110 protein-coding genes, 1 tRNA gene, 1 pseudogene and 1 riboswitch (2 of these 113 running past the window's edge) are annotated in these 112075 nt (G+C 63.9%); of the genes and pseudogenes, 39 read left to right on the plus strand and 73 right to left on the minus strand.

What is annotated here, in order from left to right:
* The 18 genes from BSG08_RS06275 to BSG08_RS06360 form a co-directional block, all read right to left on the minus strand.
* On the minus strand, positions 1-329 hold the 5' end (the start) of the coding sequence (locus tag BSG08_RS06275) for an acyl-CoA synthetase (protein WP_175544716.1). Its footprint begins 1348 nt before the window's first position; only the first 329 of its 1677 coding nucleotides appear in the window; its start codon is at positions 327-329; its stop codon lies off the left edge, out of view.
* Positions 330-334: 5 nt separating this feature from the next.
* Complete coding sequence (locus tag BSG08_RS06280) at positions 335-1135, minus strand: enoyl-CoA hydratase (protein WP_093033765.1); 801 nt, start codon at positions 1133-1135, stop codon at positions 335-337.
* 22 nt (positions 1136-1157) lie between these two features.
* Positions 1158-1610, minus strand: coding sequence for an OsmC family protein (locus BSG08_RS06285; protein WP_093033768.1), 453 nt, complete (start codon positions 1608-1610; stop codon positions 1158-1160).
* A gap of 41 nt (positions 1611-1651) precedes the next feature.
* Positions 1652-2794, minus strand: a complete 1143-nt coding sequence (locus tag BSG08_RS06290) for a glycine cleavage T C-terminal barrel domain-containing protein (RefSeq protein ID WP_093033771.1) — start codon at positions 2792-2794, stop codon at positions 1652-1654.
* A gap of 163 nt (positions 2795-2957) precedes the next feature.
* Entirely contained in the window at positions 2958-3452 is a 495-nt protein-coding gene (locus BSG08_RS06295; RefSeq protein ID WP_093033774.1) for an Lrp/AsnC family transcriptional regulator, read from the minus strand.
* Between the two features lie 438 nt (positions 3453-3890).
* Complete coding sequence (locus tag BSG08_RS06300) at positions 3891-4943, minus strand: TonB family protein (protein WP_093033777.1); 1053 nt, start codon at positions 4941-4943, stop codon at positions 3891-3893.
* A complete protein-coding gene (locus BSG08_RS06305) occupies positions 4940-5326 on the minus strand; it encodes an ExbD/TolR family protein (RefSeq protein ID WP_093033781.1) in 387 nt (128 codons plus the stop codon). Before BSG08_RS06305 ends, BSG08_RS06300 begins: the two co-directional genes overlap by 4 nt.
* Positions 5323-5706, minus strand: a complete 384-nt coding sequence (locus tag BSG08_RS06310; RefSeq protein WP_093033785.1) for an ExbD/TolR family protein — start codon at positions 5704-5706, stop codon at positions 5323-5325. Before BSG08_RS06310 ends, BSG08_RS06305 begins: the two co-directional genes overlap by 4 nt.
* Entirely contained in the window at positions 5699-6379 is a 681-nt protein-coding gene (locus BSG08_RS06315) for a MotA/TolQ/ExbB proton channel family protein (RefSeq protein ID WP_425439263.1), read from the minus strand. The genes BSG08_RS06310 and BSG08_RS06315 overlap by 8 nt, the downstream gene beginning before the upstream one ends.
* Positions 6376-6834, minus strand: a complete 459-nt coding sequence (locus BSG08_RS06320) for a hypothetical protein (protein ID WP_093033788.1) — start codon at positions 6832-6834, stop codon at positions 6376-6378. The genes BSG08_RS06315 and BSG08_RS06320 overlap by 4 nt, the downstream gene beginning before the upstream one ends.
* 159 nt (positions 6835-6993) lie before the next feature.
* On the minus strand, positions 6994-8970 hold the full coding sequence (gene fhuB / locus BSG08_RS06325) for a Fe(3+)-hydroxamate ABC transporter permease FhuB (RefSeq protein WP_093033791.1): 1977 nt from the start codon (positions 8968-8970) through the stop codon (positions 6994-6996).
* Entirely contained in the window at positions 8967-9860 is an 894-nt protein-coding gene (locus tag BSG08_RS06330; protein ID WP_175544709.1) for an ABC transporter substrate-binding protein, read from the minus strand. Before BSG08_RS06330 ends, fhuB begins: the two co-directional genes overlap by 4 nt.
* Positions 9857-10741 carry an iron-siderophore ABC transporter substrate-binding protein gene (locus BSG08_RS06335; RefSeq protein ID WP_175544710.1) on the minus strand — a complete coding sequence of 295 codons (885 nt, stop codon included), beginning with the start codon at positions 10739-10741 and terminating at the stop codon, positions 9857-9859. The genes BSG08_RS06330 and BSG08_RS06335 overlap by 4 nt, the downstream gene beginning before the upstream one ends.
* A 13-nt stretch (positions 10742-10754) precedes the next feature.
* Entirely contained in the window at positions 10755-11519 is a 765-nt protein-coding gene (locus BSG08_RS06340) for an ABC transporter ATP-binding protein (RefSeq protein ID WP_093033800.1), read from the minus strand.
* Positions 11506-12147 carry a (2Fe-2S)-binding protein gene (locus tag BSG08_RS06345; RefSeq protein ID WP_139274541.1) on the minus strand — a complete coding sequence of 214 codons (642 nt, stop codon included), beginning with the start codon at positions 12145-12147 and terminating at the stop codon, positions 11506-11508. The genes BSG08_RS06340 and BSG08_RS06345 overlap by 14 nt, the downstream gene beginning before the upstream one ends.
* A gap of 109 nt (positions 12148-12256) precedes the next feature.
* Entirely contained in the window at positions 12257-14323 is a 2067-nt protein-coding gene (locus BSG08_RS06350; protein WP_093033806.1) for a TonB-dependent receptor, read from the minus strand.
* Between the two features lie 707 nt (positions 14324-15030).
* Positions 15031-15105, minus strand: a tRNA-Val gene (locus BSG08_RS06355).
* Positions 15106-15124: 19 nt separating this feature from the next.
* Positions 15125-15553 carry an HU family DNA-binding protein gene (locus BSG08_RS06360; protein ID WP_245770611.1) on the minus strand — a complete coding sequence of 143 codons (429 nt, stop codon included), beginning with the start codon at positions 15551-15553 and terminating at the stop codon, positions 15125-15127.
* Positions 15554-15680: 127 nt separating this feature from the next.
* On the opposite strand from BSG08_RS06360, the gene BSG08_RS06365 reads away from it, so the two are divergent.
* A complete protein-coding gene (locus BSG08_RS06365; RefSeq protein WP_093033812.1) occupies positions 15681-15884 on the plus strand; it encodes a hypothetical protein in 204 nt (67 codons plus the stop codon).
* Positions 15885-15953: 69 nt separating this feature from the next.
* On the opposite strand, the gene lon is transcribed toward BSG08_RS06365, so the two are convergent.
* Positions 15954-18365 carry an endopeptidase La gene (gene lon, locus BSG08_RS06370; RefSeq protein ID WP_093033815.1) on the minus strand — a complete coding sequence of 804 codons (2412 nt, stop codon included), beginning with the start codon at positions 18363-18365 and terminating at the stop codon, positions 15954-15956.
* Positions 18366-18487: 122 nt separating this feature from the next.
* Between lon and BSG08_RS19440 the strand changes: the two genes are divergently transcribed.
* Both BSG08_RS19440 and BSG08_RS06375 read left to right on the plus strand, forming a co-directional pair.
* Positions 18488-18643 (plus strand): hypothetical protein, encoded by a 156-nt coding sequence (locus BSG08_RS19440; RefSeq protein WP_175544711.1) that lies wholly within the window; start codon positions 18488-18490, stop codon positions 18641-18643.
* A 35-nt stretch (positions 18644-18678) separates the two neighbouring features.
* Complete coding sequence (locus BSG08_RS06375) at positions 18679-19839, plus strand: sugar-transfer associated ATP-grasp domain-containing protein (RefSeq protein WP_093033819.1); 1161 nt, start codon at positions 18679-18681, stop codon at positions 19837-19839.
* A gap of 81 nt (positions 19840-19920) precedes the next feature.
* On the opposite strand, the gene tgt is transcribed toward BSG08_RS06375, so the two are convergent.
* The gene (tgt, locus tag BSG08_RS06380; RefSeq protein ID WP_425439264.1) at positions 19921-21060 is read right to left on the minus strand and encodes a tRNA guanosine(34) transglycosylase Tgt; all 1140 of its coding nucleotides are present in this window, start codon (positions 21058-21060) and stop codon (positions 19921-19923) included.
* An 85-nt stretch (positions 21061-21145) separates the two neighbouring features.
* Here tgt and BSG08_RS06385 point away from each other — a divergent pair, with 85 nt between their 5' ends.
* The 6 genes from BSG08_RS06385 (at position 21146) to tpiA (ending at position 25516) form a co-directional block, all read left to right on the plus strand.
* A complete protein-coding gene (locus tag BSG08_RS06385) occupies positions 21146-22036 on the plus strand; it encodes an SPFH domain-containing protein (protein ID WP_093033827.1) in 891 nt (296 codons plus the stop codon).
* Positions 22036-22311 (plus strand): hypothetical protein, encoded by a 276-nt coding sequence (locus tag BSG08_RS06390; RefSeq protein WP_093033831.1) that lies wholly within the window; start codon positions 22036-22038, stop codon positions 22309-22311. The genes BSG08_RS06385 and BSG08_RS06390 overlap by 1 nt, the downstream gene beginning before the upstream one ends.
* A gap of 92 nt (positions 22312-22403) precedes the next feature.
* Complete coding sequence (rimK, locus tag BSG08_RS06395) at positions 22404-23819, plus strand: 30S ribosomal protein S6--L-glutamate ligase (protein ID WP_093033835.1); 1416 nt, start codon at positions 22404-22406, stop codon at positions 23817-23819.
* A gap of 127 nt (positions 23820-23946) precedes the next feature.
* On the plus strand, positions 23947-24306 hold the full coding sequence (locus BSG08_RS06400; protein WP_425439265.1) for an SUF system Fe-S cluster assembly protein: 360 nt from the start codon (positions 23947-23949) through the stop codon (positions 24304-24306).
* 29 nt (positions 24307-24335) lie between these two features.
* Positions 24336-24686 carry a HesB/IscA family protein gene (locus BSG08_RS06405; protein WP_093033842.1) on the plus strand — a complete coding sequence of 117 codons (351 nt, stop codon included), beginning with the start codon at positions 24336-24338 and terminating at the stop codon, positions 24684-24686.
* A gap of 53 nt (positions 24687-24739) precedes the next feature.
* Positions 24740-25516 (plus strand): triose-phosphate isomerase, encoded by a 777-nt coding sequence (gene tpiA, locus BSG08_RS06410; RefSeq protein ID WP_093033845.1) that lies wholly within the window; start codon positions 24740-24742, stop codon positions 25514-25516.
* Here tpiA and BSG08_RS06415 read toward each other — a convergent pair.
* Complete coding sequence (locus BSG08_RS06415) at positions 25488-25949, minus strand: Lrp/AsnC family transcriptional regulator (protein WP_093033848.1); 462 nt, start codon at positions 25947-25949, stop codon at positions 25488-25490. The two genes, tpiA and BSG08_RS06415, sit on opposite strands and share 29 nt — an antisense overlap.
* A 173-nt stretch (positions 25950-26122) precedes the next feature.
* Between BSG08_RS06415 and cobA the strand changes: the two are divergent.
* The 6 genes and pseudogenes from cobA to BSG08_RS06445 all read left to right on the plus strand — a co-directional run.
* Positions 26123-26875, plus strand: a pseudogene (gene cobA / locus BSG08_RS06420) (uroporphyrinogen-III C-methyltransferase); the annotation flags it as partial.
* A gap of 1 nt (position 26876) precedes the next feature.
* The gene (locus BSG08_RS06425; RefSeq protein WP_093033855.1) at positions 26877-27188 is read left to right on the plus strand and encodes a DUF2849 domain-containing protein; all 312 of its coding nucleotides are present in this window, start codon (positions 26877-26879) and stop codon (positions 27186-27188) included.
* 36 nt (positions 27189-27224) lie between these two features.
* Positions 27225-28895, plus strand: a complete 1671-nt coding sequence (locus tag BSG08_RS06430) for a nitrite/sulfite reductase (protein WP_093033856.1) — start codon at positions 27225-27227, stop codon at positions 28893-28895.
* The gene (locus BSG08_RS06435; RefSeq protein WP_093033859.1) at positions 28882-29616 is read left to right on the plus strand and encodes a phosphoadenylyl-sulfate reductase; all 735 of its coding nucleotides are present in this window, start codon (positions 28882-28884) and stop codon (positions 29614-29616) included. Before BSG08_RS06430 ends, BSG08_RS06435 begins: the two co-directional genes overlap by 14 nt.
* Positions 29613-30020, plus strand: coding sequence for a DUF934 domain-containing protein (locus BSG08_RS06440; protein WP_093033862.1), 408 nt, complete (start codon positions 29613-29615; stop codon positions 30018-30020). The genes BSG08_RS06435 and BSG08_RS06440 overlap by 4 nt, the downstream gene beginning before the upstream one ends.
* A gap of 71 nt (positions 30021-30091) precedes the next feature.
* Positions 30092-30943: a ferredoxin--NADP reductase gene (locus BSG08_RS06445; RefSeq protein ID WP_093033865.1), complete on the plus strand. Its 852-nt coding sequence runs from the start codon at positions 30092-30094 to the stop codon at positions 30941-30943.
* A 102-nt stretch (positions 30944-31045) separates the two neighbouring features.
* On the opposite strand, the gene BSG08_RS06450 is transcribed toward BSG08_RS06445, so the two are convergent.
* Positions 31046-31645, minus strand: coding sequence for a hypothetical protein (locus BSG08_RS06450; protein ID WP_093034288.1), 600 nt, complete (start codon positions 31643-31645; stop codon positions 31046-31048).
* Positions 31646-31949: 304 nt separating this feature from the next.
* On the opposite strand from BSG08_RS06450, the gene infC reads away from it, so the two are divergent.
* The 4 genes from infC to BSG08_RS06470 all read left to right on the plus strand — a co-directional run bounded on the left by infC (position 31950) and on the right by BSG08_RS06470 (position 34080).
* Positions 31950-32408 (plus strand): translation initiation factor IF-3, encoded by a 459-nt coding sequence (infC, locus tag BSG08_RS06455; protein WP_245770618.1) that lies wholly within the window; start codon positions 31950-31952, stop codon positions 32406-32408.
* Positions 32409-32527: 119 nt separating this feature from the next.
* A complete protein-coding gene (locus BSG08_RS06460) occupies positions 32528-32830 on the plus strand; it encodes a DUF4177 domain-containing protein (protein ID WP_342742592.1) in 303 nt (100 codons plus the stop codon).
* A gap of 170 nt (positions 32831-33000) precedes the next feature.
* Positions 33001-33624 (plus strand): J domain-containing protein, encoded by a 624-nt coding sequence (locus BSG08_RS06465; protein ID WP_093033871.1) that lies wholly within the window; start codon positions 33001-33003, stop codon positions 33622-33624.
* A gap of 138 nt (positions 33625-33762) precedes the next feature.
* Positions 33763-34080, plus strand: a complete 318-nt coding sequence (locus BSG08_RS06470) for an excinuclease ABC subunit A (RefSeq protein WP_175544712.1) — start codon at positions 33763-33765, stop codon at positions 34078-34080.
* Positions 34081-34104: 24 nt separating this feature from the next.
* Here the strand turns inward: BSG08_RS06470 and uvrA are convergent, their stop codons facing one another.
* From uvrA to BSG08_RS06505, 7 genes are all read right to left on the minus strand, one after another.
* Positions 34105-36966 carry an excinuclease ABC subunit UvrA gene (gene uvrA / locus BSG08_RS06475; RefSeq protein ID WP_093033874.1) on the minus strand — a complete coding sequence of 954 codons (2862 nt, stop codon included), beginning with the start codon at positions 36964-36966 and terminating at the stop codon, positions 34105-34107.
* 96 nt (positions 36967-37062) lie between these two features.
* Positions 37063-37620 carry a class I SAM-dependent methyltransferase gene (locus BSG08_RS06480; RefSeq protein WP_245770612.1) on the minus strand — a complete coding sequence of 186 codons (558 nt, stop codon included), beginning with the start codon at positions 37618-37620 and terminating at the stop codon, positions 37063-37065.
* Positions 37621-37763: 143 nt separating this feature from the next.
* A complete protein-coding gene (lpdA, locus tag BSG08_RS06485; RefSeq protein ID WP_093033878.1) occupies positions 37764-39158 on the minus strand; it encodes a dihydrolipoyl dehydrogenase in 1395 nt (464 codons plus the stop codon).
* Positions 39159-39292: 134 nt separating this feature from the next.
* Complete coding sequence (locus BSG08_RS06490) at positions 39293-39871, minus strand: DUF924 family protein (RefSeq protein WP_093033881.1); 579 nt, start codon at positions 39869-39871, stop codon at positions 39293-39295.
* Positions 39872-39974: 103 nt separating this feature from the next.
* Positions 39975-41228: an MFS transporter gene (locus BSG08_RS06495; RefSeq protein WP_093033884.1), complete on the minus strand. Its 1254-nt coding sequence runs from the start codon at positions 41226-41228 to the stop codon at positions 39975-39977.
* A gap of 68 nt (positions 41229-41296) precedes the next feature.
* A complete protein-coding gene (gene queA, locus BSG08_RS06500; RefSeq protein ID WP_093033887.1) occupies positions 41297-42385 on the minus strand; it encodes a tRNA preQ1(34) S-adenosylmethionine ribosyltransferase-isomerase QueA in 1089 nt (362 codons plus the stop codon).
* Positions 42386-42393: 8 nt separating this feature from the next.
* Complete coding sequence (locus BSG08_RS06505; protein WP_093033890.1) at positions 42394-45798, minus strand: AsmA-like C-terminal region-containing protein; 3405 nt, start codon at positions 45796-45798, stop codon at positions 42394-42396.
* Between the two features lie 105 nt (positions 45799-45903).
* Here BSG08_RS06505 and BSG08_RS06510 point away from each other — a divergent pair, with 105 nt between their 5' ends.
* The 4 genes from BSG08_RS06510 (at position 45904) to BSG08_RS06525 (ending at position 49200) form a co-directional block, all read left to right on the plus strand.
* Positions 45904-46365: a peroxiredoxin gene (locus BSG08_RS06510; protein ID WP_093033893.1), complete on the plus strand. Its 462-nt coding sequence runs from the start codon at positions 45904-45906 to the stop codon at positions 46363-46365.
* Between the two features lie 20 nt (positions 46366-46385).
* On the plus strand, positions 46386-47186 hold the full coding sequence (locus BSG08_RS06515) for a ferritin-like domain-containing protein (RefSeq protein ID WP_093034297.1): 801 nt from the start codon (positions 46386-46388) through the stop codon (positions 47184-47186).
* A gap of 177 nt (positions 47187-47363) precedes the next feature.
* Positions 47364-48680, plus strand: a complete 1317-nt coding sequence (locus BSG08_RS06520; protein WP_175544713.1) for a M23 family metallopeptidase — start codon at positions 47364-47366, stop codon at positions 48678-48680.
* Positions 48670-49200 carry a bactofilin family protein gene (locus BSG08_RS06525; RefSeq protein WP_093033896.1) on the plus strand — a complete coding sequence of 177 codons (531 nt, stop codon included), beginning with the start codon at positions 48670-48672 and terminating at the stop codon, positions 49198-49200. The genes BSG08_RS06520 and BSG08_RS06525 overlap by 11 nt, the downstream gene beginning before the upstream one ends.
* A 65-nt stretch (positions 49201-49265) precedes the next feature.
* Here BSG08_RS06525 and BSG08_RS06530 read toward each other — a convergent pair whose 3' ends face one another.
* Positions 49266-49847, minus strand: coding sequence for a TetR/AcrR family transcriptional regulator (locus BSG08_RS06530; RefSeq protein WP_093033899.1), 582 nt, complete (start codon positions 49845-49847; stop codon positions 49266-49268).
* Between the two features lie 113 nt (positions 49848-49960).
* On the opposite strand from BSG08_RS06530, the gene BSG08_RS06535 reads away from it, so the two are divergent.
* Positions 49961-50338 carry a DsrE family protein gene (locus BSG08_RS06535; protein ID WP_093033902.1) on the plus strand — a complete coding sequence of 126 codons (378 nt, stop codon included), beginning with the start codon at positions 49961-49963 and terminating at the stop codon, positions 50336-50338.
* 64 nt (positions 50339-50402) lie between these two features.
* The gene (locus tag BSG08_RS06540; protein ID WP_093033905.1) at positions 50403-51317 is read left to right on the plus strand and encodes a pyridoxamine 5'-phosphate oxidase family protein; all 915 of its coding nucleotides are present in this window, start codon (positions 50403-50405) and stop codon (positions 51315-51317) included.
* Between the two features lie 27 nt (positions 51318-51344).
* Here the strand turns inward: BSG08_RS06540 and BSG08_RS06545 are convergent, their stop codons facing one another.
* The 5 genes from BSG08_RS06545 to BSG08_RS06565 all read right to left on the minus strand — a co-directional run bounded on the left by BSG08_RS06545 (position 51345) and on the right by BSG08_RS06565 (position 57571).
* Positions 51345-52073, minus strand: coding sequence for a hypothetical protein (locus BSG08_RS06545; protein ID WP_093033908.1), 729 nt, complete (start codon positions 52071-52073; stop codon positions 51345-51347).
* Complete coding sequence (locus tag BSG08_RS06550) at positions 52070-53530, minus strand: metal-dependent hydrolase family protein (protein WP_093033911.1); 1461 nt, start codon at positions 53528-53530, stop codon at positions 52070-52072. Before BSG08_RS06550 ends, BSG08_RS06545 begins: the two co-directional genes overlap by 4 nt.
* A 130-nt stretch (positions 53531-53660) precedes the next feature.
* Entirely contained in the window at positions 53661-54245 is a 585-nt protein-coding gene (locus BSG08_RS06555) for an HNH endonuclease (RefSeq protein WP_093033914.1), read from the minus strand.
* Positions 54246-54417: 172 nt separating this feature from the next.
* The gene (locus BSG08_RS06560) at positions 54418-56238 is read right to left on the minus strand and encodes an ABCB family ABC transporter ATP-binding protein/permease (RefSeq protein WP_093033918.1); all 1821 of its coding nucleotides are present in this window, start codon (positions 56236-56238) and stop codon (positions 54418-54420) included.
* A 64-nt stretch (positions 56239-56302) separates the two neighbouring features.
* The gene (locus BSG08_RS06565; RefSeq protein ID WP_093033921.1) at positions 56303-57571 is read right to left on the minus strand and encodes a LysM peptidoglycan-binding domain-containing protein; all 1269 of its coding nucleotides are present in this window, start codon (positions 57569-57571) and stop codon (positions 56303-56305) included.
* A 103-nt stretch (positions 57572-57674) separates the two neighbouring features.
* On the opposite strand from BSG08_RS06565, the gene BSG08_RS06570 reads away from it, so the two are divergent.
* Complete coding sequence (locus BSG08_RS06570) at positions 57675-58226, plus strand: LOG family protein (protein ID WP_093033924.1); 552 nt, start codon at positions 57675-57677, stop codon at positions 58224-58226.
* Here the strand turns inward: BSG08_RS06570 and rarD are convergent.
* The 6 genes from rarD to BSG08_RS06600 form a co-directional block, all read right to left on the minus strand.
* Positions 58187-59083 carry an EamA family transporter RarD gene (gene rarD / locus BSG08_RS06575; RefSeq protein ID WP_093033927.1) on the minus strand — a complete coding sequence of 299 codons (897 nt, stop codon included), beginning with the start codon at positions 59081-59083 and terminating at the stop codon, positions 58187-58189. The two genes, BSG08_RS06570 and rarD, sit on opposite strands and share 40 nt — an antisense overlap.
* A gap of 94 nt (positions 59084-59177) precedes the next feature.
* Positions 59178-59777: a superoxide dismutase gene (locus BSG08_RS06580; protein ID WP_093033930.1), complete on the minus strand. Its 600-nt coding sequence runs from the start codon at positions 59775-59777 to the stop codon at positions 59178-59180.
* A 107-nt stretch (positions 59778-59884) separates the two neighbouring features.
* Positions 59885-60454, minus strand: coding sequence for a sarcosine oxidase subunit gamma (locus tag BSG08_RS06585; RefSeq protein ID WP_093033933.1), 570 nt, complete (start codon positions 60452-60454; stop codon positions 59885-59887).
* Complete coding sequence (locus tag BSG08_RS06590) at positions 60447-63458, minus strand: sarcosine oxidase subunit alpha family protein (RefSeq protein ID WP_093033936.1); 3012 nt, start codon at positions 63456-63458, stop codon at positions 60447-60449. The genes BSG08_RS06585 and BSG08_RS06590 overlap by 8 nt, the downstream gene beginning before the upstream one ends.
* A gap of 62 nt (positions 63459-63520) precedes the next feature.
* Positions 63521-63850, minus strand: a complete 330-nt coding sequence (locus tag BSG08_RS06595) for a sarcosine oxidase subunit delta (RefSeq protein WP_093033939.1) — start codon at positions 63848-63850, stop codon at positions 63521-63523.
* 13 nt (positions 63851-63863) lie between these two features.
* Positions 63864-65108 carry a sarcosine oxidase subunit beta family protein gene (locus tag BSG08_RS06600; protein ID WP_093033942.1) on the minus strand — a complete coding sequence of 415 codons (1245 nt, stop codon included), beginning with the start codon at positions 65106-65108 and terminating at the stop codon, positions 63864-63866.
* 212 nt (positions 65109-65320) lie between these two features.
* On the opposite strand from BSG08_RS06600, the gene ccmI reads away from it, so the two are divergent.
* Genes ccmI through BSG08_RS06615 form a run of 3 tightly spaced genes read left to right on the plus strand, consistent with a single transcriptional unit; the run spans position 65321 to position 67258 of the window.
* The gene (gene ccmI, locus BSG08_RS06605; protein ID WP_093033945.1) at positions 65321-66553 is read left to right on the plus strand and encodes a c-type cytochrome biogenesis protein CcmI; all 1233 of its coding nucleotides are present in this window, start codon (positions 65321-65323) and stop codon (positions 66551-66553) included.
* Positions 66550-67032 carry a Holliday junction resolvase RuvX gene (gene ruvX, locus BSG08_RS06610; protein WP_093033947.1) on the plus strand — a complete coding sequence of 161 codons (483 nt, stop codon included), beginning with the start codon at positions 66550-66552 and terminating at the stop codon, positions 67030-67032. The genes ccmI and ruvX overlap by 4 nt, the downstream gene beginning before the upstream one ends.
* Positions 67022-67258 (plus strand): DUF1289 domain-containing protein, encoded by a 237-nt coding sequence (locus BSG08_RS06615; RefSeq protein ID WP_093033950.1) that lies wholly within the window; start codon positions 67022-67024, stop codon positions 67256-67258. The genes ruvX and BSG08_RS06615 overlap by 11 nt, the downstream gene beginning before the upstream one ends.
* A 144-nt stretch (positions 67259-67402) precedes the next feature.
* On the opposite strand, the gene BSG08_RS06620 is transcribed toward BSG08_RS06615, so the two are convergent.
* Positions 67403-68143, minus strand: coding sequence for a YebC/PmpR family DNA-binding transcriptional regulator (locus BSG08_RS06620; protein WP_093033952.1), 741 nt, complete (start codon positions 68141-68143; stop codon positions 67403-67405).
* A gap of 154 nt (positions 68144-68297) precedes the next feature.
* On the opposite strand from BSG08_RS06620, the gene BSG08_RS06625 reads away from it, so the two are divergent.
* Entirely contained in the window at positions 68298-70070 is a 1773-nt protein-coding gene (locus BSG08_RS06625; protein WP_093033955.1) for an SLC13 family permease, read from the plus strand.
* A 10-nt stretch (positions 70071-70080) separates the two neighbouring features.
* Here BSG08_RS06625 and BSG08_RS06630 read toward each other — a convergent pair whose 3' ends face one another.
* The 5 genes from BSG08_RS06630 to mgtE all read right to left on the minus strand — a co-directional run bounded on the left by BSG08_RS06630 (position 70081) and on the right by mgtE (position 75238).
* Positions 70081-71859, minus strand: a complete 1779-nt coding sequence (locus tag BSG08_RS06630; protein WP_093034302.1) for an SLC13 family permease — start codon at positions 71857-71859, stop codon at positions 70081-70083.
* Between the two features lie 79 nt (positions 71860-71938).
* On the minus strand, positions 71939-72751 hold the full coding sequence (locus BSG08_RS06635; RefSeq protein ID WP_093033958.1) for a TIGR00282 family metallophosphoesterase: 813 nt from the start codon (positions 72749-72751) through the stop codon (positions 71939-71941).
* A 75-nt stretch (positions 72752-72826) separates the two neighbouring features.
* Positions 72827-73297 (minus strand): OsmC family protein, encoded by a 471-nt coding sequence (locus BSG08_RS06640; RefSeq protein WP_093033960.1) that lies wholly within the window; start codon positions 73295-73297, stop codon positions 72827-72829.
* Positions 73284-73850, minus strand: coding sequence for a 5-formyltetrahydrofolate cyclo-ligase (locus tag BSG08_RS06645; RefSeq protein ID WP_093033963.1), 567 nt, complete (start codon positions 73848-73850; stop codon positions 73284-73286). Before BSG08_RS06645 ends, BSG08_RS06640 begins: the two co-directional genes overlap by 14 nt.
* Complete coding sequence (gene mgtE, locus BSG08_RS06650; protein WP_093033966.1) at positions 73847-75238, minus strand: magnesium transporter; 1392 nt, start codon at positions 75236-75238, stop codon at positions 73847-73849. Before mgtE ends, BSG08_RS06645 begins: the two co-directional genes overlap by 4 nt.
* Positions 75239-75374: 136 nt before the next feature.
* Here mgtE and guaD point away from each other — a divergent pair, with 136 nt between their 5' ends.
* Complete coding sequence (gene guaD, locus BSG08_RS06655) at positions 75375-76682, plus strand: guanine deaminase (protein WP_093034305.1); 1308 nt, start codon at positions 75375-75377, stop codon at positions 76680-76682.
* 104 nt (positions 76683-76786) lie between these two features.
* Here guaD and BSG08_RS06660 read toward each other — a convergent pair whose 3' ends face one another.
* From BSG08_RS06660 to BSG08_RS06670, 3 genes are all read right to left on the minus strand, one after another.
* Positions 76787-78124 carry an 8-oxoguanine deaminase gene (locus tag BSG08_RS06660; RefSeq protein ID WP_093033968.1) on the minus strand — a complete coding sequence of 446 codons (1338 nt, stop codon included), beginning with the start codon at positions 78122-78124 and terminating at the stop codon, positions 76787-76789.
* Positions 78125-78236: 112 nt separating this feature from the next.
* A complete protein-coding gene (locus BSG08_RS06665) occupies positions 78237-79028 on the minus strand; it encodes an inositol monophosphatase family protein (RefSeq protein WP_093033971.1) in 792 nt (263 codons plus the stop codon).
* Positions 79029-79083: 55 nt separating this feature from the next.
* Positions 79084-79458, minus strand: a complete 375-nt coding sequence (locus tag BSG08_RS06670) for a helix-turn-helix domain-containing protein (protein WP_093033974.1) — start codon at positions 79456-79458, stop codon at positions 79084-79086.
* A gap of 301 nt (positions 79459-79759) precedes the next feature.
* On the opposite strand from BSG08_RS06670, the gene BSG08_RS06675 reads away from it, so the two are divergent.
* Positions 79760-80722, plus strand: coding sequence for an NADPH:quinone oxidoreductase family protein (locus BSG08_RS06675; protein ID WP_093033977.1), 963 nt, complete (start codon positions 79760-79762; stop codon positions 80720-80722).
* Here BSG08_RS06675 and BSG08_RS06680 read toward each other — a convergent pair.
* On the minus strand, positions 80709-81584 hold the full coding sequence (locus BSG08_RS06680; RefSeq protein WP_093033981.1) for a LysR family transcriptional regulator: 876 nt from the start codon (positions 81582-81584) through the stop codon (positions 80709-80711). The genes BSG08_RS06675 and BSG08_RS06680 overlap by 14 nt on opposite strands.
* A gap of 124 nt (positions 81585-81708) precedes the next feature.
* Between BSG08_RS06680 and BSG08_RS06685 the strand changes: the two genes are divergently transcribed.
* Complete coding sequence (locus BSG08_RS06685) at positions 81709-81918, plus strand: DUF1127 domain-containing protein (RefSeq protein ID WP_093034306.1); 210 nt, start codon at positions 81709-81711, stop codon at positions 81916-81918.
* Between the two features lie 135 nt (positions 81919-82053).
* Positions 82054-82833, plus strand: a complete 780-nt coding sequence (locus BSG08_RS06690) for a Bax inhibitor-1/YccA family protein (protein ID WP_093033984.1) — start codon at positions 82054-82056, stop codon at positions 82831-82833.
* Positions 82834-82968: 135 nt separating this feature from the next.
* Here the strand turns inward: BSG08_RS06690 and rpmG are convergent, their stop codons facing one another.
* The 7 genes from rpmG to BSG08_RS06725 all read right to left on the minus strand — a co-directional run bounded on the left by rpmG (position 82969) and on the right by BSG08_RS06725 (position 90931).
* The gene (gene rpmG / locus BSG08_RS06695; protein ID WP_037309480.1) at positions 82969-83136 is read right to left on the minus strand and encodes a 50S ribosomal protein L33; all 168 of its coding nucleotides are present in this window, start codon (positions 83134-83136) and stop codon (positions 82969-82971) included.
* Positions 83137-83262: 126 nt separating this feature from the next.
* Positions 83263-83886: a cell wall hydrolase gene (locus tag BSG08_RS06700; protein ID WP_093033987.1), complete on the minus strand. Its 624-nt coding sequence runs from the start codon at positions 83884-83886 to the stop codon at positions 83263-83265.
* Positions 83887-84050: 164 nt separating this feature from the next.
* Entirely contained in the window at positions 84051-86594 is a 2544-nt protein-coding gene (locus BSG08_RS06705) for a putative PEP-binding protein (RefSeq protein WP_093033991.1), read from the minus strand.
* 201 nt (positions 86595-86795) lie between these two features.
* A complete protein-coding gene (gene glyS / locus BSG08_RS06710) occupies positions 86796-89072 on the minus strand; it encodes a glycine--tRNA ligase subunit beta (protein WP_093033994.1) in 2277 nt (758 codons plus the stop codon).
* A gap of 3 nt (positions 89073-89075) precedes the next feature.
* On the minus strand, positions 89076-89600 hold the full coding sequence (locus BSG08_RS06715; RefSeq protein ID WP_093033996.1) for a DUF6446 family protein: 525 nt from the start codon (positions 89598-89600) through the stop codon (positions 89076-89078).
* The gene (locus tag BSG08_RS06720) at positions 89600-90529 is read right to left on the minus strand and encodes a glycine--tRNA ligase subunit alpha (protein WP_093033999.1); all 930 of its coding nucleotides are present in this window, start codon (positions 90527-90529) and stop codon (positions 89600-89602) included. The genes BSG08_RS06715 and BSG08_RS06720 overlap by 1 nt, the downstream gene beginning before the upstream one ends.
* A 60-nt stretch (positions 90530-90589) precedes the next feature.
* Positions 90590-90931, minus strand: a complete 342-nt coding sequence (locus BSG08_RS06725; RefSeq protein WP_093034002.1) for a hypothetical protein — start codon at positions 90929-90931, stop codon at positions 90590-90592.
* A gap of 431 nt (positions 90932-91362) precedes the next feature.
* Between BSG08_RS06725 and BSG08_RS06730 the strand changes: the two genes are divergently transcribed.
* On the plus strand, positions 91363-93096 hold the full coding sequence (locus tag BSG08_RS06730; protein WP_093034005.1) for a serine protease: 1734 nt from the start codon (positions 91363-91365) through the stop codon (positions 93094-93096).
* Between the two features lie 32 nt (positions 93097-93128).
* On the opposite strand, the gene BSG08_RS06735 is transcribed toward BSG08_RS06730, so the two are convergent.
* The 7 genes from BSG08_RS06735 to metZ all read right to left on the minus strand — a co-directional run bounded on the left by BSG08_RS06735 (position 93129) and on the right by metZ (position 100189).
* The gene (locus tag BSG08_RS06735; protein WP_093034008.1) at positions 93129-94733 is read right to left on the minus strand and encodes a 5-guanidino-2-oxopentanoate decarboxylase; all 1605 of its coding nucleotides are present in this window, start codon (positions 94731-94733) and stop codon (positions 93129-93131) included.
* Positions 94734-94759: 26 nt separating this feature from the next.
* Positions 94760-96208, minus strand: coding sequence for a TrkH family potassium uptake protein (locus BSG08_RS06740; RefSeq protein WP_093034011.1), 1449 nt, complete (start codon positions 96206-96208; stop codon positions 94760-94762).
* A gap of 65 nt (positions 96209-96273) precedes the next feature.
* The gene (locus tag BSG08_RS06745; RefSeq protein ID WP_093034014.1) at positions 96274-96501 is read right to left on the minus strand and encodes a hypothetical protein; all 228 of its coding nucleotides are present in this window, start codon (positions 96499-96501) and stop codon (positions 96274-96276) included.
* Between the two features lie 188 nt (positions 96502-96689).
* Positions 96690-96911: a hypothetical protein gene (locus BSG08_RS06750; RefSeq protein ID WP_093034017.1), complete on the minus strand. Its 222-nt coding sequence runs from the start codon at positions 96909-96911 to the stop codon at positions 96690-96692.
* A gap of 128 nt (positions 96912-97039) precedes the next feature.
* Positions 97040-97591 carry a hypothetical protein gene (locus BSG08_RS06755; protein ID WP_093034020.1) on the minus strand — a complete coding sequence of 184 codons (552 nt, stop codon included), beginning with the start codon at positions 97589-97591 and terminating at the stop codon, positions 97040-97042.
* A 180-nt stretch (positions 97592-97771) separates the two neighbouring features.
* Complete coding sequence (gene folE2, locus BSG08_RS06760) at positions 97772-98872, minus strand: GTP cyclohydrolase FolE2 (RefSeq protein ID WP_093034023.1); 1101 nt, start codon at positions 98870-98872, stop codon at positions 97772-97774.
* A 132-nt stretch (positions 98873-99004) separates the two neighbouring features.
* Positions 99005-100189 carry an O-succinylhomoserine sulfhydrylase gene (metZ, locus tag BSG08_RS06765; protein ID WP_093034026.1) on the minus strand — a complete coding sequence of 395 codons (1185 nt, stop codon included), beginning with the start codon at positions 100187-100189 and terminating at the stop codon, positions 99005-99007.
* A gap of 57 nt (positions 100190-100246) precedes the next feature.
* Positions 100247-100324: riboswitch (SAM riboswitch) on the minus strand.
* A 113-nt stretch (positions 100325-100437) separates the two neighbouring features.
* Here metZ and BSG08_RS06770 point away from each other — a divergent pair.
* Together BSG08_RS06770 and BSG08_RS06775 are read left to right on the plus strand one after the other, a co-directional pair.
* Positions 100438-101379 (plus strand): alpha/beta hydrolase family protein, encoded by a 942-nt coding sequence (locus BSG08_RS06770; RefSeq protein ID WP_093034029.1) that lies wholly within the window; start codon positions 100438-100440, stop codon positions 101377-101379.
* Between the two features lie 32 nt (positions 101380-101411).
* On the plus strand, positions 101412-102089 hold the full coding sequence (locus tag BSG08_RS06775) for a glutathione S-transferase N-terminal domain-containing protein (protein ID WP_093034032.1): 678 nt from the start codon (positions 101412-101414) through the stop codon (positions 102087-102089).
* A 24-nt stretch (positions 102090-102113) separates the two neighbouring features.
* Here BSG08_RS06775 and BSG08_RS06780 read toward each other — a convergent pair whose 3' ends face one another.
* The 5 genes from BSG08_RS06780 to BSG08_RS06800 all read right to left on the minus strand — a co-directional run bounded on the left by BSG08_RS06780 (position 102114) and on the right by BSG08_RS06800 (position 107553).
* Positions 102114-102737, minus strand: coding sequence for a hypothetical protein (locus tag BSG08_RS06780; RefSeq protein WP_093034035.1), 624 nt, complete (start codon positions 102735-102737; stop codon positions 102114-102116).
* A 91-nt stretch (positions 102738-102828) separates the two neighbouring features.
* Positions 102829-103443, minus strand: a complete 615-nt coding sequence (locus BSG08_RS06785; protein WP_093034038.1) for an inner membrane-spanning protein YciB — start codon at positions 103441-103443, stop codon at positions 102829-102831.
* 43 nt (positions 103444-103486) lie between these two features.
* On the minus strand, positions 103487-104389 hold the full coding sequence (locus tag BSG08_RS06790) for an EamA family transporter (RefSeq protein WP_093034309.1): 903 nt from the start codon (positions 104387-104389) through the stop codon (positions 103487-103489).
* Positions 104390-104501: 112 nt separating this feature from the next.
* Positions 104502-105800 (minus strand): signal recognition particle-docking protein FtsY, encoded by a 1299-nt coding sequence (gene ftsY, locus BSG08_RS06795; protein ID WP_093034039.1) that lies wholly within the window; start codon positions 105798-105800, stop codon positions 104502-104504.
* Between the two features lie 67 nt (positions 105801-105867).
* The gene (locus BSG08_RS06800) at positions 105868-107553 is read right to left on the minus strand and encodes an NAD(P)H-dependent oxidoreductase subunit E (RefSeq protein WP_093034042.1); all 1686 of its coding nucleotides are present in this window, start codon (positions 107551-107553) and stop codon (positions 105868-105870) included.
* A 208-nt stretch (positions 107554-107761) separates the two neighbouring features.
* Between BSG08_RS06800 and BSG08_RS06805 the strand changes: the two genes are divergently transcribed.
* Positions 107762-108154 (plus strand): hypothetical protein, encoded by a 393-nt coding sequence (locus tag BSG08_RS06805; RefSeq protein WP_093034045.1) that lies wholly within the window; start codon positions 107762-107764, stop codon positions 108152-108154.
* Positions 108155-108256: 102 nt separating this feature from the next.
* On the opposite strand, the gene xseA is transcribed toward BSG08_RS06805, so the two are convergent.
* Positions 108257-109765 (minus strand): exodeoxyribonuclease VII large subunit, encoded by a 1509-nt coding sequence (xseA, locus tag BSG08_RS06810; protein WP_093034048.1) that lies wholly within the window; start codon positions 109763-109765, stop codon positions 108257-108259.
* A 74-nt stretch (positions 109766-109839) separates the two neighbouring features.
* Between xseA and purD the strand changes: the two genes are divergently transcribed.
* Complete coding sequence (gene purD / locus BSG08_RS06815) at positions 109840-111102, plus strand: phosphoribosylamine--glycine ligase (protein WP_093034051.1); 1263 nt, start codon at positions 109840-109842, stop codon at positions 111100-111102.
* A gap of 64 nt (positions 111103-111166) precedes the next feature.
* Here purD and BSG08_RS06820 read toward each other — a convergent pair whose 3' ends face one another.
* Both BSG08_RS06820 and BSG08_RS06825 read right to left on the minus strand, forming a co-directional pair.
* Positions 111167-111490, minus strand: a complete 324-nt coding sequence (locus BSG08_RS06820) for a 2Fe-2S iron-sulfur cluster-binding protein (RefSeq protein ID WP_093034054.1) — start codon at positions 111488-111490, stop codon at positions 111167-111169.
* Between the two features lie 137 nt (positions 111491-111627).
* Positions 111628-112075, minus strand: the final stretch of a protein-coding gene (locus tag BSG08_RS06825) for an Mrp/NBP35 family ATP-binding protein (protein WP_093034057.1). 608 nt of this gene lie beyond the right edge of the window; 448 of the gene's 1056 nt are visible here — the last part of the coding sequence; its start codon lies off the right edge, out of view — the gene reads right to left on this strand; the stop codon is at positions 111628-111630.

Consider the following 112075-nt stretch of genomic DNA (forward strand, 5'->3'; position numbering starts at 1 on the left):
GCGATGATCCGGGCATCTAGCCGCGTGTTGATCGAATGCAGGACACCGCCACACATCGGCACGCCGTAATGACATTCCAGCATCGCGGGGGTATTGGCCAACAGCACCGAAACGGTATCGCCGCGCCCGATGCCACGTCGCACGAGCGCCGATGCCAGCTGCCGGGACCGACCATGGAACTGTGCATAGCTGCGCCGCAGCGGCCCGTGAATGATCGCCGTGTGATCGGGAAAGACGCTGGCGGCGCGGTCCAGAAAGCTGAGCGGGGTGAGCGGCTGGAAGTTCGCGGGATTCCGGTCAAGGCCGATGTCATAAGGATTGTCCACGATCCGCCTCACCGATCCTGCCAGGCGGGCGCGCGTTTTTCGATGAAAGCTCCGATACCTTCCTCGGCATCGCGGGCGAGCATGTTCTCGACCATCACCTTCGAGGCGTAATCATAGGCCTCAGCCAGCGGCATCTCGCGCTGTGCATAGTAGGCGCGTTTCCCAGTCGCAAGCGTCATGCTGGATTTCGACGCAATCTTGCGGGCCATCTCCATCGTGGCCTCCCGCAGGTCGCCCTCGGCGACGGCGCGGTTGACCAGCCCGATCTCGGCAGCACGGGCAGCCGATGTCATGTCACCGGTCAACAGCATCTCCATCGCGTGCTTGTCCGGGATATTTCGGGACAGCGCCACCATCGGCGTAGAGCAGAACAGCCCGATATGCACGCCCGGCGTGCTGAATTTTGCAGTGTCTGCCGCGATGGCCAGATCGCAGCTTGCCACCAACTGACAACCCGCCGCGGTGGCGATGCCCGTGACTTCGGCGATGACCGGCTTGGGGCAGGTCACGATCGCCTGCATGACGCCCGAACACCGTGCCATGATCTGTGCGAAATAGGCGCGGCCACCATCCGGGGCCGCACGCCCGACAGTCATTTCCTTCAGGTCATGTCCGGCGCAAAAAACCGAGCCGTTTGCGGCCAGAACGATCACGCGCACCGCCGGGTCTCTGCCCGCCTCGTCCAAGGCGGCACCCAGCGCGGCCAGCATCGCCTCTGACAGCGCATTGCGGCGCGGCGCGTCATTCAGGGTCAGGCGCAGAATGCCGTCTTCCCCCGACGCACGCAGCAGAATATCTCGGTCTCGCACGGCTTTGTTCCTTCCCGAAAGTTCAGAGAATGTTGATTTCCACGCTCTCGGCGAGCGTGTTGGCGATGAAGCAGTAGCGATGCGCGCGGTGCTGCATCTCGGCAAGCGCCTTGGCGTCGATGGCAAAGCCGGTGTCGAACCGCACCACCGGGTGCAGGTCGATCCGCGCCACCGACATCTGTCCCCGCGCGTTCTTGCCAAGATGGGCGACCGCGTAGTCGTGATAGCTCGCCACTGGCCAACCGGCCTTGGCCGAAAGCGCGAGAAACGTCATCATGTGGCAACTCGACAGCGCCGAGGCGAGCGCCTGTTCGGGGTTGGTGTGGTCCGGATCACCGCCCCAATCTGGGGCGGCGTCCACCGGCACCTCGTGAGAGGTGTTGTTGTATTGCACCGTATGTGCGTTGGAATATTGACCGCTCTGCAAGGCAGACTCGGCGCGCTGCCAATGCAGCTCGATGGCAAGGTCGGACATGGTGTGGCCTGTAATTCTGTGATGGGTCCGGGAAACGCATGTCACGCGACGGCGAGGCTTTTTCTGGGGTCATAGAAAGGCCGTTCCACCACCGTTGCCGTGCGCCCGCCGGATTGGGTCACTACCTCCAACTCGGTATCTGGTCCCGCACAGTCCACCGAAACCATGGCCAGCGCTATGTTCTGCCGCAGGCGCGGCGAGTAGATCGCAGAGGTGACTCTGCCCACGCAGGCCCCGTTGTGGTTGATGGTCCAGAAGGTGGTGTTCGGCCCGGCAAGCGGCGCACCGCCGATTTGCAGACCGACCTGCTTGCGTGTGATCCCGTTAGCGCGGATGCGTTGCAGGGCGAACTTGCCAATGAACTCTGCCTCCATGTCCAGATTGACCAGCCGGTCCAGGCCCAGTTCATAGGGGTTGGTGCTGATATCCGCGTCCGCGTGGTAGGACAGCATCCCACCCTCGATCCGGCGAATGGTCGAGGTGTGCCCAGGCTTGAGCCCCATCGGTACGCCGGTGGCCATGATCCTCTCCCACAGCGCATCGCCGCGCGAACCGTCCCGCAGATATAGCTCGTAGCCCAGTTCACTCGACCAGCCGGTGCGCGAGACGATCAGCGGAATTCCGTCGAGTTCCGCCTCGCGCAGCCAGTAATAGCGCAGATCCATGATGCCGTCGCCAAAGAGTGCGCGCATGATCTCGCCCGATTTCGGCCCCTGCAACTGCAGCGGTGACACGTCCGGTTCGCGGATCGTGACATCGAAACCGGAATGCACCGCCACACCCTGCGCCCAGAGCAGGATGTCGCTATCCGCGAGCGACAGCCAGAAATGGTTTTCCCCCAGCCGCAGCAGAATCGGATCGTTGAGGATACCGCCCTCGGCATTGGTGATCAGGACGTATTTGCACTGTCCCACGGCCATGGTCGACAGATCGCGCGGCGTCAGCATCTGGGTAAAGCGCGCGGCATCCGGTCCGGTGATCTCGACCTGCCGTTCCACGCCCACGTCACACAGGATCGCGTCGTTAACGAGGTTCCAGAAATTCTGTTCCGGATCGCCAAAGTCGCGCGGGATATACATATGATTGTAAACCGAAAACCCCTTCGCCCCCCAACGCGCGGTGGCGTCGAAATAGGGAGATTTGCGGATCTGAGTCCCAAAGCCGAAATCATCTAGCTGCGTCATGTCGTTCACCCTTGTTCAGCACCTGCCGGAGCGGCCGTGGTCCATTTGAATACTTGGGCGAACCTAACGAGTCGCGTTCCTGCATGTGTCCTGAAAACCGGCCTCCAACGAGCCTGCCCGGACCATTTTCGAGCCACGCAAAAGACCAACTGGTCGCACGTCCCTAACGGGCGGCCCGGCTCGCCAGCTTGCCGAGATTCGGCGACCCCGCCTTCACCTGCCGGGTCACGATATAGGTGATATATCTGTCGATGCTGAGATCGGCCGAAAGCAGGTCATCCATCAGCCCCTGAAACTGCGCGAGGCTGGGTACGAACACGCTCATCACGTAATCCATCCCGCCGCCCGTCGCGATGCAGTGCGTGATCTCCTCGATTTTGCGGATATGGCTCTCGAATCGCTCGAAATCCGCTCTGCGATGGTGCCTGAGCGAAACGGTCACGATCACCTGCGTGACATCCGCGACCCGGTCGAGCGCGATGTCCGCATGATAGCCCCGAATGAAACCCGCCGCACGCAGCCGGTTCAGGCGGGCCCAGCAAGGCGTTGGCGACAGATTCACCATTTCAGCAAGCTTGGTCTTGCTCAGTTGGCCATGTTTCTGCACCGCACTCAGAATGCGGATATCCGCCGCGTCCAGTCCATGTTTTTCGTTCATCCGGAACTCTCTTGAGCGATACATCAAGTTGGGCCAGCCCGGCGCCAGAGGCGCGATCAAACCCGATCTTGCCAACCTTGCCGCGCTGAGACGTGTCTGGCTCGATCTTTTACGACCACTTGCAGGACGGCAGCGCCGAGGGCCTATTCTGTTCATCGCCCGGCGGCCCTTGCAAATGAGAAAATTCAGATCCGGTGGTATTTTATCAAGTCCGCGCTCACGCACACGCCAATGTCGCGCAGAATACCGGTTCCGGGATGGATCTCAGACCACCCGCTCAGAACCGCCAGCAGGACCTCCTCATTCGGTGGATCGGCTCATGAGGGCGCGCTGTCGAGGTCACTGCCCATCTCCGCGATGGTGACGAGGTCGAAATCGACACGGAATGCGATCGCATGGCGGATCTCCAGACGGACACATACATGGCACGAATCATCGCTACCGCCCCTCGATCCTGACCGAAAAGCTGCGCTGTGCGCCGCGCGGCGGGTCGGGGAAGGGAGCGGCACGCTGCACCACGGTCAGCGCGGCGTTGTCGAGCCGGCTGGAACCGGAAGAGCGCGCGAGCCCGACAGAGGCCAGACGCCCGCCATCGGCGATGGTGAACTGCACCAGCGCCGCGCCACGGGTCTCAGCGCGGGGGCGGGGCACGCGGGCGAGATGACGCATCACCTGGCCGGGATAATTGCTGACGGCCGCGTTGCCCTGCTCGGTGCTCCGGTTCCGGGTATCGTGGCCCGCGCGGGTGGCGGTGGCAGTCTCGCGACCGGCAATGCTGCCGCGCGAGGCATCGCGAGTGGCATTGTTGCCGGACGAGCCCCGCACTTCTGTTTTCCTTTCAGGTTCAGTGGCTTGACGCGCGGGTTCGGCCTTTTCTATCTCGCGCGGACGCGGTTGGGGCCGACGCGAGACCTGCAACCCCTCCCCCGTCTCCGGTGCAGCCTCGATCACCTCTTTTGGGGTCGCTTCGGCGACCTGCCCGCCGGCGCGTGTCGGTGTCATGGCAGGGGCCGGGCGCATGGCGTCCACGGGTGCGTCGGCGTTGGCCGGTGGCGCGGTCGGCATCGCCGGTGCCAACTCGGTCCTGCGCACAGACAGAACCGGCTCGCTGGCTTCGACCACCGCTGCTGACGCGCGCTCATCCGGTGGCGTGATCCCTGCGACCGCCTCCGGTTTTGCCGTCTCGGCCATTTCCCGGGGCCCGGTCGCCGCGATCGTTCCGGCAGTATCCGGGCGCAAAGCCTCTCCTGGCTCGGTGGGTCTGAGCACCTCCTCAGTTCTCGGGTTCGGCGTGACCGTGCTGTTCGAGACGGGCTGCGCCGCCCCCGCCACCATATCCGCGAAACTGCTGCCCAGCATGACCTCGACGGTCCCTGCCCCGCTCTCGATCTCGATCGCGCTGCGAGGTTCGGACAGCCATAGCCCCCCGCCGTGTATCGCCAGGGCCGCTCCAGCGCACAGCCATAGAACAAGACGCGATGTGCGGATCATTGCAGCCCTCGTTCGGTGACTATCACCACGCGCCCGGCTCCGGCTCGGCGCAGCTCTTCTCCCAGTCGGACAAGGTCCTGCGCGAACAAGTCGGCGTCGGGCACGATGCGAACGATCTCGCGCGCATTGTCGGGTAGCCTCACGATATAGGCATCGGCATCGGGCAGCGCCGCGCCACGATAGGTGAGCCGACCGTCGGCATGGACGACCAGCGCATCGGGCGGCGCGCGCCCATCGAGATCGGCAGTGCGCACCAGTCGCAGATCGCCGTCGAGCGGCGGGGCCAGCGTCGCGGCGGCCATGAAGAAGATCAGCATCAGGAAGACGATATTGATCAGCGCAATCGTGGGCTCGCGGCGAAATCGGGGGGCGATGCGTCTCATGACGGCACAAGCACCTGCACGGAAAGTTCCTGCACGCGACGCAGCACCAGCAGAAGATCGGTCAACCGCTGCGCCGTGACATCCGCGCCCATGCTCACGAGCACGCGCGCCTTCCCACCCTCGATCAGCGGAGCGAGCGTCTCGGGCAAGGTCTTCAGCGTCACCTCGCGCGCGTTCACCCTCAAGCCATCGGCGCGCAGTTGCACGAAAACGGGCAGCACCTCGGCGCCGCCAACCGGCCCTGCCCCGGCAGTAGCCAGGTCCACCTCGGAGAATTGCGAGAACGTGGAGGACAGCATGAAGAAGAGAAGCAACAGAAAGATCACGTCGATGAGCGAGGTGAGAGACAGTTTGCGCCGCTTGAAGGGAGCGCTACGCACTCTGGGGCACCGCCCGGCCCTGTGACGCACTGGCCTGCGTCGCGCGGTTGTCGGGGCGCAGCACCACGCTGAGCGCGTGATCGGCCAGCGCGCGCTCCTCGGCCATGCGTGATTCAAACCATGATAGCACCACAGAGGCGGGCATCGCCACGGCTAGCCCGGCTGCGGTGGTCAGGAGCGCCACCCAGATGCCGCCCGCCAGCAACGACGGATCAACCTGTGAGCCCGCCGATTGCAGCGCCTGAAACGCCTCGATCATGCCAAGAACGGTGCCAAACAGACCCAGCAGCGGAGCCACCTGCGCCACCGTGTCGAGAAAACGAAAACCGCGTTCGAGCCGGGAAAACCGCGCTTCGGCCTCGGCCTCGATCCGCCGTGTGGTGGCGGTATCGCGGGCGTCCTGTGTCTCGAAGGCGCGGGCGATCACCGGTGCCAGATAGCTGCGCGAGGTGTCCAGAGTGCGGCGCGCGGCATGTGTCTCGCCCCGGTCCCATTCGCTGACGGCAGCGCGCAGGGCCAGATGCCGACCCACGCCAGAGGCACGGAACTGCCAGCATTTGTAGAACACGACCGCCAGCGCTGCCACCGAGATGAGCGCGATGATGGCGATCACCGGCCCGCCCATCTCGATCAGCCCGCGAAGACGCTCGATCATGGCGCTGAGTCCGGTCATCCCGTCACCTCGATATCCGTGTCGGTCGAGAGGCGCAGCCCCTCAAGGCAGGCGTCGGGCGACAGATCCGCACCCTCGCAGGTGCCGATGCCGTTGACCAGAACCTCGCCAATCCCCGCGCAGGACTGACCGGAGAGGTCGAATTGCCGCACGCGCGGACGCCCCTCGGGCAGGGTGCCGAAATCGAAGAGCGTCATCGTGGCGACACGCCCCTCGGCATCGAAAAGCACCGCCTCGGCAACCAGTTTCTCAATCGCAGCCCCCAGATCGTTGCGAATGACGAAGGTCAGCCGACAGCCCCCCGTCTCGGTCGCGGTCACCGTGTTGAGCGCGAGGCCGAGTTGCGGCGATCCGGCGGTATCGGTCTCTTGCGCCAAAACTGGCATCGCAAGGGCGAGGGTCGCGCCCGATAGGACACCCGCAAGGCGGGAAATGACGCGGCGCGGCGCGGTCATGGCATGCTCCTTTCATCCCCGGGTCCGGAGAAACAAGAACCGCATGGCTGGCGCATGGCTGGCACGGTCTGTGGGATTTGCGCGACGGCGGGGTCGCGTATCATTGACCCCTTACCGTTTCACGAGCAAAAGAGTCAAGTATCGCCGCTGCATGTCGGCTCACAACAGCTTGCGACGCATCAGGAGATACATGAAATAGCCGCCGCCCAGAACCGAGGCCACAGAGCCTGCTGGCAGTTGCATCGGAAAGAGCGCCATGCGCCCCAGCCAGTCCGAACCGACCATCAGTATCGCCCCTATGCCGCCCGCCACCAGCGCCTGCGCCGCCACCCGGCGCCCGCCCAGCATGACGGCAGCATGTGGCGCCAAAAGTCCCACGAAAGCCACCGGCCCCAGCCAGGCCGTGACCAGCGCCGCGAGCGCTGCCGCCAACGTCAGACAGAGGGGTCGCGCCAGCCGCAGAGACAGGCCCCGCGCCAGCGCCGTGTCATCACCCGCCGACAACAATGTCAGCCAATGCCGCAGCAGGAGCACCAGCCCGAGGCCCATCAGTGCGGCAAGGGCGAGTTGACACGCCTCCCGCGCCGTAACCCGGTAGGTGGAGCCGCCAAGCCAGCCGATGATCGCATAACTGTCCTCGCTGCCTGCCGCGAGCGCGACCTTGACGAACGCATCGAGCAAGGCAGCGAGCGCGATGCCGGCAAGCGCCAGCACGGTCGGCGCGTGACCGTGCCGCCGCCCAAGCCATAAGAGCAGGCCAAGCACCAGAAGACTGCCGAGGATGGCCGTGCCCGCCCCCGCTTCGTGGATCGAACCGCCACCGAGGATCGCCGTGCCGACAAGCGCGAAAGTCGCCCCCGCCGTCATCCCCATAATGTCGGGGCTGGCCAGCGGGTTGCGGATCAACCGTTGCAGGATGACGCCCGAAAGCGCCATCGCGAGTCCCGCAGCAGCCGCACCCAGCACGCGAGGCCAGCGCAACTCCAGCGTGAGCATCGTGGGCCATGCCGCTTGCCAGCCTGCCTCGTCGCGCCCTACCGTGAGTGCCGCAAGAGTCATGGCCACTGCTGCCACTGCCAAACCCAACCAGACGACGAAAGCAACACGCGAAGGTCCGGGTGGCAATCGGTAGATCGCCTGATCCCCCGCCCCCAGCCTGCGCCGCATGAGCCAGATGAGCGCCGGTGCGCCGACGAGTGCCGTCATCGCACCGCTCGGCACCAGATCGCGTGTCACCTGATTGGCCAGTACCGCCAGAAGATCGGTCGCCAAAAGCAGCCCCGCACCCAGCCCCATGCTCATCAGTAGCTCCGCCCGCGGTCGCCGCGCACCCGCGAAGCGGGCGAGATTGGGCGCGACAAGTCCGATGAAGCCGATGAGTCCCACCGCCGCCACCGCAAGCGCCGTCAGGCCAAGCGCCAGCCCGGCGGTAACTGCGAGGAAAGGGGCGAGCGGCAGGCCGCGCGCCTCGGCCCCCTCCGCCCCGGTGCGCAGGAGTGTCAGACCGCGCCCGAGCAGGAAGGATGCCACGAGCAAGGGCAACAGACGGGGCGTGAGCCATGTCACCTTGTCCCAGCCCGACTGCCCCAGATCGCCCGCTCCCCATACGAAGAGATGCCCGAAATAGGGGCTTTGCAACAGCACGATCGTGGCGGCAATGGCCCCGAACAGAAGGTTGACCGCCATACCCGCCAGCACCGCGCTGAGCCCGATCAGCCCGCGCAGGCCAGAGATTGCCACAACGAGACTGTACGCCAGTGATGCGCCTGCGAACGCCACCCATTCTGCTCGATCCGTTGCAAGCGTGGGCAGGAGCAGCGTGGCGATCACCAGCGCCAGCCAAGCGCCCGACGCCGCGCCGAGCGTCAGCGGGGCGGCAAGCGGGTTCTGGGTCAGTTGCTGAAATAGACTGCCCGCAAGCCCGAGCGCCGCGCCGCACAAGAGCGCCATGGCGAGGCGCGGCAGGACGGCATGTGTGAATTGCACATCGGCGAAGGCGCCGGGCTCGGCCCCGAGGACGAGTGCCACCATGCGCGACACCTCCAGATCAGTGCCCGCCGCCAGATGCGCCACTGCCACGGCAAGAAAGACCGCACCGATCATCGTGGCGCGCGGGGCGATGCGCCTGTCCGTCATGGCGCAAGCGAGATCAGCGCCGCACTGATCGCGCGCGCGTGACGGCCAAGCGTCAGAATGCCGCCATAACTCCAGAGCGGCGGCATCTCGGCAAAGCGGTCTTGGGCCACGGCAGGAAGAAATCGCCAGACCGGGCTATCGAAGACTTCCGCGCCAGGGCCATGCGGCCGGATCGCGAGCAACGCGCCGTCCGTGACCTCGGCCAGGGTATCGAGTGGGCGCTGCGCAACACCCCAGCGACTCGGAGGTTGCGGCAAGGCATTCTCAAGTCCCAGACGCTCCAGTGCCGCTACGGCAAAGGAATTCTCGCCGTAGACCCAGATCGTCGCCGCGTCATTGAGCCGGATGATCGCCACCTGCCGAAAGCGCCGGTGCCGCAGGTCATCCGCCAGATGCTCGATCTCGCGGGCCATTGCGTCGAGTCGGGCCAGAGCCAGCGCTTCTCGATCGAAAAGCCGGGCCAGCATCAGGTAGATGCGCTGCGCCGCCGCGATATTGTCATGGCTGGCGTCGAAGGTGTCGAAAACCAGCACCGGCGCGATGCGTTCAAGCCGAGCCACATCCGCCGGGGCCACATCCGAGACCAGGATCACATCCGGGCCGAGCGCCGCCAGACGTTCCAGATCGGGAGCACCGCGCCGACCGATATCGATGACCTCGGGCGGGATCGCGGGCTCTGCCACCCAATCGCGATAAAGTGCGATTTCCGGCATCGCCACAGGTACGACATCCAGATCGAGCACCTGCTGCGCGAGCGCCCAGTCGAGCACCGCGATGCGCTCGGGCGAACTGTCAAAACGCTGCGCGCCCCGGCGATCCTCGACCGTGAGCGCCCCGGCATGGACCAGACCGCCCCAGAACAGGAAGACCAAAACGATGATATGCCTCATCGCGCCGCCTCCGGATCGAGCGAGACCAGCGCCTCGGCAAAGGCATCCGCCAGATAACCCAAGGAAAAGACGCCGCCAAAGGTCCAGACCGGCCGGACCTCGGCATAACGGCCACCGCGCACGAAGGGCATGAACTGCCACATCTGCGTGGCGTAGAGTGCGTCTTTCTCCGGGAACGGCTCGATTTGCAGCACGATGGCCTCGTCGAAAAGAGCCAACTCCTCGACCCGCTTCTGCACGAAGCCCCATTCGGTCGGCCTGCCCGGTGCCGCGTGTTGCAGGCCCATCCCCTCGAGCGCAGCCAGCGCCATGGAATTTGCACCATGCAGGCGCAGGCTCTCGGATGTCAGAAGCCGGATCGGCAGAATCGGCGGCACCGCGCCGCCGAAATGATCCCACACTCGTGCACCCGCCGCCGCGATCCGGGCGTCGAGCGTGGCAAGCCGCTCCTTGGCCAGCGTCTCGCGGCCCATCAGGTGCGCGAGGTCGAGATAGGCCGTGCGACTGGCGGCGGCATTGTCCTGCGCGGTGTCGAACCCTTGTATCACCCACACCGGCGCGATCCGTTCCAGCACCGGCACAAGGTCGGCCTGTTGATCGGAGGCGAGGATCAGGTCGGGGGCGAGATCTGCCAGCCGCTCGATGTTCGGCTCTTGACGCAGACCCAGATCGGTGACGCCCTCGGGCAGCGCAGGCTGACGCACCCATTTGCGGTAGCCTGCCATATCCGCCACGCCCACGGGGGCTATATCAAGCTCCAGCACCAGTTCCGCGAGCGCCCAGCTCAGCACCGCGATGCGGTCGGGCGGTACATCTTGCGCGCGCACGACATTTGCAGACAGCGTGATCAGAATCAGAAGACTGGCAAGCCAGTGTTGCATGGTCAGTATCCTTTCACGCCACGGCGGCCTGCGGGTGGCCATCGGGATGGGGCAGTATCGTCATTTCGATCCCGTAGAGGCTGCGCAGCACCTCGGGATCCAGGAAGGCCCGCGGCGGGCCGTCAAAGGTCACATGCCCCTGCTTCAACGCGACAATCCGGTCGGCGTAACGTGCTGCGAGGTTTACATCGTGGAGGATGACCACAACCCGCCGCTTTGCCACGCGGCTGAGCCGGTGCAGGAGCGCCATCACCTCATAGGCATGGGCGAGGTCAAGCGCGGCAGTCGGCTCATCCAGGAGCAGCGCTGGAGCCTCCTGCGCCAGAAGCATCGCGATCCAGGCGCGCTGCCGTTCGCCACCCGAGGCCGTATCAACGAGGTGATCGGCCAGCGCCTCACAGCCCGTGTCAAGCATCGCCTGCGCGATCACCGCGTGATCCCTCGCCCCCATGCGACCAAGCGCCCCGCGCCAGGCGAACCGGCCCAACCCCACCAGATCGCGCATGTTCAGTCCCGCCACCGGCGGCAGACGCTGCGGCAGAAACGACACGCGGCGCGCAAGGTCCCTTTGCCGGTATCCGTCGAGCGCCCGACCCTCCAGCGCGATCCGTCCCGCATCGGGACGGATCTGACGAGCGAGCAGCGCCATCAGCGTGGACTTGCCCGAACCATTGTGTCCCAGCACAGCCGTCACCCCCTCTGTCCCGAGTGACAGCCGGCCGACATGCAGAATCTCGCGCCCGTCGCGCGTGACGCTCAGATCGTCAAGCTCGAACATGGGCCTGCCACTCCTTCTGGCTGAGGGCAATCCGGCTTGCGCGCGCACGCCTCGGGCAGGTCGCGCATAGAAAATCCGGCGAGGCGCGGTATTCGAGGCAGCACGACCGCCGACAGAGCCACAGCCCCTCGGCACCGCTTTCGAGGGGCATCGGTTCAAGCGCGCTCAACCCCTCAAGATCAAGCGCAGCGAGCCAGTCCGCCACCGCCAGGCGGGTGGCTTCGACCGTTGCGAATCCCAGCATCGCGCGCCGGTCGAGAACGCTCAGCACCCGGTCGGCCATCTGTCGCCGCGCCAGTTCCGGGCGCAGACAAAGGCGCTGCGACAAGGCGCCAAGGATCGCCGTGGTGGTTCGGTCAAGATGCCGGGCGGCCGCATTACGGGCGTCCTCCGCCCTCTCGGGCACTTGCCCTAGGCTACAGCCAAACTGCGGCCCCATGAGATAGCTGGCGCGATCCACCTCTGCCACACGCCCCTCTGCCTCGGCGCAGAGCACAGAGACCAGAACCGGTTGCCAGATCAGCACATTCCACGCCCGCATCGCGGCATAGGCCGGCCCGCCTGTCGAACCAATCCGGGCGATGAGGCGGTCAACTTCGTCCGGATCGCTGCCGGTCAAACCCGACATCGCAGACCCCGAAGCCATCTTGAGAAGCGCATATCCCGGCAAAACGGCATGAAGCTCCCGCGCCAGACGCGGAAGCTCCAAGAAGAGCGATGTACTCTCGCACCCCATCTCAGAAGCGCCGAGTATATCCAATCGAGACTGTCCGCCCCGGCGCACGCGCATAGGCGAAGGACGAGTCATAGGCCTGATTGATCACCGGTGTGTATTCGTTGTTGAAGATGTTATCGACCCCCAGCTCGACGGTGCCGCCTGCGATATCGTAGATCTCGCCATAGAGATCGAAGACGAGATAATCGTCGATATCGCTGGTGCCCCCGAACTGGGTGCTGTTGACGTTACGGTCAGCGGAATAGAGCGCCTGCAGCCGGGCACGCCATTTGTCATTGGGCGCGTAATCGGCATAGGCGGTGATTTTGGCGGGCGCGATCCGCGTGCTCGGCAGGTCTTCTTCAAAGCTGCCGTCGCCATCAAGATCGACCTCGCCTGCCATCCAGGTAAAAGTTCCGCCGAGCGTGAGCGTATCAGTGGCGTAGACATCAAGAGTCGCCTCGACGCCCCAGATCTGCTCGGGCTGCTTCACGATGTTGAGATTCTGATCGAATGTAGCACCGTTGTCTGACTCGTTGAAAAACATCGCAATGGTCCCGTCCCACCGGTTCTGTTTCGTGCGCAGGCCAATCTCGTAGTTGTCGGTCTTTTGCGCCTCGGAACTCGCCTGGCTCACGGTGGCAAAGGTGTTATCCGTGATCGAACGCCCTATATCAGCCACGGTGAAGCCCTGCGAGAACCCGGCATAGATATCAGTCCTGTCGGTCAGGTAGAGCGTGCCACTGATATTGAAAAGCGTCTCTTCAAACTCGAGCGTGCCGCCGGGCACGAAGCTGCCGTCGGCACGATTGAAATCGCTCACGTCCACATCGATGATCTCGTGACGCATGCCACCGCTGATCTTGCCGATATCCCCGATCGGCGCATTGACCTGAACAAACCCCGCATAGGCATCCTGTTCGAGGAATGGACTGGTGTTCGGTCCGTCGGTCGCGGTCTGGCGTGTCTCGTCATGCAGATAATCGAAACCCCAGATCACGTTGAACTCGGACGCCCCGAGCGTGACCGGGGTGTCCACCGTCAGTCGCGCGCCCAGCTTTTCCGATCCGATCCGGGTCTGCGAGAAGCCGGGAAACTTGCTGTAAACGATGTCGATGTCGGCATGGTAGAACTGCAGATCGACACTGCTGCCCAGTAAATCCTCATTGGAATACTTGAGACTGATATTGCGATTCTCGGTGCCGGGATTGACCGGGTTGAAATTGCCCCGCACCGCTGGCGTCTTGGTGTCGGTGTCTGGGTCTCCGGCAAAGCTGATGCCCGCGAAGTTGCTGTCCTGCTCCATGTTGTAATAGAGCGTGCTGACCTCAAGCCGCTGGTCTTCCGTCAGTTGATAGCCAAGCTTGAGCATCAGGTTGGACGTGTCGCTATCCGCAATACCGCCCTGCGCGCCGACCGGATCCGCCGGGATGCGATCACCATCGGCGTCGAAACGCCCGCCACGTTGCAGGAACGACCCGCTGAACACATAGTCTAGCTTGCCGGTGCGACCCGAGACGTTGAGGCTGGTTTCCCAGGTCAGCGAGTCATCCACATGTTGGGTCGAGAAGCTCAGACCAGTGCCGACCTCGAGATTGAACGCGCCATCTTCGGGCCGCTTGGTGATGATGTTGACCAGGCCACCAGTCGCACCAAACCCATACATCGCCGTACCGCCCCGAATGATCTCGATTTGTTCGATGGCTTCGGCCCCGATCGAGTTGAGAGAGCGCCGACCGTCACGAAGCGGCGTGGATTGCGGCACGCCGTCGATAAGCGTGAGAAATGTGCGTCCGCGCAATGTCTGCCCAAAATCGGAATTAGCCTCGGTGCTCTGGCTGAAGCCGGGCACCTGCTTGGACAGGATGTCACCGATAGTGTTGTCGACCCGGCGCTGTTCCTGAACCGTCTCGCGGTCGATCACGGAAACAGAGCGGGTGGTCTCGTCGACCGGCGTCTCGGTGCGAGTGGCCGATTCGAGCACTAGCGTGCCCAGTTCGACAGTTTCATCTTCATTCGTCGTCTGCGCGATGGCCGGAAACGCGGTCAACGCGGCCAAGCAGACGGCCAAGGGCCGCTGAAGTTCCATTCTTGATCCCCCAAACGTGATCGATTGTGATTTTGTCAGTGCAACTGCCTGGCGTTGGCTGGGGGATTGCAATGTAGCCCGGATATTGAAACCGACTAATAGAGTCAACCATTCGAACGATTACGCCAATGACCACGAGGCAGCAGCGGCGGCTTGCTTCGACATTCGCTGTATGAGAGCGACCCTATGCCGCGAAACCAACCTTCCAAACAATGAAAGCTTTGGTCAGGGACCACTGTGGCGCAAGAGTGCATCCCATAGTTCTCGACGAAAGAATCCAGGACTTTACATCCGGTGCCCGGCGTTTCGTCTGACGCCGATACCCGGAGAGGAAGAAAAACCCCGGCGTAGAAAGATAGGCAAGCGGTGTTCATAATCTCTTCAAGAAGAAAATCTCACGCTTCGCCTCGTCGCACAGCCCATCATGGAATGCCAGCCGCTGCATGTAATGGCGCACGAGCGATCCGATCCGGTGCCGGAGGATAGCGCACCGGGCCATTCTGCATGCCTTGGCCCGGCGTTTTGCTCGGCAATGGCGATCCGCTATAGAAGCTGCGCCCCTGCCGGGCATGATAACGCCCGTTGCGATTCAGAAGATATCCTGCATACCAGCCATGACGATGACCCCTTGCAGCCGCAATCTGCAACCTTCAACAGGATAAACGCCCTTGTTCGCAAGGGTTTTGTTTGATTTTAAGGGGTTGGAATGGTGGGTGATAAGAGATTCGAACTCCTGACATCTTCGATGTGAACGAAGCGCTCTACCACTGAGCTAATCACCCGCCGTCGCGGCTTTTAGCGTCACTCCGCCTCCTCTGCAACCTCATCTTTCGCATCCCCCGCCCGCTGCTTTGCCCCGGCGCGACCGCCGGGTTTGGCCTGCCGGATCTTGGCCACGATCACCCGCGCATTGGGCAGGTCCTTGACCCGGTTTAGCTTGACCCGGCCTAGTGGCGGCAGGTTCATTTCGCGCCCCTCTGCCAGCGCCTCGCCCAGCACTTCCAGCACCGCATCGACGACGGGTCTGGCGACTTTCTTGCGCACATCGGCGCGGCTCAGCACCTTGTCCAGCAATTCCTGCTTCTTCATCTCCGGACCCGCATCCCCGGAAGGGGCATCGGCCACCATCACCAGTTGCACGGTCTCGTCCGCGCTCTGATCGGCCGTCGCCCCGGTGCCGCGCGCGGCGACGGCCTTGAGACTTTCTGTTGTCTTTGTTTTCGTTATCATGTCTTGCCCCGATCGGTTGAACCTTGCCATCACGCCGACCTGCGTCCGCAGCCGTGACCAGCCAGAGTTGACGCAGGCTTGTGATGACCGCAATATACATCCCAATTTCAGATTTGGGGGACATTCAATGCACAAATCGTTCTGCACAACGCTTTTCCTCACCGCCGTATTCGCCGCGCCCGCCCTCGCCGGAAGCCTGGGCGATCCGGTGGTCACGCCCGAGGTGATCGCAGCCGAGACCGAGGCCGCCTCGACCGACAAGCTCGACACGGCGATCCCGGCCTTCTTCCTTATCCTTCTGGTACTCAATATTGCCGGCGCACTGAACTGAGACCCCTTCATATGCGAAAAGGGCGCCCGATGCGGGGCGCCCTCTCGCGATCCTGAAATCAGATCAGCCTCAGTGCGCCACCGCGCCCTGACCCTCATCGCCTGACTTGAGCGCCGCCTCGGTCGCGGCGGCCTCTTCGGCATCTTCGTCCCAATCCACCGGCTCTGGCTCGCGCACCAGTGCCAGTTTCAGGACATCGCGCACGTGATCCACGGGGATGATCGTCAGCCCCTGTTTCACATTGTCGGGGATCTCGGCCAGATCCTTTTCGTTCTCCCGCGGAATGAGCACCGTCTTGATCCCGCCGCGCAGCGCCGCCAACAGCTTTTCCTTCAATCCGCCGATGGGCAGCGCATTGCCGCGCAGCGTCACCTCGCCCGTCATGGCGATATCCTTGCGGATCGGGATGCCGGTCAGAACCGATACGATGGATGTCACCATCGCCAGCCCTGCCGACGGCCCGTCCTTGGGCGTGGCGCCTTCGGGCACATGCACGTGAATGTCCCATTTCTCGAACCTGGGCGGCTTGACCCCGATTACCGGCGCGATCGAGCGGACATAGGAAGACGCCGCATCAATCGACTCCTTCATCACGTCGCCCAGCTTGCCGGTGGTCTTCATCCGGCCCTTCCCGGGCAGGCGCAGCGCCTCGATGTTCAGCAACTCGCCACCCACCGAGGTATAGGCAAGGCCCGTCACCACGCCCACCTGATCGCTTTCCTCCGCCAGCCCGAACTTGAACTTGCGCACACCCAGGAAATCCCCAAGGTTTTCCGGCGTAACGATGATCTGCTTGCTCTCACCCTTGATGATCCGGGTGACCGCCTTGCGCGCCAGCTTGGCGATCTCGCGCTCAAGGTTCCGCACCCCCGCCTCGCGGGTGTAATAGCGGATCATGTCCGTCAGCGCCGCATCGGTCAACTCGAACTCGCCCTTCTTCAGGCCGTTGTTCTTGATCTGCTTGGCGATCAGATGCTGCTTGGAAATCTCGCGCTTTTCGTCCTCGGTATAGCCCGCCAGCGGAATGATCTCCATCCGGTCCAGGAGCGGCCCCGGCATGTTGTAACTGTTGGCCGTGGTCAGGAACATCACGTTCGAGAGATCGTATTCCACCTCCAGATAGTGATCCACAAAAGTATTGTTCTGTTCAGGATCCAGCACCTCAAGCATCGCGCTCGCCGGATCACCCCGGAAATCCTGCCCCATCTTGTCAATCTCGTCGAGCAGGATCAGCGGATTGGTGGTCTTGGCCTTTTTCAGCGCCTGGATGATCTTGCCGGGCATCGAGCCGATATAGGTCCGCCGGTGGCCGCGAATCTCGCTCTCGTCGCGCACGCCACCCAGGCTGATGCGGATGAATTCCCGCCCCGTCGCGCGCGCCACCGACTTGCCAAGGCTGGTCTTGCCCACGCCCGGAGGGCCGACAAGGCACATGATCGGGCCTTTCAGCTTCTGGCTGCGCTGCTGCACGGCCAGATACTCGACGATCCGCTCCTTGACCTTTTCCAGCCCGTAGTGATCGGCATCCAGCACCTCCTGCGCCTTGTGCAAATCCTTCTTGACGCGGCTCTTGACACCCCACGGAATGCTCAGCATCCAGTCGAGGTAATTGCGCACCACGGTGGCCTCGGCGCTCATCGGACTCATGTTCTTGAGCTTTTTCAGTTCCGCCTCGGCCTTCTCGCGCGCTTCCTTGCTCAGCTTGGTTGCGGCGATCCTGGCCTCCAGCTCGGCCACCTCGCCCTCGCCGTCCTCGCCGTCGCCCAGTTCCTTCTGAATGGCCTTCATCTGCTCATTCAGGTAATACTCGCGCTGCGTGCGCTCCATCTGGCTCTTGACGCGGGTCTTGATCTTTTTCTCGACCTGCAGAACGCTCATCTCGCCCTGCATGAGACCATAGACCTTTTCCAGCCGCTCGCTCACGCTCAGCGTCTCCAGCAGTTCCTGCTTGCGGCCCACGTCGATGCCCAGATGCCCGGCCACCAGATCGGCCAGCTTGGCGGCTTCGTCCGAATCCGTGACAGCGGCCAGCGCCTCGTCGGGGATGTTCTTCTTGACCTTGGCATAGCGCGCGAATTCATCGCTCACCGTGCGCAGCAACGCCTGGATCGTGGTCGCATCGCCGGGCATCTCGCTCAGATACTCGGCGCGCGCCTCAAAGAAGTCCTCGTTCTGCAGATATTCGGTGATCCGCACCCGCGCCACGCCCTCGACCAGCACCTTGACTGTGCCATCGGGCAGTTTCAGCAGTTGTAGCACATTGGCCAGCACCCCGACGCGAAAGATTCCGTCCTCCGCCGGATCGTCCACGCTCGGGTCAATCTGGCTCGACAGCAGGATCTGCTTGTCGTCGGCCATCACCTCTTCCAGCGCGCGCACCGATTTTTCACGGCCCACGAAAAGCGGCACGATCATGTGCGGGAACACGACGATATCGCGCAGCGGCAGCACCGGGTAAGAGGCGTTAAGGGGATCTTGCATGCTCGTTTTCCTGTTCTTGGCAAGAGGGCACCGGCCCCGCCCGGCGGCAGCCACGGCCCTCTCCGTTACGTTGCTGCTAACTTGGGGCCAGACCCCGCGGGTTTCAACAGAGTCCGCGCAGAATGCCTATCCCCGAAGGCCTGCGCAAGGGCGATTGCACCGCGCCGCCGAAATCACCGCGCCCGCCGCAACAGGGGGGCAGGAAAATTCCTTCTCAACACAGTAACTTTGCCAAAATTCAACCATATTCTGAAGACATCATTGTTCCTGAAATTTGAACAATCCTTATCAGAAATCGTGACTGAGGCAGAAAATGAACGCACACACTCCGCTTAATGCAGTCGATCTCGACCACCGGAAATACCTCTCGGCCCGCGACAGCACTCACAAGGATCTGCTGATCCATGCCGCCCGTCAAAGCGGCCGTTCGGCGCTTAAGATCCAGCGCGAGTTTCGACAGATGGCGCGTTCCCACAGCCGTCTCAACATGGTCGAATATGTCCGTCACGGCCTTTATCGCCACGACGATTTCACCGACGATGAGCGCGCGGCCTATATCTCGAACGACCTGCACTGGGACATCACCCACAAATGCAACAATCGCGGCTGGTCCGGCGCCGCCGAGGACAAGGCGGTGGCAGCCACGCTTCTGGCCGCGGGCGGCGTGACTATCCCCGACAGCCTGGGCGTGATCGACAGATCGCCGCGCATCTATCCCGGCCTGCCCCGCATCACCACCCCCGACGACCTGCGCGACCTCGTGCTTGCGCAGATCGGCACGGGGATTTTCGGCAAGATCGTCGACGGCATGGTTAGCTTTGGCGCGTTCCAGATCGAGATGGCGGATGCCACCCATCTGACCTGCGCCGGTCACGCCCCGATGACCTATGAGACGTTCATGTCCGATTTCGTGGCGACCAACGCCTATATCCTGCAACGCAAACTGACCAATCACCCCGATATCGCCCGCTATGCCCCGGCCCTCGCCACCGTGCGCATGGTCAATCTGGTCACCGACAGCGGCGTTCATTGCCCGCTCGCCATTATCAAGCTGCCGCAGGGCGACAACATCGCGGATGCCTTCTGGCGCCCCGGCAATCTGGCCTGCGAGGTCGATGTCGCCACCGGCGCGATCCGCACCGTGGCCGAGCGCGCCGGACCCGAGGTCAGGTTCCATGACGATCACCCCGCAAAGCCCGGACTAATGGGCATGACCCTGCCACATTGGGACAGGCTGATCGAAATCAACGCGCGCGCGGCGCAGATCTTTGCCCCGATCCGGTATCAGTCCACCGACATCGCCATCACGGTGGACGGCCCCGTCATCGTCGAGTTGAATTACGGCGGCGGCTTCGATCTTCCGCAATACGCCAGCGGTCGCGGAATGCTCACCCCCGAGGTGCGCGCCTTTTTCGAATCGCACGGCTGGGTCTTCGGGCCGGTGAAACGGCGCGGCCTGTTCAGACGCGGCTAGGGTGTCGATCGAGAGGTGGGTACAACCCTGAATGGCCCACGTGATCGACAGACCGCCAACGCGCGAAACAGCGCTCCCGCCTCACAGCGGCTCGATATCCCCCTGCGCCCGGCCCGCATGAAATCCCGCCTCCCACTCGGTGAACCGCCCCTCGACAATCGCCGCGCGCATCTCCGCCATGATCTGCTGGAAATAATGCAGGTTGTGCCAGGTCAGCAGCATGCCGGAAATCATCTCTCCGGCGCGGAACACGTGATGCAGATAGGCCCGGCTGTACCCGCAGCAGGCCGGACAGGTGCAGTCCTCATCGAGCGGCCTCGGGTCGTCCTGATGCCGCGCGTTCTTGATATTGACCACACCGTGTCGCGTGAACACCTGCCCGGTCCGGCCAGAGCGCGACGGCAGCACGCAGTCCATCATGTCGATGCCGCGCTTGACGGCCCCCACGATATCGTCCGGCTTGCCCACCCCCATCAGGTAACGCGGACGATCCTCGGGCAGGGACCCCGGCGCGTAATCCAGCACACCGAACATCGCCTCCTGCCCCTCGCCCACGGCCAGACCGCCGACCGCATAGCCGTCAAACCCGATCTCTTTCAACGCCTCCGCGCTCTCTTCGCGCAACGCGCGCGTGACCCCGCCCTGCATGATGCCAAAGAGCGCATGCCCCGGCCGGTCACCGAACGCCTCTTTCGACCGCGCCGCCCACCGCATGCTCAGGCGCATGCTCTCGGCCACCGCCTTGTCGCTCGCAGGCAGTGCCGGGCATTCGTCGAAACACATCACGATGTCGGACCCGAGCAGCGCCTGTATCTCCATCGACCGCTCCGGCGTCAGGTGATGCTTCGACCCGTCGATATGGCTGCGAAACGTCACCCCCTCCTCGGTCAGCTTGCGCAGCCCGGCAAGGCTCATCACCTGAAATCCGCCCGAATCCGTGAGGATCGGCCGCTGCCAGTTCATGAAACGGTGCAATCCGCCCAGCCGCGCCACCCGCTCCGCACCGGGCCGCAGCATCAGGTGATAGGTATTGCCCAACAGGATATCCGCCCCCGTGGCGGCCACGCTCTCGGGCAGCATCGCCTTGACGGTCGCCGCCGTGCCCACCGGCATGAAGGCCGGCGTGCGGATTTCACCGCGCGGCGTGCGGATCACCCCCGCCCGCGCCGCGCCATCCTGCGCCACTTTCCCGAACCCGAACCGCATGCTCGCAGACCCCATCGCTTTTTACCTTTTGCCACCCTTTAAAGCGGTTTACCCTGCCTTGTAAAATGCCGTGTCAGCCACCTGATGAGTGAGAGTTCCCATGACCGAAGACATCCTTCTTGACCTGATTTCCTCCAACCTCGTCTGGCTGCTGATCGCGCTTCTGGTGATCATCGTGATCTTTCGCGGGGTCAAGATCGTGCCGCAGTCCGAACAGTTCGTTGTCGAACGCTTCGGCAAGCTGCACAAGGTGCTGGGTCCCGGCATCAACCTGATCGTGCCGTTTCTCGACGTGGTGCGCCACAAGATCTCGATCCTCGAACGTCAGTTGCCCAACGCCAGCCAGGACGCCATCACCCGCGACAACGTGCTGGTGCAGGTCGAAACCTCGGTCTTCTACCGCATCCTGCATCCCGAAAAGACCGTCTACCGCATCCGCGAGGTGGACGGGGCAATCGCCACCACCGTGGCGGGCATCGTGCGCGCCGAGATCGGCAAGATGGATCTCGACGAAGTGCAATCCAACCGCTCGCAACTCATCGTCACGATCAAGGCGCTGGTCGAGGATGCAGTCGATGACTGGGGCATCGAGGTGACCCGTGCCGAGATCCTCGACGTCAACCTCGATCAGGCGACGCGCTCGGCCATGCTCCAGCAACTCAACGCCGAACGCGCCCGCCGCGCCCAGGTGACCGAGGCCGAGGGACACAAGCGCGCCGTGGAACTACAGGCCGATGCCCAGCTTTACGCCGCCGAACAGGGCGCCAAGGCGCGCCGGATCGAGGCCGATGCCGAGGCCTATGCCACCGGCGTCGTCGCCGCCGCCATCGCCGCCAACGGCCTGGAGGCCGCGCAATACCAGGTGGCGCTCAAACAGGTCGAGGCGCTCAATGCGCTTGGCAACGGCCCGTCCTCTCAGACCATCCTCGTGCCTGCACAGGCGCTCGAGGCGTTCGGCAATGCCTTCAACATGCTGAAAGGACGCGGCTGATGGAAACCGCGCTCTGGCATCTGTGGTGGGTCTGGCTGGCGGCGGCGCTTGGGCTTGCCATTCTCGAAATCGTCGTCTCCGGCTTCATCTTCCTTGGCTTCGCGGCCGGGGCTGCCCTGGTGGCCCTGCTGGTGCTTCTGCCGTTCGATCTGGGGCTTGCGACCCTGCTCGCCAGCTTCGCGATACTCTCACTCACCTCATGGATCGTGCTGCGCCGCGCCTTTCGCCGACCCGATGACCAGACCCGCGTGATCCGCGAGGACATCAACAAATAGCCAGCCCCCTTTCCTTGCATCGGCCAGCCCATCCCAAGTAGAGAGAACCGCAAGACGACCGGCCCTGCGATTCACTCAACAGGATGCGCCCCATGACCGACACCCCCCCTCCCCAGCCCCTGCAGTTCGGCTGGGAAGAATGGGTCAGCCTCCCCGATCTCGGCGTCCCCGCGATCAAGGCCAAGGTCGACACCGGCGCGCGCACCAGCGCGCTGCATGCCTTTGACATCGAGACCTTCGGCCCCGCCTCGCGCCCCAAGGTCCGGTTCACCGTCCACCCGATTCCGGGCCGCGACGACCTGATCATCCCCTGCTCCGCCACGATCATCGACCGCCGCGACGTGACCTCCTCGAACGGTGAGCGCGAACTGCGCTTCGTCATCGCCTCCACCCTCTCTGTCCACGGCGACAGCTGGCCGATCGAAATCACGCTGACCAACCGTTCCACCATGACCAGCCGCATGCTGCTGGGCCGCCAGGCGCTCAAGGATCACATCTCGATCGTCGCCACCGACCGTTTCCTGCAACCCGAACTCAGCTATGACGTCTATCACACCTCGCGAATGCGCGCCGCTCAGCCCAACCGTGCCCTGCGCATTGCCGTGCTCAGCCGCGAGGACAATTATTCCACCCGCCGCATCGTCGCCGAAGGCGAGAAACGCGGCCACACCGTCGAGGTGATCGACACCACCCGCTGTTACATGGCGATCAACGCGCTTGCCCCCGAGGTGCATTACGACGGCAAGCGCCTGCCGCGCTATGACGCGGTGATCCCGCGCATCGGGGCGTCGATCACCCCCTACGGCGCCGCCGTGATCCGTCAGTTCGAGACCATCGGAACCTATTGCGTGAACCCTTCAGCGGGCATCACCGCCAGCCGCGACAAGCTCTATGCCCATCAGCTGATGGCGCGCGCGCGCATCGGCATGCCCAATACCGCCTTTGCCGCCTCGCCGCACGACACCGCAAACCTGATGGGCCTTGTCGGCACCGCGCCGCTGATCGTGAAACTGCTCGAATCGACGCAAGGCAAGGGCGTGGTGCTGGCCGAAACCAAGAAGGCCGCCGAATCGGTGATCGACGCCTTTCGCGGGCTCAAGGCCAACTTTCTCGTGCAGGATTTCGTGCGCGAGGCGGCCGGCGAGGATATCCGCTGTCTCGTGATCGGCGGCAAGGTGGTGGCCGCGATGAAACGCACCGGCGCCGAGGGCGATTTTCGCTCCAATCTGCATCGCGGCGGCTCGGCCAGAACGGTGCGCATCACCAGGGCGGAACGCGATACCGCGATTCGCGCAGCGCGCGTATTCGATCTCAACATGGCCGGGGTCGATCTCCTGCGCGCCGACTCCGGACCCAAGGTGCTCGAGGTCAACTCCTCGCCCGGCTTCGAGGGGATCGAAGGCTCGACCGGCAAGAACATCACCGGCGCGCTCTACGACATGATCGAATCCCGCGTGCGCCCGGCCCCGGTGCGGCGACGCAGATCGCCCGGCAGAGGCGGCGACTGACAGCGATCGCGCCGCCGGTCACACGATTCGCCCGCAGAACCATGCGAACGGCAGTTGCACCCCCTCTGGACGCGGGCGCTTATAAATCTTATATGTTTGCTCAGGATAACCGCAGGACGTGATGACCATGAACAGCCCCGAACCGCTCGAAGGTGCCCCGCTGATTGCGCCCTCCAGCACCGAACACCCGCTATACGAACAGGTGATCGAGGCCTGCCGCACCGTTTACGACCCGGAGATTCCGGTCAACATCTACGATCTCGGCCTGATCTACACCGTTGATATTGATGCGGAAAACGCCGTGGGCATCACCATGACCCTGACCGCGCCTGGCTGTCCGGTGGCCGGCGAGATGCCGGGCTGGGTGGCCGACGCGATCGAACCCCTGGCAGGTGTCAAGCAGGTCGATGTGCATCTGGTCTGGGAGCCCCCCTGGGGCATGGACATGATGAGCGACGAGGCTCGTTTGGAACTTGGCTTCATGTAACGAAATCAAATTATTGGAAGATAAACCTCATGTTTGGCATCCCCGGAAGACAGGCCGTGACGATGACACCGGTCGCCGCAACACAGATCGCAAGGCTGATGGGCCGCGACGGCCATCAGGGTCTGCGCATCGGCGTAAAGAAGGGCGGCTGCGCGGGCATGGAATACACCATGGAATATGTGACCAAGGTCGATCCGCATGACGAAGTGGTCGAACAGGACGGCGCGCGGGTGATGATCGCGCCCATGGCGCAGATGTTCCTGTTTGGCACCGAGATCGACTATCAGGTCTCGCTCCTGGAATCGGGATTCAGGTTCAACAACCCCAACGTGACAGAGGCCTGCGGCTGCGGCGAGTCGATCAAGTTCGCAAACATGTGAGATTTATCCGCCAAGGCATCGTAAAATATAATAAATACAAAAGGAACCAAGGCATGAAGCGCAGGCTCGTCGCTGGCAACTGGAAAATGAACGGTACCAATGCCAGCATGACCGAGTTGCAACAGCTTGCCGCCGCCTATCCGTCAGCCTCGACCGATATCCTGATCTGCCCACCCGCCACGCTGATCGCACGGGCCGCCGATCTGACTGCCGACAGCGCCATCCGGATCGGCGCACAGGATTGTCACCCCGCCCCGTCCGGTGCCCATACCGGCGACATCTCGGCGCCGATGCTGGCCGATGCGGGGGCCACGGCGGTCATAGTGGGCCATTCCGAACGCCGCGAAAACCACGATGAATCCAGCGCATTGGTCGCCGGTAAGGCCAGCGCCGCCCACGCCTCCGGCCTCACCGCGCTGATCTGCCTGGGCGAGTCGCTGGCCGAACGCGAAGCGGCCCGGACCCTCGACATCATCGCCGATCAACTCGCTGCCTCGGTACCCGATACGGCCACCGACGCCGACACCGTGATCGCCTACGAACCGATCTGGGCCATCGGCACCGGCCTCACGCCCAGCCCGGCCCAGATTGCCGAAGTTCATGATTTCATCCGCGCCCGGCTGGGCGGGCGTTTTGGCCCCGATGCGGCCGGGTCGTTCCGCCTGCTCTATGGCGGCTCGGTCAATCCCTCCAACGCCGCCGCGATTTTTGCCATCCCCAACGTGGACGGCGCGCTGGTCGGCGGCGCAAGCCTGAAGGCATCAGACTTTTCGCCCATTATCAACGCGCTGGAGGACGCAGCTAAAGCGGCAGCATCGTCGTCGACTTGATCTCTTCCATCGACAACAGCGCCGTCACGTTATGCACCTTCACCTCGGAAATCAGCGCCTGATAAAATACGTCATAGGCGCGCGCATTGGCGACCCGCACCTTGAGGATATAGTCGATATCGCCCGCCAGCCGATGCGCCTCCTGCACCTCGGGCCGCTCCTTGAGCGCCTTCAGAAATTGCGCCTGCCAGCCCGCATCATGCTCTGACGTGCGGATCAGCACGAAGAAACAAGCCTCGAACCCAAGCGCCTCGGGATCAAGCAGAAAGGTCTGCTGCCGGATCACCCCCGCCTCGCGCATCTTGCGAATCCGGTTCCACACCGGGGTCTTCGAACTGCCGACATTTCTGGCGATATCGTCCAGCGACTGGCCCCCGTCCGCCTGTAGTTGCACGAGGATTTTCCGATCCAGATCATCGAGACGAACAGCCATTCCAATTATTCCCCTATACCGGAACATTTCATTCTGATCTCCGCAGCGATAGAACAAACGTCCTTATTCTTGTGCGTATATGGCGCTAAGGTGGGAATATTTCCTATATTGCGAGGGAAGTCAAACCGCCCGCAAAGGCCACGGAAATGCACGCAGATATCCCGGCACCATCACATCCCGGCCATGTCGCCTTTGTCGGCGCTGGTCCCGGCGATCCCGACCTGCTGACGATCAGGGCGCTCAGGGCGCTTGAATCGGCGGATGTGGTCATTCACGACCGGCTGGTGACGCCCGAAATCCTTGGCCTCGTCAATCGCAACGCGGTCCTTATCGATGCGGGCAAAGAGGGCTTTGGCCCCTCTGCCGCGCAGACAGACATCAACGCGCTGATCGTGCAGCACGCGCGCTCCGGCGCGCAGGTGGTGCGCCTCAAGGGCGGCGATCCGACCGTATTCGGCCGTCTGGACGAGGAAATCGACGCCGTCGACGCCGCTGGCCTCGGCTGGCACGTTGTGCCGGGCATCACCGCCGCTTCCGCCTCTGTCGCGGCCATCGGCCAGAGCCTGACCAAACGCGGACGCAACGCGGCGGTGCGTTTTCTCACCGGCCATGACATGAAGGGCTTTGCCGATCACGACTGGCGCACGCTGGCCCGTCCCGGCGAGGTGGCGGCGATCTACATGGGCAAGAAATCCGCCCGCTTCATTCAGGGCCGCCTGATCATGCACGGCGCCGACCGCGCCACGCCCGTGACTGTGATCGAAAACGCCAGCCGCCCCGATCAGCGCATTCTGGCGACCACGCTCGACCGGCTGCCCGCCGATCTGGCCCGCGCCAATGTCACCGGCCCGGCCCTTACCTTTCTCGGCCTCGCACCGCGCGCCGCCGAGGCACAGCTAGCCCATTCCAGACAGGAGCTTGCCTGACATGCCCCGCGAATTCACCCCCAAGGTCGTCACCGCCAACGCCCTGATCGAGGGCGATGTGGTCTACCTGACCGCCGACGACCGCTGGTCGCGCGATCTGTCAGAGGCCGAGGTGCTGACCGACGAGGCCGATGCCGATCTGCGGCTCCTGCAGGCGCAGGCCCGCGCGGGCGAGATCGTGGGCGCCTACCTGGCCGATGTGCGCCCCGCGCCAACCGGCCCCGAGCCCACCCATTTCCGCGAGGATTTCCGGCGCAAGGGGCCCTCGAATCTCTTTCACGGCAAGCAGGCAGAAGGGCTATCGCGGGCCTGACCCGCGACCTCCATCCTACCCACAAGGACCGAGAGAATGTATCAATACAACGATTTCGACGCCGGTTTCATCGCAGAGCGCAACCGCCAGTTCCGCGCCCAGGTCGAGCGGCGCATCGACGGCAGCCTGACCGAGGACGAATTCCGCCCACTGCGGCTGATGAACGGTCTTTACCTGCAACTGCACGCCTACATGCTGCGCGTGGCGATCCCCTATGGCTCGCTCGACCCCGCGAAGCTGCGCCAGCTGGCCTATCTGGCGGAACGCTGGGACAAGGGTTATGGCCATTTCACCACCCGCACCAATATCCAGTATAACTGGCCGCAACTGCGCGACGTGCCCGACATGCTGGATGCGCTGGCAGAGGTCGGCATGCACGCTATCCAGACCTCCGGCAACACCATCCGCAACGTGACCTCGGACCATTTCGCCGGTGCTGCGGCGGACGAGATCGAGGATCCGCGTCCGGTGGCCGAACTGGTCCGGCAATGGTCGACCGACCACCCGGAATTCCAGTTCCTGCCCAGAAAGTTCAAGATCGCCGTGATCGCCAGCAAGGCCGACCGCGCGGTTATGAAAAGCCACGACATCGGCCTGCGCATCGTCGAGCGTGACGGCGCGCGCGGCTATGAGGTCTGGGTTGGCGGCGGCATGGGCCGCACGCCGATGGTGGCCAAACTGCTGCGCGATTTCCTGCCGCGTGCCGATCTGCTGCCCTATCTCGAATCCATCCTCGCCACCTACAACCGCATCGGGCGGCGCGACAATAAATACAAGGCGCGCATCAAGATCACCGTGCATGAGAACGGGCTGGATGAAATCCGCGCTCTGGTCGAGACGGAATTCCCCCACCGCCGCGCCGCCTTTTCCGGCGTCGATCAGGAATGGCTCGACCGGATCAACGCGACCTTCGTCACACCCACGCTGCCAGAGCGTGACGCCGCCGCCTATTATGCCGCCCGCGACACCGATCCGGTGTTCCGCGCCTGGTCCGACACCAATGTGACACCGCACAAACATGCCGATCATGGCATCGTCACCATCAGCCTCAAGGCGCATGGGGCGACACCGGGCGACGCCACCGCCGATCAGATGCGCCTCGTCGCGGATCTCGCGGAACGCTATGGCCACAACGACATCCGCGCCAGCCATGCGCAGAATCTCGTGCTTCCGCATGTGGCGCTGGCGGATATCCCCGCCGTGCATGCCGCGCTGAAAACCGCCGGGCTTGCCACCGGCAACATCGGCCTTGCCTCGGACATCATCGCCTGCCCCGGCATGGATTACTGCGCGCTGGCGACCGCCCGTTCGATCCCGGTTGCGCAGGGCATCGCCACCCGTCTCGAAGAACTCAAGATCGAGCATGAGGTGGGTCACCTCCAGATCAAGATTTCGGGCTGCATCAACGCCTGCGGGCATCATCATGTCGGCCATATCGGCATCCTTGGCCTCGACCGTGCCGGGGTGGAAAATTATCAGATCACCCTTGGCGGCGATCCCTCGGAAACCACCGCGATCGGCACCCGCACCGGCCCCGGTTTCGCCTATGACGAGATCGTGCCAGCCATCGAGCGCCTGATCTTTGCCTATCTCGACCTGCGCGAGGGGCCGGAAGAGACCTTTCTGGAGGTCTACAACCGCCTTGGCATGGCCCCGTTCAAATCGGCGCTCTATGACGAAGAGGCCCGTGCCCATGCCGCAGAGTGACCTTGGCACCCGGGTGCAGGCGCTCAATGACCGCTATCGCCACCACTCGGCGATCTCGGTCCTTGATCACGCCCTGCGCGACCCGCAGGCGGGACAGCTTGCGCTGGTCTCCAGCTTCGGCGCGGAATCCGTGGTGCTGCTGCACATGGTCTCCGTGACCCGGCGCGAGACGCCGGTGATCTTCATCGACACCGAGATGCTGTTCACCGAAACCCTGGTCTATCAGCAGGAACTGGCCGAACGGCTTGCCCTGCGCGACCTCAGGATCATCCGCGCCGCACCTGCGGCCCTTGCGGCGCATGACCCCGACAACACGCTGCATCAGCGCGACACCGACGCCTGCTGCGCCCTGCGCAAGACCGAACCCCTACAACGCGCACTCAACGGGTTCGACGGCTGGATCACGGGCCGCAAACGCTATCAATCCGGCACCCGCGCGGCGCTCGACTTCTTCGAGGTCGAGGAGGGGACGGAACGGATCAAGGTCAACCCGCTCGCCCACTGGACGCGCGAGGATTTGCAGACCTACATGGACGAAAACCGCCTGCCCCGGCATCCTCTGGTGGCGCGCGGTTACCCCTCCATCGGCTGCACGCCCTGCACCACGCCGGTGCGCCCCGGCGAAGACCCGCGATCGGGCCGCTGGCGCGATCAGGACAAAACCGAATGTGGCATCCATTTTGTAAACGGCAGAATGGTGCGAAGAGGAGTTTCCGCATGACTGTCATCGTCACCGACCGCGGCTTTGCCCCCGAGGACTGGACCGCGCCGATCACCCCGCTGGCAGAGGACGCAGAGGATGCGATCGCGCTCGACCTGCCCAATGACACCGATCCGGCCAGCCTCGCCGGGCGGCTGGAGTGCCTCACGATGATCCGCGTCGATTTCCCTTCCGCCGCCGACGGGCGCGGTTTTTCCATCGCCCGGCAGCTGCGGCTGATGGGCTATACCGGACGGCTGCGGGCGCGGGGTCATGTGATCGCCGACCAATACGCCATGGCGCGGCGCGCAGGCTTTGACGAGGTGGAAATCTCCGACGCTCTGGCCGCGCGTCAGCCCGAGGATCAGTGGACGTTCCGCGCAAACTGGCAGGCACACGACTATCAGGCACGCCTGCGCGGCTGATTAGCACCTTCACCTGACCTGGATCAACGATTAGAAGAGGATGTCGGTCAAGAGCACCGGCAAAAAGCACAATGAACGAGATGACCACCGTGACCCAAGCGACCGCGAAAGCGCCCAAGACCCTCACGCTGCCCGACGCGCAGACCGTGACAGAGGTGAAACACTGGACGGATCGCCTGTTTTCCTTCCGCGTGACGCGCCCCGCGTCGCTTCGCTTTCGCTCGGGTGAATTCGTGATGATCGGTCTGATGCAGACGGACGCAAAGACCGGCAAGCAAAAACCGCTCCTGCGCGCCTATTCCATCGCCTCGCCGTCCTGGGACGACGAACTGGAATTCTACTCGATCAAGGTGCAGGATGGCCCGCTCACCAGCCGCCTGCAGCATATCCGGCCCGGCGACGAAATCATCCTGCGCCCGAAACCCGTGGGCACGCTGGTGCATGACGCGCTGCTTCCGGGCAGGCGGCTCTGGTTCTTCGCCACCGGCACCGGCATCGCGCCTTTCGCCTCGCTGCTGCGTGATCCGCAGACCTATGCCGATTACGACGAGGTGATCCTGACCCACACCTGCCGCGAGGCGGGCGAACTGCAATACGGCGCCGACCTGATCGAGAACATCCGCAGCGATGAATTGCTGGCCGAACTGATCGGCGAGGGCTTTCACAAGAAACTGCGCTACTACCCGACTACAACGCGCGAACAGAGCCCCAAGATGGGCCGGATCACCGATCTGATGCGCTCAGGCGAGGTGTTCAGCGATCTTGGCGTCGCCCCCCTCAGCCCCGAGACGGATCGCGCCATGGTCTGCGGCAACCTTGCCTTCAACCTTGAAATCAAACAGATACTGGAGGATTGCGGCCTGCACGAGGGTGCGAATTCAGATCCCAGGGAATATGTCGTCGAAAAGGCGTTCCTCGACTGAACCGGTTGCGATTTCTCGCCCGGCTCCCTCCGAAACACCCCATCAAAAAAACCCGCGCCGGGCCAGCCCCGCGCGGGTTTATCCTTGGCGTCCTGGCGAAGATCAGTAACCAAGCGCCCTTTGCGCCGCTTCCAGCGCGGGTCTCAGCAGGTCAGGATTGTTATGCACGGCCTCGATCCCCTCGATCAGCAGTGTCTCCTGCGTCGCGCCCAGATTGGCCTCGCGGATCAGGCGGCTGGCCTCATCCATGTCAAAGCCTTCCACCGTCAGCGCTTCGGGTATCTGCGCAGCGGCGGCAGCCTCTTCGCCCGCGCTCTGCGAAACGGTTCCATCGGCTGCGCCCTCGGTTGCCTCGACAGCTTCGCTTGCTGCTTCCGAGGCCGCATCCGCCGCCGCGTCTGCGGCCTCACCGGCTGTATCTGTCACGGCCTCGACCGCGTCTGCGGCAGCGTCCTGCGTGGCCTCGACCGCATCGCTTGCGGCCTCTGCCGCCTCGCTTGCGGTGTCGCTCACCGCATCCGCGGCCTGCTCTGCCGCCTCGCCCACGGCCTCGCCCGCCTCTTCCAGCGTTGCCGGGGCCTCGATTTCATCGGCTGTCCCGCTGACGCTGTCGACAGCCTCTGTCACGGATTTCCCGGTAAAGAGCATGTAGCCGCCGACCAGCACCACCGCTGCCAGAACGACCCAAACAAGGTTTCGCATAATCGTCTCCTTCAATCGCATCAGAGCCCCCGCGATAACCACCACGGCTCTTTCCATACTCTTTCTCAGATGCTGCCGGGAAATGAAAGCCACAAGGGGAAAATCCCTTGCACTCGGCTCAGTTCAGCCGATTTTGCCGCTTGAAAGCGCGCCGCGCCACGTTTACCTTGCAGCGTCAAATTGAGCCGACACATTCAACAATCGAAGGAACAAAGCCATAGCCCGCAGACCCCACAACGCGCCTCCTACGCGCGAAACAGGCCCCCGAATAAATGAGCGCATCCGCGCTGACGAAATCCGCCTGATTGGCGCTGACGGCGAAAATGTCGGGGTCGTCACACCAGAACGCGCGCTCGACATGGCCGAGGAAGCTGGGCTTGATCTGGTCGAAATATCGCCGAACGCGACGCCGCCGGTCTGCAAGATCATGGATTTCGGCAAATACAAATACGAAACCCAGAAACGCGAGGCCGAAGCGCGAAAGAAACAGAAGGTGATCGAGGTCAAGGAAATCAAGTTCCGCCCCGGCACCGATACGCATGACTATCAGGTCAAGATGCGCAGCGTGGTGAAATTCCTCGAAGGTGGCGATAAGGTAAAGATAACCCTGCGCTTCCGCGGACGCGAAATGGCGCATCAGGATCTCGGCCGTCAGCTTCTCGAACGAATCGCCGACGACATCAAGGAGGTCGGGCGCATCGAGAACATGCCCAAGATGGAAGGCCGCCAGATGATCATGATCATCGGGCCCGGTCCCAGATAATCGCGCAACCCGGCTGAAACGGATGGTCCCCGGCCGATGGTCCGGGGATTTTTCGTCTTTCGCTTGCGCTGCGCTGTCTGTCGCGTAGGATATGGCGCTTTCCCTGACCGGAGCAGCCAATGCCAATTTACGAATACAAAGTCATTCCCGCTCCGACCCGTGGTCGCAAGGCCCCCGGCTTCAAGACCCCGGAGGCGCGCTTTGCACTCGGGCTCGAGGATATGCTCAACATCATGGGGCAGGACGGCTGGGACTATCAGCGCAGCGATATCCTGCCCAGCGAGGAACGCCAGGGTTTCACCTCAAGTCATACGGTCTATCGTTCCGTGCTGGTCTTTCGCCGCGAGACGGTCGTATCGGTTGACCCCGCAAACGAGGCTGGAACCACACCGTCGGAAGTTGAACCGCGAGGGTTGAAATGACCTGTCAAAATATGGATTTTAATGTTTTTATTCAAAATTTTAGCCTCCAGGCATCGGGCCGGCCCATACCTGCGCCTCACCCACCTGTTACAGAAATTTTTTATGCCGCCCCCTTCAATTCGCCGCGTTTCGGCATACACTCCGCGTCCTGACTCGCAAAGGGAAGTCCAATGTCCAAATCAGATCCCTTCGGTTTCGATATGTCGGTCTCCTCGGCCAAGAAGAAAAATCCGCGTGGCCGACGGGGAATGTCCGGCGCGTCCGAGACATCGACACGGGTCTGCGACCACGAGGGCTGTCAGGAACCCGGAAAGTATCGCGCGCCAAAGGCCCCCGATGTACTGGACGATTACTACTGGTTCTGCCAGCAGCATGTGCGCGACTATAACCTCAGGTGGAATTTCTTTGATGGCACGACCGAGGCGGAACTGAACGCCCAGATGTCCAAGGACAAGGTCTGGGAGCGGGAAACACGCCGCTTCTCCGATCCCGAGGCGCGGGCATGGGCACGTCTGGGCATCGAGGATCCGCATCAGGTGCTGGGCGTCAACGCCACGCAGAATCCCGGCAAGACCAAGGGCGGCGGCCGCAAACTCCCCCCCACCGAACGCCGCGCGATCGAGATTCTCGAGGCCGAGGACACCTGGACCAAGGCGGACCTGCGCAAGGCCTATAAATCCCTTATCAAGGTGCTGCATCCCGACATAAACGGCGGCGACCGCAGTCAGGAAGAGCAGTTGCAACAGGTCGTCTGGGCCTGGGACCAGATCAAGGACAGCCGCAATTTCAAATGATCCGGGACGCGCCGTGATCCTTGCCCCCGGGACCGGCGCCGCCGGAGACCAAAGGCAAATTTCCGCGCAGATCCGCCAACCGCTCTTGGAAACCGGCCGGGAAAGACACATCTTTCAGGAAATTGAAAGGATTTCGGGATGACACGTATTCTTGCCTTGGCACTCTTGGGTTTTTCCCTGAGCGGCGCGCCGGTCCTTGCGGGTCACACAGGCTGTCCGCCCGGACTTGCCAAGAAACACAACGGCTGCATGCCTCCGGGCCTCGCCAAGAAACAGGGCCTCTATCATCCGGGCGACATAATCCACGGGGATTACATCATCCTGCGCCACCCCGGTCGTCACGGGCTTGATCCCCGCCACACCTATTACCGCGTGGGCGACCACATTTACCGCGTGGACAGGGATACCCGCAAGGTGCTGGATCTGATCGGGGCAGCGGCGGCTGTTCTCAACTGACCGGCGCTTGCCGGGGCGTGCCCGCTACTCTGCAGCCACCCGCCCGCGCGCGGTCAGCATCTGCTTGAGATACCGGCCCGTATGGCTGCGGGGCTCCTCCGCCACCTCTTCGGGTGTGCCCACCGCCACGATCTCGCCGCCGCCATCGCCGCCTTCGGGGCCGATGTCGATGATCCAGTCTGCGGTCTTGATCACATCCAGATTGTGCTCGATCACCACCACCGAATTACCCTGATCGACCAGTTCGTGCAGCACCTCCAACAGCTTTTTCACATCCTCGAAATGCAGCCCCGTCGTCGGCTCGTCCAGAATATAAAGCGTCCGTCCCGTGGCGCGCTTTGACAGTTCCTTGCTCAGCTTCACCCGCTGCGCCTCGCCGCCGGACAGCGTGGTCGCCTGCTGCCCCACCTTGATATAGCCCAGACCCACACGGCAGAGCGCATCCATCTTCTCACGGATCGCCGGCACCGCCTTGAAGAACTCCTGCGCATCCTCGACCGTCATGTCCAGCACATCGGCGATGCTCCTGCCCTTGAAACGGATTTCCAGCGTCTCGCGGTTATACCGCGCGCCCTTGCAGGTCTCGCAGGTCACATAGACGTCCGGCAGGAAATGCATCTCGATCTTGATCAGCCCGTCGCCCTGGCAGGCCTCGCAGCGCCCGCCCTTAACGTTGAACGAAAACCGCCCCGGCTTGTAACCGCGCGCCTTGGCCTCGGGCAGACCCGCGAACCAGTCGCGGATCGGCGTGAAGGCGCCCGTGTAGGTCGCAGGGTTAGAGCGCGGCGTGCGCCCGATAGGCCGCTGGTCGATGTCGATCACCTTGTCCAGATGCTCCAACCCCTTGATCGTCTCGCAGGGTGCCGGTGTCTGGCGCGCGCCGTTCAGACGCATCGAAGCCGTCTTGAACAGCGTCTCGATGGTCAGCGTCGACTTGCCCCCACCCGATACGCCGGTGACACAGACGAACCGGGCAAGCGGAAACTCCGCCGTCACCTCCTTGAGGTTGTTGCCGGTGGCCCTGACCACGGTCAGCTTCTTCCTGTTGCCCTTGCGCCGCTCCGCGGGCACGGCAATCTGGCGCAGCCCGGCCAGATATTGCCCGGTGATCGAGGCCGCATCGGCGATCACCTCCGCAGGCGTGCCGTGGCTGACCACCTGCCCGCCATGCACCCCCGCGCCGGGACCGATGTCAAAGACATAATCGGCGGTCCGGATGGCCTCTTCGTCATGCTCGACCACGATCACCGTGTTGCCTTGGTCGCGCAGGTTTCTCAGCGTCTGCAAGAGTCGGCCGTTGTCGCGCTGATGCAGGCCGATGGATGGCTCGTCCAGCACATAGAGCACGCCGGTGAGGCCAGAGCCGATCTGGCTCGCCAGCCGAATGCGCTGGCTTTCACCGCCGCTCAGCGTCCCCGCGTTCCGGCTCAGCGTCAGATATTCCAGCCCCACGTTGTTGAGAAACCCCAACCGCTCGCGGATCTCTTTCAGGATCGCGCGGGCGATCTCGTTCTTCTGGTTGGTCAGATGCTGTGGCACCGTCTCGCACCACTCATACGCCTCGCGGATCGACATCTGCACCACCTGCCCCACATGCAGCCCCGCGATCCGCACGGCGAGCGCCTCGGGCCGCAGGCGATAGCCGCCACAGGCGCCACAAGGACGGTTGTTCTGATAGCGTTCGAATTCCTCGCGGATCCAGCTCGAATCGGTCTCGCGATAGCGCCGCTCCATATTCGGAATCACCCCCTCAAAGACCCGGCTCACCTGATAGACGCGCCCGCCCTCGTCATAGCGAAATGGAATTTCCTCTTCACCAGAGCCCCGCAGGAAAACCTGCTGCACATGCTCGGGCAGATCCTTCCACGCGGCGTTCCGGTCAAACCCGTAATGCGCGGCGATAGAGTTGATCGTCTGCGTGAAATAGGGGCTCTTGCCCTTGCGCCAAGGCGCGATCGCCCCATCGCTGATCCTCATCGCCTCATCGGGCACCACCAGACGCTCATCAAAGAACAGCTCCGCCCCCAACCCGTCACAGTCCGGGCAGGCCCCGAACGGCGCGTTGAACGAGAACAGCCGCGGCTCGATCTCGGGGATGGTGAACCCACTGACCGGACAGGCGAATTTCTCCGAGAACGTGATCCGATCCGGTTCTCCCTCACGCGGCGCGGTTTCCAGCACCGCGATCCCGTCCGCCAGATCCAGTGCGGTGCGCAGACTGTCCGCCAGCCGCGTCTCCAGCCCTTCCTTCACCACCAGCCGGTCCACCACCACGTCAATGTCATGGCGAAACTTCTTGTCCAGCACGGGCGGCTCGTCGAGGTCGTGAAACGCCCCATCCACCTTGACCCGCTGAAAGCCGGACTTGCGCAACTCCAGAAACTCCTTGCGGTACTCGCCCTTGCGGTCGCGCACGATCGGCGCAAGCAGATAGGCCCGCGTGCCCTCCGGCATCGCCATCACGCGGTCCACCATGTCCTGCACCTGCTGCGCCTCGATCGGCAGGCCGGTGGCGGGGCTGTAGGGCGTGCCAACGCGGGCGAACAGCAACCGCAGGTAATCGTAGATTTCCGTGACCGTGCCAACGGTCGAGCGCGGATTCTTGCTCGTCGTCTTCTGCTCTATGGAAATCGCGGGGCTGAGGCCGCTGATGTGGTCCACATCCGGCTTCTGCATCATGTCCAGGAACTGCCGCGCATAGGCGCTCAGCGATTCGACATAGCGCCGCTGCCCCTCGGCATAGATCGTATCGAACGCAAGGCTCGACTTGCCCGAACCGGAAAGCCCCGTGATCACAACCAGTTGGTTGCGCGGAATGTCCACGTCGATGTTCTTGAGGTTATGCTCGCGCGCGCCGCGCACCTCTATATGCCTGAGTTCGGCCATTCTGACCCCCGGGATTCACCTCTCCCACACATAGGCGAGACGCGCCCGGCTTCCAAGCCAATTTTGCGAACATAGCGCGAACATGCGCCGCGCCGCCTATTTCCGCGCCAGCGCCCAGGCGCAGATCGGAAAATCCGGCTCATCGGTCAGATCGTCGGTTTCAGGATCGTGGACCGGCGGCCACACCGCTTCCAGATTGCGTCGCGCGGCATGACGGTTGCCCCATTGTTCAGCCTTGATGCAATCCTCGGCAAAGCCCGCCTCGATCAGCAGGTTCTTCAGCCCCCGCGCGCTCCAGCGCGAGCAATCCACCGGGTCGCCATGCCAGGGCACATGAAACGGCACGGCCAGCCAGAAATATCCCCCCGGTCGCAGCATCTCCAGCACATGCCGCGTAGCGGCATAGGGCCGGTCCAGATGCTCCCACACCTGATTGGCCAGCACGATATCGAACTGCAACACCTGCCCGGTATCGTCCACAAACGGCCCCTGGCAGATGTCATGTCCGGGATAGCGGAACCGCGTGTAGCTCTTGAACTGGAATCGCCGCCCGAACTTGCCGGATATCTCCGCCGCATCCATCGCCGCCGGACTCAGATCCGACAGCCATCGGCGCGAGGTCTTCTGCATCACGATCCGGTTGAGACTTGCCACCTGTCACCCCCATGTTCCGCCGCCAGGCGCTGTCATTTGCCAGACGGACACAAGCAGCTCCCGCACCCCGGCTTCTTCTTGGCGACAATACCCCTGGGGGAGTCGCCCATCGGGCGACGGGGGGCGGCGCCCCCGAACCGGCGTTACATATGAATAACCCGCCCATAGGCGTCGAGCACGCTCTCGTGCATCATCTCGCTCAGCGTCGGATGCGGAAAGACCGTGTTCATCAGATCCTCTTCGGTGGTCTCCAACTGGCGGCCCACCACATAGCCCTGGATCAGCTCGGTCACCTCGGCACCCACCATATGCGCGCCCAAAAGCTCTCCGGTTGCCGCGTCGAATACTGTCTTGATCATCCCCTCCGGCTCGCCCAGGGCAATCGCCTTGCCATTGCCGATGAACGGGAAACGGCCGACCTTCACCTTGTGGCCCGCCTCCTTCGCCTTGGCCTCGGTCAGCCCGACGCTGGCGATCTGCGGATGGCAATAGGTGCAGCCCGCGATGCTCTCGGGCTTTACCGGGTGCGGATGGCCGCCCGCGATATGCTCGGCCACCATCACGCCCTCATGGCTGGCCTTGTGCGCCAGCCACGGGCCGTTGGTGGCATCGCCGATCACATACAGCCCCTCGACGCCGCTGCGGCAATAGTCATCCGTCACCACGAAACTGCGGTCGATTTTCGCGCCAAGCGCCTCCAGCCCCAGCCCTTCGGTATTGGCCACGATCCCGACGGCGGAGATCACCGTGTCGAACTCGTGCTTCTCCACCTTGCCGCCGGTCTCGATATGCGCCGTAACCTTGCCCTTGGCCCGGTCCAGTTGCTTGACCATGGCCTTTTCCATGATGGTCATGCCCTGTTTGACAAAGGCTTTCTTCGCAAAGGCCGAAATCTCGGCATCCTCGACCGGCAGGATGCGATCCAGCACCTCGACCACGGTCGTCTGCGCCCCGAGCGTGTTGTAGAAGCTGGCGAATTCGATCCCGATCGCGCCCGAACCGATGACCAGCAGTTTTTTCGGCATGCGCGGCGGCATCAGCGCATGCTTGTAGGTCCACACCAGATCGCCATCCGCCTCCAGCCCCGGCAATTGCCGCGCCCGCGCGCCAGTGGCCAGCACGATGCTCTTCGCGCTCAGCTCTTCGGTGCCCTTGTCGGTCTTTACACTGACGCGACCCTTGGCGGGCAGCGTCGCTTCGCCCATCACAACCGTGATCTTGTTCTTCTTCATCAGATGCGCCACGCCGGAACTGAGCTGCTTGGCCACGTTGCGCGACCGTTTGACAACCGCATCGAGATCATAGCCGATCCCCTCGGCCTTCAGACCGAATTCCTTGGCCCGGTGCATCAGGTGAAACACCTCCGAGGACCGCAGCAGAGCCTTGGTCGGAATGCAGCCCCAGTTGAGACAGATGCCGCCCATATGCTCGCGCTCGACAATCGCCACCTTCAGGCCCAGCTGCGCGCCGCGAATGGCGGCGACATAGCCCCCCGGCCCCGCACCGATTACGATCATGTCATAGGTATTCGACGCCATGCGATCCTCCGCTTCAAATTTAGTTTGATATTAAACTATTTTCGAAAAGACCACAACGCAGCAACGCTCCGGGCGGCGCAATCGCCCGCTGGCGGCGTTCACTGTGGCATGGTTGCCGCTTGTCCGGTGCGCGCTCAGGCCGCGGCCATCAATTGCCGCAGCGTGGCGCCATAGCCGCCCTGCGCCTGATAGTCGCGTTCCAGCGCGGTCGAGGGGCGATCCAGCGCCGCGTTGCGATAGGGAAAACGACCAAACTGCCGGATCACCTCGCGATGCGCGCGGGCATGAATCATGTTCTCCGGCCCATGCAGCGGCATGCGCTCGCAAATCAGCCGCACGCAACGCTCCTGGTCACACAGGCTCTCGGAATGCATCAGCGGCAGATAGAAAAACTGCCGCGCCGGTTCGTCGATCCGCATGTCCCAGCCCCGGCTGATCGCAACCTTGGCGGCGGCCAGCGCCACCCGGTCGGTGGCAAAGGCACGCGCCTCGCCCCGGAACATGTTGCGCGGAAACTGATCGGTCAGGATGATATAGGCCAGCGTGCCGCTTGCGTAGGTCAGCCACAGCGCATGGGCACCCTGGCGTGCATTCTCCCAGGCGCCTGAAAATCTGTCCCGTATCGTCTGGTCCAGAGTCTCAGACGCTTCATACCACCCTTCAGGTCCGACCTCGTCAAGCCAGAACCCCAACACTTCTTCGGGTGAAACCATAGGACATTCCTCGACCACCTATGACGATTGTCTGACGATAACGTGAAATTCCTCTGATTTCACAGTAACATATTACTACAAAAGGGACATAAATACCCGGCATTCAGTCCTGATGACCCTCCTGCGCGGTCTCGATGGCGAGTTCCTGCGCAATCTCCACCGCCATCGGAGAGGCCGAGGGCGAAACCGGCATATACCGGTCGGTATCCCGAACCGCCGGCGCGGCGCGCTGCGTCATCCGGTAGAGCGCATAGGCGACCATCGCGAACATCAGTACCGCGATATAGAGAAAATAGCCTCCCGGCCCGATCAATCCCATCATCCAGCCCACGATCAGCGGCCCGGCGATCGCCCCCAGACCGTTGATGAACACCATCCCGCCGGCTGCGGCGGCCATGTCGTCATGCTCCAGAAAATCGTTGGTATAGGCGATCAGCAACGAATAGAGCGGGTTGGACGACCCGCCCACCATGAACGCCGCGACCAGCAACATCCAGTAGTTGTCGCCGAACAGCACCCCGACCATCGCCCCCGCCCCGGTCACCAGCGACACGCCCGCGATCAGCTTGCGCCGGTCCATCCGGTCCGACAGCCATCCCAGCGGATACTGCGCCAGCACCGCCGCCACGTAGAACGACGCCACAAAGGCCGAGATCTGCCCCACGCTCAGCCCCGCCTCGGCGCCATAAACCGCCGCCATGCCGAATTGCGCGGCGAACACACCGCCCGTCAGCAGCATCCCGACACAGCCCAGCGGCGAGATGTTCATGATCTGACGCAGCGACAGCGGCTTGGTGCTGCCAAAGGCGGGCGTCGGGCTGACCGACAGTAGGATCGGCGCAAAGGCCAGCGACACCAGAACCGAGGGGATCACGAACAGCACATAGCCCGACGGATCCGCCAGCACCATCAGCCCCTGCGCCGAGACGATGCCGATCATCTGCACGATCATGTAGAGCGACAGCGCCTTGCCGCGCGTCTCGTTGGTGGCCGAATTGTTCAGCCAGCTTTCAGCAGTGACATAAACGCCCGAAAAGCAGAACCCGATCAGCACCCGCCCCACCGCCCAGGCCCAGGGTTCGGTGATCGTCGGATAGAGGATCAGCACCGCCGAGATCATCGAGCCGAGGGCGGCAAAGACCCGCACATGCCCGACCCGCCGGATCATCTCGGGCGCCATGCGCGAGCCAAAGAGGAAGCCCACGAAATAGGATGACATCACCACCGACATCTCGTAGGTGGAAAATCCCTCCAGCGCGCCCCGGATACCCAGCAGCGTGCCCTGCATGCCGTTTCCGACCTGCAACAGCATCATGCCCAGCAACAGGGCCCAGGCCCCCGACAGCACCTTGAACATCGTGCTTCTCCTTTGCGTCCTGCCCGCAGCGTGACAGATTGCGCCTGACCTGCTGCGCCAAAGACGACTCAGCCGGGTCCGCCCGCGCCCCGCCTGTCAGCCTTTGCGCCCGGGATCAACAGCGAAGCGTCCCCGTAAGAGAAAAACCTATATCCCTCAGCCACCGCATGCTGATAGATCCTGCCGATCCGCGTCCGCCCCATCAACGCCGAAACCAGCATCATCAGGGTGGATTTCGGCAGGTGGAAATTGGTCATCAGCGCATCCGTCACTCGAAAGTCGAAACCGGGATAGATGAAGATATCGGTCTCGCCCCGCCAGGCAACAACCTCGCCGGTGGCGCGCGCCGCCGTCTCGATCAGCCGCAGTGCGGTCGTGCCTACCGGGACGATCCGCCCGCCCGCTGCGCGCGTCGCGGCGATCTCCTGCGCCGCCCGCGCACTGACCTCGCCCCATTCGGCATGCATCCTGTGCGTGGTCACATCCTCGACCTTGACCGGCAGAAACGTGCCCGCCCCCACATGCAGCGTAACATGGCTGAATGTCACCCCCATCGCCGCCAGGTCCGCCAGCAGCACCTCGTCGAAATGCAGCGATGCCGTGGGCGCAGCCACGGCCCCCGGCACCCGCGCCCAGACGGTCTGATAATCCACCTTGTCCTGCGCGTCCGCCGCGCGACGCGCGGCAATATAGGGCGGCAGCGGCATCGCGCCGGCCTCTGCCAGTGCGGCGTCAAAATCCTCGCCCGTCAGATTGAACCGGAGCCGCCCCTGCCCGTCCTCTCTGGCCTCCAACACCGCCGACAGCACGGGCGAAAACACGATTTCCTCACCCACCGCGACCTTCTTCAGCGGCTTGATCAGCGCAGCCCATGTGCCATCCGCCCCCGGCTCCAGCAAGGTGACTTCGATCCGCGCCGCCGTCGCCCCCTGTGCGCCCCGCCGGTGCCGCAGCCCGCTCAGCCGCGCCGGGATCACGCGCGTGTCGTTCAGCACCAGCCGGTCACCGGGGCGCAGCCAGCGGCCCAGATCAGCCACCTGCGCGTCGGTGATGCGGTCCCCCTCCGCCACCAGCAGCCGCGCCGCACGGCGCGGTTTCGCTGGCCGTGTGGCGATCAGCGCCTCGGGCAGGTCAAAGTCGAAATCCGATAGGTCCATCTATGGGTTCATCTGTCCTGTCTCTGGTAATCGAACGACCGGTCGCGGGTCTCGTCCGGCCCCGACTGCCCCGACACCGCCGCCGGGCGCCTGCCATCGACGGTCGGCGCGGGTCTGCGGAACACCTCACGCAGAAACCCGGGCGTGATCGCCGAGAGCGGGTTCACCCCGACAACCGGATCCGATGTCGGTCCCCTGAGGGTATAGTTGAACCCGATAAGCCCCTCGCCCGGCCGGGCAAAGACCCCGCCAATCACATTGAGCACATAGACCGGCGAGATGACGCCCTGCATGTCCATGGCCTTGCTCGCCAGATGGTAATAGCCATCCATCGAGATCCCGACCGAGGCCCCCACCGCGCTGCCTTCCAGCAGGATCAGACGTTCGGGCGTAAGACGAAACCGCGCATCGACCCGCCCGAAATGCAGCCCGTTGCCATAAAGCTGCTCCACCAGCCCCACCACGCTGATCGTATTCAGCAGCGCCGCGAGCACCGGCGCGTCCTTGACCCGGATCTGATCTATCCCCAGCACACCGTCATAGCTGCCCGGCTCCGGCGCGGGCGTCAGCATGAGATCCAGCTTGCCGTTGCGCGCCTGCTGCAACAGCCCCGCGGCCCCCAGCAACCCGCCCGCATCTTCGGACTTGATGTGAAACGCGCTGCGCCCGTCCATCGGTATGACCTGTCCGGTGACCGGAGTGATCCCGTTCAGCCTGCCTTCGAACGGGCCGCTGGTGCCGCCCGCGGTGTCCAGCGTGGCGCGGAATTCGGTCAGGGCCATCCCTTCGGAAATCTGCAACCGCTCCAGCCGCAAATCCACCGGCCCGCCGCCACTGTGCCCGTCGCCACTGCCGCCCAGCGAGGCGCGCCGCAGATCGACCGTGCCGCCGCGCACCTCGATCCGGGGCGTCTGACCCGGCCCGCGCCCGATCAGGGTGACCGGCGCGCTCAGCCAGTCGGCGACCGCGACATTGCTGAAATCGGCCCGCTCGAATGCACCCTGCGAGTTCAGGCGCACGCTGCCCTGCGCCGTCAGACCCGCGGCTCTCAGGCCGATGCTCTCGATCTCGGGCGGCTCGCCCAGGGTTCCCGCGACATCCAGCCGCCCGGTCGCCGCCTGGCTCAGCGCCCAGTCCAGTTGCGGAATGCGCAGCCCCAGCCCCGCCAGATCGGAACTGAGCGCGAATTCCGGCGGCTGACCCTTTGCAAATCCGATCTCGATATCGGCCTGCCCCGCACCCGACAGGCTGCCCGGCGGCAGACCGATGCCGAACTCGTCCGCAAAGCGCTCAGATATCTCGATCTGCCCCCTGACCCGGCTCTCGCCCTGCGGGTTGCGGCCCAGGGCCATGTCCCACGCACCCGTGACCGGCACCGCGCCCACCCGCGCCCTGCCGCCGATCCTGATATGGTCCTTGCTCGCCTCCACGGTCAGCCGTTCCGCCGCGAGCACCCGGCCCTTGACCAGCGTTTCGCTGCGCACATCATGCAGCTCCCCCGCAACATCAAAGGCCACCTCATCCGGCCTCAGCCGCTCGGTCAGCATGAAATCCAGCCGCCCCTCCAGCCGCGCCCGCCCGTCGGCCAGCGTCACCGCCTGCCCGGCCTTCTCCAGAAACCTGAACGGCGGGGAATCCAGCAGCGACAGCGCCGCGGTGATCGTGCTCTCGGTGCGCAGATGGGCACGCGCCGGGCCTTCCTTCAGCCGCAGATCGGGAATGACGAAACTCGTCCCCGAAATGTCGATCCGCCCGCCCTGCGCTGCCATCACCTGCCCGCGCTCGGCATGGATCACGAACCAGTTGTCAAAGATCGAGGCATGCCCCGCCCCGCCGGTGATCGGGGGCACGTCCCTGACATAAACGGTTTCCAGATTCTCATAGTCGAATTCCAGGGCAAGGTCGGGTTTTCCGCCCGGCACGGCCCGAATGGCAAGCTGAATGTTGCTCAGATCGGCATGGCGCACGTTCTTTTCGATCCATGTGCGCGCCTTGGGCTGCATCGCCTCGGGCCAGAGCGCCAGCAGCCGATCGGGGGCCAGCCCGTCCAGCGCGCCATCCAGCGCCAGATCCCAGCCGTCGTCCCGCCCGAGCACTTCGCCGTGCAGGGTCAGTTGCTGCCCCTGATCGCGCAACCGGAACGCCCCAATCGAAAGCACGAAAGGATCCGGTTGCAGACGCAGGTCCATCGTGGCCCCTTCAAAGGTCACCGGCGCAGGATAGACATCCGCCGGGTTGGCGATGATCTCACCCACCCGGATCTGCGCCTGCAACTCACGGGGCCATCCCGCTTCCATCCCCACCAGCCGCGCCGTCCCCTCGGCCTGCGCGCTGCCCCAGGCACTGTCGACCGACAGTTCGCTGAACACGATTTCCTGTGCTCCGGGATCATAAGTGAAATAACTGCGCGCGGAGCGAAAGGTGATCGGTTCCGTCGCCGGGGTCGGCTGCAGCGCGCCCGCTCCGATCTGCAGTGTGGCGTTCAGCGGCCCCAGCCCGCCCTCGGTATCGACCCTCGCCCGCAGCGCCCCCGAGATCGGCGCATCCAGCGCCCCCAGCCAGGCCAGCGCGGGCGACTGCCCTGCAATGTCGCCCGCCGGCATATCCTCGAACTTCACACTGAATTCCGCCGCCACCTGACCGATCAGCCCACCATAGCTGACCTCCAGCGTGGTGGCATAATCGCGCGCGCCCAGCACCGTCACGTTGCCGCGCAGCCCCATAAGCGCCCCCTCGCGCGTCAGCCGGACCTGCCCGCCATCCGCCGTCCAGGCGCGGCCCGCGCGCGCATCCTCGTAGCGCAGGCTCAGATTGTCCGCCGTCACCTCGCGCAGGGCGCTGAATTCCGGGCGGGCCAGCACCGCACCGATCTGTTGCGTCAGCGAGGCGACACTCTGCGGCTCGCCTGTGTCCTGCGCGGCATCCGGTCCCGTCAGCGCCAGCGACAGATCGCCGTCCGCCCGCCGCCGCAACAGCAATTGCCCGCCTTCCAGCCGCACGGTCGCGGGCTGCACCTCGCCCTGCAACAGCGGCCCCGGCGCCACCGTGACCTCCAGGGCCGACAGCTTGGCCAGCGGCCCTCCGTCCGCTCCCGCAATCGCCACGCCGCGCAGTGCCAGACGCGGCACCAGATTGCGTTCCAGCGTCAGGGACATGTCGTCGAACCGCAGCACGTAACCCGGCAGCCCGTCACTGATCCCCCTGGCCACGCGCTCTTTCAGCCAGGCCGGTGCGCTCAGACCGACCCCGAGAACAAGCGTCAGGGCACCCGCAACAACCAGCACCAGCACCGAACATCCGAAACAGACATGCCCCAGATGCCACAGCACCCGCCGCCCGCGTCGGGCGGACTTGCGCTCGGGTTGCGCCGGATCTTGCGGCGCGCGCGTCTCTGATGTCGTGGTCGTGCTCATCCTATCCGTTCGGGGGCGTTTTCCGCGCCTCTGCTGCCTCGGCCTTTATTCTCGCCTTTTGCGGGCTAATATGGAATTCACATTTTTTCATCACAAGGATCCCCCATGCCCGACATCTCCGAAACCGCCCCCGATTTCACCCTTCCGCGCGACGGCGGCGGTTCTGTAACGCTCTCGGCGCTGCGTCCCGGCGCTGTCGTCCTGTTTTTCTACCCCCGCGACGACACATCCGGCTGCACGACAGAGGCGGTGGCGTTTTCCGGCCTCGCGGACGCCTTCGCCGACGCCGGGACGACTGTCCTTGGCATTTCCAAGGATACCGTCGCCAGCCATGACAAATTCCGTGACAAACACGCCCTGACCGTGCCGCTCCTGTCCGATGCTGACTCGGATATCTGTGAAAAATATGGCGTTTGGCGAGAAAAAAGCATGTATGGTAAGAAATTCCTCGGTATCGAACGCTCCACCTTTCTGATCGGCAGCGATGGCCGTATCGCCAAGGTCTGGCGCAAGGTCAAGGTGCCCGGCCATGCCGAAGAGGTGCTAGAGGCGGTGAAATCCCTGTGACCACGCCGACCCTCGCGCAAATGGCCGTCGAGGTGCTGGGCACCGCCGACGGCCGCGTCAAGACGGCGCTGTCGCGCGCCCATGCCGCAACCTGGTTTGCCGCCCGCGCCGAAGGGCGCGACATTCCGCTGGGGCGGGCGCAACCCCCGCTGCGCCCCGCCCGGCCCGCGCGCCCCGAACTGCTCGATCCCCGCGATGTGCCCCGCCGCCGTCCGGGCAGCGAACAGGGCCGCATTGCCATGCTGCACGCGGTGGCGCATATCGAACTCAATGCCGTGGACCTGCACTGGGACATCGTCGCACGCTTCGCCGAGATCCCGATGCCGCTTGGGTTCTACGATGACTGGGTAAAATCCGCAGACGAGGAATCAAAACATTTCAACATGATATGCGACTGTCTTGAAGCGATTGGCAGCCATTACGGCGCGCTGCCCGCCCATGCAGGAATGTGGCGCGCCGCCGAAGATACCGCCAACGATCTGATGGGCCGCCTCGCCGTCGTGCCCATGGTGCTCGAGGCGCGCGGCCTCGATGTCACCCCCGGCATGATCGACATTTTCAGGCGCGCGAACGAGACACAGGCCGTCGAGGCGATGCAGGTGATCTATGCCGAAGAGGTGCATCATGTGGCCTATGGCTCGAAATGGTTTCACTTTCTCTGCGGGCGTCACGAACTTGATCCCAAAGAGACGTTTCACGCCCTCGTCCGCCGCTATTTCCACGGTGCCCTCAAACCGCCCTTCAACGAGGAAAAGCGCGCCGAGGCCGGCATCCCCCCGGATTTCTACTGGCCGCTGACCGAAATCGCCCCAGCCCGCTGAGCGTCAAGCCTTTGGCGATCGGCGGTTTTTCGCCACCCCGGCGGGAAACGGCCCGGATTTCCTGTCCCGGTGGTCAAAATTCTTGCCCACACCAGCCAGTCTGGCTAAGCACGCTGTGGGACGCCGGGAGGTCAAGAAGAGCGTCAGAACCGGAAGGGCGACAAGGGAAGAGACCGCGTGAGAACACGACTTGCAATAAGACTGCACATCCTGCTGGAGCGACATTTCCCCGAACGCCGGGTCTTTCTGCGCTCCGATACCGACACCCGCTTCATTCGCCTGCGCCCCGCAACCCAACTGATCGCCTGTTCCGGCGCGGCGGCAATCGTGGCCTGGGCGATCATCGCCACCTCTGTCCTGGTGATGGACAGTATCGGCTCGGGAAATTTCCGCGAACAGGCCAAGCGCGATCTGCAAACCTACGAGATGCGCCTCAATGCGCTATCCTCGGAACGCGACAAGCGCGCCGAAGAGGCCATCGCCGCCCAGGAACGATTCAGTTCGGCGCTGGAACAGATCTCCGCCATGCAGTCCGAGCTGCTCGCCTCCGAAATCCGCCGTCACGAGTTGGAAACCGGCATCGAGGTGATCCAGACCACCCTGCGGCGCACCATGACCGAGCGTGAAATCGCGCGCTCCGAGGTCAGTCAGCTTGCACTCTCGCTCAAGAGCGACGGCACTCTGGAGGACAAGATCGGCACAATTCCCGGCGACGCAACCGTCGATTTTCTGGCCGAGGCCCTGCAGGACGCGGCCGCAGAACGGGACCTGACCATCGCCAATGCCCAGGCCGCGCTGGTTCAGGCCGATGAAATGGCGCATGAACTGCGGCTCCTGCAGGAACAGAACGACCAGATCTTCAGCCAGCTCGAAGACGCCATGGCAATCTCGGTCGAACCGCTGGACAAGATGTTCCGCGCGGCGGGTCTCGATACCGATAGCCTGCTCAACACCGTGCGTCAGGGATATTCGGGCCAGGGCGGTCCGCTGACACCCCTGTCATTCTCCACCAAAGGTGCGGCCCCCTCGCCCGATGCCGAACGCGCCAACCGCATCCTGGACCGCATGGACGAAATCAATCTCTACCGGATCGCGGCACAGAAAGCGCCCTTCGCCCTGCCGGTCAAGAATGCATTTCGCTACACCTCGGGCTATGGCATGCGGTGGGGCCGGATGCATAGCGGCACCGATTTCGCCGCGCCGCAAGGCACGCCGATCTACGCCACCGCCGACGGTGTCGTTACCCACGCGGAATGGCTTGCGGGCTATGGTCGGCTGATCAAGATCAGGCATGCGTTCGGGATCGAGACCCGCTATGCTCATCTCTCGCAAATCCGGGTCAAACCCGGGCAAAGGGTCTCGCGCGGGGAACGGATTGGTGATATGGGAAATTCTGGACGTTCCACCGGCACCCATCTACACTACGAGGTCCGCGTCGGCGACAAGCCCGTCAACCCCATGATCTATATCAAGGCTGCAAACAATGTTTTCTAAGAGCAAAATCAACGAACCCGCGCAAAAGCCCGCCGAGGCCAAGCCCGCCCCGCCGGAAAACCGGCTTGACCAGGCCCGGCCCGACGCGGGAACGGAGTTCAAGGCGCAGGCCCCCAAGGCCAAGCCGCCCGCCTCGGTGCTGTCGTCGGATCTCCATGTCACCGGGAACCTGAAAACCACCGGCGATATCCAGGTCGAAGGCACCATCGAAGGCGACATTCGCGCGCATCTGCTGACCATCGGCGAAGGCGCCACCATCAAGGGCGAGGTGATCGCCGATGACGTGGTCATCAATGGCCGCATCGTCGGTCGCGTGCGCGGCCTCAAGGTGCGCCTGACCTCTACCGCGCGGGTCGAGGGCGATATCATCCACAAGACCATCGCCATCGAATCCGGCGCCCATTTCGAGGGGTCCGTGCAGCGTCAGGATGACCCGCTCACGAACAACAAGAGCGCTCCGAAACCGACCGCTCCGACCCCGGCGACAGCAGCACAGCCCAACAAACCGGCAGACGCTTAACCGCTTCAGACCCGTCCATCACGCGGTCAACCATAAAGGCACCCTGCCCGGCAGCGGTGCCTTTTTCATGGTCGCAACCGCCCCGCCTGTTCCGGCAGATCCCGCAGCCGCAGCAAAAAATTCTCGAATGGCCGGGTGGTCCCCAGAACCCGTGACAGGACCAGACTGCCCTGCAACTCGCAAAGCAGTTGCTCTGCCATCAGATCGGCATCCTGCGCGCCCATCCCCGCGTCCTGCATGACCAGTGAAATCGCCTCGGACAGATCACGCACCAACCTTCTCACCTGATCCGAAAACGGGCCTGTTGTGCCAAAATCGGCCGACAGGACATTGACGAGACAGGATTGCTTTCCCCCGGAATAAAAGCTGTCCAGCGCGTCTGCCATGGCAGCGACCCGATCCTGCGGCCGGCCCTGCGCCCTGAGCACGGCAATCACCCGCGCCTGCAACCATGCCTCGGCAGCCGACAGGACATCACGCGCCATCTGTTCCTTGCCACCCGGAAACCTATGATAAAGGCTCGCCTTCTTCAATCCCGTCGCCGATGCAAGTATGGCAACCGTCGCGCCGTCATACCCGACCTCGCGAAAGGCACGGCTCAGCTTCGCCAGAAGCGCATCATCCTCAATCAGGACCGGTCGGGCCATCGGGATCACCTCAGCAACACGTTACCGAACGGACGGTAAACAATTCTGTTGACAATCGCAACAACATCCTGCAAATCGTTTTTTACCGAACGTTCGGTTAAAGGAGACAAACAATGACCAAAACTGCAATCGTCGTCTATTCGGATCCGGCGGCACAATCGCAGGAGGCCCTGGGTCGCCTGTTCAACGCCCTGTTCCTCGCCTACGAACTCAAGGAAAAGAAACAGAGCGTCGCAGTGCTCTTTCAGGGCACCGGCGTCCGCTGGGCTGCCGAACTGGTAAAGTCCGATCACCCCGCCCATGCCCTCTTCAAAGCGGTCGAAGACACCATCGTCGGCGTCTGCGGCGGCTGTGCGGATGTGTTTGGCGCAACCGCCGAGGCCGAAGCCTCCGGTCTCGCGCTGCTCCGCAACAAGGCGATCCCCGGCACCAACGGCATCATCGACCTGTCGGCCTATCTCGATGACGGCTACCGGATCCTGACCTTCTGATCCTCTCACCCACCGGACCGTGCCGCATATTCCCGGCACGGTCCCCGATCCGGGATATTCGACCATGGCCCTCTCTGCCCCCTATCATGACGGCGAAATCGCGATTCAGGAACGCTACGGCGACAGACCCAGGGCACTTGGCCTGACCCGCGCGCTCTTTGATGCCATCCCTGCGGGATCCATGAGTTTTCTCAGGGAACAGCAGATCTGCGTGCTTGGCGCTGCCGCCGGGGACGGCGCCATATGGGCCACGACCCTCTTTGGCGCACCCGGCTTCATGGAACCCTCGGATGACGGCAAACGCCTGCATGTATCTCTTGCCGGGAACCGGGTCATGACCCTTGGAGATCCGGTGCTGTCGCTCCTGCGTGACGGTGCGCCGGTCGGCTCGCTTCAGATCGACCTGACCCGCCGGACCCGATTGCGCGTCAACGGACTTGCCCGAGAGGTGTCCGACGACGGCTTTGTCATCGAGGTGGAACGCGCCTATCCCAACTGCCCCAAGTATATTCAGCGCCGCGCCGCCGAACCACAGCCAGCACCCGCCACTCCCGCGCAATACAGCCACGGAACGACGCTGACCTCGGATCACCTTGCCCTGATCGCATCGGCGGATACGTTCTTTATCGCCTCCTCGCATCCCGAGGGCCCGGTCGATGCCTCGCATCGCGGCGGCGCACCGGGATTTGTCGAACTGCACGGCTCTGTCCTGCGCTTCGCCGACTATGTTGGAAACGCGATGTATAACACGCTCGGCAATCTCCATCTCAATCCCCGCGCCGGTCTGAGCTTTGTGGACTTTGACCGGGGGCTGCAACTCCACCTGACGGGAACCGCACGCCTTGATCTGCAACAGCCCGGCGCCGGACGCAGATCCACCGGACGCTGGGTCGAGTTTTCGCCGACCGCCTGGGTCACGGGGCCAATCGGCACCACATCACGATGGGTCTTTCAGGAGGCTTCGCCCTTCAACCCCTAGGCAGCCGCATATCCGCCCGCCCACAGGTCAGAACCGATAGGTCAACCCGACCAGAGGACCGGAAAACTTCACGTCAAACGCCCGCCCGCCGCTGTTGTAATCTACATGCAGATGCCGATACCCCGCCGACAGGTAGAGCGACTCGCTCGCCTGCCAGTTCACCGTGGCCACAAACTGCGCCGTGAAATCCGACCCCGCACCAAAGCCGCCGATATCCGCATAGCCGATCAGCGACCACCGCTCAGCCAGCCGGACATTGGCCCGCGCCGCCAGCACCGGATCGACAAAGTCGGCATCCAGCCCGGCGGCAAGCCCCGGCACCGGCGTGCGCGCCGCCGCCTCGACCCGCCAGTGCCGCAACCCGGCCAGCAGATCGACCGCGACCTCGGGCTCTGAAATCACCCGATAACCCGCCGCCAGCGTCAGCGATCTCTGCTCCAGCCTCGCACTGACCGGCAGGCCCAGCGACGGGACGGTGCCGCTGCGCGAACTGCGCGACGCCGAGATATCGCCCAGCACCACGAACCGCCCGTATCGCGCATAACCAGACAGGAAAAACGCGGCCTCGAGGTCGCCAAGAATATCCGACAGGCTCTCGTCGAAGTCGAGCGTCGGCCCGCCGCGCACCGGCGTCACCGACCCGCCAACCCCGGTGCCCCAGAGATAGGGCGTGACCTGAACATTCCAGTCCTGCGCAGAGGCCGCGCCGCCAATTCCGGACAGCAGCGCCCAAGCGCCCAGAATACTCCGGATCATTGCACCTGCTCCTTGACGACGGCCCCGCCTTTCATGATCAACGCAAGGCTCTCGTCGGGCCTGTCCAGCCAGTCGAGCCCCGCCTGCGGATCACCTTCGATAACCAGCAGATCCGCCATCGCCCCCTTGGCGATGACCCCCAGCCGCCCGTCATACGAGGCCCGTTCGCCGGACATCGCCAGCAATTCACCCGCCGCCCCCGTCGCCATGCGCAGCACCTCCAGAGGCGGCATGAACCGCGTGAGCTTGGCCAGTTGGCGGCCCTGACTTGCCGCTCCCGCCGGGTTCATCAGGATATCGGTGCCAAAGACCATGTTGACCCCCTCCGCCATTCCCATCTCGAAGGCGCGCACGGTCCCGGCCGAAACCTCCTCCTGCTTGGCGCGCTGAACCGGATCGGTCCTGGGATTGGCGTCCTCGTCCATCAGGAATGGCTGGATCGACCACGATGCCCCCTCCTCGCGCATCATCCGCACGGCTTCAATATCCGCCAATTGCCCGTGCTCGATGGATTTCACCCCGGCCCGCAGGGCGCGCTGAATACCCTCGGGCGTGTAGACATGGGCACAGACATAGGTGCCCCAGTCGGCTGCCGCCTCGACCGCCGCGCGCATTTCGTCCTCTGTCAGTTGCAGGCTTTCCAGCGGATCATAGAGCGAGGTCACACCACCCCCCGCCATGATCTTGATCTGGCTCGCGCCCTTCATCAACTGCTCGCGCGTGCGGCGCAGCACCTCGGCCCGCCCGTCGGCAATCGCCACGACACCAGCCCGCTCGCTATAGCTCAGATCGCCATCAGCGCGCGGCAACTCGTTCAGCAACCGGAAATCGCCATGCCCCGAGGTCTGCGAGATCATCGCCCCCGAGGCCAGAATGCGCGGTCCCGGAATAGCCCCCCGGTCGATCGCCAGCTTCAGCCCGAACGCCGGCCCGCCGGTATCGCGCACCGTGGTAAAGCCGCGCCGCAGCGTCGCCCCCGCCTCGCGCCCCGCCATCAGATGCACGAAACCGATATCCCCCGCCATCGCCTGCAACTGCGTCACCGCCACCAGCGTGCTGTGCCAATGCGCGTCGATCAGCCCCGGAATGACCGCACGTCCGCCGCAATCAATGCGCTCGGCCTCCTGCGGTCCCTGTCCGGCAGGCGGCAGGGCCACGATCCGCCCTGCCTCGACCAGGATATCGCGCCCCTCCCGCATGGCCAGCGTGCTGCCATCGAAATAACGCAGGTTGGTCAGCAGAATTGGCCGCCCCGGCGTCTGTGCCCGCACCTCCGACGGCACAAGACCGAAACCCGCGAACATGCCCAGAATGGCCGCCGTTCCGCCCAGCATCGCGCGCCGGTCCAGATCCGCCGCGATCCGGGCAAAGGCTGCCTGAGTCTGCGGCGCGCCGCACAGACAGCAATCAATCGCTTCACCATCAATCAAAGCAATCTCGGCACAGCAAAGACACATGCCAAATCTCCTTGTTCCAAACATCCGGCCGCCCCGAACGGAGCGATCCGTCAAATAATGCTCATTGTTCTAGGACAAAATCTGCCGCCGCCAAATCATATCGCGATGTCGTGCCGTCCACCCGCGCCCGTCAGGCGTCAAGTTCGGCATCCCAATAGAGAAAATCCAGCCAGCTTTCATGCAGGTGGTTGGGCGGAAACTTGCGCCCCAGATTGCGCAACTGCTCGGCCTCGGGACAGCGCGGCGGCTTGCGCAGCGTCAGGCCGGACTGACGCAGACTCCGCGCACCCTTGCGCAGGTTGCACGAACTGCAAGCGGCAACGACGTTTTCCCAGCTTGTCCGCCCGCCACGCGCGCGCGGCACCACATGATCAAAGGTCAGATCCCCCCTCGACCCGCAATACTGGCATCTGAATTCATCCCGCAGAAATAAATTAAAGCGCGTGAAGGCCACGCGCTTTTGAGGTTTTATAAAGTCTTTCAAAACGATGACAGAGGGTATGCGTATTTCCGTACTCGGGCTTCGGACCCAGTGATCGTATTCGGCAACGATATCCACCCGATCCGACCAGGCCGCCTTGACCGCCTCCTGCCATGTCCAGAGCGATAGCGGATAGTAGGACAGCGGTCGGTAGTCGGCGTTGAGCACAAGCGCCGGGAAGTGCCGCAATGCCGCGGGCTCCCTGACAAATTCGGTCCTGAAATCGCCGTCCATCTGAAAGACTACCCTCTCACCCCGGTCCTTGCCGCCACATCCGCCGGGGGTCAGACCACCCCCGTCCTGACTTCCACTATATATCGCGTTCGTTACCTTACAAGTGCGATATGTAGCGCAAATTTGCAGGATACATAACCAGACAAGGTAACCGCCCCGTGACAGCCCCGGATCACGCCGCCGCCTCGTCCTCGCCCATCACCTGCCGGTTCCACAGGGCGGCATAGCGCCCCTGCCTTGCCAACAGTTCGGAATGCGTGCCCTCTTCTGCCACAACCCCTTGATCCAGAACTATAATCCTATCGGCACCGGCCACGGTGGACAGGCGGTGCGCGATCATGATCACCGTACGCCCCTCCGCCGCACGCGCCAGAGCACCCTGAATTTCCTGCTCCGTCCCGGTATCCAGCGCGCTCGTCGCCTCGTCCAGCAACAGGATGGGCGGGTTCTTCAGCAATGTGCGCGCAATGCCCACCCGCTGCTTCTCGCCCCCCGACAGCTTGAGTCCGCGTTCGCCCACCGTGGTGTGATAGCCGTCCGGCAGGGCGCTGATGAAATCATGAATCTGCGCCGCGCGCGCCGCCTCCTCGATCTCGGCCTGCGTGGCCCCGTCCTGACCATAGGCGATGTTATACCCGATCGTGTCGTTGAACAGCACCGTATCCTGCGGCACCACGCCGATGGCCGCATGCAGGCTATCCTGCGTCACATCACGCAGATCCTGCCCGTCGATCGTCACCCTGCCCGACTGCACGTCATAGAACCGGAACAACAGCCGCCCGATGGTCGACTTGCCCGACCCTGACGGTCCCACAACCGCGACGGTTTGCCCGGCGGGCACATCGAAACTGACCGATTTCAGGATCGGGCGCTTGCGGTCATAGCCGAAATTCACCGCATCGAACCGGATCGCCGCGCCGTTCACCTTCAGAACCGCCGCGCCGGGCTTGTCCCTGACATCCGGCGGCTGCTCCAGCAGTTCGAACATTTCCCCCATATCGACAAGCGCCTGCCGGATCTCACGATAGACCGTGCCAAGGAAATTCAGCGGCATGGTGATCTGGATCATGTAGGCGTTGACCATGACAAAGTCCCCCACCGTCATCACCCCGTTCTGGACCCCGACCGCTGCCATCACCATCACGATGATCAACCCGCCGGTGATCAGGAACGACTGTCCGAAATTCAGGAACGCCAGCGAATAGGCGGTCTGCAACGCCGCCCGCTCATACCCCGCCATGGCCGCGTCATAGCGCGCGGCCTCGCGCCCTTCGGCACCGAAATACTTGACCGTCTCATAGTTGAGCAGGCTGTCGATCGCCTTCTGATTGGCGTCGGTATCCTGATCGTTCATCTCCTTGCGCAGGCGCACCCGCCATTCGGTGACCTTGAAGGTGAACCAAGTGTATGCCGCGATCACCACCATCACCACAACGAGATACCAGAAATCGAACAGCACCCAGAGCACGATCCCCACCAGCACCAGTTCCAGCACCAGCGGCCCGATGGAAAACAGCAGAAAGCGCAGCAGGAAATCGACGCCCTTGACGCCGCGCTCGATGATCCGGCTCAGACCGCCGGTCTTGCGCGTGATGTGATAGCGCAGCGACATCTGGTGGATATGCTGAAAGGTCCGCAGCGCCAGCCGACGCAGCGCGCGCTGCGCCACGACCGCGAAAACCGCATCGCGCAACTGCTGAAAACCCACGTTCATCAGCCGCGCCATGCCATAGGCCACGGTCAGCCCGATTGCCCCCGCGCCCAGCATCCACGCCGCACTCTGGCCTTCCCCGGCCAGCGAATCCACCGCCGCCTTGTAGAAAAACGGCGTGCCCACCGCAATCAGCTTGGCCACCAGCAACAGCGCCAGCGCCAGCATCACCCGCAGCCTGATCCCCGGCTGACCGGCAGGCCACAGATAGGGCGCCACACGGCGGATGGTGCGCCATCCATTACCGGGCGGATCAGAGCTGGTTACGCGGGCATGGCTCATGGGCTAGCCTTTTCAATCACTTGCCCAACAGATAGCCCTGTGCCGTTCGGATTGCCAGCCCGGCCTATTCCGGAATGGTAAAGACCTGTCCGGGATAGATCAGATCGGGATCGCGGATGCGGTCACGATTGGCCTCATAGACCCGCACATAGAGAATACCCTCGCCATAGGCCGCGCGCGAGATCGCCCATAGGGTCGAGCCGGGCTGCACCGTAACCACCTCTATGCGTTCCGGCTTTTCCTCCACCGGGCGCTCGGTCAGTATCGCCTGATCCTCACGCTTGAAGGGTGTTTCGACGCGCGAGGTGACCACACCCTGATCATCCACCTCGTCCACCCGCAGCGTGTAGACACCGGCATCGACCTGCGGCAACTCGGTGCGCCAGCTTCCGCCCAGTTCGATCCGTGATGTCGTGACCGGTTCGTTATCCAGATAGATCCGCACGAATCCGGTGCCTGCGGCCCGACCCGAGACCTGCACATCGCCAGCCTCGGAATAGGTGATCGCATCCAGCGCCACGCTCGACATGACCTCGGGGGCCGGTTCGGGCGCGGGGGCCTGCAGAACGCGAACGCCGGTTTCGTCGGACAAGAGCACGGTCTGCTGCTGCGCAGACGGCTGATCCGCCGGCGGCGCCTCTGCCGCCGCAGATTCGGACGGGGCGGTCTCGTCCGGCGCGGCGGTCGCCTGCTCCGTCTCAGCCGCAACCTCCGAAGTTGCCGTTTCGGGTACCCGCTCCGGTTCCTGCGGAGCCTTGGCGCTCGCTGCCTCTGTCGCTTCTGTCGCCTCCGCCTCCTCAGCCGGTTTCGCTTCGGCGGTCTCGACCCGCCCCGGCGTCGGCGCGATGATGACCTCCTCGCGCGATTTAAGCGTCTCGCCAGTTGCGGCGGACCGCATGCCCAACGTCAGGATGCGAGGCCGGTCACTGGCAGGCAGTTGCAGAAATTCCACGAATTTCCCCGTATGGTCGGGAACAACGGATGCAACAGGCGTGTCGTCGATCAGGATCGAGATGTCCCATCCCGGCGCGCCGCGTCCCGCAACGACCATCTGCCCGTCGGGCTCCAGCCGGAAGGTATCAATCCCCGGCGGGTCGGGCAGAGGTGGCGTTTCATTGGTTCCTGTCGCCGCCGCCACCTCTGCATCCGGCGTCTGTGCCGCCTCGGGTTCTGGTTCGGGCGCGGTGGCGGATTGCGCCACCGGCGCAGGATCCTGCGCCGGTTCGGGCGCGGGGACCAGCAGACCCGCCAGATACAGCGCCCCCGCGCCCACCACCGAGACAGCCGCGGCCCCGATCACAAGCCCGGCCCCTAACCCTGCATAATTCTTCATCTTTTCCTTGCATCCCCTGCCCGGACACCGCGCCCGGTTGCCGGAGAATAGCAACAAGGCTATCACGGGTCAAAACAACCCTGCATCAGCCCGGAGTGATTTGATGACAACCCGTTCCGTCTGTGTCTTTTGCGGCGCGCGTCCCGGCAGGAATCCCAGATATGGCGAGGACGCCACCGCGGTCGGTGAAATGCTGGCCGAATATGGCTGGCGGCTGGTCTATGGCGCGGGGGATGTTGGCCTGATGGGGGCCACTGCGCGGGCGGCGCAGGCGGCGGGCGGCGTCACCTTCGGCGTGATCCCGGTGCATCTGGTGGACAAGGAGGTCGGCAAACGCGACCTGACCCAATATGTCGTCACCGAAACCATGCACGAACGCAAGAAGGTCATGTACATGAACTCGGACGCCATCGTGGTTCTGCCCGGCGGCGCCGGATCGCTGGACGAGTTTTTCGAAGTGCTGACATGGCGCCAGCTCGGCCTGCATCGCAAGCCGATTTACCTATTTAATACAGAAGGATACTGGCAACCCCTCATCCTGTTGATGGAGCATGTGATCGCGCAGGGCTTTGCCGACCCGACCCTGCGCAATTACATGCAGCCGGTCGATACGGTTCAGGAATTGACAATCGCCCTGCGCGCGGCCCTGTCCTGACGCCAGCTCGCGGCGGTATAGATCGTCAGCGCGGTCCAGATCATCGCAAAGGCGATGGCGTGCCACAGGCTGAACACCTCGCGAAAGACCATGACGGCAACCAATGCCTGCAGGCTGGGGTTCAGATATTGCACCAGGCCCACCGTGGCCAGGGTGATGCGCTTGGTGGCATAGCTGAACATGATCAGCGGCGTGGCGGTGAGAATCCCGGAAAACGCCAGCAGCAGACTGTCCTGCCAGTTTGTGCCGAATGCGCCCCGCCCGCCCGAATGAAACCACCACAGCACCGTCAGCGCGATGGGCGACAGGATCAGCACCTCGGCGGTGACCGAAACCACCGGACCGAGAGGAAGCCCCTTCTTCACAAGTCCATAGAGACCGAATGTTGACGCCAGAACAAGTGCGATCCAGGGCGGGACGCCCAGACCGATGGTCAGCGTGATCACCGCCGTGGCCGCGAGACAGACGGCGAAAAGCTGTGCCTTGCCCAACCTTTCGCGAAACGCAACCGCGCCCAGAAGCACCGCGACCAGCGGAAAGATGTAATAGCCCAGCGACGCCTCCACCGCCTTGCCGATCTGGATCGAGGTGATGAACACGAACCAGTTGGTCGAGATCATGAGCGCGGCAAACCCGATCAGAACCAGCGACCGGCGCGCGCCCAGCGCCTGACCCAGAACCGAAATCCGACCCTGAACCAGCAACACCAGCGCGAAAAAGAAAAACGACCAGAGCGTGCGATGCGCCAGGATCTCTATCGGCGGGATGTGATCGAGCAGCTTGTAATAGATCCCCGACAGTCCCCAAACCGTGCAGGTGGCGACCATCGCCATGATCCCCTTGGTCGACTCGCGCATTCCACTCCCCCGCCGGCTCAGCAGCTTTCCCTTTGCATGAAAACGCCCCGTCCGAAAGTCCGGACGGGGCGCGCAAACCGGCTATGCGTCAGGATCAGAGCCGCGAGGCGACGTTTTCCCAGTTGACCAGATTATCGAGGAAATTGGCAAGGTAAGCGGGCCGCTTGTTGCGAAAGTCGATGTAGTAGGAATGCTCCCACACGTCGCAGCCCAACAGCGCGGTCTGGCCAAAGCAGAGCGGGTTGACGCCATTCTCGGTCTTGGTCACCTTGAGCGACCCGTCGCTGTCCTTCACCAACCAGCACCAGCCGGATCCGAACTGCCCCGCACCGGCGGCGGAAAACTGCGCCTTGAATTCATCGACAGAACCAAAGCTGTCCTTGATCGCCTTTTCCAGCTCGCCGGGCAGCCCGGTTTTCTTCGGGCTCATCATCTCCCAGAACTGGTTGTGATTCCACAACTGGCTGATGTTGTTGAAGATGCCCGATTGCGCCACGGCGGACTTGTCATAGGTGCCGGTGATGATCGCCTCCAGCGACTTGCCCTCCCACTCGGTCCCGGCAATCAGCTTGTTGCCGTTGTCCACATAGGCCTTGTGATGCAGGTCGTGGTGATACTCCAGCGTCTCGGCGGACATGCCATGCGCGGCCAGCGCGTCATGCGCATAAGGAAGATCGGGAAGTTGAAATGCCATGTTGGCCCCCTGTTCGTTGCGGTCTGTATCGGATGCCCCTACATGGTGGACGGATCGCGCAAAGGTCAACCCCGTTTGGCAGAGATTTTCTGTCGGGATTGGCGGGGTCAGGCGTATAACCCGACCTCGCCCCCCGGTCTTGCCGATGCCTTCAGGAGGTCAAAGGCGTAATCGGCCACCGAACGGAAACAGACCAGATGGAACGCGCCCGCCTCGTCCAGCCAGAAGGCGGCTGGCACCTGCGCCATGCGGGTGCGGCGGAACATGCCGGGGGTAAAGGCATCGGGCGACAGATCCACCGGACACACCTTGGCCAGCACCTCGCGCGCGCCCCTGCCCGAGATACGCATAAAGCAGCGCGCGTCAGACACGTTGACCGCCAGAAAATGCTGCCCCTTGAGGGCTTGCTCAAGCGCTGCGATGGTATCGCCCACCTTGTCATAGGGGCACATCAGCAGCAACTCGTCCGGCGACATCCAGAGTGCTGCGGCGCCATCGCCCGTCAACGCCTGACGCTGCGCGGGCACGGCAAGGCCGATCGCGGATTTGACCGCCGCCTTGACCTCCTTGCTTGCCAGATCGCCGCGCAGGGTGATCATGCCCGTAAGACCCTGATCCTCGATCGTGGCAAATCCCTCGTAGCGGGCCCCGTTCAGGGCGGTCACGGCATCAGACATTCTGCTTCTCCCCGTCCTTGTCGTAAAAGACCGGATCGACGATCTTCGTTTTCACGACACCGCCGTCGACCTTCGGAAACTCGATCACCTCGCCGATGCGGTCCGGGCCGTCATGCACCAGCCCCATCGCGATGCCCCGCCCCAGCGTGGGCGAGAAATAGGTCGAGGTGACACGCCCCTGCGTGTTGCGCTGACCGTTGGCGTTGTGGCCCGCCGCCGTGGCATAGGCCCCGTCGGGCAGGACAGAGCCATCGAGCGTCTCCAGCCCCACCAGTTTCCAGCGGTTCGGGTCCGTCATATGGCTGCGCTCCTGCGCACGTTTGCCCAGATAATCGTCCTTCTTCTTCGAAATCGCCCACTGCATGTTCAGATCCTGCGGGATCACCGTGCCATCGGTCTCGTCCCCGATCATGATAAACCCCTTTTCGGCGCGCATCACATGCAGCCCCTCGGTGCCGTAAGGCGTCACGCCATGCTCCGCCCCCGCCTCCAGCAGCGCATCCCAGAGCGCGCGGCCAAGGCTGGCGGCAACGGCAATCTCATAACTCAACTCGCCCGAGAAAGAGATGCGATAGACGCGCACCGGCATCCCCGCCAGCGTGATATCCGCCCAGCCCATGAAGGGCAGCGCCTCGTTGCTCAGATCGTCCGTGGTCAGCTTGGCCAGCGTCTCGCGCGCCTTGGGGCCAACCACGGCAATCTGCGCATATTGCTCGGTCACATTGGCGGTATAGACCTTCCAGTCCCACCATTCGCATTGCAGCCAGTCCTCCATGTGACCGTGGATCGACTCGGCTCCGCCGGTGGTGGTGTGGCACAGGAACGTGTCCTCGTCGATGCGCGCCACCACGCCGTCATCCACCAGAAACCCGTTCTCGTTGCACATCAGCCCATAACGGCATTTGCCCGGCTTCAGCGTGCTCATCATGTTGGTATAGAGCATGTCGAGGAATTTGCCCGCATCAGGCCCCTTGACGATGATCTTGCCCAGCGTCGAGGCGTCGAGCAGCCCCAGACGCGCGCGCGTCTGGTTGATCTCGCGGTTCACCGCGTCGCGGTGGCTTTCCTCGCCCTTCGGGAAACAATAGGGACGCCGCCACTGGCCGACAGGCTCGAAATGCGCGCCGTTGTCCTCGTGCCAGTCATGGATCGGCGTCTTGCGGATCGGCTGGAATATCTCGCCGCGCGCCGAACCGGCGATGGCCGACAGGGAAATCGGCGTATAGGGCGGGCGAAAGGTGGTCGTGCCGGTCTGCGGGATGGGCTGGTTGAGCGCATCCGAAAGGATCGCCAGACCGTTGATATTGCTCAGCTTGCCCTGATCGGTCGCCATGCCGAGCGTCGTGTAGCGCTTGGCGTGCTCAACCGATTCATAGCCCTCGCGCGCGGCCAGTTGCACGTCCGAGACCTTGACGTCATTCTGATAATCCAGCCAGGATTTCATCCGCAGCCTGATCCCCGCCCCCTGCGGCATCAGCCAGACCGCCTGCATCGGGGCCTCCACGCTCTGCGACCCCTTGGGCGCGGCGGTGGTTTTGGGCTTGTGCCCCACCGCTTTGGCCGCCGCCTTGCCCGCCGCGTCGGCATCCGTCAGAACGCCCGCCAGATCGGACGCGCCATTGGCCGCCCCGGCGGCGCTGACGAATCCCTCGCCCTTCGCACCCCTCGGCGGATTGGCCGGATCGGGACGAAAATGCGCCTGCGCGCTGTCCCAGATCAGCTTGCCACCGCAATGCGACCACAGATGCACCACCGGCGACCAGCCGCCCGACATGGCGATGGCGTCGCATTTCAGCTCTTCCAGAACCGCGCCCTCGCCCGCCTGCGCGCAAATCGCAACGCCCTCGACGCGCTTGGATCCCTTGACCTTTGCAATCGCCTTGCCGTTCTCGACCCGGATGCCCAGCGCGCGCGCCTCATCCGCCAGAGCGCCCCCGCCCGACGCCCGCGCGTCTAGGATCACCGGCACCTCCAGACCCAGCTGTTTCAGCGTGATGGCTGTGCGATAGGCATCGTCGTTGTTGGTGACAACCACCGTGCGGTCGCCCGCCGAAACACCGTAATTGACCGCATAATCGCGCACCGCAGAGGCCAGCATCACCCCCGGAACGTCGTTGCCCGCGAAACTCAGCGGCCGCTCTATGGCGCCCGTCGCGGTCACGATCTGGCCCGCGCGAATCCGCCACAGCCGGTGGCGTGGCGCGTCCGCCTCGGGCGCGTGATCGCTGACCCGCTCATACCCCAGGGCATAGCCATGATCATAGACCCCCGCCCCCATGCAACGCAGGCGCAGGGTGACGTTGGGCATGTCCCGCAGCTTTGCAACAGTCGCCTCGATCCACTCCTCGGTGGGCTGACCACCCACCTCGCCGCCATCGACCGGCGCACGACCGCCCCAATGGGCGGTCTGCTCGATCAGCATGACACGCGCGCCCGCCTCTGCCGCCGCCAGAGCGGCTTGCAGACCGGCCACGCCGCCGCCGATCACCAGCACGTCGCAGAACGCATAGAAATGCTCGTAGCGGTCAGGATCGCCGGGGTTCGGGGCCTTGCCCAAACCGGCGGACTGACGGATGAACGGCTCGTAGACATGTTTCCAGAACGGGCGCGGATGGATGAAGGTCTTGTAATAGAACCCCGCGGGCAGGAACCGCGCAAACGCCGTGTTGACCGCGCCGATGTCATAATCGAGGCTCGGCCAGTGGTTCTGGCTGATACAGGTCAGCCCGTCGAACAACTCGGTCGTGGTGGCGCGCTGGTTCGGCTCGAACCGCGCTCCCTCGCCCAGCCCGACCAGCGCATTTGGCTCTTCCGCCCCGCTTGCCACGATGCCGCGCGGACGGTGGTACTTGAAACTGCGCCCCACCAGCATCTGATCGTTCGCCAGCAGCGCCGAGGCCAGCGTATCGCCGGGATGCCCGCGCAGACGCTTGCCGTTGAAGGTGAAATTGAGGGCGCGGCCCTTGTCGAGAAGGCGGCCACCCTTGGCCAGACGTGTGCTCATGTCCTAAACCCTCGTGCCCGTTTGGGGCGTGGTGCTGTGGATATTTCTGGCAAGATGAAGGCTCATGCGAATTCCCTCCACGTCCAGCCGGGACGCCTGGCGGTGATCGCGTCGCGGATATGCTGTGGCGGCTCATGGGTCTGTGCAGGGTATGTGCCGTAAACCTCCAGCGTCACGGTATCGCGCGCGGCGATGAACCACTTGCCGCAGCCGTTATTGTGCCGCCAGCGCTCGAAATGCGCGCCCTTGGGGTTTTCCTTGGCGAACATGTAGGTGTGAAAGTCATCGTCCGAAGAGCCGGGGCCGAAACGCTTGAGATGCGCCTCGCCGCCTTGGTGGAATTCGGTTTCTTCGCCCGTGACGCCGCAGCAGGGGCAGGTGAGGATCAGCATTGTCGGGTACTCCTTAGTGGGCAACGCCAGCAGCCACTGACTCATCAATGAACCGCCCCTGATAGAACCGGTCGAGGCCGAATTCGTCGCAGAGCGGCGAATGCCCCTTGGCCATCAGTTCGGCAAAACCCCAGCCGGAGCCGGGGATCGCCTTGAAGCCGCCGGTGCCCCAGCCGCAGTTGATGAAGATGCCATCGACAGGCGCTTTCGACAGAATCGGCGAGCGGTCCCCCGTCACGTCCACGATCCCGCCCCACTGGCGCAGCATCTTGAGCCGCGCAACCATCGGAAAGGTCTCGATCAGCGCGCGCACCGTCTCCTCGATGTGATGGAACGATCCGCGCTGCGTGTAATTGTTATAGCCGTCGGTGCCGCCGCCGATGACCATTTCGCCCTTGTCCGACTGGCTCATGTAGCCATGCACGGTATTGGCCATGACGACGCAGTCCATGCAGGGCTTGATCGGCTCGGAAACCAGCGCCTGAAGCGCCACGGATTCGATCGGCAGGCGGAACCCGGCCATATCGGCCAGATGCCCCGAATGCCCCGCGACGACCAGCCCCAGCTTGTCACAGGCGATATCGCCGCGATTGGTGGTCACGCCGGTGACGCGCCCCCCCTCGCGGCGGATACCCGTCACCTCGCATTTCTGGATGATGTGCATGCCCATGGCCGAACAGGCCCGCGCATAGCCCCAGGCCACCGCATCATGCCGCGCCGTGCCGCCGCGCGCCTGCCACAGACCGCCCAGCACCGGATAGCGCGGCCCGTCCAGATTGATGATCGGCACGATTTCCTTGACCCGCGCGGGCGAGATGAACTCGGTCCTGACCCCTTGCAGCGCATTGGCATGGGCGGTGCGCTGATAGCCGCGCACCTCGTGCTCTGTCTGCGCCAGCATGATCACGCCACGGGGGCTGAACATGATGTTGTAATTGAGATCCTGGCTCAGCGTCTCGTAGAGGCTGCGCGATTTCTCGTAGATCGCCGCCGACGGATCCTGCAGGTAATTCGAGCGGATGATGGTGGTGTTGCGCCCCGTGTTGCCACCCCCCAGCCAGCCCTTTTCCAGCACCGCGACATTGGTGACGCCGAAATTCTTGCCAAGGTAATAGGCGGTGGCCAGACCATGCCCACCCGCGCCCACGATGATGACATCGTATTTCTTCTTCGGCTCGGGCGAGGCCCAGGCGCGCTCCCATCCCATGTGGTAACGCAGGGCCTCTCGGGCGACGGCAAAGGCGGAATAATGTTTCATGCGCGCTCTCGGGGTTGGTGGATTCGCGTGGGGTTGCGGTTGGCACCGTAATGCGACGGCGCAGTCTTGCAAAGGATACTCCGGGCGGCGATTCCAGCATCAATAGCGACATTGCGACATTGCGGCGCGGGGCACGCACGCGGGCGTGACCAGATGCCCCTTTTTTCCTCGCGCCGGGACGGTTACATGGGACAGGCGAAATAGGAGAGGTCATGGCGTTCTGGATCATCGTTGCGGCACTGGCGATCGGCGTGGGGGCCATCCTGGCGCTGACCCTGCTGCGCGGACGCATCGGCGACGCGCCGCCCGCCGCCTATGACCTGCGGGTCTACCGCGACCAGCTCAGGGAAACCGAACGCGATGCCGCGCGGGGTGTCATCGGACCAGAAGACGCAGCGCGTCTGCGCGCCGAGATCGCGCGCAAGATCCTTGCGACCGATGCGCAACTGCAAAAAGGCGGCGAGGACGGCGGACAGCCGCGCGCCGCCGGGTTCGTCATGGCGCTGCTCATCGTGGCGGGGATCACCGGGGGCGGCGTGCTGATCTACGACCGCATCGGCGCGCCCGGCTATACGGATCTGCCCTACGCCGCGCGCATCGCCGCCTCGGATGCGGCGCGCGAGGCGCGGCTGGATCAGGCCACCGCCGAGGACCGCTTCGGCCCCGACGAGACACCTCTACCCGAAGGGGTGAACGACGACTACCTGCGCCTCATCGAACAGCTGCGCAAGACCGTGGCCGAGCGGCCCGGGGACCGGCAGGGGCTGGGCTTTCTGGTGCGCAGCGAGGCGGCGCTCGGCAACATGGCGGCGGCGCATCGCGCGCAGGCGCAACTGATCGCCGTCAAGGGCGACGCGGCCACCGCCAGCGACCACGCCATGCTGGCCGATCTGATGATCAACGCCAGCGGCGGCTATGTCTCGGCCGAGGCCGAGGCGGCGCTGCGCGCGGCGCTCGAGCGCGAACCGCGCGAACCCACGGCGCGATTCTACCTGGGCATGTACTACCTCCAGGTAGACCGGCCCGACGCCGCCTTCCGCCTCTGGCGCGACCTGCTGGAAGAAAGCACCACCGACGCGCCTTGGGCCGAGCCGATCCGCGCCCAGATCCAGGAGGTCGCAGCGCGCGCCGGCGAACGCTACAGCCTGCCGCCACCCGACAGGGCCTCCGGCCCCTCCAATGCCGACATGCTGGCCGCCGAGGACATGGATCCCGCCGCACGCCAGCAGATGATCCGCGGCATGGTGACCGGGCTGGCCGACCGGCTGGCCACCGAGGGCGGCACCGCAGAGGACTGGGCGCGCCTCATCACCGCCTACGGCGTGCTGGGCGAGACCGACAATGCGCGCCGCATCTGGACCGAGGCGCAGGCGGTCTTCGCACAGTATCCCAACCGGCTGATCACGGTGCGCGCGGCGGCGGAAAACGCGGGCGTGGCGGAATGATCTGCGAGGACATCGAGAGCTTTGCCGCCGCCCTGCCCGCAGGCCGCGCGATCCTTGGCCTTGATCTGGGCACAAAGACCATCGGCGTCGCCCTGTCGGACCGGCTCTGGTCGGTGGCCAGCCCGCACGAGACCGTGCAGCGCACGAAATTCACCGCCGACGCCGCCCGCCTGCTGGCGATCGCCGCCGCCCGCGAGGTCGGCGGCATCATCCTCGGCCTGCCCCGCAACATGGACGGCAGCGAGGGACCAAGATGCCAGTCCACCCGCGCCTTCGCCCGTAATCTGGCCGGACTCACCGACCTGCCCATCGGCTTCTGGGACGAGCGTTTGTCCACCGTGGCCGCCGAAAGGGCGCTGCTAGAGGCGGATGCGACACGAAAGCGTCGGTCTCAGGTGATCGACAACATCGCCGCGGCCTATATCCTGCAGGGAGTGCTGGACCGGATGGGCCATATGAGGGCAGAGCATGACAGATGAAACGCCATGGCGGCGCAACGAGGTCGAAAGCCCCTGCGTCAAGATCTGCGTGGTCCACCCCGAGGCACGGATCTGCACCGGTTGCCTGCGCTCGGTCGACGAGATCGCGCGCTGGTCCAGAATGACCCCCGCCGAACGGCACGAAATCATGACGGCGCTGCCCGACCGGGCGGGAATGCTGAAAAAACGCCGCGGCGGCCGCGCCGCCCGACTGGCGCGGGGCTAAGGCGGGGCAACATTTCGCGCCCATATCTGTTGCAGAGCTGGAACAACCGCTTGTGAGTTGCGCGAGTGGCAATATCAACCTCCACTCCAGACCAGATGCTCCCGCAAGCCGGGGTTCACCCCGGCCTCCGGCCCCCTCCCCGTCTCAGAGCTGTTCCATCACCGCGTCAGAGGCTTCGAAATTGGCGGTGACGCGCTGCACGTCGTCGTCGTCCTCAAGCGCCTCGATCAGCTTCATCAGCTTCTGCATGCCTTCAAGGTCCAGTTCGGTCGTGGTCACCGGCTTCCACACCAGCCTGGTCGATTCCGACTCGCCCAGCGTCCCCTCCAGCGCGCCCGCCACATCGCTCAGATCGGTGTCGGCGCACCAGATCACATGGCCGTCGTCCGAGCTTTCCACATCCTCGGCCCCCGCCTCGATCGCCGCCATCATCACCGTGTCGGCATCCCCCGCCGTAGCCGGATAGCTGATCTCGCCCTTGCGCTCGAACATGAACCCGACGCTGCCGGTCTCGCCCAGGTTCCCGCCGTTCTTGGAGAATGTCGAGCGCACGTTGCTCGCGGTGCGGTTGCGGTTGTCGGTCATCGCCTCGACGATCACCGCCACCCCGCCGGGGCCATAACCCTCATAGCGGATTTCCTCGTAATCCTCGGCATCGCCGCCCACCGCCTTCTTGATCGCGCGCTCGATATTGTCCTTGGGCATAGACTGCGCCTTGGCCTCCTTGATCGCCAGACGCAGGCGCGGATTCTTCTCCGGGTCGGGATCGCCCATCTTGGCTGCCACCGTGATCTCCTTGGAAAACTTCGAGAAAAGTTTTGCCCGAACGGCATCCTGCCGCCCCTTACGGTGTTGAATATTCGCCCATTTCGAATGGCCGGCCATCGTGTCTTCTCCTGCAATCCCGAAAATCTGCCGCCTTTTATCCGCTCGGGCGGAACAGGGCAACGCCCCTCTTGGCCCCGCCCGCCGGTTCGAAATCCGCCGATGCGGACGCAAACCCGTGACCGTCATCCGGTTCTGATCTATGACAGGTCGCATGACCTATGAACAGATCACGCTTTTCGCGCTCTTCACGACCGTCTTCGGTCTGCTGCTCTGGGGGCGGTTCCGCTATGATCTCGTGGCGTTCTCGGCCCTGCTGGCGGGCGTGGTGCTGAATGTCGTTCCGGCGCAAGAGGCGTTTTCCGGCTTTGGTCACCCCGCCACGCTGATCGTGGCGCTGGTGCTCGTGGTCTCGGCGGGGCTGACGCGCTCGGGGGCGGTGCTGCTCATTACCCGCACCCTGATCGACCACTCGCGCGTGCTGGCGCATCACATCATGATCATGGGCGGCGTCGGCGCGGTGCTCTCGGCCTTCATGAACAACGTGGCGGCGCTGGCGCTGCTGATGCCGGTCGACGTGCAGACCGCGCGCAAGGCCAAACGCGCCGCCGGGCTGAGCCTGATGCCACTGTCCTTCGCCACCATCCTCGGCGGCATGGCCACACTCATCGGCACGCCGCCAAACATCATCATCGCCTCGTTTCGCGAAGAGGCGCTCGGCCAATCCTACAAGATGTTCGATTTCGCCCCGGTCGGCGGCGCCGTGGCGCTGGCCGGCCTTGTCTTTATCGCGCTCATCGGCTGGCGTCTCATACCCCTGCGCGAGGACGCGGTGATCGAGGCATCAGATCTCGACGACTACATCGCCGAACTCACCGTGCCCGCCGAATCCTCGCATATCGGCAAGCGGCTGATCGAACTGCAGGAAGAGGCGGACAGCGGCGATGTCGCCATCCTCGGCCTCATCCGCGACGGAAAACGGCGCTATGGCACGGCCGCCAATGCGCGCCTCAAGCCAGGCGACACCCTGGTGATCGAGGCCCAGCCCGACGCACTCGACGAATTCCGCGCCAGCCTCTCGCTGGCCTTCGCCGAAGAAGAACACGACCGCGCCCTGCGCGCCGAGAATGACGGGCTCGACATCATCGAGGTGGTCGTGCCCCACGATGCAAAGGCGGTCGGCAAATCGGCCCAGTCCATCGGCCTGCACTGGCGTCAGCGCTCGGTGCTGCTGGGCATCTCCCGGCAGGGACGCAAGATCACCCAGGCGGTGCGCAAGACCGCGATCCAGCCGGGCGATATCCTGCTGCTGCTGGTGCCCAAGGATCGGGGGCAGGATGTCACCGACTGGCTGGGCGGCCTGACGCTCGCCAATCGCGGCCTCGCGGTAACCCAGGACCGCAAGACCTGGGCCGCCATCGGCCTCTTCGCCGCGGCGGTCATCGTGGCCAGCCTCGGCTGGCTCAGCCTGTCGATTGCCCTGGGGCTGGTGGTGGTTGCCTATGCCCTGACGCGCATCATCCCGCTGAACGAGCTTTATGACAGCATCGAATGGCCGGTGGTGGTGCTGCTGGGCTCGATGATCCCGCTCGGCGCGGCGCTCGACGCGGCGGGCGGCACCCGGCTCATCGCCTCGGCGCTGGTGGATCTGACCGCGGGCTGGCCGGCCTGGGCCGTGCTGACCATCCTGATGGCGGTCACCATGACCATGTCGGACGTGCTCAACAATACCGCCACGACCATCGTCGCGGCCCCGGTCGCGGTGCAGATGGCGCGCTCGCTCGACGTGTCGCCCGATCCTTTCCTGATGGCGGTGGCGGTGGCGGCCTCCTCGGCCTTTCTCACGCCCATCGGGCACAAGAACAACACCCTGATCCTCGGCCCCGGCGGCTATCGCTTCGGCGATTACTGGCGCATGGGCCTGCCGCTCGAACTCCTGGTCGTCGCGGTTTCGGTGCCGCTCATCCTCATCGTCTGGCCGCTCTGAGCGGTCGGGCTCACAGCGGCCAGATCAGCGGAATAAGCACGCTCGCCAGCAATCCTATGCTTACGTTGAGCGGGATGCCTACCCGCAGGAAATCGGTAAAGCGATAGCCGCCGGGGCCGTAAACCAGCGTATTGGTCTGATAGCCGATGGGCGTGGCGAAACTTGCACTCGCTCCCATCATCACCGCCACCACCAGCGGGCGTGGGTCGACCCCGATCGCGTCCGCCAGGCTGATTGCAATCGGCGTCACTACCACCGCAACGGCATTGTTGCTGACCACTTCGGTCAGCAGGGAACTCAGCGCGTAAACCGCCATAACGATCAGGAACGGACTCAGATGCGTCATATGCGGCGCAACCGCCCCCACGATCAGTTCCACCGCGCCCGAAGCCTGCAACGCTGCCCCCACCGCCAGCATTGCAAAGACAAGGGCCAGTAACTGCCCGTCGATGAACGACAGCGCCTCGTCGGAATCGATGCAGCGCATCAGCAGCACCAGAGCCACCGCAATCACCGCCAGCACCAGAATCGGCGCAACCCCCAGCGCCGCCAGCACCACGATCCCGGCCAGCGCCAGCACCGCCAGCGGCGCGTGACCGCGCCGGAACGCCCGCGCGGAGGGATGCGAGACATCGACCATATCCATCTCGCGCGCAAGCCTCTGAATATCCTCGGGCGCACCCTCCAGCAGCAGCGTATCGCCAACCCGAACCACCAGTTCGTCCAGTTGCCGCCCGATATTCTGGTTGCGCCGATGCACCGCCAGGGGATAGACGCCATACCGCCGCCGCAGCCGCAGCCCCCCCAGCGACCGCCCCACCATCTTGCAACCCGGCGTGATCAGCACCTCGACCGTGGTCGTCTCCACCGCCGAGACCTGATCGACGCGACGCAGGCTCTTGTCACGCTGCAGGCTCAACAGCTCGGTCATCTGCGTGCGCAGCACCACCCGGTCGCCGACCTGTAGCGTGACACCCTCAAGGTTGCGGCGCAGCGACTGATCGCCCCGGATCACGTCGACCAGCCGCACCCCCTCGCGCTTGAAGAGCTGCACGCCGTTCACCTCGCGGCCGATCAGGTTGCTGTCAGGCGGGATCACCGCCTCGGTAAAGAACTTCATCTTCGAGCGGTCCGAAAGCATATCCGCCATGCTGTCGCGTGATGGCAATAGAATGGGGCCGAAGAACTTGAGATAGACAGCCCCCAGAATCACCTGTGCGATGCCCAGCGGGGCAATCTCGAATATGGTGAACGGAGCCAGTCCCTGCGTGCGCGCCACCCCGTCCACCAGCAGATTGGTCGAGGTGCCGATCAACGTCGTCGTGCCACCCAGAATAGCGGCATAGCTGAGCGGAATGAGCAGCTTGCTCGCAGGTATCTTGAGCGTCCGCGCCAATTGCACAAAGACCGGGATCATCACCACCACCACGGGCGTGTTGTTCATGAAGGCGGAGCCGACCACCACCGCCAGCAGCAGCATCCCGATCGCCAGCCTAGGGCTGTGCTGCGCCTTCCGGTCAGCCAGCGAGGTAAAGGCATCGAGCGCGCCAGTGCGCACCAGCGCCCCCATAACGATGAACATCGCCGCAATCGTCCAGGGCGCCGGGTTGGAAAACACTTCGAGCGCCGCCTGATAAGGCAGCACCCCAACCACCAGCAGCACCGCCACTCCGGCAATCGCCACAACCTCGGTCGGATAGGTCTCGCGCACAAAGAGAACCAGCATCGTCGCCAGAACGGCGAGTGTCAGAACCGCCTGCCCGGTCTGGGACAGTCCCAGAAATTCGATCACTTGATGTCGCCCTCTTCTGCCCCGCGCCAGTTTCCCCGATCGCGAACCGCGCGACAAGCCCGATTCGCCGACGCGCTCACGGACCCGACTGTTCCAGCCGCCCGCCCTGCCGGACCATCTCGATCCTCGTCGCGCGGCCCGTGGCGTCGTCGGTTTCGACATAAACGCCGGACACGGTGACGGCCCCCATCGCGGGAGTCAGGCGCTCCTTGCCCATGCCGGTCACGAAACGCCGCATCGGCTCGGCCTTGTCCATGCCGATGATGCTCAGATAATCGCCGCACATGCCCGCATCGCCCTGAAACGCCGTGCCGCCGGGCAGGATTTGCGCATCCGCCGTCGGGATATGCGTATGCGTGCCCACCACAAGGCTCGCGCGCCCCTCGCAGAAATGCCCCATCGCCATCTTCTCGCTCGTCGCCTCGCAATGCATGTCGACAATCGCCGCCTGCACCGCCCCGCCCAGCGGATGCGCACGCAACACCACATCAATCGCCGAGAACGGATCGTCAAAGGCACGCCGCATGAACACATTGCCCAACACCTGCGTCACCAGCACCTTGCGCCCGCGCCCGTCGGTGAACACCCGGTGCCCGCGTCCCGGCGCGGCCTTGGCATAGTTGAGCGGCCGGATGATCCGGCTCTCATGCTCGACCGCCTGCAACATGTCCTTCTGGTCAAAGGCATGATCGCCCAGCGTCACGCAATCCGCGCCCGCCTCGAACAACCCCTTGGCATGCGCCGCCGTCAGGCCCATCCCGCCCGAGGCATTCTCGCCATTCACCACCACGAAATCGAGCTTCCACGCCGCGCGCAGCCTTGGCAGCCGTTCCGCCACCGCCGCGCGCCCGGCACGCCCCATCACATCGCCCAGAAACAGAATTTTCATGGCATCCCTGTTAGGGCGGCGCCCACCAAAGGGCAAGCACGAAGCCCCACGCCCGGCATCATCCGGCCAGCATGCTTAGGCCCCGACCCGATACCGCGCCTTGCAATCCACCGGAAAATTCACCGACCGCGCGATAAAGCAGTAATCATGCACCCGCCCGTGCAGCGCGTCAGCCTTGTTCAGATCCGTTCCCGCAGGCACCGTGATCCGGGGCCGCAGCGTGGCACGCAGGAACCGGCTGGCACCACTGCTATCGGTTTCGCCAACCGCCAGCGGATCGTCCTGATAGGCCGTGACCGCGATACCCGCGTCGCTCGCCAGATGCAGGAACCACAGCATGTGACAGGCGGCCAGCGCCGCGATCAGCATGTCCTCGGGATTGTGCAGCCCCGGATCGCCCCCCAGCAGCGGATCGTTCGAGCAGCGGATCACCGGCTTGCCTGGCGTCTCCACGTTCCAGGTGCGGTCATAACCCCTGTAATGCGCCGTCCCCTCGCCCCGGTTGCCGGTCCAGACCACACGGGCAGTATAGTCATGTTCGGCCAAACTCGATCACCTCCGCCTCTGTCACCACCATGTCGAGCGGCTGATCGGTGGGCTCGAGCGGCAGCCCCGCCGCCTCCTGCGCGCCATAGGCGAACCCGATGGCCAGCGTCGGGCGCGCGGCGCGCAGAATCTCCAGCGTGCGGTCATAGAACCCCCCGCCATAGCCCAACCGCCCGCCCGCCCGGTCGAACGCCACCAGCGGCACGATCAGGATCTCGGGCTCGATGAAATCGTCGACCTCCGGCACCATCGCGCCGAACGGCCCCTCGCGCAGCGCGCAATCCGGCTCCCAGCGCGAGAATTTCAGCGGCAGGCCCGCACCCTCGATCACCGGCACGCCGACAACGCCATGCGCCGCCGCCTCGGCCATCGCCGGGCGCGGGTCGATTTCCGTGCGGATCGGCAGATAACCCGAAACCGGCACGCCGCGATACCCCGCCAGCACCCCCGACAGCCGCGCCGCCGCCCCCGGCGCGCAGACGCGATGCGCCACCGCCCGGCGCGCGAACGCCGCCTTGCGCGCCACAGCCTTCACTTCGGCCAGATCGCTCATAACAGAAACACCGTCGCCAGCCCCAGAAAGGCAAAGAATCCCACCACATCGGTCACCGTGGTCACGAATGTCCCGGACCCGAGCGCGGGGTCGATCCCCATCCGGTCCATGATCACCGGAATCGCCGCCCCCGCCAGTCCGGCAACGACCAGGTTGATCACCATCGCGGCAGCGATCACATAGCCCAGTTCCGGCCCGCCGAACCAGAGCATGCCCACCACCCCCATCACCAGCGCAAAGATCAGTCCGTTGATCAGCCCCACCGTGGTCTCGCGCATCAGCACCCGCCAGACGTTCGAGCCGGTCAGATCCTTGGTCGCCAGCGCCCGCACCGCCACCGTCAGGCTCTGCGTGCCCGCATTGCCGCCCATCGAGGCGACAATCGGCATCAGCACCGCCAGCGCCACCAGCTGCGCGATCTGCGCCTCGAAGAGCGCGATCACCGCCGAGGCGAGGATCGCCGTGCCGAGATTCACCGCCAGCCACGGCACCCGCTGCTTTGACGTCTCGATGACGCTGTCGTTGAGCCCCCCCTCGCCCACACCGGCAAGGCGCATGATGTCCTCTTCATGCTCCTCGTCCAGCACGGCCATGGCATCGTCGATGGTGATCACCCCGACCAGCCTGCCCTCCTCGTCCACCACGGGCGCGGAGATCAGGTGATACTGGTTGAACATATAGGCCACGTCGCCCTCGTAGCGCGTCACCGGAATGGTGTGAAACGTCTCTTCGACGATATCCTTCAGCGCCACCTCCCGGCGCGAGGCCATGATCCGCCCCAGCGTGACATTGCCCACCGGATGCAGCCGCGGATCGACCAGAACGATGTGATAGAACTGTTCCGGCAGCTCCTCGGCATTGCGCATGAAATCGATCGCGTCGCCCACTGTCCAATGCTCGGGCGCCATCACCACCTCGCGCTGCATCAGGCGACCGGCGGAATATTCCGGATAGGTCAGCGATTGCTGCACGAGGGTTCGGTCGCTGTCCTCCAGCGCGCTCAGGATCGCCTCTTGCTGCTGATCCTCCAGATCCTCGACCAGATCGACCACATCGTCGGAATCGAGATCCCGCACCGCCTCGGCCAGCACCTCGGGCGTCAACAGGCCGATCACCTCTTCGCGGATCGATTCGTCCAGTTCCGACAGGATGTCGCCGTCGAATTCCTGACCATAAAGCGCGATCAGCCGCCGCCGGTCATAGGCGTTGCTCTGCTCCAGAAGGTCGGCGATATCGGCCGCGTGCAGCGGCTCCATCTCCGCCCACAGCATCTCGCGGTCGCCGGTCTCCAGCGCATACATGATGCGCGAAATAAGCTGACGGTTCAGCGGTTGATGATCCTCGTCGCGCTCGACCTCCGGGGCCGGATGATCGTCCTGCTCTGCCATGTCGCCCCCCTGCCGCTCCTGACTGCGCGCAGGCTTAAAGAAGCAGCTTAAGGAAAACAATGACAATGGGATGATTTACCCCGGCGATCCGTCCCCCTATCCTGCATCCCGCGCAAACTTTCGCCAGATTGGTCCCATGTCTCCAGACACGCTTCTCACCGGCCGGATTCTCGGCTTCGACCGCTCGCCCTTTGACGCGGGCGATCCCGCCTCTGCCGCCCGCCTGCACGAGGCGGTCCTGATCCGGGGCGGCAGAATCGTGGCCCTTGGCACGGCACATGCGCTGCGCGCGCAGGCGCCGCAGGTGGCACGGGTGGACATGGGCGATGCACTGATCACCGCAGGCTTTGTCGATGCTCATGTGCATTACCCGCAGACCGCGATCATCGCCAGCTGGGGCAAACGTCTGATCGACTGGCTGAACAGCTATACCTTCCCGGAAGAGATGCGCTTTGCCGACCCGGCATATGCGCGCCGGATCGCCGACCGCTACCTCGACCTGACGCTCGCCAACGGCACCACCACCGTCGCCAGCTATTGCACCATCCACCCCGCCAGCGTGGATGCGTTCTTCGAGGCGGCGCAGGCGCGCGGCCTGCGCGCTGTGGCGGGCAAGACCTGCATGGACCGCAACGCGCCAGAGGGGCTGCGCGACACCGCGCAATCCGCCTATGACGACAGCAAGACGCTCCTGCGGCGCTGGCATGGCGTGGATCGCCTGTCCTACGCCATCACACCGCGGTTTTCGCCCACCTCGACACCGGATCAGCTCTCGGCTCTGGGCGCGCTCTGGTCCGAGCATCCCGATTGCCTGATGCAGACCCATCTGAGCGAACAGACCGACGAAATTGCCTGGGTCAGATCGCTCTACCCCGAGGTCCGCGACTATCTCGACACCTACGAGGCGCATGGCCTGCTGGGCGCGCGCGGCCTCTATGGTCACGCCATCCACCTTACGTCCCGCGAACGCGACCGCCTGCGCGAGGTGGGCGCGGCACTGATCCATTGCCCGACCTCCAACACCTTCATCGGCTCGGGCCTTTTCGATCTTGCCGCGCGCATGGCCGAGGGTCAGCGCGTGGGCCTTGCCACCGACACCGGCGGCGGGTCGTCGTTTTCCATGCTGCGCACCATGGCGGCGGCCTATGAGATCGGGCAACTGACCGGCACGGCGCTGCATCCCGCGCAACTGCTGTGGCTCGCCACCGCCGGTTCGGCGCAGACGCTGCACATGGGCCACCTGATCGGCAATATCGCACCGGGGATGGAGGCCGATCTGGTCGCGCTCGATCTCGCCTCGACCCCCGCAATCGCCCAACGCAGCGCCCGCGCCGGGGACATCTGGGAGGCGCTCTTTCCCACCCTGATGATGGGCGACGACCGCACCATCGCACGGGTCTGGGTGGCGGGCACGGCCTTCTCGCCCTGTCACCCTCGGGCCTGACCCGAGGATCTCCCGACCGCGCAGGATCCTCCGGTCAGGCCGGAGGATGATGCTTGTCGAGCGGGGGGCGGCCCCTCCTCCCGCCTCCACATTCTCATCCGGCGTCACACCCCGGCCAGGGCGCGCGCCAGACGCGCCTGATGGCTGACCACTTCGACCAGATCGACCGTCACCAGATGCCCGTCCCGCACCACCTGCCGCCCCTCGACAAACAGATCACGCACCTTCTGCGGTCCCGCCAGCAACAGCGCCGCCGGATCCCAACTGCCCGCGCTCTCGATGCCGGAAACATCCCAAATCGCGATATCAGCCCGTTTTCCCTGAGAAATCTGGCCGCAGTCGGATCTGCCCAACACTTCCGCACCGCCTCTCGTGGCGATCTCCAGCGCCTCGCGCGCGCTCATCGCACCGGCACCCCGCGCCACCCGTTGCAGCAGCATCGCCTGCCGCGCCTCGGTCATTAGGTTGCCGGTGTCGTTGCTCGCCGATCCATCGACCCCCAGACCCACCGGCACCCCCGCATCCCGCATCGCCCGCAGCGGCGCGATTCCTGACCCCAGGCGACAGTTGGAACAGGGACAATGTGCAATTCCCGTTGATGTTTTCGAAAACAATTCAATCTCTTGCCGATTCAGCTTGACGCAATGCGCGTGCCAGACATCGGCCCCGGTCCAGCCCAAATCCTCGGCGTATTGACCCGGCCGACAGCCGAAATTGGCCAGCGACCAGGCAACATCCTCGTCATTCTCGGCCAGATGGGTGTGCAGCATCACCCCCTTGTCCCGCGCCAGAACCGCCGCCTCGCGCATCAGATCGCGGCTGACCGAGAACGGCGAACAGGGTGCGACTCCAACCCGGCACATCGCGCCATCCCTCGCGTCGTGAAAGGTATCTATCACACGAATACAATCGTTTAGAATCGATTTCTCATCTTCAACCATGGTATCGGGCGGCAAGCCTCCTTTGCTTGCGCCAATACTCATCGCGCCGCGCGTCGGATGAAACCGCAGACCGATCTCCACCGCAGCATGGATCGTATCCTCCAACCTCGATCCATTCGGAAAAATATACAGATGATCAGAGCTTAGCGTGCATCCTGAAAGTGCCAGCTCGGCCAGTCCCGTCATCGCCGACACCCGCATTTCCTCGGGTCCGAACCGCGCCCATATCGGATAGAGCGTCTTGAGCCAGCCGAACAGCAGCGCATCCTGCCCGCCCGGCACTGCCCGCGTCAGGCTTTGGTAGAGGTGGTGATGCGTGTTCACCAGGCCCGGCGTCACCACACAGCCCCTCGCCAGCACCAGTTCACCCTGTGTGCTCAGGCCCCGGCCCACAGCCGCGATCACACCATCGCGGATCAACACATCCGCACCGTGCAACTCGTCACGCGCGTCATTCATGGTCAGCAGATAATCCGCATCCCGGATCAGATATTCCGCCATTTCATCTACCCCTGCAAAACCCTCCTCACCGCTTCGGAAGCAGGATCGCGCGACAGAAGAAGGGGGCGAAAACCGCGCCTGACAGGATGCTACGCCGGATCAGGCTGACTGCTCAACCCGCGCGTGATAGTATTTCCAGCGCGGCCTCATGCTGCTGCCGTCCGGCGGCGGCAACCACGCGCCCTCCCAGATGAACCGGGCCACCCTGCCAGTCCGTCACGATGCCGCCCGCCGCCTCGATCACCGCGATCGGGGCCTGAATGTCATAGGCGGCCAGCCCGGCCTCGATCACCAGATCAATCTGTCCCGCCGCGAGCAAGGAATATGCATAACAGTCAAGGCCATATCTGGCAAACTTAACCTTGCGCGCAACCTCTGCAAAGGCGGCCCCTTCAGACGGGCTGCCGACCTCAGGAAATGTTGTGGACAAGATCGCTTGGTCCAGCGCGCGATCACCCCGAACCGCCAGAACATGCTCTCCCATCGGCCCCAGAACCCGCGCCCGGCCAAACCCACCCTCGAACCGCTCTCCGATATAGGGCTGGTCAATCAACCCGTAAATCGGCCCGGCCCGGTCGGAGACCGCAATCAGCACCCCCCATGTCGGCGCCCCCGCCAGAAAGGCGCGCGTGCCGTCAATCGGATCAAGCACCCAGGTCAGGCCGCTGCTGCCCGCCTTCTGTCCGAATTCCTCTCCCAGAATACCATCCTGCGGGCGGCGCACGGCCAGAACCCCGCGCATGGCGCGTTCGACGGCACGGTCGGCCTCTGTCACCGGATCAAACGTCCCGTCCGGGCGCTTGTCATCGGCCGTGAGGCCCATGCTCCTGAAAAATGGCAGAACCGCCCCACGCGCGGCATCCGCCAACGCATGAGCGGTTCTGATGATCTCATTTTGATCCATAGGCCCGACCTGCTGAACTCGTCAGGTCAGGGCTTATACCGTCAAATCACGGCGCTCAAGCAACCTCGCTCAGCACACGGGCCAGATCGAACAGGCGACGGCGCTGATTCTCGGGTATCGCATAGTAGGAACGAACAAGATCAAGCGCTTCCTTGTCGCCCAGTATATCCGAAGCCACAGTGCTGGCCTTGTCCCGCGCTTCGCTCGGTTCATGCTCAAGGCCCTCGAAGAAAAAACTGATCTCGACACCGAGAGAATCAGCAATGTCCCAAAGTCTTGATGCGCTGACGCGATTTGCGCCGGTCTCATATTTTTGAATTTGCTGGAATTTAATCCCGACGCTCTCCGCCAATTGCTGCTGGGTCATTCCCACGAGCCAGCGACGATGGCGTATGCGTTTTCCAACGTGCGTATCCACGGGGTGCGCCATTTAATAATCCTTTATACCAACCCTGAAATCGACAGAAGGACCGGCATGCGAGCGGGAATTGCCCATAACACACCAAACATTCCGGCAATACGATCTTCAATCTACCAAGATGGTCCGAAAACACAAGGAATTTCGCTATCGGCGAACGTGCCGAATCCAAGATACATTCAATCTAAACGAGCGACCCAACTTTCTACGGGTCGCCATAGCCTCGCCTCGGCTGGTTTGACAGACTGAATGGATTTAGTCTAATTCGATCAACGATTTGATGCAGTAACAACCGGAATCGGCACAGGACAGGATGCGCGCCTTCCAAATCAGCTCTCATGCGGTTGGTCCCGCACTTTGCGACATCCCGCAGCCGGTGCCGGGCGCAGGCGAACTGCGCCTGAAAATCCGCGCATGCGGTTTGAACTTTGCCGATCTGCTCATGATCAAAGGCGAGTATCAGGACACGCCGGAACCACCCTTCACCCTCGGGATGGAGGTCGCCGGAGAGGTGGACATCCTCGGACCGGACACGCACGGCCCTGCCCCCGGCACGCGGGTTGCGGTTTTCGGCGGTCAGGGCGGGCTGGCCGAATACGGGTGCTTTGCGTCCGAGCGCGTCGTCGTTCTGCCTGACGGGATGCGCTTCGAGGATGCCGCAGCGTTTCAGATCGCCTATGGCACCAGCCATGTGGCGCTGGATCACAAGGCCCGGCTACAACCCGGAGAAACCCTGCTCGTGCTCGGGGCCGCCGGAGGCGTTGGCCTGACGGCGGTCGAGATCGGCAAGCTGATGGGCGCGCGGGTGATCGCCTGCGCACGCGGCGCGGACAAGCTGGAGGTGGCGCGACAGGCCGGCGCCGACGACCTGATCGACGCCGAGACCGACGATATCCGCGCCGCATGCCGCGCTCTTGGAGGGGTGGACGTGGTCTATGATCCGGTGGGCGGCGATCAGTTCAGGGCCGCCTTTCGCGCCTGCAATCCCGAGGCGCGGATCCTGACCATCGGCTTTGCCAGCGGCGAGGTGCCACAGATCCCCGCCAATCATCTCTTGGTCAAGAACCTCTCGGTCATGGGTCTGTACTGGGGCGGATACCTGAAATTCCGCCCCGAGGTCGTGACCGGCAGCCTGCAAACCCTCTTTGGCTGGTATGAAACGGGCCGGATCAAACCCCATATCAGCCATGTTCTGCCGCTCGATCAGGCCGCAGAGGCGCTGGAGTTGCTGCGCAGCCGCCAATCGACCGGCAAGGTCGTGGTCACGCCGACCTGAGCAAGGCCGGTGATTTTTGCGCGCCATAACCCTGACGCAGCATCGCAGCCAGACTATCCAGCAACTCGTCGCGCCCGGCACGGGTATAGAGGTTGATCTTCTGCACGCCTAGATCAGGCAACGCGCTACCCGGATTGATCGCCTCCTGGTGCGGCGGGATGCTGTCCTCGAGCAGGGCGCAGACCACGAGATCGGCGCTGACCAGCGCCTCGACCGCACGGTCATCCTCTGAATCCACGGCCATTTCCCATTCAATTCCCGCCGCTTCGAGTTTCCGCAGCACAATGGGACGAAAGATGCACTGGCGACAGAACGCCAGACGCAAAGGGCGCCGTTTCCACGCGACCCCGCCCTGCGCCCCGGTCCAGCGCAGCGGCATCTGGGTCAGCGTCTCGCCGCCGGGGCTCACGCCTTCTTCGGTGGTCAGGATCAGATCAACCTCACCCTTGCTCAGTGCCTCGTGCAGCTTGATCGTGCTGGACGAGCGCAGATGGACATTGACCCGGGGATAGGCGGCGTTGAAGAGCTTGAGAACGCGCGGCACGACCGGATAAACGATGTCATGTGGCACGCCAAGGCGCAGTTCGCCTTCAAAGACCTCTTCCGTCAGGCGGCCCACCACCTCGTCATTCAACGCCAGGATACGTCGCGCATAGCCGACCAGCTGTTCACCCGAAGCAGTCAGGGACACCCGCCGGTTTCCACGATCAAGCAGGGTCAGCCCTAGCATCTCTTCCAGCCGCTTGACCTGCATCGACACCGCCGATTGCGTCAGGTTCAGCGCCGAGGCTGCCCGCGTCACGCCACCATGGTCGGTGACCGCCACCAGCGAGCGCAGCGTGGTGATATCAAGATTTCGCATTCATCACGTTCCTTGATGATGAGACTGTCAAACATTCATTTCAAATATTGATGCAACTCTGGCAAAAAATCAACATCTGAAATGAAAACCATCGAAACCATCACATTTGGAAAAGGAAAAGGCCATGACCGTTCACAGCCGCACCAACACCCTGTTGCGCCCCGTGATCCGCCCCGTCGCCAGCCTGCGCGAAATGCTCGCCGTACGGCGGCAGCGCCTGACATTGAGGGAACTCGACGACCGGGCCCTTGCCGATATCGGACTGACCCGTCAGGCGGCCCTGACCGAGGCCAGACGCCCATTCTGGGACCTGCCCGCCTGCATTTCCCGGTGATCCACCGGCAAAGCGGTCGCGCGTGCCGGAAAGCATTGGTAAAACTGTCGGAAAAGCTTGAAAAACCTGCGAACCTTGCCGATATTACTCCAAAGCCCCGACACGGGGGCCGCCATTCACATATCGGAGGATTACATGGCAGAGTTAAACACGATCCGGACGGCGACGGGCACACGCACCGCCCAGATTGACGCTGGCCTGCGCGCGCACATGAACAAGGTCTACGGCACGATGTCCGTGGGCATGATCATCACGGCGCTTGCGGCTTGGGCGATTGCGGGACTCGCCGTTACAACCGATCCGTCGGCCGCCGCCGCGCAACTGCCCAATGGCAAGCTGCTCTCGGGGCTTGGTGCCGCAATATATCTCTCGCCGCTGCGGTGGGTGGTGATGCTGGCCCCGCTGGCGTTCATTCTCTTCGGCTGGGGCACATTGCTGCGCCGTGGGTCTGCGGCGGCTGTGCAGCTTGGCTTCTTCGCCTTTGCAGCGCTGATCGGTATTTCGCTCAGTTCGATCTTTCTGGTCTTCACCAGCTTCTCGATCGTCCAGACATTTCTGGTGACGGCAATCGCCTTTGCCGGCCTGTCGCTCTATGGCTACACCACGAAAAAGGACATCTCGGGCTGGGGCAGTTTCCTGATCATGGGTGTGATCGGGCTGCTGGTTGCGATGGTCATCAACATGTTCCTCGGCTCGCCGGTCATGATGCTTGCAATCTCGGCGATTGGCGTTCTGATCTTTGCGGGCCTCACCGCCTTCTACACGCAGGAGATCAAGAACACCTACGTGGCGCACGCCGCTCATGGCGATCAGGACTGGCTGGACAAGGCGGCATATGACGGCGCGCTCAGCCTCTACATCAGCTTCCTCAACATGTTCCAGTTCCTGCTGATGTTCATGGGACAACAGGAATAGACAGAGGCAACCACCTCTTGTCCTGAAGGGCCGGTCATCGCGACCGGCCCTTTTCCTTTCCGCCCTCCGGCATCGCCAAAAGAAAAGGCCGCGCCCGGGCGGCACGGCCTTTGAAATCCGGTCAGTCAGGCGATCTTACTTGATCTTGCCTTCCTTGTATTCGACATGCTTGCGCACCACCGGGTCATATTTGCGGATCGTCATCTTTTCGGTCATCGTGCGCGCGTTCTTCTTGGTCACGTAGAAATGGCCCGTGCCCGCGGTCGAGTTTAGACGGATCTTGATGGTCGTCGGCTTCGCCATTGTTGTTCTCCTGCGCCGGGCGATCATCTCACCCGTGAATATCTCATGAAGCCTGCCTTTTACTGACGCACGCGCCCGAGTCAACCGCGATTGTCACCCCCGGCAGGAATTCGTGACCCGCAACCCTCAGTTCTGCGACACGCGCGTGGGCTGACGGTAAAAATGATGAACCCCGATCGTCGCCGTGCGCGGGAAATGCCGCGCCCATCGCGGACTGACCGCGCGGGTGTGATAATGCGTGGCCCCGCTGGTCAGACGGCGCGGGGCGCCATCGACCATCAACCTGGCCACCTTGCCCACCTGGCGAAACGCCTCTTTCTCGTGAATCGTGTCGGGGTGCCCGTCGCAGGTATAGGTGAACTGGCACTGATACTTGCGGCCCGTGCCCTGATGAATCACACCGCAGACCGTATCGGGATAGGACGGATCGTCGACCCGGTTCAGGATCACCTCGGCCACGGCGAACTGACCTTTCACACTCTCGCCCCGCGCCTCGAAGTACAAGGCCTCGGCCAGACAGCGCCATTCCGGCCCGCCCCTGGCCGCATCCTGCTGTTCCAGCCAGTCACGGGAATAATCTATCCGTGACTCTGTCTGTATCTCTGGCCGGGTCAGATAGCCTGCCATCCGGTCCCCCGAAAGCGAGCGCAACGCGCGCGTCTCCTGATCCATCAGATTGTCCACCGGCGCATCAGCCAATAGCGGCCCTGCCAGCACCGCGAATGTCGCGGCCAGTGCATTCCGTTTCATGCGTGATCTCCCACCGTGTCGGGGCATCCGCCCCTTCGCACCGCGTGGGCCTAGTCAAAATGGTGCCTTGCGTCCAGCCCACGGACCGGCGGTAAATTGCCGACAGAAATTTTCCGTCGCAGAACACCCGCTTGACGCATCTTATCTTGCGCAAAAGCGCAATTTCAGTCTCCAATCTTGTCCCTGACCGTCAGCTGTGCGGCAGCAAGTCGCGCCACCGGAACCCGGAAAGGCGAGCACGAAACATAGGTAAATCCGGCATCGCGGCAGAACGAGATTGATTCGGGGTTACCACCATGCTCGCCGCAGATCGACAAGACCACGTCCGGATTTGCCGCGCGCCCACGCTCTGCCCCGATCTTGAGCAGTTCGCCCACCCCGTCGGTATCAAGCGTGTGAAACGGATCTTCGGGGTAAACGCCCTGCTTGACATAGTCCGACATGAACCGTCCCGCATCGTCGCGCGACAGCCCATAGGTCATCTGCGTCAGGTCATTCGTGCCAAAGCTGAGAAACGACACCAGCGGTGCAATCTCACCCGCCCGCAGCGCGGCGCGCGGCGTCTCGACCATCACACCCAGCCGATAGGTGAAATCGCGCCGCGTCTCGTTGCGCACCGCCGCGGCCACCGCGTCGATCCGGGTCTTGACCAGTTCCACTTCGCGGCGGGCGCTGACCAGCGGGATCATCACCTCGGGCACCACCGCCGCACCTTCCTTGCTGGCCTCCAGCGTTGCCTCGAAGATCGCGCGTGCCTGCATGTCGTAGATCTCCGGCACGGTGATCCCAAGCCGCACGCCGCGCATCCCCAGCATGGGGTTGTATTCGCCCAGCGCCTCGACCCGCCGGGTCACGTCCGAGAGCGGCAGATCCAGCGCCTCGGCCAGTTGCAGATGCCCTGCCCGGTCGGTGGGCAGGAATTCGTGCAAGGGCGGATCAAACAGGCGGATACAGACCGGCTGCCCCTGCATGATGCGAAAGAGATCGGTGAAATCCGCCCGCTGCATCGGCAACAGCCGCTCCAGAACCGCGGCACGATCCTTGCTGCTGTCGGCAAAGATCATCTCGCGCATCACCGTCAGCCGCTCGGTGTCGAAAAACATATGCTCGGTCCGGCACAACCCGATACCGCGCGCGTTGAAATTGCGTGCAACCTCCGCGTCGGCGGGGGTATCGGCATTGGCGCGCACCGCGATATCGCGGATATCATCGGCCCAGCTCATCAGCGTCTGGAACGACTCGTCGCGCGCCGCCTCGAGCAGCGGTGTTTCCCCGGCCAGAACCTGCCCGCCCGTGCCGTCGATGGTGATCTGATCCCCGGCCCTGAACACCCGCCCGTCGGGCATGACCAACTGCTTGCGGCGGGTCTGGAAATGGATCTCCGACGCGCCCACCACGCAGGGCAGACCGATACCGCGCCCGATCACCGCCGCATGGCTGGTCATGCCGCCCCGTTCGGTCAGGACCGCCACAGCGGCATGCATGCCGCGGATATCCTCGGGGCTGGTTTCGCGGCGCACCAGAACAGAGGCCTCGCCGCGCGCCTCCGCCGCCTGCGCCTCGGCGGCGGAAAAGACGATCCTGCCCGAAGCGGCGCCGGGACTGGCCGCGATCCCGCGCGCCAGGATATCGCGCGACGCATCGGGGTCCACCTGCCGGTGCAGCAATTCGTTGAGCGAGCGGGGCTCGACCCGCATCAGCGCCTCTTCGCGGGAAATGATCCTGTCCTGAGCCAGAGCAACGGCGATGCTGACCGCCGCGCGCGCGTTGCGCGCAACGCGCAGCCCGTCGAGGATCCAGACCTTGCCATTCTCGATGGTGAACTCGGTCTGCATCTCCTCGCGCAGTTTATGGCGCATCAACTCAGTATAGGCCTTTATTTCCGCAAAGGCCTCAGGTGCCAGTTCTTCCAGCGAGGGCCCGCGCGGGTCGCGCTCGAGATAGAGCGCGTCCGATCCGCCGCGCAGCGCATCGCGCCCCTGGCTCTGGCTCTGATAACGCCCGGTGATCTGGCGCGCGCCGGTCTTGCTGTCGACCAGCTGCATGACGCCAGCACCACATTCCCCCTGCCCCAACCCCAGCGCCAGTTCCTGCACCACCAGGCCCAGTCCGGCATCGGCCGGCGCGCCCTTGGCCTGCCGCAAGAGGCGCGCCGTCGTCCCCTCCCAGGCCCGCGCCATCGAACGCAGCACCTCGGTCAGTTGAACCGCCGGATCCTGGGGAAATTCCTCTTCGGTCTCGTCCTCATAGGCGCGCAGCGCCTCGGTCAGCGCCAGCACCGGATCCTCCGAGACATCCTCGAACACATCCGGGTCAAGCCGCGCCACATGGATCGCATAGGCCTGCACGAAACGCAGATAGATCTCTGACGCCGCCTGTTTGCCGATCCGATCCGACAACTCGGCAAAACGTGCATCGTTGATGCCGATGTTCAGCACCGCCCCCGGCCCGCCCCAGTCGGGATCCTCGGACGAGGGGCGCACGCACAAGAGCGGCGCATTACCGAACGGCGCGAGCAGCCTGCCCATGTCCGGCAACTCTCCCGCCGCGATCCGGTGAACCGCCTGAAACGACAACGCAATCGTGCGCGGCACCGGCAGATCGAGCCGCACCAGACGTTGCAGGCATTTCGCCCGCCCGCCGTGGGTATTCGCATGCACCGGGGCCGAAGCCGTGATGCGCGTGATGTGGCTGTCGTTTTGCTGCACTGCGGCACCTTTCCGTTGCCCGCACCATACGCCCGGATTTGCACAAGGCAAGGGAAAGGATCACAGCACTGTGACAGGTCACGCGCCCTGCCCGCCCCCATCCTTGGTCGTCATCCCCGCGAAGGCGGGGATCTCGGGAGGCAACGCTGCACCGCTGTCAGGCGATCCTCGGATCAAGCCCGAGGATGACGCGGCAAAGCTCTACCCCTCGATGCGCGTCAGGTCCGCCGCCTGCAAGCATATCCGCCGGATGCTGCTCAGCAGGTTCAGGCGGTTGCGCCGGATCACCTGCACTTCGGCATTGACCTGCACCGCCTCGAAAAACGCGTCAATCGGCGCCCGTAGGGCGGCCATGGCCCGCATCGCGGCGGCGAAATCCTCGGCCTTCAGGGCGGCGGCAATCGCAGGCTCTGCGGTGTCGAGGGCCGCAAAGAGCGCGCGTTCCTCGTCGGTCTCGGCAAATTTCACATCCGCGCCATAGGAATATTCCACCCCGTCCTTTTCCTCGGCCTGCGTCAGGATGTTGTTGGCGCGCTTGAAACCCTGCAACAGGTTCCCGCCATCGTCTGTCTTGAGGAAATCGCCGAGAGCGCGGGCGCGGCGGACCAGCAGCGTGAGATCGTCATTGCCCGGCATGGCGAGGCAGGCGTCGATCACGTCATGGCGGATGCCTTCGTCACGCAGATGGACCTTGAGGCGGTCGTGGAGAAAGGCGAGGAGGTCCTCAACCCTTGGCAATGCTTTCTTCATCGCTGGATCGATAAGGCTTTCGTCCACATCTTTGGTTTTCCCGGTGAACGGATCATAACTCCTCAGTTTTCTATTCATTTCAGCTGCGGCTTCATCGAGGCTTTTCGCGTCCGAGAGGTCAAACCCCAGCCTTTTTGCGTGTGCCTCCAATTCTCGGACATTAGCAACAAAATCGAACCACGGGTTACCATAGAAACTTAGGAAAACTCGACGCAAGAGGATTGGTGAAATTGACAATCTTACCCCATTCCCCAACACCAACCGAATAACTCCCAACGCCGCCCGCCGCAGCGCGTAGGGGTCTTTCGACCCCGTGGGCTTCTCGTCGATCGCCCAGAACCCGCACAAAGTGTCGATCTTGTCGGCGAGCGCCACCGCCACCGACACCGGCGCGCTTGGCACAGCGTCCCCCGGCCCCAAAGGCTTGTAATGCTCCTCGCAGGCCTCAGGCACGCCGTCGTCATGCCCCGCCGCCGCTGCATAATACCGCCCCATCACGCCCTGCAATTCGGGAAACTCCCCCACCATTGCCGATTGCAGATCGGCCTTGGCCACCCGCGCGGCCTCTGCCGCCAGATCGGGCTTGGCCCCCACCAGCGGCGCGATCTCGCGCGCCAGCGCCTCAATCCGCGCCACGCGGTCCGCCTGTGATCCCAGCTTGTTGTGAAAGGTCACGTCGCGCAGCCCCTCGGCCATACCCTCCAGCCCCCGCTCACGGACAATCCGCAGGTCATTCTCCCAAAAGAATTTCGCATCCGACAACCGCGCCGCCAGCACCTTCTGATTACCCGCAAGGATCGTCGCGCCGTGATCGGCGGTCTCGACATTGGCCACCGTGACAAACCGTTCGATCCGGCCTGTCTTGGGGTTTTTCACCGAAAAGAACTTCTGATGTTCCTTCATCGAGGTCTGCAACACCTCCGGCGGCAGGTCGAGAAAGGCATCGTCGATCCGGCCCATCAGCACCACGGGCCATTCCACCAGCCCCGCCACCTCTGACAGCAACCCGCGATCCTCGACCACCTCCAGCCCCGAGGCAAAGGCCTGATTGCCCGCCTCCTGCCAGATGTGCTCGGCCCGCTCTACGGCATCCAGAATGACATGTTCGCGCCGCAGCCTGGCGCGGTAATCGTCAAACGACGACACGGCAAACCGCCCCGCGCCCATGAACCGGTGCCCCTCGGTCGTGTTGCCTGCGCGGATGCCGTCCACGTCAAGATCAACGATCTGCGCCTCACCCGCCTCATCGGTCAGGATGCACAATATCGAATGCAACGGCCGCACCCAGCGCAGGCTGCCCGCCCCCCAGCGCATCGACTTGGGCCAGGGGAAATTGCGGATCAGTTTCTCCAACTCCTCCGCCACGATGTCCGCCGCCGCCCGTCCGGGCCGGGTGATGGTGGCGAAATAGACCTGCCCCTTCTTCTCGTCGCGCACCTCCAGCTGATCGCGCGTCAGCCCCGCGCCGCGCAGGAACCCCTCGATCGCCTGAGCGGGCGCATCGACACGCGGGCCCTTGCGTTCCTCACGGGTCGTCGGGCTCTGGGCCGGCAATCCCTGCACCGTCAGCGCCAGCCGCCGGGGCGTGGAAAACGCCGCCGCGCCCGCATAGGTCAACCCCGCAGCGACCAGCGCATCGGTCATGCCGCGGCGCAGATCCTCGGCGGCCCTGGCCTGCATGCGCGCGGGGATTTCCTCGGAGAAAAGTTCGATCAGGAGATCGGGCATGATTCAGTATCCTTGCGGCGGTTCGGGGCAATCCTCGGGCGCGGGCTGGCCGTCAAACACCACCCTGCCGCAGCGGTTGATCTGGTGCCAGGCATAGCCACGACCGTCCTCGGTGATGGCGACCACGCGGTCCACGCCATAGATCACATCGCGCTGCCCCAGAAAGGCCAGCGCGCGGCCCTCTTCCAGCGCCTGACCGATCGCCCCTGCATCATAGCAATCGAACCATCCGGGCGCGGTCAGGGGTTCTGCGGCCTCGTATATTTCATAGGTCTCGCTCAGCATCGCATGGCTCATCGGGGTGGTGAAACAGGCGCGATAGCGGATCGGGCTGCTGTCGGCGTCAATCGCGCGAAAATCCTCATAAAGCGCCGGTTCCGGCGAACCCGTGGCCAGCGAGGTCAGAAGCACATCGTTCGCGCCATCCGCCGCCACCTCCTCGTAGAAGTGATAGACCTGAAGGTAATACATGGCCGCACCGGCCATCAGCGCGGTCACCAGGATCGCCACCGCCAATATCCTGCCCATCACGCCGCCTGCCCCCCGGCCTCTGTCCGCACAAAGGCGTCGGCGCATTTTTTCGCCAGCGCCCGCACCCGACCGATATAGGCCTGCCGCTCGGTCACGGAAATGACGCCGCGCGCGTCGAGCAGGTTGAAGATGTGGCTCGCCTTGATGCACTGATCATAGGCCGGATGCGCCATGATGATGCGCTTGCCCGTCTTGGGGTCTTCAGCCTCCTGCGCCAGGATCGCCTGACATTCCGCCTCGGCCTCCTCGAAATGCCGAAGCAGAACCTCGGTGTTGGCCACATCGAAATTCCAGCGGCTGTATTCTTCCTCGGTCTGCCGGAACACATCGCCATAGCAGAGCGGAATGGGGGCCGCGGGATCGTTGAACGGCATGTCCATCACGTGATCAATGCCCAGCACATACATCGCCAGCCGCTCCAGCCCATAGGTCAGCTCACCCGACACCGGCACACAGTCATGCCCGCCGACCTGCTGGAAATAGGTGAACTGGCTCACCTCCATCCCGTCGCACCAGACCTCCCAGCCCAGACCCCAGGCGCCCAGCGTGGGGCTTTCCCAGTCATCCTCGACGAAACGGATGTCATGCAGGGCCATGTCGATGCCGATGGCGCGCAGACTGCCAAGGTATAGGTCCTGCAGATCGGGCGGGCTGGGTTTGATCAGCACCTGATACTGATAATAATGCTGCAAGCGGTTCGGGTTCTCGCCATATCGCCCATCGGTCGGACGGCGCGAGGGCTGGACATAGGCCGCGGCCCAGGGGTTCGATCCCAGCGAACGCAGCGTCGTGGCGGGATGAAACGTACCCGCCCCCACCTCCATGTCATAGGGCTGCATCATCGCACAGCCCTGCGCCGCCCAATAGGTCTGAAGCCGCAGAATGATCTCCTGAAAACTGCGCGGTTTCTCGGTCTTGTCGGTCATGCCTGCCCCCGGGGCTGCCCCTGAATTGCCGCCCCTACCTAGGCCGGGCGCGGGGCGGGGTCAATCGGGCAGCGCATAGCGCGAGCCACTGGCAAAGATATTGCCGCGCCGCGCAATGCGCACGTTGCTGTGGCAGAGCCGATAGCCGCGCCGTTCCATGATCTGACGCACCATGTGACCGATCATCTGTTTGATCCGGCGCTGCGCGACCTCGCCACCGAATTCGCGCAGCAGCAGCGGCGCCAGAGGCTCGATCGCGGGACGCGCGAGGTAGCTCGCGGTTTCCATCCGGATGATGATGTCGCTCCGGTTCAGAAAGAGCCAGAGCGCGTCGCCGTTTTCACGCGCATGGGTCGCGGCGAACCTGTCGGGACGATAGGGGTGCGAAATGAGGGCGGTCACGGATCGTATCCTCCGGGTTTGCCGTTTGAGACCCGGACAGGAAGACATGTCTTGTTTAACATGTCATGAACGCACAGCGGTGTCGGATCGGTTGACAGCGGCCCGTGCGGACAGAGGCGGCGCCGATCTCGGAGCACTCCCCGGCCAGACCATTCAGGACAAGCGCCGGCGACAGACGGTCAGACACACAAATACACCGCCCGGATGACATCTCATCCAAGACATGTCATCACCGCCATCTGCCACCCGAATCCACCGCGCCAGAGATTTTCCGATGCGGCGATTTTCCACCGATGTCCGAACCGACATTCCATGCGCCCACGCCTGTCCCGCGCCAGCCTTTCAAACATTTCGAGTGCATCCCCCGGCAATTTTGCTAAAACCCCGAAGAGGTCTCTTTGACCGCCACGGGACACGACCGGGGAGAACGGATGGCGCGCATTTTTTTCAGGTTCATATTGATGGCATGCATGGTTGCACCTGCGGCCTGGGCACAGCAAGAGCCGCTCGTATGGGTGCAGATCGAGGCACAGCCAAGCCTGACTGAGGCCCAGGCCAGTGCGCGCCGCTACGCCGCCGATCTGCCGGATGTGAACGGATTTTCCCTCGATACCGGCTGGTACGCCATCGCCCTCGGCCCCTACCGGCCCGACGAGGCGCTGCGCGTGTTGCAGGTCTACCGCGCCGAGGGGGTGATCGCGCGTGACAGCTACATCGCCGAGAACTCTGCCTATCGACAGCAATTCTGGCCGATCGGCGCGAATTTCCTGCAACGGCCCGCGCTTGCCACGCCCGATCAGCCCCCCGTCATCGCGCAGACCCCCACGCCACAGCCTGAACCCGCGGATGAAACCCCGCGCGAGGCGCAGGACAGCGAAAGCCGCCTCAGCCGCGACGAACGCGCTGAACTGCAGATCGCGCTGAAATGGGCCGGGGTCTATGACGGCGCGATCGACGCCGCCTTTGGCAGGGGCACACGCGCCTCGATGGCGCGCTGGCAGGCGGCCAACGGGTTCGAGCCGACCGGCATCCTCACCACCCGTCAGCGCGCGGTGCTCCTGGGCCAGTATAACGCCGTTCTCGCCGGGCTGGGACTCAAGGTCGTGCGCGACAATGCCGCGGGCATCGCCGTGAAACTGCCCGCATCCGTGGTGAAATTCGACCGCTACGAGCCGCCGTTCGTCCATTTCAAACCCACCGGCGATATCGACGCCCGTGTCTTGCTGATCAGCCAGCAGGGGGACCGCAACACGCTGGCCGGGCTTTATGACATCATGCAGACGCTCGAGATCGTGCCCGAGACCGGGCCGCGCGGTCTGGAAAACGACCGGTTCACGCTGGTCGGCGAGAACGCAATGCACATCTCTCAAACCCAGGTCTGGCTGCGGGACGGCCAGATCAAGGGGTTCACCCTGATCTGGCCTGCCGGCGACGAAGAGCGGCGCAAACGCCTGCTGGCCGAGATGCAGAACAGCTTTGAATGGCTGTCCGGCACGCTCGACCCGGCCGAGGGCAGCGTCGCGGAACAACGGATCGACCTGATTTCCGGCCTCGAAGTGCGCCAGCCCAGGCTGTCGCGTTCCGGGTTCTACGTCGACGGGGCGGGCGCGGTGCTGACCACCTCCGAGGTGGTGCAAGAATGCCGCCGCATCACCATAGACGACGCCCACGAGGCCAAGGTTGCTCTCACCGACGCCACCCTTGGCGTGTCGCTGCTGCGCCCGCGCAGCCCCCTCGCGCCCCGGAATGTGGCCACATTTCAGGAACTGACGCCGCGCCTTTTGTCCGATGTGGCGGTGGCGGGATATTCCTATGGCGGCATTCTGGGCGCGCCGACGCTGACATTCGGTCAGGTCTCGGATCTGCGCGGCCTCAATGGCGAGACCCATCTCAAACGCCTTGCCCTTGCCGCGCTTGACGGCGACGCGGGCGGGCCGGTTCTCGATGCAGGCGGCGCGGTCCTGGGCATGCTGCTGCCGCATGCGCAGGAAGGGCGCGCCCTGCCTGAGGGTGTGAGCTTTGCCGCGACCAATGGCGCCCTGCAGGGCGTGCTGACGCAGAGCGGCATCACCCCGCGCACCATGTCCGGAATCAGCCGGATTCCCGCCGAGACACTGACCGAACGCGCAGGCGCGCTGACCGTTCTGGTCAGCTGCTGGGACTGATCCGTGGCGGGACAGGCGCGAACATCGCCACGTCAGCGCCCTGACAGCGCGGCCGTCATGTGGATCAGCGTCGGGCGATCCGCCACAAGCGCCGCCCGCACGGCATCCTGCAGGGCTTCCGGCGTCGCCGGGGCCTCGGCATGGGCGCCATAGGCGCGCGCCAGGGCGCAGAAATCCGGATTGTGGGCGATCACCGCATTCGGCGCGATCTGCGCGCGCACCATGCTGTCCTCGATCTCCTTCAGCTTTGAATTGTCCCACAGCAGAATCGGCAGGGACAGGCCCAGCTCGACCGCCGTGCCTAGTTCCTGCACCGTATACTGAAACCCGTAATCCCCCGCGATGCAGACCGTTGGCTTGCCCCGTCGCGCCACCGCGCCGCCGATTGCCGCGGGCAATGCATAGCCAAGCGTGCCGAAACCCGTCGGGTGATGCCAGTGGCCGGGGCGCGCCATCGGCCAGACTTCCTTGGCCACATAGGCAAACTGGGTCATGTCGGAATAGATCATCGTATCGTCCGGCAGGGCCGCCCGCAGCACATCGCAAATCGGCACGATGCCGGGACGTTCGGCGTCGCTCTCGGCGCGCCAGCGGGCGCGGGCAGCGGTGATCTCCGCAGCGTGCCAACCGCCCCTGCCGGATAGCCCCCGCGCCAGCAGCGCCTCGGCCAGAGCGCCGGCATCGGCCAGCACCGCCCGGTCGCGCTGCGCGGCACCACCCAGTTGCGCGGGGTCGATATCGACCCGGATCAGCGGCGCCTCGTGCCCCGGATGATCGCGCCATAGATCGCATTGCGACAGTTCCGTGCCCACCGCCAGCACCAGATCGGCCCCGGCCAGAACTGCGGCGCTGTCGGGCCGCGCCAGGTAAGATCCGAAATCGAGCGGCGCGTCCGCGCCCATGATCCCGCGCCCGGCATAGGTGGTGAACGTCGCAGCCCCCAGCCGCGTTGCCACCTCACGCCACGCCCGCGCGCTCTGCACCGCGCCACCGCCCAGGATGATCAGCGGCTTGCGCGCCGCATCCAGCGCCTGCGCCACATCCTCCGCCACATCGGGCGCAATCGCGGGGCGCAGGGTGACGGGGGTCGCCGCCGGGGCGGCCTCCGCCATGCCCTCCAGCACCGCGATCGGCACCTGCACATGCTTTGGCCGGGCGCGTTTCGTGGCAAACTCGGTCAGTGCGCGGTCGATCAGGTGATAGGCGCTCGCCGGGTCACGGGCCTCACGGCTCCAGTCGCAGACGCAATCCGCCGCCGCCCGCTGATCCAGCATCTGATGCAACTGCCCCGTGGTGGCCGCCGTTTCGTCCAGACAGGACGACAGCACCAGCACCGGCACGCTGTCCGACCAGGCCTGCCCCATCGGCGTCATGATGTTGCACAGCCCCGGCCCGGTGATCACATAGGCCACGCCGGGCCTGCCGGTGGCGCGGGCATAGCCGTCCGCCATGAACCCCGCGCCCTGTTCGTGACGCGCCAGGACATGCGTGATCCCCGCCTCCTCGATACCACGATACATTTCCTGGTTATGCACGCCGGGGATGCCAAAGATCACCTCGACGCCGCGTGCCTTCAGCATGTGGCTGATCTGCGCCCCGAGGGGGGCGGCGGTTTGCACCTTTCGATTGTCCGCCATCACGGCACTCCTTGTCCAATGGATATTCAGGGCCGCCAAAAGGCGGGCAGAACCAGCACGATCACCGCCAGAAGCTCCAGCCGCCCCATGAGCATGGCCAGGATCATCAGCGCCTTTGCCGCCGCTGGAAAGGCCGAAAGCGATCCCGTGGGGCCGACCGTCTCGCCGAATGCGGGACCGACGTTGAAAATCGCCGTCCAGGCGGCAGTCACGGATTCAAGCAGCGTCAGCCCGGTCAGTTCCAGCGCCACCGAGAAGAACCCGAACGACAGGATATAACAGGTGAACAGCAACATCACCGATTGCAGCACCTCATCCTCGACCCGCCGCCCCTCGTGGCGCAGAACCATCACGCTCGACGGGTTGAAAATCCGCCGCGCCTGCTGTCCCAGAGCGCGCAGCATGAGCTGGTAGCGGAAAATCTTGATCGAACAGCCGGTCGATCCGGTGCAGCCGCCAATCGCCCCCACGGCGATCAGCATTACAAACGGAAAGTTACCCCATGCCGTGACATCGCCGGCACCATAGCCCGTGCCGGAAAAGATCGACACTACATTGAACAGCCGCTCACGCAGGCTTTCCTCTGCGAACCGGCCATTGGCGATCAGGTCATAGGCGGCCACCAGCACAAAGGCATAGATCAGCCAGCGCAGATAGGTGCGCACCTGCGTGTCATGCAAGATCGGCCGGACATTGCCATGCACCCCCTGCATCATCCGCACGAAAGGCAGGCTGGCCAGGATCATGAACACCACGGCGGCATATTGCGGTGCGCCGGGAAACGCCCCAAAGGAACTGTCGGAGGTGGAAAACCCACCCGTCGAGACAGTGGTCAGCGCATGCACCGTCGCATCGAACGGGCCCATCCCGAGCGCGAGATAGCTGAGCGTGAAGATCACCGTGAGGCCCAGATAGACATTGAGCACCCCCTTCGAGATATCAATGGTGCGCGGCAACGCCTTGCCAAAGGTATCGAACCCCTCGGAGCGAAAGAACTGCATCCCGCCCACCCGCATCTCGGGCAGGAACACCAGCGCCACGATGACGATCCCCAGACCGCCCAGCCATTGCAGAATACCCCGCCAGAGCAGCAGCCCCTTGGATAATTCATCCAGTCCGGCAATCACCGTGGCCCCTGTCGTGGTCATCCCGGACATCGATTCGAAATAGGCATCGACAAAGCTGAGCTGCGTCTCGCCCAGCATGAACGGCAGCGCGCCAAAGAGCGGCAGCGCCACCCAGACCAATGTGGTCAGCAAAAATGCCTGCTTGATCGTCAGCCCCTGCCCCACAGAGTTCTTGCAGGCCAGCGCCACCAGACCGCCGATCAGGCAGGTGACGATCATGCTCTCGGCAAAAACCGGCCAGTGATCCCGCCCTTCGGCAATATCCACCAGAAGCGGCAGCGCCATGGTCAGGCCCATGGCCGTGACCATCAGGCCGACAAGATATCCCACGGGACGCACATCAAACATGAGGCGCAGAGTTGGCGTCAGCGCGGGACACTGTCAAGCACGATGCGCGCGGGTCATGCGATGCCTCAACCCGGCAGGATGTCCTCAAAGACAAACGCCGGAATATCCTTGCGTCGCAGGCCCATCGCGGCCAGTTCGGCATCGCTCAGACTGTGCAGGCGCGCAACACTGGCCAGTCTTTGCCGTGCGATCATGTAGCCATTCATGCCACCCGCGCGCTCGGCCAGATAAAGATCCAGATCACGCCGCCATCTCGCGGGCAGAAATCGGGTGTGCAGATCAGTGTCGGTCATTGGAACCCCTTTCATCGGATCGGTCGGGTCCCCTCCCATTCGACAGTATAGCCTGAGTCTGGTTGGAATGCGCCCGCCCCTCAAAACGATGCGCGGGATGTTGCTGCATTGCAGCAAAAACCCCGACGAACAGGGTCCGCCGGGGAAATGATTGGTTCAGGCGCTTTCAGCGCGGCTGCGGCAAGTGCTCAGGCGTAAAACAGGTCGCGGAAAACGTGATAGGGAATATCCTCGCGGCGAATGCCCATGCGCGTCAGTTCCGCATCGGTTTTCGCCTCCAGCGCCTCGATCCGGTTGCGGCGGGCGGTCACCCTTGCCTGCGCTTCCATGCCGCGCACGATTGCTGCGACAAACCTTTTCCAGCCCTCGCGCAGCGGCGATGCGGAAACGTTGGTTGTGATATTTGCCATTGGAAACCTCACTTTCGTTTGAGTTCAGGTTTCCTCCCTGCAACCGAATCTAGGTCAGCATGATTGACATGACTAGCGCCAATACGGAATAGCCGGGTTGCATGAAACGCATCCCGGCTATTACATACCTATTCCGACTTGGTTTTTTTTACCGGCTCAGGCAAGGCAGGCGGCATCGAGGGCGCGCGCGGGCGCTTGACGACTGGCTCGTCGGTGGCCTTGGTCCTGGCGGGCATCGCTTGGTCCGGCGTGTGGGTCGCCTTCACCTTCCTGGCCGCGCGCTGTGCAGCGGGCTTTGATCTGGCGACAGGGGCCGGTTCTGCTTCTGAGACCGGCGCTGCCTTGGCTTCGACCGCAATCGCAGGCTTGACCTCCGCCACGGATCTGGCCTCTGCCACAGGCGCAGGTTTCGCCGCTTCCCATGCAACTTTAGGCTTCGGCGCCGCGACAGCCGCCCGTGGCGCGGGCGCATGATCTTCAACGGCGCTTTTCGCCTCCACAACCGCCTCTTTCCTCGCGCAGGGCTGCGCCGCTTTCGCCTTCAGACGACCGGAAAACGACCCTGCCTCAAGGGCTGCCTGACCAAAGACCTGCGCAACCCGAAGATTGCTTTCGATCACATAGCCGGTCAGCCTGATTCCGGCAGCCGAGAGTTTGAGTGGAAGGTCGGGAGAAAGCATGAGGATATCCTTTTCAACAGATTCAGGCTCGCATAGCGCGCTCAGGTTACAATCATGTAACGCGCGCGAATCCGGGGTGGCAGCAAATTGACGTAACGTCAAATCACTTTAGGACCCTTTGGCCGGAAGATGCTCAAGGATTAGCCGGCAATGATGATCAAACGGGCAGGCCGCACCCGCCTAACGACCGTGCAGCAGCGTCTGAAACAGCTTGGGATCCAGGCTCTGCGCGGCAAAGGTGTCGCCTTCGGTCAGCACACTGACCGCATCATGGCTGTGCAGGCTCTCCTGATGGCTTGCGATCACCCGGAAATCGCCAACGCGCGGATCCGCCAGCAACTGCTCGCAAAACAGCCGCGCCGCGTCCTCGACAAAGACCGGATTGGCGGCGTTCAGTTCGGCAAATGCCTGCTCGTCCTCGCGCTTGACCATCACCTGCGTCTCTGTGGGTACCGCCCGGCGAGCGAGGTCGATCAGATCCTCGAACCACAGGCAATCGCCCTCCAGCACCTCGACCGAAATCCGCGCGACCGAGCGCTGCGAATGCGGCGTGGCCAGTTGCCCGCGCGCCGCGCGCGCATGTTCGCTCAGTTCCAGCGAACAGGGGCAGGTCGAGGAATAGACATAATCGAGATGCATGAACTTGCGCTTCGCTCCGCCCGTCTCGACCAGCTCCATCGCGATGTCGTAATACTGGAACCCCTCCAGCCCGGAACGCAGCGAACGCACCTTGGCCGGATAGGAAATCCGCATCTGCAACCGCGCATCGACACTGTCGAGATCGGTGATGTAATCGGCCAGGGCGGCCTCCATCACCTCCAGGCTGAATGTCTTTTCGGCATGTTTGTAGAAACTGCGCATGATCCGGGACATATTGATTCCCTTCCTGCCCGCTTCCAGGCTCACCGTGCCGGTCACAGAGGTCTCCAGCGTCAGATCGCCATTGTCACGGGTATGAAACCGGATCGGCAGGCGGAAATTGGAAATCCCGACATGCTGCAATTGCTGTCTGGTGCCACGGATCAACGAGGCGGGACCGTTCTGCAGATCGGGCAGGGATGCACGATACCGCGCATCCACCACGAAATCCTCCGGATAGTCGCGCCTGAGCAGCGGATAATTCGACACCTCGCCCGAGGTCAGCAACCGCGCAATCGCCGGATCGAGATCGGCCACCTCTTCAGGGCTGGCCGAACCAGCCCACGCGCGCAGCAGCGCGAGCGCCTCCCGGGCGTCGTCCCGATCCGGTTTCGGTTTCATCTCAGACGTATGCAGATTCATGCAAAGATTCCCTATACGCTCTGCCACACCCAAACATAAGGCTTTTTGACAGGAATTGCTATTATCGCAGGGATTTACGACAAAAGCGTCAGAGCGGATCATTCCTTTCACTGAAAAGGCAGAAAATCCGCCTCAACCCGCGACATCCAGCGCCCGGCCAAGATCGGCCAGCAGATCCCCGACATCCTCCAGCCCGACACTCAGCCGCACCAGCCCCGGCGTGATCCCGAGCGCCGCCTTCTGCTCGGCCGGCAGCCGTTGATGGGTGGTGGTCGCCGGATGGGTCGCGATGGATTTGGCATCGCCCAGATTGTTCGAAATCAGCACGATTTCGAGGGCGTTTAGAAACCTGAACGCCGCCTCCTGCCCACCCTTGAGATCGAGCGCCAGCACCGTGCCGCCCTGCCCCATCTGCGCCCGCACCAGATCGTGCTGCGGATGGCTGGCATGGCCCGGATAAATCACCCGCGCCAGACGCGGATCGCCCTGCAAGGCCTCGGCTATCGCCAGCGCGCTCTCGGACTGCGCGCGCACCCGCAGGTCGATCGTCTCCAGCCCCTTGAGCATGACCCAGGCGGTAAAGGGCGACATCGAACCGCCGGTATGCTTCATGTAGGGCTCCAGCGTGCCCCGGATATAGTCGCGGCTGCCCAGCACAACGCCGCCCAATGTGCGGCCCTGCCCATCGATATGCTTGGTGGCGGAATAGACGACCACGTCCGCCCCCTGCCCGATCGCGTTCGAGAAAACCGGCGTGGCAAAGACATTGTCCACGATCACCACCGCCCCCACCGCATGCGCCAGACCGGCCACCGCGCGGATATCGACCACATCGAGCGTGGGATTGGCGATGGTCTCGAAAAACACCGCTCTGGTGCCGGGCCGGATCGCCGCGCGCCACTGGTCCAGATCGGTGCCATCCACAAAACTCACCTCGACCCCGAACCGGGTCAGGATTTCCTCAAGCACATAGAGGCAGGAGCCAAACAGCGCCCGCGCCGAAACGACGTGGTCGCCCGCCCGCAGCATCGAGGTCAGCGCCCCCGACACTGCCGCCATGCCGCTTGCAGTGGCGAATGCGTCCTCCGCCCCCTCCAGCGACGCAATGCGCTCTTCGAACATCGCCACCGTCGGGTTGCCATAGCGGGCATAGATGAATTCATCGTCACCCGCCTTGATGAACCGCGCCGCCGCCGACTCGGCGCTGTCATAGACAAACCCTTGCGTGAGAAAAATCGCCTCGCTCACCTCGTTATACTGGCTGCGCCGCGTGCCGCCATGCACCAGTCTGGTGCGCTTGTTCCAGCTTTCGCTCATATCCGTCCTCCGGGCATCCCTGCCCATGAAAAAAGCCCCGACGCGGTCAAGCGAAAGGGGGCTTTCATCCTGACCTCTTTAGCGGGATGTTTAACGTGGCCCGCAATCCGGTAACAAATCGCCACATCCGCGCATTACTCCCGCGCGCGGCCTGCGTCAACACTGTCACGCAGGTTTCATGCGGGCGTCACCAAAGCGACGTATGGCCCCGCTACATCCCAACCACAAGATATGGTGGGATGAGGAACATGCCGCTTATACATGTGAATGCCGACACCAAAGGCCCCGCCCCGCATGCCCGGCAGGATGATCTGGCCACCCTCCTGCCCGGTCTTCTGGCGACCGAAGGGCCGGTGATCCTGATGGTGCACGGCTTCAAATACGCGCCCGGCCATCACAGCGAATGCCCGCATCGGCACATCCTGTCGCTTAGCCCTGAACGCGACAGCTTCAAGGTTCTCAGCTGGCCTGGCGGCCTCGGTTTCGGTCAGGGGCGTGCGGATGAGGGGTTGGCCATCGGCTTTGGCTGGCAGGCGCGCGGCACAGTCTGGCACGCCTATGCCGAGGCTGCGAATGCCGGCGTGCGGCTGGCGCAACTGGTCTCGATGATCCGCGACATCGCGCCGGACCGCCCGGTACATGCGCTGGCGCATTCCTTCGGGGCGCGGGTGATCCTCAGCGCGCTGCCACACCTGCCCCCGCAGTCCATCGGGCGCATCATCCTGCTTGCGGGGGCGGAATTCGGCCAGCGCGCGACGGAATGCCTGAACAGCCCCGCCGGACGCAGCGCCGAAGTGATCAACGTCACCAGCCGCGAGAACGACCTGTTCGACTTTCTGCTCGAATGCCTGATCGCGCCACCCGCGCGCGGCGACCGCAGCCTGGGTCACGCGAATCCGCTGGCCCCCAATGTCCTCAACCTGCAGATGGACGATCCCGAAACGCTGGCGGCCCTGCAACGGCTGGGATTTGCCATCGCCTCGCCCATGGCGCGAATCTGCCATTGGTCGCCCTATACGCGACCGGGGGTATTCCCGTTCTACAGCAGTTTACTGAGAAATGCCCCCGAACTTCCGCTGCCGCTTTTACGCTCCATGCTGCCCGACGCCCCGACGCCGCGCTGGTCGCGCATCCTCAGCCTGCCGGAACTGCGTCCGGCCTTGCCACTGGGACGAAAACCGTCATTCTGACGCCGCAGAACACACCGACCCCGGAGGATCAAATGCAGGCCCCCATCGATCTTTATTTCTGGCCCACGCCAAACGGCTGGAAAATCTCCATCGCGCTCGAGGAAATGGGTCTGCCCTACCGGACCCATCTCATCGACATCGGTGCCGGGGATCAGTTCAAACCCGAGTTCCTGGCGATCTCGCCCAACAACCGGATGCCTGCGATCACCGACCCCGAGGGGCCGGACGGCGCGCCGATCCATATCTTCGAATCCGGTGCGATCCTGCAATATCTGGCGCGCAAGACCGGGCAGTTCTACGGCACGACGGAACGCGACAGGATCGCGGTGGATCAATGGCTCATGTGGCAGATGGGCGGCGTCGGGCCGATGGCCGGACAGGCGCATCATTTCCTGAAATTCGCACCTCTCAAGACCCCGCCGCAGGATATCCCCTACGCCAAGGACAGGTATCGGCAAGAGGTGGCGCGGCTCTATGGCGTGCTCGACCGCCAGTTGGCGCGGCATCGGTATGTGGCCGGCGATTTCTATTCCATCGCCGATATGGCGATCTGGGGCTGGGCCTCGCTCTGGGAGGGACAGCAGCAGACGCTGGACGACAAACCGCATTTCGCCCGCTGGCTGGACGATCTGGGCAGGCGCGAGGGGGTACAGCGCGGCCGCGCGCTCGCAGCGGAAAAACGCCAGGATCCGACAGCGCGCAAAGCCTGAGTTGAACTCGGGAAAATACCCGCGTCAGGCCGGTTGACTGTCCGATGGCACGAGCATCAGAACGATGAGCCAGTAAAACCCGTGCAGGACCAGAACAAAGACCGGCATCACGGTGATCCATATGGCCGGTGTTTCAAAGGCGATCAGCGTCTCGTTGACGCAGATCACCAGCGTCGCGACCAGGGCGTTCACCCGCAACAGGCTGACCACCTTGAATTCCGGCGTGCCATCGGCGCTGCGCGGGGTGATGCGATCCAGCATCTCGCCCTCGCGCATCACGCCCAGGACCATGACGACCAGAAAGAATACCGCAAAGGCCGTGATCAGCCGCTGTGTCAGCAGCGGATCATTCAGCCAGATCTGCAACGCCGCCAGCAGCAGCAACGCCGCCACCGGCCAGCGCAGCATAGCCGGACGACCGGCCCGCATCTGCCCCATGTCATGTGCCGCCTGCGGCAGATTTCGCCAGATCGCATAGGCCTGCGCCACCACGACCGCGAGGACAAAGGCCATATTCTCGCCCACCTGCGCCCATTGCAGGCCGATCCAGATCATCAGCATGATGAGGACCGGCAGGACATTGCGCACCCGAATCGGCGGAATCGACAGGGTTGCGTCGAGAAGGCGAGAGGAAAAGCGCTTTATCATGCCTCTACACGTAGCGGCAGATTGGGGCCATATCTCGGCATAGATGTGAGAATTCCGGGAAAGTGCCGCAAAGGTTGCCGACACGGAACCTTCACTCGGCGGCATCGTCCGCCTTGTCCTCGGTGGAATGGTCCCGAAACAGCCTTCCCTGGGTCATGAAGAACAGGAAAATCGCCGCCGTCAGGCCGAAGGTCTTGAAGTAGACCCAGGTTTCCTCGGACTGCGTGCGCCAGATCAGCTCGTTCAGAACGGCAAGACCAAGGAAGAACATCGTCAGTCTTTGCGTCAGGATCATCCAGCCCCGATCGCTGAGCGGCATCACGCCATCCATCACATATTGCAGATAAGATCGCCCGCGCCACAGGCCAAAACCCAGAATCCCGCCAAAAAGCAGATAGATCATCGTCGGTTTCATCTTGAAGAACCGCGGATCGTTGAACCAGACCGACAGGCCGCCAAAGACCACGATCAGCACCGCCGTGACGACCTGCATACGCGACAGGTGCCCCGTGATCCGCCACAGGATCGCCATACAGATCAGAAAGACCGGAATGAAACCGGCCGTAACGACGATGAACCCGTCATATTCCGTGCCGCCAATGGCAAAGACACGGTCCTTGAGCCACAGGTAGGCGGCGAAGAAGGCCAGGATCGGGCCAAACTCCAGAACGGGTTTGGCCCATTTGGGCGTCGGCGTCTCTGCCATGACTCTTGCACTCCTTGAAGGTTGTGAGAGGGTTGTGGAACCTTCAGCCGCCGAATTCAACTATGACCGCACCGGCGGCGATCAGGCTCATGAGGGCAATCCGTCGCGGCCCCACCGTTTCCTTGAGCACCAGCCAGCCGATGAGCGCCGCGAAAACCGTCGAGGTCTCGCGCAGCACCGCCGCCTCGCCGACCTTGTCCAGCCGCGTGGCCAGCATGATCGACCCGAAAGAGAAGAACGCCACCAGCCCGCCGATCACCCCGCGCAGCATCAGCGGCCCCGCCGCGGGCCGGTTCGGCAGATTGCGCCAGCGCGCCCAGGCAAACCCCGGCATGGTCAGACCGTCCAGAAAGAAGAACCACGCCAGAAAGGTGAACGGATCAGCCGCGGCGCGGATGCCATATGCGTCGTAGGTCGTGTATAGCGCGACAAACAGCCCGGTCATCACCGCCAGGCCCAGCGCCAGCGGCATCGTCTCGCGGTCAAGCGTCAGCGTGCGCAGATTGTAGACCGCAAGCCCGTAGATCCCGCACAGCAACACCCCGACCCCCAGCCACTGCATCGGGGCGAATATCTCGCCAAACAGCAGCCACGCCCCGACCACCGTGAAGAGCGGTCCGGTGCCGCGCACCACAGGGTAAACCACCGTATAGGCGCCCTTGGTATAGGCCAGCCCCTGAAAGATCTTGTAGCCGATGTGAATCAGCACGGCCCCCGCAAAGATCGGCCACATATGCGGCTCCGGCCAGGGCACAACAAAGAACGCAAAGGGCGCCGCCATGGCGGCATAGCTGAAATCGATCGCGCCCCGGCTGAGCCAGGGATCATGCCGCCCCTTCTGCAACGCACCGAATATCGCGTGCAACAACGCCGCCGCAAGCGCCAGCGCGGTTGCCAGCTGCTTGCCCTCTGCCGTGCCTTCAAGCGCGATCAGCCACTCGCTCATGCACGCCATCGCGGGAAAGGGCCCGCCCTGCAAAGCACTGTGCATGCAGCAACCGTAGGCCGGGCTTCAGCCCGGCAAAGAACGCGCCGGCCGGATGACGCGGCGGCCTGCCTCATTCGGCGCCAAGCCCCGTGAGGGCGGCGGCGAACTCCTCGGGGTCGAACGGCGCCAGATCGTCGATCTGTTCGCCTACCCCTATGGCATGGATCGGCAGGCCGAACCTGTCCGCCAGCGCCACCAGAACGCCGCCGCGCGCGGTGCCGTCGAGCTTGGTCATCACCAGCCCGGTGATATCGGCGAGTTTCTGGAATATCTCGACCTGCGACAGCGCGTTCTGCCCGGTCGTCGCATCGAGCACCAGCAGCGTGTTGTGCGGGGCAGAGGGATCCTTCTTGCGGATCACCCGGACGATCTTGGCCAACTCCTCCATCAGGTCGGCGCGGTTCTGCAACCGCCCCGCCGTGTCAATCATCAGAAGATCGGCCCCCTCGGCCTCGGCCCGCGTCATCGCGTCGAACGCAAGACTCGCGGGGTCTGACCCCTCGGGCGCGGTCAGAACCGGCACCCCCGCCCGTTCGCCCCAGATCTGAAGCTGCTCGACAGCAGCGGCGCGAAAGGTATCGCCAGCGGCAATGATCACCGATTTGCCCGCCGCCTTGAACTGGCTCGCCAGCTTGCCGATGGTGGTGGTCTTGCCCGATCCGTTGACACCCACCACCAGCACCACCTGCGGTTTTTTCGGATAGATCGGCATCGGGCGCGCCACCGGCACCATGATGCGGGCGATCTCCTGGGCCAGGAATTCCTTGATCTCCCGCGTCGAAAGCCGCTTTCCCATCCGCCCCTCGGCCATGTTCGCGGTGACGCGCAGCGCGGTGTCGACCCCCATGTCGGCGGTGATCAGCAACTCTTCGAGCTGTTCGAGCATCGCGTCGTCCAGCGCGCGCCGGACAACCGCCGTCCTGTCGCCACGCCCCAGAAGACGCCCCAGAAGGCCGCTGCGCGGGGCCGGGGGGGCTGCAGGCGGCAGGCTATCGGGAATCTCGAACGGTGCGGAGGGAGCGGGTATTTCCGGCGTCCACGGTATTTCCACGGGCGGCTCGTTGACCGGCAACTCCACCGGCGACCGGGGCGGCGCCTCATCGGGGCGCGTCGGGATGTCGGGTGGCGTCGGATCGGGCGCAGGCGGAGGCGTGGGAACGGGGAGCGGTTGCGGTTCGGGTTCCGGCGCAGGTGTGGGTTCCGGCTCCGGCTCCGGCGCAGGTTCCGGCGCAGGTGTGGGCGCAGGCTCCGGCGTCTCCGGGTCGCCCGCCTCTGCCACGCCGCCGTCCTCCACGATCGCCTCCAGACCCGCTTCGAGCCTGGACGACGACTTGAACAGCCGTTCCTTGAGTTTCGAGAAAAACGCCATGCGCCCTCCGATCCGCCGTATCAGTCACCTAATGCGGATCGGCAGGATATGGAAGCCCGCGCGCGCCTCAGATTTCGTTCGCGAAATGCTGCATCACCAGACGAATCGGGTTCGGCGCCGCCTGCCCCAGCCCGCAGATCGAGGCATCGGCCATCGCGCTGCACAATTCCGCCAGGAGCGGCTGATCCCAATGATCGGCCTGCATCAGCTTGACCGCCTTTTCACAACCCACCCGGCACGGCGTGCATTGGCCACAGCTTTCATCCTCGAAGAACCGCAGCATGTTCAGCGCCGCATCGCGCGCGCTGTCGTGATCCGACAACACCACGACGGCGGCAGAGCCGATGAACGACCCATGCGGCTGCAACGTGTCGAAATCGAGCGGAATATCGTCCATCGACGCGGGCAGCAGACCCGAAGAGGGACCGCCCGGCTGATACGCCTTGAAGCTGTGACCGTCGAGCATCCCGCCCGCAGCCTCGATCACATCCACGATCGTGGACCCCGCCGGCAAGAGATGAACACCGGGATTTTTCACGCGACCCGAAACCGAATAGGACCGCAGCCCCTTGCGACCGTTCTTTTCGACGCCCGACAGGATCTCGCCGCCCTCCCGCAGCACGCGCGTCACCCAATAGAGGGTTTCCACATTGTTGACGAGCGTGGGCCGGTCGAAAATGCCGACCTGCGCCACGAATGGCGGACGGTGGCGTGGCAGGCCGCGCTTGCCCTCAATCGATTCGATCATCGCGCTTTCTTCGCCGCAGATATAGGCCCCCGCCCCGCGCCGCAGGTCGATGTAACCGGGGGTTACGATAGCTGCATCTTCCAATGCCTTGATTTCACGGCGCAGGATTTCCAGCACGGCCGGGTATTCATCCCGCATGTAGATGAAACAGCGCTCCGCCTCGACCGCCCATGCCGCAATCAGCATGCCCTCAAGGAAAACATGCGGCTCGCGTTCCAGATAATAGCGGTCCTTGAACGTGCCCGGCTCGCCCTCGTCGCCATTGACGGCCAGGTAACGCGGGCCCGGCTCGGCGCGCACGAAACCCCATTTGCGCCCCGACGGAAACCCGGCACCGCCCAGACCCCGCAGACCCGAGTCGAGCAGCGTCTGCTGCACCGTCCCGAAATCGCCTCCCGCGCGCAATTCCGACAGCCTGGCATAACCGCCGGATGCCGAATAGTCGGCAAAGGCTTGATACTCAGGGACATGCGCATGGGTGTCATCCGCCGCGATCGCGACCCGCACCTTGTCCACGGTGGCGTTGTCGATGTGATTGTGGCCCAGTTCCAGAACAGGCGCCGTATCGCAACGCCCCATGCAGGGCGCGCGCAGCACGCGGACCCGTGACGGATCCAGCCCCTCCTCCAGCGCCTGCCGGAGCTGCTGCGCCCCCGCCAGTTCGCAGGACAGCGAATCGCAAACCCGGATGGTCAGCGCCGGTGGCGGGGTCTCGCCTTCCTTAACCACGTCGAAATGCGCGTAAAACGTGGCAACCTCGTAAATCTCGGCCTGGGCGATCCGCATTTCCTCGCCCAGCGCACGCAGATGCGCCGCCGACAGATGACCATATTCGTCCTGAATGAGATGCAGATACTCGATCAGCAGATCGCGCCGGCGCGGCCCCTCGCCCAGCAGCGCGCGGACCTCGGCCCAGGCCTGATCCTCCAGTTGGCGACCCTTGGGCGTATGCCGCCCCTTGCCCTTGCCCGATTTCCACACGCCTTTGCGTTCATCAAGTGCCATGCGCTCATCCCCACTGCCTCTTGCGCCCAGAAATAACGTGCGCACCGCCGAACCGGGAGAGCAAATGCGACATTTACGCCTTCGGATGCGTTCATTCGGGGGCAAATCGGCGTGACATTCGAACTATGGGCGTCGGTCAGGATCGTCGGCCACCCCTCGACGCGGAAATCCACTGGCGGGGCGCGGCCCGATCTGGCAGTCTGTCGTCATGCGTTTCTTCACCCTGATCCTTGCCCTGACCAGCCAGACCTGTGCGGTCCAAGCACAGATGAGCGCCGCCGAATTCGACCGCTATACGCGCGGACATACCTTCTATTACGGTGCCAACGGCGCGCCATATGGCGGCGAGGAATACCTCGATGACCGCCGCGTGCGCTGGTCATTCCTCGACGGGCAATGCCAGAGCGGCTACTGGTACGAAGAGGACGACCTGATCTGTTTCATCTATGAGAACCGGCCCGATCCACAATGCTGGAGCTTTGAACAGGCGGGCGGCGGATTGGTGGCGCGGTTTGCCGGACCCGAGCCATCGACAGAACTCTACGAGGTCGAGAAATCAAGCGAGCCGCTGATGTGTCTGGGGCCTGACATCGGTGTTTGAATTGTCTTTTTCAGCTCAATGTTTCCAGTTCATAAACAAAAACTGCATAAAACTGTTAATTATCCCATTTTTTGACACGATCTCCCGCGCTGTCAGGTAATGTCAGAAAAGACTGCCCTGCCCTTTGGAGCCCGCGTCCTTTTCGGTTGGCTTGTTCGGTTTGCGCTCTGATCTCATCAGCGCCGCAGATGGACCCAGACCGAGCCTGCCGTCGAAAAACTCGATTTCCAGCGCCCCGGCACCCGCAGCGGCAGCCCGCGTCGTGACAACCGCGCCATCCCCCCGGACGACCGCATAACCACGCTTCAGTGTGGCGGTGTAGCCCAGTGTTTCATGCAGCCTGTCCAATGCCTCGATCCGGTCCCGCCAGCCGCGTGTCTGACGTTTCGCCGCATCGCTCAGCCGAGTGAACAGGCGGTCAAGCTCGCGCTGCCTGTTCTCCATGTCCCGATGCAGCGCATGAATGTTGAGGCGCGCCGCCGTATTGGCCAGCCGCCGCCGGTCCGCCTCGACCGCGCGGCGCAACAGGCCCGGACGCAGCGCGCCGGCGGTTTCCGACAGGTGAACACGCCGCGTCTGCACAGAGCGAATCAGCGCCGCAGGCAGCCTGTCGGACCAGGTGTCCAACCGTTGACGGGGTGTCTCCAGCAGGGTCTCGGGCCGGGGCAGCGCACGCGAGAGATCGCGCAGCCGCTGACCGCGCATGGCGATACCCGTGCTCAGCGACTGCGACAGCCGCATCGCCTGACCGTCAAGCCACGCCATCAGATCCAGCCGCACCGGCACCGCCAGTTCCGCCGCCGCCGTGGGCGTGGGCGCGCGTTTGTCGGCGGCAAGGTCGATCAGCGTCGTATCGGTCTCGTGCCCGACGGCGGAAATGAGGGGAATCGCGCTCTCGGCAGCGGCGCGCACCACGATTTCCTCGTTGAAGCCCCACAGATCCTCGACCGAACCGCCGCCGCGCGCCACGATGATGAGGTCGGGCCGCGGCAGTGCGCCACCGGGCGACAACGCATTGAAACCGCGGATCGCCCGCGCCACCTCGGGCGCGCAGTTCTCGCCCTGCACCACCACCGGCCAGATCAGCACCTTGCGCGGAAACCGCTCGCGCAGCCGGTGCAGGATATCGCGAATCACCGCCCCCGAGGGCGAGGTCACGACGCCGATGATCTCGGGCAGGAACGGCAACCGCACCTTGCGCTCCGGCGCGAACAGCCCCTCCGCCGCCAACGCCTGCCTGCGCTTCTCCAGCATCGCCATCAGCGCGCCCATGCCCGCCGGCTTCATGTCCTCGATGATGATCTGATAGCGCGACTGACCGGGAAACGTGGTCAGCCGCCCGGTGGCGACAACCTCCATCCCCTCCTCCGGCTGCACCGCCAGACGGGCGGCGACACCTTTCCAGATGATCCCCGCCAGCACTGCCTTGTCATCCTTGAGATCGAGATAGACGTGGCCCGAGCGCGGACGCGAAATGCGCCCCAACTCACCACGCACCCGCACATGGCTGAATTCCCCCTCGATCATCCGCCTGATCGCGCCCGACAGGTCAGAGACCGAAAATTCCGGGGCGTTCCCGCCAGGGTCGGGACTGTCGATCAGGTCGGACATGGGCGGCACCTTGTGTCTGCGTGATCGCCACCTTAGAACGCGCGACAAGCGAGGCCAAGCCGGAGACATGCGCGATGAACATTCTGATCCTTGGCGGCGGCGGGCGCGAACACGCCCTGGCCTGGGCGGTGCTGCAAAACCCCAAATGCGACCGGCTGATCGTGGCCCCCGGCAATGCAGGCATCGCCGAGATTGCCGAATGCGCAACGTTCGACATCCTCGACGGCGGCGCGGTGGCCACGTTCTGCGAGGCCGAGGCGGTGGATTTCGTGATCATCGGCCCCGAGGCGCCGCTGGCCGCTGGCGTCGCCGACCGGCTGCGCGAGGCGGGGCTGCTGGTCTTTGGCCCCTCCGCGGCCGCGGCGCGGCTGGAGGCATCCAAGAACTTCACCAAGGAAATCTGCGCCGCCTGCGGCGCGCCGACGGCGGCCTACCGGCACTTCACCGACGCACAGGCAGCGCGGGATTATGTGACAACGCAAGACGCGCCCATCGTGGTCAAGGCCGACGGGCTGGCGGCGGGCAAGGGCGTTGTCGTGGCGATGACCGGGGCAGAGGCGCTTGCGGCGGTCGACGACATGTTCGGAGGCGAATTCGGCAGCGCCGGGGCCGAGGTGGTGATCGAGGAATTCATGCAGGGCGAGGAGGCCTCGTTCTTTGTCCTCTGCGACGGCGAGACGGCGCTGCCCATCGGCACCGCGCAGGATCACAAGCGCGTGGGCGAGGGCGACACCGGCCCCAACACCGGCGGCATGGGGGCATATTCGCCCGCGCCGGTTATGACCGATGCGGTCACGGCCAGAGCGCTCGATGAAATCGTGCGCCCCGTGCTGGCCGAAATGTCCCGGCGCGGCACGCCCTATCAGGGCGTGCTCTTTGTCGGGCTGATGATCCGCGACGGCCAGCCCCGGCTGGTCGAGTTCAACGTGCGCTTCGGCGATCCCGAATGTCAGGTTCTGATGATGCGGCTCGGCGGGCAGGCGCTCGACCTCATGCTGGCGACAGCCGAGGGCCGGCTGGCCGATATCTCGGTCAACTGGGCCGGGGATCATGCTCTGACCGTGGTGATGGCCGCGAACGGCTATCCGGGGAGTTACGAAAAAGGAAGCGTTATCAATGGTCTGGATACCTGCCCCGAGGACAGCTTTCATCAGGTCTTTCACGCGGGCACCGCGCGCAGCGCGGGACAGTTCGTGGCGCACGGAGGCCGCGTCCTGGCGGTCACGGCACGCGGAGCAAGCCTGCGCGAGGCGGCGGACCGGGCCTATGCGATGGTCGGCCGGATCGACTGGCCGGACGGTTTCTGCCGCCGCGACATCGGCTGGCGCGCGCTCTGAGGCGCAACCTGCCCGGCAAAGAGCACGGCCAGCGATACCTCAAGTGTTCCCCGACGCATCCGTCTCAGATCTGCTTCTCCGGCATCTGCACCACCAGACCGTCCAGCGCATCGGTCACCTTGAGCTGACAGGTCAGGCGCGAGCGGTCGGGGTCAGGCTCATAGGCGAAATCGAGCATGTCCTCTTCCATGTCCTCCTTGGGCGGCAGTTTCCCGACCCAGGCCGGATCGACATAGACATGACAGGTCGAGCACGCGCAGGCTCCGCCGCAATCGGCCTCGATGCCGGGAATGTTGTTGTCCCGCGCGCCCTCCATCACGGTGAGGCCATTGGCGACCTCGACCACATGCTCGGTCCCGTTATGCTCGATATAGGTGATTCTGGCCATGACTTGGCTGTCTCCATTGACGACTGTTCGATTGGTTTCCTAGCCAAGCGATCTGGCACAGGCCAGCCCCATTTGCGACCCGCTGGGAAAAGAGTTGCACGAATTCAGCAATGTTCGCGTTATGTTTCATAGCCGTATCACGCGTATCCGTCGCGGACCAGCCGGGCCGCCAGCCCGGCATAGGCCTGCGCCACCGCCCCCTCGCCCGCCGCCACCGGACGCCCCGCATCGCCCGCCAGCCGCGTCTCCAGATCAATCGGCAGCGCCGCCAGCAGCGCCAGGCCCAGCTTCTCCGCCTCGGCGCGCACCCCGCCATGGCCAAAGATATGCGCCTCGTGCCCGCAATCGGGACACTGGAAATAGGACATGTTCTCGATCATCCCCAGCATCGGCACATCAAGCGTGGTGAACATGTCCATCGCCTTGCGCGCATCCAGCAACGCCACGTCCTGCGGCGTGGACACGATGATCGCGCCGTCGGGGCGCGCCCGCTGGCTGAGCGTAAGCTGCACATCGCCGGTGCCCGGCGGCAGATCGACGATGAGCACGTCGAGCGCGCCCCAGTCCACCTGGGTCAGCATCTGT

Source organism: Roseovarius azorensis (assembly GCF_900109455.1).
GTDB lineage: Bacteria > Pseudomonadota > Alphaproteobacteria > Rhodobacterales > Rhodobacteraceae > Roseovarius > Roseovarius azorensis.

Excerpts from the sequence above, each read along its gene's own strand:
- queA (WP_093033887.1), bottom strand. The coding sequence starts at position 42,385 with ATGGACCTATCGGATTTCGACTTTGACCTGCCCGAGGCGCTGATCGCC.
- BSG08_RS06685 (WP_093034306.1), top strand. The coding sequence starts at position 81,709 with ATGACCGTTCACAGCCGCACCAACACCCTGTTGCGCCCCGTGATCCGC.
- BSG08_RS06465 (WP_093033871.1), top strand. The coding sequence starts at position 33,001 with ATGTCCAAATCAGATCCCTTCGGTTTCGATATGTCGGTCTCCTCGGCC.
- BSG08_RS06670 (WP_093033974.1), bottom strand. The coding sequence starts at position 79,458 with ATGGCGCACCCCGTGGATACGCACGTTGGAAAACGCATACGCCATCGT.
- BSG08_RS06430 (WP_093033856.1), top strand. The coding sequence starts at position 27,225 with ATGTATCAATACAACGATTTCGACGCCGGTTTCATCGCAGAGCGCAAC.
- BSG08_RS06745 (WP_093034014.1), bottom strand. The coding sequence starts at position 96,501 with ATGACCGACACTGATCTGCACACCCGATTTCTGCCCGCGAGATGGCGG.
- BSG08_RS06405 (WP_093033842.1), top strand. The coding sequence starts at position 24,336 with ATGTTTGGCATCCCCGGAAGACAGGCCGTGACGATGACACCGGTCGCC.
- BSG08_RS06720 (WP_093033999.1), bottom strand. The coding sequence starts at position 90,529 with ATGACCGACAAGACCGAGAAACCGCGCAGTTTTCAGGAGATCATTCTG.
- ruvX (WP_093033947.1), top strand. The coding sequence starts at position 66,550 with ATGATCTGCGAGGACATCGAGAGCTTTGCCGCCGCCCTGCCCGCAGGC.
- BSG08_RS06320 (WP_093033788.1), bottom strand. The coding sequence starts at position 6,834 with ATGACCGCGCCGCGCCGCGTCATTTCCCGCCTTGCGGGTGTCCTATCG.
- BSG08_RS06290 (WP_093033771.1), bottom strand. The coding sequence starts at position 2,794 with ATGACGCAGCTAGATGATTTCGGCTTTGGGACTCAGATCCGCAAATCT.
- BSG08_RS06620 (WP_093033952.1), bottom strand. The coding sequence starts at position 68,143 with ATGGCCGGCCATTCGAAATGGGCGAATATTCAACACCGTAAGGGGCGG.
- BSG08_RS06415 (WP_093033848.1), bottom strand. The coding sequence starts at position 25,949 with ATGGCTGTTCGTCTCGATGATCTGGATCGGAAAATCCTCGTGCAACTA.
- BSG08_RS06460 (WP_342742592.1), top strand. The coding sequence starts at position 32,528 with ATGCCAATTTACGAATACAAAGTCATTCCCGCTCCGACCCGTGGTCGC.
- BSG08_RS06820 (WP_093034054.1), bottom strand. The coding sequence starts at position 111,490 with ATGGCCAGAATCACCTATATCGAGCATAACGGGACCGAGCATGTGGTC.
- BSG08_RS06785 (WP_093034038.1), bottom strand. The coding sequence starts at position 103,443 with ATGGCAGAGACGCCGACGCCCAAATGGGCCAAACCCGTTCTGGAGTTT.
- rpmG (WP_037309480.1), bottom strand. The coding sequence starts at position 83,136 with ATGGCGAAGCCGACGACCATCAAGATCCGTCTAAACTCGACCGCGGGC.
- BSG08_RS06365 (WP_093033812.1), top strand. The coding sequence starts at position 15,681 with ATGCACAAATCGTTCTGCACAACGCTTTTCCTCACCGCCGTATTCGCC.
- BSG08_RS06550 (WP_093033911.1), bottom strand. The coding sequence starts at position 53,530 with ATGTGTCTTTGCTGTGCCGAGATTGCTTTGATTGATGGTGAAGCGATT.
- tpiA (WP_093033845.1), top strand. The coding sequence starts at position 24,740 with ATGAAGCGCAGGCTCGTCGCTGGCAACTGGAAAATGAACGGTACCAAT.
- BSG08_RS06635 (WP_093033958.1), bottom strand. The coding sequence starts at position 72,751 with ATGAAAATTCTGTTTCTGGGCGATGTGATGGGGCGTGCCGGGCGCGCG.
- lpdA (WP_093033878.1), bottom strand. The coding sequence starts at position 39,158 with ATGGCGTCGAATACCTATGACATGATCGTAATCGGTGCGGGGCCGGGG.
- BSG08_RS06675 (WP_093033977.1), top strand. The coding sequence starts at position 79,760 with ATGCGCGCCTTCCAAATCAGCTCTCATGCGGTTGGTCCCGCACTTTGC.
- rarD (WP_093033927.1), bottom strand. The coding sequence starts at position 59,083 with ATGCGCGAGTCGACCAAGGGGATCATGGCGATGGTCGCCACCTGCACG.
- purD (WP_093034051.1), top strand. The coding sequence starts at position 109,840 with ATGAACATTCTGATCCTTGGCGGCGGCGGGCGCGAACACGCCCTGGCC.
- tgt (WP_425439264.1), bottom strand. The coding sequence starts at position 21,060 with ATGGGGTCTGCGAGCATGCGGTTCGGGTTCGGGAAAGTGGCGCAGGAT.
- BSG08_RS06330 (WP_175544709.1), bottom strand. The coding sequence starts at position 9,860 with ATGAGGCATATCATCGTTTTGGTCTTCCTGTTCTGGGGCGGTCTGGTC.
- BSG08_RS19440 (WP_175544711.1), top strand. The coding sequence starts at position 18,488 with ATGCCTATCCCCGAAGGCCTGCGCAAGGGCGATTGCACCGCGCCGCCG.
- uvrA (WP_093033874.1), bottom strand. The coding sequence starts at position 36,966 with ATGGCCGAACTCAGGCATATAGAGGTGCGCGGCGCGCGCGAGCATAAC.
- BSG08_RS06770 (WP_093034029.1), top strand. The coding sequence starts at position 100,438 with ATGCCGCTTATACATGTGAATGCCGACACCAAAGGCCCCGCCCCGCAT.
- BSG08_RS06300 (WP_093033777.1), bottom strand. The coding sequence starts at position 4,943 with ATGATCCGCACATCGCGTCTTGTTCTATGGCTGTGCGCTGGAGCGGCC.
- BSG08_RS06435 (WP_093033859.1), top strand. The coding sequence starts at position 28,882 with ATGCCGCAGAGTGACCTTGGCACCCGGGTGCAGGCGCTCAATGACCGC.
- rimK (WP_093033835.1), top strand. The coding sequence starts at position 22,404 with ATGACCGACACCCCCCCTCCCCAGCCCCTGCAGTTCGGCTGGGAAGAA.
- glyS (WP_093033994.1), bottom strand. The coding sequence starts at position 89,072 with ATGCCCGATCTCCTGATCGAACTTTTCTCCGAGGAAATCCCCGCGCGC.
- BSG08_RS06805 (WP_093034045.1), top strand. The coding sequence starts at position 107,762 with ATGCGTTTCTTCACCCTGATCCTTGCCCTGACCAGCCAGACCTGTGCG.
- BSG08_RS06800 (WP_093034042.1), bottom strand. The coding sequence starts at position 107,553 with ATGGCACTTGATGAACGCAAAGGCGTGTGGAAATCGGGCAAGGGCAAG.
- BSG08_RS06440 (WP_093033862.1), top strand. The coding sequence starts at position 29,613 with ATGACTGTCATCGTCACCGACCGCGGCTTTGCCCCCGAGGACTGGACC.
- BSG08_RS06680 (WP_093033981.1), bottom strand. The coding sequence starts at position 81,584 with ATGCGAAATCTTGATATCACCACGCTGCGCTCGCTGGTGGCGGTCACC.
- BSG08_RS06600 (WP_093033942.1), bottom strand. The coding sequence starts at position 65,108 with ATGAAACATTATTCCGCCTTTGCCGTCGCCCGAGAGGCCCTGCGTTAC.
- BSG08_RS06335 (WP_175544710.1), bottom strand. The coding sequence starts at position 10,741 with ATGCAACACTGGCTTGCCAGTCTTCTGATTCTGATCACGCTGTCTGCA.
- BSG08_RS06490 (WP_093033881.1), bottom strand. The coding sequence starts at position 39,871 with ATGGTTTCACCCGAAGAAGTGTTGGGGTTCTGGCTTGACGAGGTCGGA.
- BSG08_RS06730 (WP_093034005.1), top strand. The coding sequence starts at position 91,363 with ATGGCGCGCATTTTTTTCAGGTTCATATTGATGGCATGCATGGTTGCA.
- BSG08_RS06565 (WP_093033921.1), bottom strand. The coding sequence starts at position 57,571 with ATGAAGAATTATGCAGGGTTAGGGGCCGGGCTTGTGATCGGGGCCGCG.
- lon (WP_093033815.1), bottom strand. The coding sequence starts at position 18,365 with ATGCAAGATCCCCTTAACGCCTCTTACCCGGTGCTGCCGCTGCGCGAT.
- BSG08_RS06360 (WP_245770611.1), bottom strand. The coding sequence starts at position 15,553 with ATGATAACGAAAACAAAGACAACAGAAAGTCTCAAGGCCGTCGCCGCG.
- BSG08_RS06665 (WP_093033971.1), bottom strand. The coding sequence starts at position 79,028 with ATGGATCAAAATGAGATCATCAGAACCGCTCATGCGTTGGCGGATGCC.
- BSG08_RS06555 (WP_093033914.1), bottom strand. The coding sequence starts at position 54,245 with ATGGACGGCGATTTCAGGACCGAATTTGTCAGGGAGCCCGCGGCATTG.
- BSG08_RS06515 (WP_093034297.1), top strand. The coding sequence starts at position 46,386 with ATGGCCGTCGAGGTGCTGGGCACCGCCGACGGCCGCGTCAAGACGGCG.
- BSG08_RS06690 (WP_093033984.1), top strand. The coding sequence starts at position 82,054 with ATGGCAGAGTTAAACACGATCCGGACGGCGACGGGCACACGCACCGCC.
- BSG08_RS06660 (WP_093033968.1), bottom strand. The coding sequence starts at position 78,124 with ATGGCGGAATATCTGATCCGGGATGCGGATTATCTGCTGACCATGAAT.
- mgtE (WP_093033966.1), bottom strand. The coding sequence starts at position 75,238 with ATGGCAGAGCAGGACGATCATCCGGCCCCGGAGGTCGAGCGCGACGAG.
- folE2 (WP_093034023.1), bottom strand. The coding sequence starts at position 98,872 with ATGAATCTGCATACGTCTGAGATGAAACCGAAACCGGATCGGGACGAC.
- BSG08_RS06305 (WP_093033781.1), bottom strand. The coding sequence starts at position 5,326 with ATGAGACGCATCGCCCCCCGATTTCGCCGCGAGCCCACGATTGCGCTG.
- BSG08_RS06295 (WP_093033774.1), bottom strand. The coding sequence starts at position 3,452 with ATGAACGAAAAACATGGACTGGACGCGGCGGATATCCGCATTCTGAGT.
- BSG08_RS06315 (WP_425439263.1), bottom strand. The coding sequence starts at position 6,379 with ATGACCGGACTCAGCGCCATGATCGAGCGTCTTCGCGGGCTGATCGAG.
- BSG08_RS06755 (WP_093034020.1), bottom strand. The coding sequence starts at position 97,591 with ATGCTTTCTCCCGACCTTCCACTCAAACTCTCGGCTGCCGGAATCAGG.
- BSG08_RS06700 (WP_093033987.1), bottom strand. The coding sequence starts at position 83,886 with ATGAAACGGAATGCACTGGCCGCGACATTCGCGGTGCTGGCAGGGCCG.
- BSG08_RS06595 (WP_093033939.1), bottom strand. The coding sequence starts at position 63,850 with ATGCTGATCCTCACCTGCCCCTGCTGCGGCGTCACGGGCGAAGAAACC.
- BSG08_RS06495 (WP_093033884.1), bottom strand. The coding sequence starts at position 41,228 with ATGTTCAAGGTGCTGTCGGGGGCCTGGGCCCTGTTGCTGGGCATGATG.
- BSG08_RS06735 (WP_093034008.1), bottom strand. The coding sequence starts at position 94,733 with ATGGCGGACAATCGAAAGGTGCAAACCGCCGCCCCCCTCGGGGCGCAG.
- BSG08_RS06285 (WP_093033768.1), bottom strand. The coding sequence starts at position 1,610 with ATGTCCGACCTTGCCATCGAGCTGCATTGGCAGCGCGCCGAGTCTGCC.
- BSG08_RS06375 (WP_093033819.1), top strand. The coding sequence starts at position 18,679 with ATGAACGCACACACTCCGCTTAATGCAGTCGATCTCGACCACCGGAAA.
- BSG08_RS06580 (WP_093033930.1), bottom strand. The coding sequence starts at position 59,777 with ATGGCATTTCAACTTCCCGATCTTCCTTATGCGCATGACGCGCTGGCC.
- BSG08_RS06545 (WP_093033908.1), bottom strand. The coding sequence starts at position 52,073 with ATGATCCGGAGTATTCTGGGCGCTTGGGCGCTGCTGTCCGGAATTGGC.
- BSG08_RS06590 (WP_093033936.1), bottom strand. The coding sequence starts at position 63,458 with ATGAGCACACGTCTGGCCAAGGGTGGCCGCCTTCTCGACAAGGGCCGC.
- BSG08_RS06740 (WP_093034011.1), bottom strand. The coding sequence starts at position 96,208 with ATGTTTGATGTGCGTCCCGTGGGATATCTTGTCGGCCTGATGGTCACG.
- BSG08_RS06775 (WP_093034032.1), top strand. The coding sequence starts at position 101,412 with ATGCAGGCCCCCATCGATCTTTATTTCTGGCCCACGCCAAACGGCTGG.
- BSG08_RS06750 (WP_093034017.1), bottom strand. The coding sequence starts at position 96,911 with ATGGCAAATATCACAACCAACGTTTCCGCATCGCCGCTGCGCGAGGGC.
- BSG08_RS06535 (WP_093033902.1), top strand. The coding sequence starts at position 49,961 with ATGACCAAAACTGCAATCGTCGTCTATTCGGATCCGGCGGCACAATCG.
- xseA (WP_093034048.1), bottom strand. The coding sequence starts at position 109,765 with ATGTCCGACCTGATCGACAGTCCCGACCCTGGCGGGAACGCCCCGGAA.
- BSG08_RS06505 (WP_093033890.1), bottom strand. The coding sequence starts at position 45,798 with ATGAGCACGACCACGACATCAGAGACGCGCGCGCCGCAAGATCCGGCG.
- BSG08_RS06530 (WP_093033899.1), bottom strand. The coding sequence starts at position 49,847 with ATGGCCCGACCGGTCCTGATTGAGGATGATGCGCTTCTGGCGAAGCTG.
- metZ (WP_093034026.1), bottom strand. The coding sequence starts at position 100,189 with ATGAGCGAAAGCTGGAACAAGCGCACCAGACTGGTGCATGGCGGCACG.
- BSG08_RS06540 (WP_093033905.1), top strand. The coding sequence starts at position 50,403 with ATGGCCCTCTCTGCCCCCTATCATGACGGCGAAATCGCGATTCAGGAA.
- BSG08_RS06425 (WP_093033855.1), top strand. The coding sequence starts at position 26,877 with ATGCCCCGCGAATTCACCCCCAAGGTCGTCACCGCCAACGCCCTGATC.
- BSG08_RS06585 (WP_093033933.1), bottom strand. The coding sequence starts at position 60,454 with ATGTCTGATGCCGTGACCGCCCTGAACGGGGCCCGCTACGAGGGATTT.
- ftsY (WP_093034039.1), bottom strand. The coding sequence starts at position 105,800 with ATGGCGTTTTTCTCGAAACTCAAGGAACGGCTGTTCAAGTCGTCGTCC.
- BSG08_RS06790 (WP_093034309.1), bottom strand. The coding sequence starts at position 104,389 with ATGAGCGAGTGGCTGATCGCGCTTGAAGGCACGGCAGAGGGCAAGCAG.
- BSG08_RS06350 (WP_093033806.1), bottom strand. The coding sequence starts at position 14,323 with ATGGAACTTCAGCGGCCCTTGGCCGTCTGCTTGGCCGCGTTGACCGCG.
- BSG08_RS06510 (WP_093033893.1), top strand. The coding sequence starts at position 45,904 with ATGCCCGACATCTCCGAAACCGCCCCCGATTTCACCCTTCCGCGCGAC.
- BSG08_RS06570 (WP_093033924.1), top strand. The coding sequence starts at position 57,675 with ATGACAACCCGTTCCGTCTGTGTCTTTTGCGGCGCGCGTCCCGGCAGG.
- fhuB (WP_093033791.1), bottom strand. The coding sequence starts at position 8,970 with ATGACGGACAGGCGCATCGCCCCGCGCGCCACGATGATCGGTGCGGTC.
- BSG08_RS06470 (WP_175544712.1), top strand. The coding sequence starts at position 33,763 with ATGACACGTATTCTTGCCTTGGCACTCTTGGGTTTTTCCCTGAGCGGC.
- BSG08_RS06615 (WP_093033950.1), top strand. The coding sequence starts at position 67,022 with ATGACAGATGAAACGCCATGGCGGCGCAACGAGGTCGAAAGCCCCTGC.
- BSG08_RS06390 (WP_093033831.1), top strand. The coding sequence starts at position 22,036 with ATGGAAACCGCGCTCTGGCATCTGTGGTGGGTCTGGCTGGCGGCGGCG.
- ccmI (WP_093033945.1), top strand. The coding sequence starts at position 65,321 with ATGGCGTTCTGGATCATCGTTGCGGCACTGGCGATCGGCGTGGGGGCC.
- BSG08_RS06400 (WP_425439265.1), top strand. The coding sequence starts at position 23,947 with ATGAACAGCCCCGAACCGCTCGAAGGTGCCCCGCTGATTGCGCCCTCC.
- guaD (WP_093034305.1), top strand. The coding sequence starts at position 75,375 with ATGTCTCCAGACACGCTTCTCACCGGCCGGATTCTCGGCTTCGACCGC.
- BSG08_RS06340 (WP_093033800.1), bottom strand. The coding sequence starts at position 11,519 with ATGTTCGAGCTTGACGATCTGAGCGTCACGCGCGACGGGCGCGAGATT.
- BSG08_RS06560 (WP_093033918.1), bottom strand. The coding sequence starts at position 56,238 with ATGAGCCATGCCCGCGTAACCAGCTCTGATCCGCCCGGTAATGGATGG.
- BSG08_RS06715 (WP_093033996.1), bottom strand. The coding sequence starts at position 89,600 with ATGGGCAGGATATTGGCGGTGGCGATCCTGGTGACCGCGCTGATGGCC.
- BSG08_RS06385 (WP_093033827.1), top strand. The coding sequence starts at position 21,146 with ATGACCGAAGACATCCTTCTTGACCTGATTTCCTCCAACCTCGTCTGG.
- BSG08_RS06780 (WP_093034035.1), bottom strand. The coding sequence starts at position 102,737 with ATGATAAAGCGCTTTTCCTCTCGCCTTCTCGACGCAACCCTGTCGATT.
- BSG08_RS06525 (WP_093033896.1), top strand. The coding sequence starts at position 48,670 with ATGTTTTCTAAGAGCAAAATCAACGAACCCGCGCAAAAGCCCGCCGAG.
- BSG08_RS06645 (WP_093033963.1), bottom strand. The coding sequence starts at position 73,850 with ATGAGCGATCTGGCCGAAGTGAAGGCTGTGGCGCGCAAGGCGGCGTTC.
- BSG08_RS06345 (WP_139274541.1), bottom strand. The coding sequence starts at position 12,147 with ATGTCGGGTTTGACCGGCAGCGATCCGGACGAAGTTGACCGCCTCATC.
- BSG08_RS06450 (WP_093034288.1), bottom strand. The coding sequence starts at position 31,645 with ATGCGAAACCTTGTTTGGGTCGTTCTGGCAGCGGTGGTGCTGGTCGGC.
- BSG08_RS06445 (WP_093033865.1), top strand. The coding sequence starts at position 30,092 with ATGAACGAGATGACCACCGTGACCCAAGCGACCGCGAAAGCGCCCAAG.
- BSG08_RS06625 (WP_093033955.1), top strand. The coding sequence starts at position 68,298 with ATGACCTATGAACAGATCACGCTTTTCGCGCTCTTCACGACCGTCTTC.